Source organism: Acinetobacter sp. MB5 (assembly GCF_003261585.1).
Taxonomy (GTDB): Bacteria; Pseudomonadota; Gammaproteobacteria; order Pseudomonadales; family Moraxellaceae; genus Acinetobacter.
In genome coordinates, this window is the sequence record NZ_POVU01000002.1 from 1 (window position 1) to 115,343 (window position 115,343).

A 115,343-nucleotide genomic window follows, 5' to 3' on the forward strand; every position below is an offset into this window, starting at 1 on the left:
CCTTGACCACCGAAGCCACCTTGACTACCACCACCAAAGCCGCCTTGATTAGCACCACCAAAGCCGCCTTGATTAGCACCACCAAAGCCACCTTGACCGCCAGTTACAGGTGCGCCAGCTGGGCGTGGGTTACGCGCAGGTACAACTGTTGAAATTGCATGCTTATAAACCATTTGGCTTACTGTATTTTTTAATAAAACCACGTATTGGTCGAAAGATTCAATATGACCTTGTAATTTAATACCGTTTACTAAAAAGATAGAAACAGGAATACGCTCTTTACGAAGCGAATTCAAAAAAGGATCTTGTAAAGTTTGACCTTTAGACATGTCGTTACTCCAAAAAAATAAAAATGTAATCAGCGCAAAAAAAACTATCTTTAATTTTTTAAATTTATAAAAAAGACAGTCCGCAAATTTTGCTTTATCTGTACCAGATACGCAAGTCTTCTTGTGCCTGCTCTAACGTTAAAAAAGTGTTGAATTTGTGATTTTCTCTTAATGAACGTAACCAAGTGTATTGACGCTTAGCCAATTGTCTTGTAGCAAATAGAGCTTGCTCTTGCATTATACGCTGATTAATGTGACTTTTGTCACCATTTAGTAAAAAATTGAGCGCTTGTCTATACCCTACACAACGCATTGAGGGAATATCTGGGGTTAAATCGTATTTATCAATCAATGATTCAACCTCATTTAAAAATCCAATTTCCCACATCTGATTGAGTCTTCGCTCAATTCTTTGATGTAATTCTAACCGATCAGGCATCAAGGCATAATTATGAAATGTGTAACAGTATTCGACATTTTTAGGTTGTTGTGCTTGTAGTTGTGTAATTGGCACACCTGTTAGACGAAAAACCTCTAAAGCACGAATAATGCGCTGTTTATCACTTACCTTGAACTTAGCACCAGCATTGGGGTCAACACGACACAACTCCTGATAAACATCTTCCCACCCTAAAGCATCTGCTTGTGCAACAATCTGGTCACGTACTTGCTGATCTGCACTTGGAAGCTGATCAGATAATCCTTCAAGTAATGCTTTGAAGTATAGCATCGTACCACCAACCAGAATTGGGATCTTGCCTCTAGCATGAATTTCATCAATCAAGCGTGTTGCATCTTCAACAAATTCAGCAGCCGAATACACCTGTAAAGGTGTAATAATATCAATAAGATGATGAGGATATTTTGCTTGTTCTTCCTTATTTGGCTTGGCTGTACCAATATCCATGTCTTGAAAGACTAAAGCAGAATCGACAGAAATTAGCTCAAAATTCCCTTGCTCATACAGCTCACATGCCAAAGCAGTTTTCCCACTTGCAGTTGGACCCATTAAATTGATGACGGGCAATGTATTTGGCATGAAACGCTACTCTCCTCGAGCAAATAATTTATCTAGTTGAGCCAATGGAAATGCACGCCATGTTGGACGCCCATGATTACATTGGCTGGCAAATTCGGTTTGTTCCATCTGACGCAATAATGCATTCATTTCAGACAGACTGAGTTGGCGATGAGCACGTACCGCACCGTGACAAGCCATACCAGCAAGCAGTTGATCACGCTTTTGCAGTAGCCCTTGCACTTCGTCATTTGGATCCAAATCATTGAGTAATTCTGGAATCAATTGTGTGAAATCAGCCTTCTGTAAAATGGCAGGGACACCACGTACAATCGTTTGCTCATCGCCATACTGATCTAGTTCTAAACCCAAACGCTGTAGCTGAGGCTTCAGTTCATCAATCCGCATGGCTTGCATACGACTAATCGAAATCACTTTAGGAATCAAAAGCTGCTGTGATGTCCAAAATTCTGGTTTATCCCAAGCTTGTTTCATTTGCTGCAACAGAATTCGTTCATGGGCTGCATGCATATCCACAATAATCAGACCTTGAGTATTTTGCGCCAAGATATAAATCCCATGTAACTGCGCAATTGCAATTCCCAAAGGATATTCATCTTGAAGATTGGATACAGAAGCTGAATTTTGTTCAACATCTTCTTGGCGTAACGGTGTTAAATACGTTTTTAACGCATTATTGACTTGCGGAGTTGCCTGATAACTCGCTGCCGTTGCACGCTGATATTGCACAGGTTCAACTTTAGCCTGATGAAACTCGGTCATTAACTCAGTAGAGGGTATTGGCTCTGCTTGTGCTTGATTGGCTACATACTCAGCATATTGATGCAGGACAAACTGTTCCTGAACTTTCGGCTGCGCCAACGCCACAGACGGACTCATGGCTTGCGCTAAATCGGCACTGGCGGTTTGAAACTGAGCTAAGGTGTCTTTGGCATAATGACGTACAAACTCATGCACTTCACGCTGATTTAAAAAACGAATTTCATGCTTGGTCGGATGCACATTCACATCAACATTTTCAGGCTCAACTTCTAAAAACAATAAATAGCCCGCATGTTGATGCCCATGCAAAATACCATCGTATGCCATACGTAGTGCATGCGAAATGGTTTTATCCTTCACAATACGCCCATTCACATAAACGTATTGCAAATCCGCTTGAGCACGCGCATCTGACGGATGCCCCAACCAGCCGCTCAAACGCATAGAAATACTTTCAGCATCAATCCAGTAGGCATTTTCGGTAAATGAACGACCTAAAAGCTGCTGAACACGCTGAAAACGAAGCTCTCCACTATCGGCAACAGGTAAATTGAGACGAATCTGATCATTATGTTCAAGCACAAAACGAATATCGAAATGTGTCAACGCCAAACGGCGCACGACTTCTTCAATATGACCAAATTCGGTACTTGGTTTTTTTAAGAATTTACGGCGAGCAGGCACGTTAAAAAATAGGTCCTGCACTCGGATCTGTGTACCTTGATTACTGGCAACAGGTTTGATCTCCTGAGAATCAAATGCCGTACCATTCACTTCAACTTGATACCCTATACCTGACTGATCTTGGCTACTGGTCAGGCTTAAACGCGATACCGCAGCAATAGAGGCGAGTGCTTCACCACGAAAGCCGAGACTGACTATCGCCTGCAAATCTTCAGAAGTCTGGATTTTACTCGTCGCATGGCGCATCACCGCCAATGGTAAATCTTCAGGATGAATCCCTGAACCATTATCAATGATTTCAATCAAGGTACTTCCGCCCTGTGCAACACGAATAATCAGCTCAGTAGCTTGAGCATCAATCGCATTCTCAAGCAGCTCTTTCACCACAGATGCAGGACGTTCAATGACCTCACCCGCAGCAATTTGGTTGGCAAGTGCAGGATTAAGCGTATGAATACGCCGAATTGCAGCATCAACCGACATTAAATGCACCCTGAATTTGATTCAGCACCTGCTGATCGGACATGGTCAACAGAACAGTACGTTCAGCTTCATCATCTTCGCTTTTTAAAATTTCAATGGTTAAATCCGCATCTGGAATTTCATTTCCACCTTTGCTCGGCCATTCAAAAATAAACAGTGCATTGGGTGTTTCCAGATAATCTCGGATGCCCATAAGTTCTAATTCATACGGGTCATTTAAGCGATATAAATCAAAATGGAAAACTGCACGCTCGCCAATTTGATAGGGTTCAACCAAGGTATAAGTTGGGCTTTTCACTGCCCCTTGATGTCCAATTTTCTGCAATAAGTACCGCGTCAGTGTGGTCTTTCCTGCACCCAAATCACCAATTAAATAGATGACGCCTTGTGAAAAATGGGCAGCCAAGGCATGTGCAAGGCGCTGCGTATCTTGTTCAGAGGCTAAAGAAAGTTGCAAGGTATGATTCATAACACTGAAAATAGTCAAAAATGCTGGGCTTATGATAGCATTGCCCCCCATGAAAACCTACCACCTGTTGCGTTCGTTGCGTTATGAATAAACCTGATTTCACTCCACCGATGCTTCATGGCGTTACTGCCAGCAAAGTCTTTCTGATTGCGCAAAATGAACATGACACTATCTATGGTTTTCTCTGTGCACATTTTCCACATATTCAAGCAATTGAATGGCAACAACGCTTTGATGATGGCTTGGTTTTTGATTTATCTGGCGAGAAACTAACTCGATATAGCCCATATCAGAATAATCAGCATATTTATTATTATCGTTTTTTGGCTCATGAAATCACTGTGCCATTTGAACATGAAATCATTTTTGAAAATGATGATTTACTGGTGGTCGATAAACCGCATTTTTTAACCATGACGCCTACGGGTCAATATGTTCAACAAACACTTTTAGTTCGTCTAAAACAACAGACTGGAAACGCTGAACTCACTCCAATTCATCGACTCGATCGGGAAACAGCAGGTATTGTTTTATTTTCTAAACGTCCTGAAACGCGTGGTCTTTATCAGCAATTGTTTGCAACACGACAAATTGAGAAAATTTATCATGCGATTGCACCCTACAGTTCTGAATTAAGCTTTCCAACAACCACTAAATACCGCATGAAAAAAGGCGAACCCTTTTACACCATGCAAATTGTAGATGGTCAAAGCAACAGCGAAACCAGAATCGAGCTTTTAGAACACAATCACATTTGGGCAAAATATTGTTTATATCCAAAAACAGGAAAACAGCATCAGTTACGTGTACACCTCAATGCATTGGGTCTACCGATTTGCCATGATCCATTTTATCCAACAGTTGCTCATAAAGCAGATGATGATTTTTCCCAACCCTTACAATTACTGGCAAAATCATTGAGCTTTCATGATCCAATCACTCAAAAAAGACTCGAATTTAGTTCAAAAAAAGAACTGTTTTTGTAATGACAGAACCATAACATATGCATTGTATTTCGTTGTAGTTTAGTTAAAATGAAGAAATATTCATTTTTTATTTTGGTTTAGCCATGAGAAAAACCGAAGTCTATCAAATACGCTTAGACTCACAAGAAAAAAAACAAGCATTCGCAGTCTTCAAACAGTTAGGCATTACTCCTGCGCAGGCGGTACGTCTATTTTTCAAACAAGTTGTTCTGACCAAATCAATTCCTTTTTCTATTGAAAATCCGAATATTGATTTAGAGCACCTCATCAAACTCAAAAAATTTCAGCTTTCTACTTCTACTCCAGTATTGGAGCCTGATACTGAACACCAAGATATTTTTGATGAACTCGATGCAATTTTGAAAGAAAATCCACAAAATTAAAGGCATTACATTTTTATACAATCCACATAATTCTTTGAAGTTTTTTTTGTTATTCTCAAAAATAAGAATAAATCAGATGCAGCAATGGAGTATGCAATGATTGTAAGACGTGCAACCGCTGAAGATCTTCCACAACTTGCGGTGCTATTTGATGAATATCGACAATTTTATGGCGCATCTTCAAACATTAAAGAATCGCTAAATTTTCTCAAGCAACGTTTTGAAAATGAAGAAAGTGTGATTTTTATTCATATTAAGGATGATGTGTTTACAGGATTTATTATCCTATATTTAGGTTTTTCTTCTGTCACCTGCTCGACTTACTATATTTTAGATGATGTTTATGTAACACCAGCATATCGACGTCAAGGTTCTGCTCAACAGCTCATTGATACTGCAATTCATTTTGCACGCTATGAAAATGCGTTACGTATTACACTCGAAACCCAAAAAACCAATGTGATATCACATCAGTTATATGAAAAAATGGGTTTTGTGAAAGATCAAGAATTCCAAACCTTTCACTGTTTCTTAAAATAAGTTATTCAGTACGACGAAATGTTGCCAACTGAACTTGTTCAGGGCTGAGATAAATCCATTCGCCTTGAGCCAAATCGGTTGGCAACTCCAGTTTCCCGACCCGATGTCGATGTAATTCAGTCACTTTATTCCCTACCGCAGCCAACATTCGTTTCACTTGATGGTAAACACCTTGGTGAATGGTCATGCGTAGTTCATGTTCGCCGACGTGCTGAATTTGCGATGCTTGGAAAATCCCTTTTTCGTTACGAAGTTCAACCCCTTGTTGTAATTGTTGGATTTGCAATTCAGTAATCGGATCAGCGGTTTTTAACCAATATTCTTTATCGACATGTTTTTTCGGGTGTGTAGAAGCTTGAATAAAACGCCCATCATCACTCAATAAAACCAAACCTGTTGTATCCTGATCAAGCCGTCCAACAGTTTGAATTCCTCGCTCACGCAAATGCTCAGGAAAAAGCTGAAAAACACTGAAATGAAACTGTGCTTGGTGTGAACACTCATAACCTTGAGGTTTATTCAGGGCAATATAGACGTGTTCACGATAGATACACGTCAACTCCCCCACTTGAAATTCCAAATTTTGTGGCTGAAATTGGGATTTGAGTTGATCACAGATCTCACCATTGACTTTAACCAGTCCACGCTGAATCAAGCTTTGACATTGCTTTCTTGAACCAAAGCCCTGAGATTGCAAAATTTTTTCCAACAGCACAATATTTTCTCAATTTTCAAATTCAGCATATTTTACGCAGTTTTTAGGGAATAATCTCAATTTATGCAAAATCCCGACTATTTCAGTTAGAATATTGCACAATTAAACCGACTGAGAACCGCACATGACTTCATCTTTGGATTTAAATTTAATTGCGTTAATTGTGCTTCTTGCTTGCGGTATTCTTAGTCATAACTCATCTGTGACCATTGCCAGTGCTGTTTTGATTGTCGTTCGCATCTCCCCACTCGATCAGTATTTTCCATTTTTACAAACACATGCTTTAAATATCGGGATTACCATTTTAACCATTGGCGTTTTAACACCCATTGCTAGCGGTAAAATTCCAGGAGAAATGATTCTGAAATCATTTATGAGCTACAAATCTATTTTAGCAATTGTGATTGGTTTAATGGTCGCTTGGCTTGGTGGACGTGGTGTGAAACTCATGAGTAATCAACCTGATGTTGTCGCTGGCTTACTCATCGGGACTGTCGCTGGGGTTGCTGTTTTACGTGGTGTTCCTGTTGGTCCACTCATTGCTGCAGGCTTATTGTCCTTATTAATTGGTCAGTCTTAAAATTAACTCAATCCAAGAATTTAAAATTAAGCCCTTTTGCTTTGTATTTCTCCTTTATTAAACACTAAAGGAGAAATACTTTATATGACTGAAAACTAAGAAGAATAGTAGCTACTTCTCTTTTGTGAAAATTTATCAAGCTGCTTAAGGAAGCCTTCAAAATAATTCTTCTCTTTATCTTCGGTTCGGAAGCCAGCGTACAAAGTACGGCGTAAGCCTTGTGGCGAGACGCAGTCTAAACGACGACTTGTCACCCAACCTTTTTGTTCGTATTCATTAACGACCCAATCAGGCAATGCAGCAATACCACGCCCACTTGCTACCAACTGAATTAACATTTGCGTCAAATCCGTGGTACGAATGTTTTTCGGCTGAATATTTGCAGGAATAAAGAGATGCGACATAATGTCCAAACGGTGCTTATCAACAGGATAAGTAATCAGTGTTTCTTCTGCCAATTCCTGTACTGTAATCCGATCTGCACGAACTAACGGATGCGTGTTTGATAGCACCAAACGCGATTCGTATTCAAAAATTGGAAAATATTCAATGCCTTTTAACGCAATTGGATCTGCGGTAATCAACAAATCAAACTCACCACTTTGTAGCAATTCATGAGGATTCGACTCAAATGCTGAAGCGAAGTCCAAATCTACATCTGGATATTGCTGACGATACTGGTTGAGCAATGGCATCAGCCAGTCAAAACAGCTATGACATTCTGAGGAAAAAATAATCCGTCCAGTTTGACCATGCACGATACGGGTAATATCACTTTGAGCAATCTGAATTTGCGGCAAAATATCATCAGCAAGTTTCAGTAAACGCTGTCCAACATTAGAAAACTGTACAGGACGGCTACGACGATTAACGACTTCCACACCATACCACAAATCTAATTCTTTTAACTGATGCGAAATCGCAGAAGGTGTCAGGCACAAATCATTGGCTGCAGCAACTAATGAACCATGTTCTCTTAATGCAATTAAAGTTTTTAAATGTCGAATTTCTAACATACAGCTGTCTTTTATTGAATTTAATTCAATATAACATGAAATTAATTAGCTTACCTCAACATGAATTATATTTTATTATTACTTCATTAGATGAATTTTTATAATCTCATGAGTCCATCCTGTGATGGCGGCCTTAAAACCGATTATAAGGAAAAAACTCATATTAGACTTCTTTCATAATTGCTTACACCCTCTTTATTTTTCCCCCATAGGGAGAAATAAAAAGGACTTATGAAAGAAGTCTATTGCTTTAAAACAGATTCTAGATATGACGAAACAAGTACTTAAACAACTTACGATCTTAATTCTAAAAAATAAAAATAATGTTCTTCATTAAAATAAGAAATCAATGCCTAAGCTTGCTTAGGCTTTTTTTATTACTTGAGAAATTTTTCTAAAATCAATGCTTAGATACGTCCTGAATATAAAAGACTTTATGAGAAAAATAAGGAATATGGTAGAACCCAATCCAATATAGTCGAAAAAGACCCAGCGATTAGTCCCAATTTCTAACTGTTTCCCTGCATCAACTGGAGTAATTTTATATTCATTGCTCAGCATTAAACACTCTGAAATATGCTGCCCATGGATTTCGATTTATGGGTTCAAAGCATCCTAAAGTTTTAATGGTTCCGACTTGCAAAATGCCATCCATATCAGGCAATACGATCTTTTGAGATTCACCTGTCTTTATAGAGCCAACATTTTTACCGTTAAAAAAAATACATAGCGTAGATGCTACGCCGAATAAGGTTTCTAAAAAATTTGAGGTTTTATATAAGACAATTTCCAAGATTTCTTCTTCTTTTACTTTTTTATAAAATATTAAATGAAATCAAAGTTGCCATATAGGATAGACAACTTTGTTGATCAATGCTTCGTTTTGATTTTAAAAGATAGCAGCAGATGAAGAATGAAGGTTCATCATTCAATTCAGTATCTTTATTTATACTCAGAATAATCAGGTTTTTGAATACGATACAAACCACAATTCCCTGAAAATAAATAAGCCAATAAACAGGTAATGACTGCATAGACTGAAATAGAGTTCCCAAACAATTCGATCGCTAAAACAATAGAGGTCAAAGGCGCTTTACTCGCACCAGAAAACAAACTCACCAAGCCTAACCCAGCCAGCAAAGATAGAGGTAATGGTAAAAATTGACTCAAACCATTCCCCAATGTTGTTCCAACAAAAAATAATGGTGTAATTTCTCCACCTTTAAAGCCAGAGCCAAGCGTAATTGCGGTAAAAATGGTTTTATTAATAAAATCGGTTATTGGTAAAGGAACTTGGAATGACGCAATAATGGTTGGAATACCCAAGCCATTAAAATGATGATGTCCTACAAAAATCGTGAGTAGCATCACTAAAATACCACCAAGCATCGGCCGAAATGGCACAAAGGTCACGTACTTTGAAAATAAATTACCGACAAAGTGAATTGAAACGATAAAAAACCGCGTCACCAAGCCAAAGATCAGCCCTGCAACAATCAAACTTAAAATTACAGAAAGATTAAAATCTGGAAAACTGGTAATTTTATAAAAACGGTGCGGATGCAAAATATCAAAAAACTCAGGAACACTTGCCGCTACAACCGAAGAAAGAAAACAAGGAAATACTGCTGAATAGCGCAAACTTCCTAATGCGGTAATCTCCAAGCCATAAATTGCGCCCGCCAATGGCAAACCAAAAATAGCAGAAAAACCAGAACCAATACTCGATATCAGAAAAATTTTTCGATTATCTTTGGATACTTTTAAGAGCTGAGCAATATGATCCGTTAATGCACCAGAGAGCTGTACTGCTGGAGCTTCTCGGCCCGCAGAACCACCAAAAAACTGGGTCAAAATTGCGGTGAAAAAAATCAACGGACTCATTCGTTTGGGAATGAATGAACGAGGCTCATGAATTTCATCAATCAATAAATGGGTTCCCCGTTCAATTGGCGTACCATAACGGTGAAACAACATCCCGATTCCCAACCCGACAAAAGGCAAGAAAAAGATTAACCAAGGGTACTCATTTCGCACTTTGGTTGCCAAATCAAAACAGTTAAAAATGAGCGTTGAAGCCAATCCCGAAATTAGCCCAATGATCGTAGATGCGACCAGCCAATAGAGTGAATATTTAATAATTTGTTTGTATTCAGAAGACGGGAAAATTTTCATTGGTGTCACATACTGCGGACTGCAGTTACTCTCTAGGGCGAGCGGGAAAATTGGATTCCCATTTTAACATGGGTTCACCTAATTTTAATTAGCGTTTTTGATCAAATCAAAAAAAAGCCCTGATTAAATCAGAGCTTTTTTTGAATACAGAATTTTATCAAGCAGTTAGTTCTTTTACTGCTGCAACAACTGCATCACTTGTAATTCCGAAGAATTTGAACAAGTCTTTTGCTGGCGCTGATTCACCGTAAGTTGTCATGCCGATCACTTTGCCGTCCAAGCCAACAAACTTCCACCAGTAGTCAACATGTGCAGCTTCAACAGCAACACGCGCACGGATTGCCGCAGGAAGTACCGCTTCACGGTAAGCAGCATCTTGCTTCATGAATTCTTCAGCACATGGCATAGAAACAACACGCACGCCTTCAAGTTGTGCATATGCATCCATTGCCAAAGCAACTTCTGAACCTGTTGCAATAATGATTGCTTTCAACTCGCCTTTTTCTTCAGCAAGCACATAACCACCTTTCGCAGCATTTTCAATTTGTGCAGCAGTACGTGTTTGGAATGCCAAGTTTTGACGTGAAAGAATCAATGCAGTTGGGCCATCTTTACGAGCCAAAGCAGATTTCCAAGCAATCGCTGTTTCAACAGTGTCAGCAGGACGCCATGTGTTCAGGTTTGGCGTACCACGTAGAGACGCAATTTGCTCGATTGGCTGGTGTGTTGGGCCATCTTCACCCAAACCGATAGAATCATGCGTATAAACATGAATCACACGTTGTTTCATCAGTGCAGACATACGAACTGCATTACGCGCATATTCCATAAACATTAAGAATGTTGCAACGTAAGGAATGAAACCACCATGCAACGCAACACCGTTTGCAATTGCAGTCATACCAAACTCACGTACACCATAATGCACGTAGTTACCCGCTGGATTGTCTTGTACGCCTTGGCAACCTTTCCAAAGTGTTAAGTTAGAACCCGCCAAGTCAGCAGAACCACCTAAAAGTTCAGGTAACAATGGACCAAAGGCTTGTAATGTGTTTTGGCTTGCTTTACGTGTTGCAATCGTTTCTGCTTTTTCATTGGTTTGAGCAATGAATGCATCCGCTTGTGCCAAAAATTCAGCAGGTAAATCACCTTCAATACGGCGAAGCAATTCTGCTGCTTCTGTTGGATATTTTGCTTGATACGCTGCAAATACAGTATTCCAAGCTGCTTCAGCTTCAGACCCTTTTGCTTTTGCATCCCAAGCTGCATATACATCGGCAGGAATTTCAAACGCAGCTTCTGTCCAACCTAATGCTTCACGTGTTAATGCAATTTCATCATTACCAAGTGGCGCACCGTGGCAATCTTCTTTACCTTGCTTGTTTGGTGAGCCTAAACCAATAATGGTTTTACAAATAATAATGGTTGGTTTTTGAGTTTCAGCTTTCGCTTCAACAGTCGCTTGACGGATTGCAACAGCATCATGCCCATCTACACGTAGAACTTGCCAGCCGTAAGCTTTGAAACGTTGTTCTGTATCATCAGAGAACCAGCCTTCAACTTCACCATCAATTGAAATGCCGTTGTCATCGTAATATGCAATCAATTTACCCAGTTGCAAGGTACCTGCCAAAGAACATACTTCATGAGAAATACCTTCCATTAAGCAGCCATCGCCCAAGAAACAGTAAGTGAAGTGATCAACAACGGTTAAATCATCTTTGTTGAATTGAGCAGCTAAAGTTTTTTCTGCTAGCGCGAAACCAACCGCATTGGCAATCCCTTGACCCAAAGGACCAGTCGTGGTTTCAATACCTGGTGCATAACCATATTCAGGGTGACCAGGCGTGCGTGAGTGTAACTGACGGAATTGTTTTAAATCTTCAATTGAAAGATCATAACCTGTTAAATGTAGCAAAGCATAATGCAACATAGAACCATGACCATTTGACAATACAAAACGGTCGCGGTTCGCCCATTGTGGGTTTGTTGGATTGTGACTTAAAAATTCACGCCAAACTACATCGGCGATATCTGCCATCCCCATTGGCGCACCAGGATGCCCTGAATTAGCTTGTTGCACTGCATCCATTGCAAGTACACGGATTGCATTTGCAATTCGACGTTCATTTAAAGGGGTTGTCATAGGTCAGAATCCAGAAATCGAATGTTTAAAGAGAATAAGTGAATACTATATTCAAGACCCGACTATTGTCTTAAAAAAATGAAGATGGGTAAAGCCTATTGCCGATGATTTAAACAAATCCTGTAAAATTCTTTAGCAATTCACTCAGATTACATACAATCGTTTAAAAACCCCGCTTATTCATTCAACAGCTATAGATTGCTGTTTTTATTCTAAAATCATAATTTCTTAAATATTTCAAATAACTTATCAGTTTTCCAAATGCTGAATATCAGTAAAAAGAAAGCTATTTTGCAAGAAATTTATTCAATTTAATCAGGTTTCTCTAGTCGTATCGTGCTAGGCGAGGTAACATATCGCGTCGTTAAATTTACTGTGATAGGACTTTCATGCGCGAGTACGCTGTTTTTACTTCGGAATCTGTAAGCGAAGGTCATCCAGATAAAATGGCTGACCAAATCAGTGATGCTATTTTGGATGCAATTTTAAGAGAAGACCCATACGCACGGGTTGCTTGTGAAACATTAGTAAAAACGGGTGCAGTTGTTCTTGCGGGTGAAATCACAACCACTGCCAATGTCGATGTTGAAGCAATTGTACGTAAAACTGTAAACGGTATCGGTTACCATCATTCAGACCTTGGTTTTGATGGTTCAACTTGTGCTGTGATCAACATGATTGGTAAGCAGTCTCCTGAAATTGCACAAGGTGTTGACCGCCAAAAACCTGAAGATCAAGGTGCAGGTGACCAAGGCTTAATGTTTGGTTATGCTAGCCGCGAAACTGACGTATTAATGCCAGCGCCTATTTCTTATGCTCACCGTCTAATGGAACGCCAAGCAGAATTACGTCGCTCAGGTGTCTTACCTTGGTTACGTCCAGATGCGAAAAGCCAAGTAACATTTGCTTATGAAAATGGCAAACCTGTTCGTTTAGATGCAGTTGTACTTTCAACTCAACACGATCCTGAGATTTCACAAGCAAACTTAAAAGAAGCTGTGATCGAAGAAATCGTGAAAAAAATCATTCCTACTGAAATGTTCCATGCGGGCACCAAATTCCACATCAACCCAACAGGCATGTTTGTGATCGGTGGTCCTGTCGGTGACTGTGGTTTGACGGGTCGTAAAATTATTGTAGATACTTACGGTGGTATGGCGCGTCACGGTGGTGGTGCTTTCTCAGGTAAAGATCCATCAAAAGTTGACCGTTCTGCTGCTTACGCAGGCCGTTATGTTGCAAAAAATATTGTTGCAGCAGGCTTAGCAGACAAATGTGAAATTCAAGTGAGTTATGCAATTGGTGTTGCAGAACCAACTTCTATTTCAATCAACACATTCAATACTGCAAAAGTAGATGACGAATTGATCATTGCTTTGGTTCGTGAGCACTTTGACTTACGTCCATATGGTATTACCAACATGTTGAATTTGATTCAACCGATGTACAAGCAAACAGCTGCTTATGGTCACTTTGGTCGCCAAGGTTCTGACACTGCATTTACATGGGAAAAAACGGACAAGGCTGAAGCACTTCGTCAGGCTGCTGGCTTATAAGTTTAAGCTGCCTTTTATATAAAAATAGCTCGCTTCATGCGGGCTATTTTTATATCGATTTTAATTGGTGTTTTTTCCCGAACTTAAAAAATCGACAACGCTTTTTGGTTCTGCCTGTACTGGGTGATTTTTTAAATACATCTTGCCTAGCGTAATTCCCAATGCAACGACCAAACCAGCCACACAACAAAAAAACCAGAAGCCAAAAGGACTACGGATATTATGTGATCCGCAATTTGGACAAGTTTTATCTGTAGCAAGCACAACCTGATTACAACAGGCACAGCGATATTGGTACATCATCACCACCTCCTTCGATTCAGATGACCCGTCTCTCAGACCATTAATTTTAGAATAATCATAGAATAAACAGGCTTCAAGGCATTTTTATGACTTTTTTCAAGTAAAATCATCAAAAATCCAGAATCACTGGAATTACCAAGAAGCCACGTTTAAAATATTGATCCATCATTATTTCAGAGATCATCATGGAGAAATTAATAGCAAAAGGTGGTTTCCGTGAACGTGCTAATCGTCAACGCAAATACCAAAACTCAGAAAATCAACAAACAACGTTGCAACCGCATCGTTACAACACGCAAGATACAACTGTCGAAACAACACCATTAGCAACAGCAACTACCGATCACAGCAAATCTGAGCAATAAAAAAACCGAATCTTGTGTGATTCGGTTTTTTATAGATCATACTAACCATGCGAATTGCTTAGTTCTTTTTCACATCTTTCATTTCAATTTTTTGATAATCAGGATTCACTTCACGCGCTTCACCATCAATAATGCTTGAATCTCGTGATGAATGACCAGCTTGACCATTTTGCATATCCTGCATTTGACGCATCAAATCAGCAAACGGATTTTGAGCACCCTGCTCCCCGCCCATCATACCACCCATCATTTTATTCATCATATTTTGCTGACGTTTTGCCATAGCTGACATGAGTGCATTCACCAACAGTTTTTGTATTGGTGGTAATAAAACCAAAACTGCCAATACATCTGTAATTAATCCAGGAATCATCAACAGAATACCTGCGATCGCAACAGCAATCTTACGCGTCACAACAGGATCTGCACCCAATTGTCCTGTCATTTGCAATTGCTGTAACTGCGGCATAATGCTGCCCGCACTTGAGCGTAGTAACTTAAAACCAATGACAAATGCAGCAATGAACCAAAAAAACACATACCATCCACTAATGAAATGTGCCACGCCAATCCACACCGCAATTTCAAGTATTGCACCAATTAGCACTGTCAGTATTAAGTTCATGAAATTTAAATTAATCCTTTCAAAACAAATCAAGCATATTGCTTTTTAAAGCGATTATTTAAAGATATGGGCATTCTTTTATTTTTAAAGCCCCATATATTCATAATCCTGAATTTTTATAAAAAAAGCTCGCATATCAATACGAGCTTTGTTGCTGACATTGAATTCGAAAAGCTTGCATAAACCCAAATATCAACCTTCCATATCAGATATTTTCGAGACTAGAAATGAAATAAATCAAATAATTGACTGATCTCAAAATTATTTAACAACGGCCTTTTTTGGCTTGACCTGGTGGACAAAAACCACCGTCTCCACCGCCATATGAATGATCTGGATCAACCACGATGCTCCCTGCTGGTGTATAAACCGCACAGGCCGACAAAGACAAACTAAATATAACGCCCAATCCTAGAAGAATTTGCTTCATGCAATTACCTTTTCATATTCTATATTCACATCATGCAATATTTTCTCACATTTATCTTTAAGATTGATCTTTTTAGGAAAAAATAGTATCTATGTTCAACCATCAATTATCAATTGCTGAGGTTTTCAGCACTTTGACTGCACAAATCAGTCATCAACTCCTATAATAAAAAAATTCAAACACTCAGCGAAAAAAATGGCATTAATTATTGGGATCGATCCCGGCTCTCGCCTGACAGGTTATGGCATTATTGAGCATCAAGGCAGTCAGCTTAAATTTATCGATGCAGGCACGATTCGCACAGAATCCCAAGATATGCCTGAACGGCTTAAGCGCATTTTTGCGGGTATTGAACGCATTGTAAAATTTCACGGCCCTACTGAAGCAGCGGTTGAACAAGTCTTTATGGCGCAAAACCCTGACTCAGCGCTTAAACTTGGACAAGCACGTGGTGCTGCGATTGCTGCATTAGTCAATTTAGATTTACAAGTTGCTGAATACACTGCTCGACAAATCAAACAGTCTGTCGTTGGTTATGGTGCTGCCGACAAAGAACAAGTGCAAATGATGGTCATGAAACTGTTAAAACTTGAGATTCAACCACAAGCCGATGCTGCCGATGCACTTGCTGCGGCAATCTGCCATGCACACGCTTCAGGCAGCATGAGTAAACTTGCGGTATTAAATGCCTTAGGTGGCATGGCACGCGGACGTAGCCGTTATAGCTCACGCCGCCGCTAAAGATTTAAAATCAATTTGCATTCACAACTTGATAAACAGCCTGTGGCATGTGTGAGGCTTGAATCCCTCGCATGCCCTGCTCAGCCAAGAGATCTCCCGCTCGGGCATGTAAGGTCACGACTTGATGCAAGGCAATATCGTGATGCAGTTGTGCTTTTAACCCTGCAATCATCCCTGCTAAAGTATCGCCCATTCCACCTGTTCCCATACCTGCATTACCTGCTTTACAGACCCAAAGTTGCTGATTTTCCAAGATCAGACTTCCCGAACCTTTGAGCACCCATTGCCCTGAAAATTTAGCAACAAGCGCATAAATTGCCGCCACACGATCTTGCTCAATCTCATGACTGGTGCATCCCAATAATCGAGCAGCTTCTCCTGAATGTGGAGTCAAATAGACCTTTTCAGAGAGTTGAATGGATTGCTCTGCGAGAAACCATAAAGCATCTGCATCGAGTACAACTTCTAAATGTGAATGGTGCAAGATGGGTGATAACCATGTATTAAATGCTTGTTTTGACCAGTCATCACGCCCAAGCCCCATCCCAAAACACACAGCATCAACTGCCTGTAGCGTTTCTTCAATCAACTCTGGCGTAAAAGTTTCGATATTTCGCACCATGACATTGGGTGAGCGTGCCAGTATTGCAGCATGATGTCGCTCATGACAAACCACACTCACCTTTCCCGCTCCGACTGCAAAAGCTGCCTCGGCTGCCATAATCACAGCCCCACCCATATCAGCATGACCACCAATCACCAACACATGACCATAACTGCCTTTATGTCCAAAGGCTTGACGAGGTGGTAAAGAAATTGTGGCTGGAGATAGTCGCGCTAATGTTTTTAGCTCTGAGTCTATAGGAATCAGTGAAATAAGCTGAATTTGTCCTGAAAATTCTTTGCCTTGCCCTGTAAATAGCCCTATTTTATAACCTAATGCTGTTAAGGTCAGATCTGCTTTAATGGCACAAGGTAATGGTTGACCTGTATTGGCGTGTAATCCACTTGGAATATCAATACTGATTTTAAGCCCAGTACATTGATTAAACTGCTGAATGATCTGCTGCCAATCTTGATCCAGTTCACGGTTTAAGCCAATCCCAAATAAGGCATCAATATGAGCATCATACTGATCTACAACATTAAAATGTGGATATAAATGATCAATCTTATCTTTTGAATATTCAAAGGCTTGTTGTAATGCAGCGGAACTGCCACGTTCAGCCGCATAGATATCCACCCGATAACCTTGCTCAGCCAAATATGCCGCAATAAAATAACCATCTCCTGCGTTATTGCCTGTCCCACACCAGACTGCAATACGTTTTACCGATTTTGGAGATTCTGAAAAATATTCAATGAGTTTTAAATGACTCTGCCATGCAACCTGTTTCATTAAACCCAATGCGCTATTATTCTGAGCAAACCAACGTTGCTCCAATGCTTGAATTTCACGGCTATGGTACACTTGTTGCTGCATGTCTATTCCCCTTGTTGTTATGCCGTTCACCATACCACTTCAACAATTTGATCCACAAGAATTAAAAGCATGGATAAAGGCCGAAGCTTTAGCGCTTGGTTTTGCGGATTGTGTGATTGCTAAACCTACTCGGCAAGACAAGGAAATGCCACGTTTCTTGAAATATCTGGACAGTGGCTATCATGGGGATATGCATTATTTAAAAGACAATTTAGACAAACGTGCCGATCCGACCTTACTTGTACCAGGGACGCAAAGCATTATCTGTGTACGAATGAACTATTTGGTGGAGACACCAAAACCTCGCAATGTGCCTTTTGCACCCAATAGTGCAATTATTGCCCGTTATGCCCGTGGGCGTGACTATCACAAAGTCATGCGCGGTCGGCTTAAAACTTTAGTTCAAAAAATCCGTGAGCGTGTCGGTGACTTTGAAGCCCGTCCCTTTGCAGATTCTGCCCCGATTTTTGAAAAAGCCATTCATGAAAGTGCGGGTATGGGTTGGACAGGTAAACATACGCTCCTCATTCAGAAAAAATCAGGTTCTTTCTTTGTATTGGGTGAATTATTCACCTCACTTGATTTGCCTGCTGACCCACCGACAACAGCGCATTGTGGTTCATGTTCAGCCTGCATCGACATTTGTCCAACACAAGCGATTGTTGAGCCTTATATGCTCGATGCACGTCGTTGTATTGCCTATTTAACGATTGAGTACAAAGGCATTATTCCTGAAGAATTCCGTGAAGGAATTGGTAACCGTATTTTTGGTTGCGATGACTGCCAACTGATTTGCCCTTGGAACAGTTTTGCTAAAATCACCCCGATTGAAGACTTTCACCCTCGGCATGGACTCGATCAGGCTTCATTACTCGATCTATGGGCATGGGATGAAACGACTTTTTTACAATGTACCGAAGGCAGTCCAATTCGACGCACAGGATTTCAAAGCTTCAAGCGTAATGTTGCAATTGGTTTAGGTAATGCGCCTTATCATGCTGAAATTATTGAGGCTTTAGAACAAGGTAAAATGTTGCACGACGAGATTGTGAATACACATATCGACTGGGCAATTCAGCAACAATTGAAAAAAGCAAATTCAGAGCAACTTTATTAATCGCTATACATAGTGCTAATTCAATCAGAACAATCAGACTGACTAAATTTTGATTCAAACCGCAAAATTACGCGAATAACTCTTAGGTTTTTGCAGCGATCTTGCAATTCAGTAGTTTAATTTAACAAAAGATAGGCAAACAAATATTTTGACATATTTTGGAAAGTTTTGCCCTGTTGTTTTTAGTTGAACAAGTTAATATCATGCTATTAACTTGATGCACAATAGGGCGATTATGCACGTGAGAAACGATTGGACTCGTGAAGAAATCCAAAAGCTATATGACCAACCTTTTCTAGATTTGGTATTTGAAGCACAGCGTGTTCACCGCGAGCATTTCCCAGCAAATACCATTCAAGTCAGTACTTTACTTTCAATTAAAACAGGTAAATGCCCTGAAGACTGTAAATACTGCTCTCAGTCTGCACACTACGATTCTAAATTAGAAGCTGAAAAACGTATTGCAGTTGAAAAAGTGATTTCTGAAGCAAAAGAAGCAAAAGAAGCAGGTTCTTCACGTTTTTGTATGGGCGCTGCGTGGCGTAACCCACATGAGCGCGACATGCCTTATGTGTTAGAAATGGTCAAAGAAGTTAAAGCGCTTGGCATGGAAACATGTATGACATTGGGTATGCTCAATCAGTCACAAGCTGAACGTTTAAGAGATGCAGGTTTAGACTACTATAACCACAACCTTGACACCTCTCGCGAATACTACAGCAACATCATCAGCACCCGTACTTTTGATGACCGTTTAGATACTTTAGATCATGTGCGTAACGCAGGTTTAAAAGTGTGTAGTGGTGGTATTGTTGGCTTAGGCGAAGGGAAACAAGACCGTATCGGTTTATTACTTGAATTGGCAACCCTTCCACTTCATCCAGAATCTGTACCAATCAACATGCTTGTGCCAATTGAAGGTACCCCACTTGAAGAAGTTGAAAAACTTGAAGTGACTGAGTGGCTTCGCACGATTGCTGTTGCGCGTATTATTATGCCGAAAAGCTATATTCGCCTTTCAGCTGGTCGTGAATCACTTTCTGACACAGATCAAGCAATGGCATTTATGGCAGGTGCAAATTCGCTATTCTCTGGTGAAAAACTATTAACCACACCAAATGCTGGCGAAGGTCGCGACAAAGTCCTGTTTAATAAACTTGGACTAACTGCTGAAAAACCAAAACTGACCGCTGCACAACTCTCCGTAGATGCAATGGCTGAAACAGCTTAAGTTTAACTTCTGACTGATTCACATCAGAAAGGCGATTTATTTCAATAAATCGCCTTTTTATATCTGATTTAAGAAGTCACCAAAATTCCATATTTAGCTGTTAAATACATACCCGCACGGATCTGATCCATACCTGCTGCATGTGTCACGGTGAGTTCCTGATTTTGCACATCAAAATGCAACTCATCAAAACAATCCTGATGCTGTAATAGCCATGAAACGGTGTCTGCAACCTGCTCATCCACAATATAAGTTTCTGCCTGAAAATTTTTAGTCATTGATCCAAAATCTTAAATAAATACATCGTATTATTTTAACGGATGATTCCTGTCAGAAATCAATTTTATTTTCTAAAAATCAAAGACAAAAAAACACCATCCGTAAAGATGGCGTTGGAAAACTGGTCATATCTTTTAATGTATTTAAAATACATTTACATATAATAAATATTTATTTTAAATACATTTTTAATAGATTAATTTCTTAAATAAAAATAACACGGGTTTCTTACAAAGACAATATATACCTATATAAAAATATGACAAAGAATATGTAACTTCATACTTTTTCAACATTTTATACAAACACCAACCAACCAATGAATAAATTTAAGCTATTATTTTTTATAAAAAATAAGAAAGTTATCAATTACTCAAAACCTAAAAAATAATATTTTATAGCGATTTTGTAACAATACCACTTATTAATAATAAATTTATTAACTTCAATATAAACATGATAAAAAATCAGCATATTAATGAAAAACATTAAGTTATTATTCACATAATTTATTTTATAATTAAAAATTTCATCCAAATAGTCTTAAATCATCTTGCCTATAAAAAAAGCCCACCAAAGTGAGCTTTTTCTGCGAATAAATCAAATTATTAATAAATCGCCATATGATTGCGGTGAATCATTTCCAAAGAACGCGCTTCACCTAACACTTGAAACACTTTATCGGATGCTAGACCTTTCACAATCTCAGCCGAACGTGAACTAAAATTCACACGCCCGACAGCAATACGACGACCATCGGTGTCCACACATTCAACCACGTCTCCACGATCGAAATAACCTTCAACCGCTCTCACACCGACAGGCAATAAACTGCGATGCTTAAGTGTAATTGCTTCAACTGCTCCAGCATCAATCACTAGACGACCTGCTGTTTGCAAATGCGCTGCAAGCCATTGCTGATGCGCTGTAATACGGTCATTATCGGTCACGAATAAAGTGCCAAGCATTTCACCAGACATCAACCGTGAAAGAACCAGATCACTATCACCACTTGCAATCAAGGTTGGGCAACCTGATTTCGCAGCTAAACGTGCCGCACGAACTTTGGTAACCATACCACCACGTCCAAGCAGCCCACCGCCACCAGCCATTTCAAACAAGCTTTCATCAAGTGCACGCACACTCGATAAAAGTTTTGCATCTGGATTTGAACGTGGATCTGCATCGAACATGCCCTGCTGATCGGTCAAAATAATCAGCAAATCAGCATGCACCTGACCTGCAACCATGGCAGCCAAAGTGTCATTGTCACCAAAACGAATTTCATCTGTTGACACGGTATCATTTTCATTGATGACAGGAATCACACGCCAATCAATCAAGTGCTGCAATGCATCACATGAGTTTAAATAGCGACGGCGATCAGCCAAGTCATCATGGGTTAACAACACTTGAGCCGTTTGTATCTGGTGTTTTTCGAGAACACTTGACCAAGTCTGAATCAAGCCCATCTGCCCAATGGCAGCACAGGCTTGTAGACTTGGTAAATCTGTGGGTCGTGCGGCAAGTTTCATACGTACCATGCCCTCTGCCACAGCGCCAGATGAAACCAAAATGATTTCATGCCCAGAACGATGCAAATCGGCAATTTGACTTGCCCAATGAGAAATTGCATCAAGATCCAAGCCCTGACCATTTGCTGTGAGTAAAGAAGAGCCGATTTTCACAACGATACGTTTACAGCCAGTTAGCTGACGTTGCCCATTCACCACTTCAATCATTATGTCCTCAGTCGTACTTAACGTACGTATATTACTTCTACTTCGTCGTCTTCATCATCATCAAAGTCATCATCGTCACCACCTAGACGCTGTGCTCTACGCATTGCACGATAAGCTTCTTTGGCAGCCAATGTCTGCTCACGTGTTTCAGCTTCAAGCTGGTCACGGAAGGCTTTCATTTCCGCTGCATATTCAGGATCTTCAACTTCACGCTCGCGCTGTTCTTCGATCTGATCCATCAAATAATACACAACATCTTTTGTACCTTCTTCAAGCAATCCAGATGTTCTGAATACTGGGCCTGTCCACTCTAACTCTGTCAAAATGTGCTGACACCATTCTTCACGGTTTTCTTCATCAATCTGATCAAGTTTATTGAGCACCAAAACCACAGGCAATTTAGACAAAGTTGGAGAGAATTTTTTCAATTCACCCAAAATTGCTTTGGCATTATGTGCAGGGTCAGAACCATCAATCGGTTGTACGTCAACAATGTGCAACAAGATACGCGTACGCGCCAAATGTTTCAGGAAGCGAATCCCTAAACCTGCACCTTCTGCCGCACCTTCGATCAAACCTGGAATGTCCGCCATAACAAATGAACGATGACGGTCAGCATCCACAACACCAAGGTTAGGCACCATTGTGGTAAATGGATAATCTGCCACTTTTGGTTTTGCCGCAGATACTGCACGAATAAAGGTTGATTTACCTGCGTTAGGCATACCGAGTAAGCCAACATCTGCAAGGACTTTCAACTCTAGACGAACTTCACGGAATTCGCCTTTAATGCCTGTGGTGAACTTACGTGGTGCACGGTTGGTTGATGATTTGAAATGAGTATTACCTAAACCACCGTCACCGCCTTGTGCCACAAGAACGCGCTGACCATTTTCAACCAAGTCACCAATAATGTCGCCTGATTCAGTATCTACAATTGTTGTTCCTACAGGAACTTTCAAAATGACGTCGGGTGCGCCACGACCAGCACAGTTTGCGCCTGCACCATTTTTTCCACGTTCAGCGCGGAATTTACGGGTATAACGATAATCGACCAAGGTACTGGTATCGTTGTCAGCTTGAATATACACGCTGCCACCACGACCACCATCACCACCATCTGGACCACCAAATGGGACAAATTTTTCACGGCGAAAACTGGCTACGCCATTGCCACCGTCGCCAGCCTCTACGGTAATGACTGCTTCATCAACAAAGCGCATTTGCCAATCCTCTAAAACTCTAAAACCGCCTATTCTGCCATATTTTAATAAATTTCTCGAATAGAAAAATGACACAATTGATTTTTATCGTTTCTACAGCTCAATTTTTCTTATGTTGAAGAATCAGTTCAAGATTTTGTTCAATCCACACAACCAATTGCGTGATTTGCTGTGCCGCACATTCTCCAAGTTCGGTGAGCTGATATTCAACTCGCGGAGGGACTTCTGGATAGACTGTCCGAGTGACAAAACCATCTTTTTCCAAAGTTTTTAAGGTTTGCGTCAGCATTTTCTCACTGACACCATCAATCCTTTTTCTCAGTTGACTAAAACGCTGCACACCTTCACTCAAACAGCGTAATACCAAAACGGCCCATTTACTGGTGAGATGTTCTAAAATCCCCCGTGACGGACATTGGCTGGACAAAACACAACCAATTAAATTTTGATCTGTCTGTGACATAGCGAAATTCTCACCTTTAGCTCATTAACTTACTTTTAGGTATGTACTTACTTTTAGTAAGTTTTGAATTTATGATCATAGCATAAAACAGATTGCAGAACATTATTCACTATCAGGAGATCATGATGAAAATTGCAATTACAGGCGCTACAGGTCAGCTTGGACAATATGTTATTGAGTTTTTATTAAAGACAGAGAACGCTCAAAATATTGTGGCATTAGTCCGTAATCTTGATAAAGCACAGTCTTTAAAACAACAAGGTATTGAAGTTCGTTATTTTAATTATGATGAACCTGAATCTTTAACACCTACCCTACAAGGCATTGATAAATTACTGTTAATTTCAGCCAATGAAGTCGGTCGCCGCACACCTCAGCACCAAGCCGTGATTGAAGCCGCAAAACAAGCTCAGGTTAAGCACATTGTTTATACCAGTTTATTGAATGCAACACATTCACCTTTATCTTTAGCCAAAGAACATCAGGAAACTGAAGCCTTAATCCAACAAAGTGGCCTGAATTACACCTTGCTACGCAACAATTGGTACACTGAAAACTACCTAGCCACATTGCCACAGATTATTGAACAAGGGATTTTATATGGTGCGGCAGGTGCAGGGAAAATTAGCTTAGCTTCACGCCAAGATTATGCAGAAGCAGCAGCAAAAGTACTGACAACCTTAGGACATGAACAAAAAATCTATGAATTAGCTGGATCAGAGAGCTATACACTTGCTGAACTTGCAAAAATCATCAGTCAAGTGTCAGGAAAAATCATCCATTATCAAAACTTGACCGCCCAAGAATATACAGATGCTTTACTTGCAGCAGGATTACCCGAAGGATTAGTTCATGTGATTGTCGATGCTGATCTACAAGCTGCTCAAGGTGCAATGTATAGCAACTCAAAAGTTCTAGAAAATTTGATTAATCATGTCACAACACCTATTCAGACATTGATTAAGCAACAACTTGCATAAATCATGGCAATAAAAAACCCAGTCAAATGACTGGGTTTTTCTTACTTAACTAACAACACAAATTATGCTTTTGAGCTTGGTACTTTCGGATAGCTCACACCGCTCATTTGCTCAGCGATACGCAATACTTGGCAGCTATAACCCACTTCGTTGTCATACCAAACATAAGCGGTTAAACGGTTGCCAGATACGATGGTTGCTTGCGCATCAAAGATACCCGCACTGCGTGAACCAATAAAGTCACTTGAAACCACTTCAGTTGAGTTGGTATAACCAATTTGACCTTGCAATGATGAATTGATTGAAATTTGGCGAACATATTCGTTCACTTCATCACGATCAATTTCTTGATCTAGAGTTAAGTTCAAAATTGCCAAAGATACGTTTGGTGTAGGAACACGTACTGAGTTACCAGTCAATTTACCTTTCAATGCTGGCAAAGCTTTAGCAACTGCTTTCGCTGCACCAGTTTCAGTAATCACCATGTTTAATGTTGCAGCACGACCACGACGATCTGCCTTGTGATAATTATCAATCAAGTTTTGATCATTCGTAAATGAGTGAACAGTTTCAACATGACCATTCAATACTTTGTATTTGTCGTCCAACACTTTTAACAATGGAGTAATTGCGTTGGTTGTACAGCTTGCAGCAGAGATCAGTTTATCTTCATCTAAAATGTCTGCCTGGTTCACACCAAACACCACATTTTTCATTTCGCCTTTTGCTGGAGCAGTCAATACAACACGTGCAACGCCAGGGCATTTCAAGTGTTGAGCAAGACCGTCTGCATCACGCCATTTACCAGTGTTATCAATTAACAATGCATTTTCAATACCATACTGAGTGTAATCCACTTCTGATGGGTTTGAAGCATAAATAACTTTGATGAAGTTACCATTTGCAATAATTGCTTCATTTTCTTCATCTACCGAAATTGTACCTGCAAAAGAACCATGAATTGAGTCACGGCGTAACAAAGAAGCACGCTTAGCCAAATCACCGTCTGAAGTTTTACGAACAACAATTGCTTTAATGTTTAAACCACGACCAATACCAGTCTGCTCGATGATTAAACGCGCCAAGATACGGCCGATACGACCAAAACCATAAAGGACAACATCTTTAGGTTCTACTTCAGCAGCACGACCATTGATTGCCTGTACAGCATTTGCAACAAAAGCGTCAACATCACCGCCTTTTTCTTTGTATTCAACAGCAAGCTTACCAAGATCCACTTCTGCAGAACCGATATTTTCGATTTTTGCTAACGCTTCTAAAATTGGGAAAGTATGAACAACTGACAACTCAACATCTACAATACGAGTACGACGGTGAGCTTTTAAAATCTGAATCACTGAACGGTTAACGAGTGCGCGGCCGTAGACAGAAGTTACAATATTTTTTTCACGGTATAATTTACCGATCAAAACGATCATTTGTTCTGCGATTTCTTCGCGGTTTTTCCAACGACCCTGATGTTCTGCATGTAGAGCGATAATCGTTTCTTTGCTCACAAGTACGTCCTCAATTTATAGAAGTGTTTATCGGGAGCAATTTTAAAGGAAAACTGAGAAATTTTAAATTAAAATAACGATAGTATTATCACAAATGGATTATACCATCGTCATATTCATAAAAAAATATAATATATTTCAAAAAAAAATGAGCATAAAACTCATTTGATTAGCTTGTTTTTATTTGATTTCACGATTAATATCAACACGTTCAGAGAATTTTTCAATATTGGTAATTAAAGCCTGACGCTTCCGCTGCTGATGATAAATATGCCACATTCCTTCAAGAACTAAAATACCCACAGCACACCAAATTGGAATATAAGTAAACCATTCTTCCGAGTGAATTTTTTCACCCAATATCACTGCAGAAATTGCAAGCAATACAGGTTCAAGATAACTTAACAAACCGAATAATACCATCGGTAAATAGCGACTCGCCAAGATATAACTTCCCAAACCAATCGCACTTAACACCCCAAGCCCAATGATTGCAGCAATTAAATGCGGCTGTTCAAGAAAGGTGTTCCAAGGTAATGTCCATGTTTGAATAAAATAAATTGCCACAGGCAACATCAAGACATTGTCCCACCAAAACCCACCTAGGTGATCCGTTTTGATAATTTTACGCAAAAAGAAATAAGCAGAATACCCTAATGCAACGAGTAATGTTTCCCAAGCAATACTCCCCATCCGCCAAATTTCATGAGCAACGCCCAGCACCGCACAAAATACGGCAATCTTTTGAAACCACGACAGTTTCTCTTTGTAAAAAACACTACCCACTAAAACTAAAACCAAAGGCAGTAAAAAATATCCCAAAGAGACTTGCATGCCTCGACCATGCATCGGTGCCCATAAGAACAGCCACAGTTGTACAGCCGCCATAACCGAAGTTAAGATCAGCAATAAGAAAAATGAAGGTTTTTGCTTTACTCGATCATAGATTTGACGAATCAGTTTTAAATCACCACTAAACCACATAAACAGGGTTAAAAATGGTAAGAGAGAAATCATTCTCCAGCCGAAAGTCTGTGAACCATCAAAGATTTTCAAAAACTGACTGTAAAAATACAAAATACCAAAAACTGTAGAGGCTAAAACGGAAAGAAAGATACCTTTAACCATCTACGTCCCCAAATAAAAAAACCAACGAAAACATAGAATAACCAAATACTTCAAAAGCATAGATTAGGGAGAAAAATGACGGTTATCATTTAATGAAAAATTTATACCGTTTACTCAAAAAAACGCCAAATAATTATATCGGGATTTGGTTATTTTCTGTTGAGTTTTTAATTATTTTTTTCTGTTTGGAGTGTATGAATCAGATCACTCGTATTGTAGCCAAGGCTCTGTGCATATTTAATATATTCTTGTATAACTTCCTCTGGTAAGTGTGGTTCTCGCGACAAAATCCACATATATTTGCGCTTAGGCTCACCGACAAGCACAGTGTGATAATTGGCATCTAGTTTGAGTATCCAATAATCTCCTCGTCCGACTGGCAACCACCGTAAAGATTCAGGTAAAAAACTCACACGCAGCTTACTATTATGCGGTGCATTCACCACATAAGCTTCACCCTGAGCTTGCTCTACATGCCCATCCTGATTGACACAACTATTTTCAACACTGACGTTACCATTGACATTTAAGGTATAAACTGCCTGTACATTTTTGGCACATTGGTTTTGAAAATACATCGGTTTACGGGCAATCTCATACCAAACACCTAAATATTTAGCTAAATCGATCTGTGCTACCGTTGGCATTGGCTTTTGTGCATGGGCTGAAGCCCATACACCTACACCAAGTAGCACACTGATCAGGGTCAGCTTTTTAAGACATGATTTTATTTTTTGTTTTTTTATCACTGTAAACTATCCTCTTGATCCTTATAAAGGATTCATAAAAAACATAGCGATTATTTAACTCCTGCACTGTAAGAATTCTGTAAATCACTTACATGATTAAATGTGCTTTTAAACGGATAATTTCATCACGTAACCTTGCAGCCTGTTCAAACTGCAATTCTTTCGAGGCTTTTAACATTTCTTTTTCAAGTTTCGTTAAATGCTTGGTCAACAATTTTGGATCTGCAATTAAATGCTGCTCATCTGCACTCAAGTTTTGTAGCTGTTGATACTGTTGCTCAGCAGGTTCATCTGCAATGATTTCTCCTGTATCAATTTCCTTGATAATTTGACGCACCGCACTGCGTGGTGTAATTCCATGTTGCTGGTTAAACTCAATTTGCTTATTACGACGGCGATCTGTTTCATCAATTGCTTTTTGCATAGAATCCGTCACTCGATCGGCATATAAAATCGCTTTGCCTTTTAGATGACGTGCTGCCCGACCAATGGTTTGAATCAGTGAGCGCTCAGAACGTAAAAAGCCTTCTTTATCGGCATCTAAAATTGCGACCAGTGACACTTCTGGCATATCTAAGCCTTCACGCAACAGGTTAATTCCGACCAAAACATCATGCACACCTGTCCGTAGTTCATGGATAATCTTGACCCGTTCAACGGTGTCAATATCCGAATGCAAATACGCAACCTTAATGCCATATTCCTTTAAATATGAGGTCAGATCTTCCGCCATACGTTTGGTCAATGTCGTGACTAAAACACGCTCATTGAGTTGCTTACGGATATTAATTTCTGAGAGAACATCATCGACCTGCGTCAATACGGGTCTGATTTCAATTTCAGGGTCAATCAAACCCGTAGGTCGTACCACCTGCTCAACCACTTGTTCTGAATGCTCAAGTTCATATTGTGCTGGCGTTGCAGTCACAAAAATCGTGGCGGGAACAATGCGTTCCCATTCCTCAAATTTCATTGGACGGTTATCTAAAGCACTTGGTAAGCGAAAACCATAATTGACTAGGTTTTCTTTACGTGAACGGTCACCTTTATACATCGCACCGATTTGCGGTACGGTCACATGCGATTCATCAATCAACAGCAATGCGTCTTCAGGAATATAATCAAATAAAGTGGGTGGTGCTTCCCCAGACGGGCGACCAGACAGATGCCGCGAGTAGTTTTCAATACCGTTGGTATAGCCCAGTTGCTGCATCATTTCCAGATCATAGCGCGTGCGCTGTTCAATCCGCTGTGCTTCGAGCAATTTGTCATTACTTTTAAAAAACTCAATTTGCTGCTTGAGTTCAGTTTTGATGGTACCGATTGCTCGCTGTAGATTGTCTTGTGGTGTCACATAATGACTTTTTGGATAAATCGTCACGCGTGGCACTTTACGCAGCATTTTTCCTGTTAAAGGATCAAACCAGCGAATTGAATCCACTTCATCATCAAACAATTCAATACGAATAGCTTGCTGATCAGATTCCGCAGGAAAAATATCAATAATCTCGCCACGAATGCGATACGTTCCTCGCACAAACTCCAGTTCGTTGCGACTGTATTGCATTTCCACCAGACGACGGATAATTTCATCGCGATGGATCACATCGCCTTCCACCACATGCAGCAACATTTGCATATAGGCATTGGGATCACCCAAACCGTAAATTGCCGACACCGAAGCCACAATAATCGCATCACGGCGTTCTAATAACGCTCGGGTTGCCGACAGACGCATCTGATCAATATGGTCGTTAATTGCCGCATCTTTTTCGATAAAAGTATCTGAAGATGGCACATAGGCTTCTGGCTGATAGTAATCGTAGTAACTGACAAAATACTCAACTGCATTGTTTGGGAAAAATGCTTTAAATTCACCATAAAGCTGAGCTGCAAGGGTTTTATTGTGCGCCATGACAATGGTTGGTCGCTGTAATTGAGCAATTACATTGGCCATGGTGTAGGTTTTCCCTGAGCCTGTCACACCAAGCAATAACTGATGCTTAAGCCCTTTTTCAACGCCCGTGACCAGTTTTTCAATCGCTTGTGGCTGATCGCCTGCTGGGGAATATTGGGTGACCAAATCAAAAGGCTGATGACTCACTGGCTTCTCTCATTTTTCATTTATTTAGATAAATTGGACTGAACACAGATTATTCAAGTATTTTTTACTTGACCGCTTTGCCAATCAATTGCAACATTGCAAACAAGATCATGGCAAAAAACACAACGACGATGACCTATCAGTATCATGATGAAAGCATAATTAAAAGTTTACCTGAAGACACGATGTTTGTGTTTGGGAGTGACCTCGCTGGACTGCACAACGAAGGCGCTGCACGCATTGCACAATTGTTTTTTGGTGCAATGACAGGTGTCGGACGCGGTTGGTCAGGTCAGAGCTTTGCCATTCCAACGCTTAATGAACATTTACAACAAATGCCGATTTCTCAAATTGCGCATTATATTGAAGATTTTAAAATCTATACGCAAAATCATCCAAATACAAAGTATTTTATTACGGCGCTGGGCTGTGGTATCGCTGGCTATCAAGTATCTGAAGTTGCACCATTATTTCAGGGAATTTCTTGTAACGTCATTTTCCCTGAATCGTTCCGTCCTTATGTCGAAAAGAATGCAACGCGTTTATTTCCAAATCTGACCAGTAAATTACTACATAGCATTTTTAGTCCTGAAGTGATTTTGGCTGAAGACTACGCTGAAGCACTTAAAGAAACCACACTAAACAAAGAACAACGCCAAATCGCACTTAAAGTACTGGAACAAAAACTGTACCCTGAAGACCAGTATGGGCGCAGTCGTGAATATGAAATTGAAGACATTCTAAAACAAATTAATGGCAAGGTTTTTCACTTACCTGTTCATTCCGATGAAAGCTATATTTATGGTGGGGTTATTCTTGCCTTGATGGAACTTTACGATTTCAACGAACAAGATTTTATTCGTGTCTGGAATGCCGAAATTGAAATTAAACATCCCATTAAACGCCATCATTAATTCAACCCATTACCACTTTTAATCCATTTTTGGGGTAGGTCTCTCACATGCCACATTTTGATTCTTCAATTTTTGATTTAGCACCTATTCCCATGTGGCTTGAAGATTTTAGTGAAGTCAAACAGCAATTTGATCAATGGCGTGCCGATGGCGTTGAAGATCTTGTCAGTTTTTTACAAGAAGACATGCAGCGTGTTATTGCCTCAACTCACAAAATCAAAATTATCAAGGTTAATCAAAAGACTTTAGACGTCTTTGAAGCCGAAGATCAAAACCATCTTTGCGACAACCTTTCCAAAATTTTTAAGGCAGATATGCTTGGTACGCATATTTTTGAACTGGCAGCCTTATGGGAAGGCAAAACCGAATTTTCGAGCACAGGTGTGAATTACACTTTGTCAGGGAAACGCCTCGATGTGCAACTACGTGCCTCTGTGCTTCCTGGTTTTGAACAGGACTTAGCTCGGGTTCTGATTACCACAGAAAATATTACGGCTTATCAGGATGCTCAACGCCTTGAAGCCAAAAACCGTATTTTAGCTGAATCGATGTTTACCTATTCACCTGCTTCATTGTGGGTTGAAGATTTCAGTCGAATTAAACGCCGCCTAGATCAACTTCGTCAATTGGGTATTGAAGACTTCCGAACTTTTTTGGATGTTCATCCTGATTTCATCCAACAATGCACCGAAGACATTATCTTACTCGATGTCAACCAAGCGACGTTAACCTTGTTTAAAGCACCAGATAAACCGACTTTATTTAAAAATCTAAATAAAGTCTTTATGCAGGAAATGCACAATACCTTTCGTGAACAGCTCATCGAACTCTGGAAAGGCAATATTCATCATCAGCGTGAAGCTGTGAATTACGCGCTTGATGGTTCAATTCGAAATGTTTTACTGCAATTTACGGTTTTCCCTGGTTATGAACATGACTGGGGACTGGTACAGGTTGCATTGACTGACATTACCGCACGTAAAAAGGCTGAAAATTATCTAGAATATCTCGGCAAACATGATGTCTTAACCAAACTGTATAACCGATCTTTTTACACAGAAGAAATCAACCGTTTGGAACGTAGTTTTATTCGTCCTGTATCTTGTATTTTCCTAGATATGAACGGCTTAAAACAAATCAATGATGAATTGGGTCATGATATTGGTGATGGCTTGTTGCGTCGTGTTGGGGCTGTACTGAACCAAGTGATTTTAAACACGCCTTATACAGCTTCTCGTGTCGGTGGAGATGAGTTTGTGATTCTGATGCCTTCCGCTGATGAAGTCGCCACACTTTCAACCCTACAAACCATTCAGGAACTGTTTAATATCGACAACCAATATTACTCAAGTCAGCCGATTAGCATTTCGATTGGTCATGCTACAAGCCAACCAAATGAAAGTATCGAATCCCTGCTGAAACGTGCTGACAATGAAATGTATATCAAGAAGAAAAATTATTATGCAGAGATTGTTTAATTTAAATAGTCTCATAATAAATACAGCCAGCAGAATTGCTGGCTTTTTATCGGCTAAATTTCCCCTTAAGAACTCGATAGGATTACACTAACGGCATTGTCTTCATCATCATAAAAAAGGAAAGCAAATGAGCACCCAACAGCAAGTGGTTGAGCGTTGTCGAGTATTTTTGACTGAGCAGCAAATTGCCATGGGCGAAGCAATTAATATTCGCCACTATACCGACTGGAGCAACTACAAGCGCATTCAACCTTATGCCGTGCTCTTTCCTAAAAATACTGAACAAGTCAGTCAGATTCTTTCGATTTGCAACGAACTCAAACAAGCTGTTGTTCCTCAAGGCGGCATGACAGGCGTTGCGGGTGCAGGTATTGCCAATACCGATGAAATCGTGATTGCGCTTGATAAAATGAATAAAATTGAAGAAGTTGATCAATATTCATCAACCATGACTGTGCAAGCTGGCATTACGCTTGAAGAAGTGCAAAATGCAGCAAAACAAGCAGGCTTGTTTTTTCCTGTCGATGTTGGTGGACGGGGTTCTTGCCAAATTGGTGGAAATATTGCGACGAATGCAGGCGGACTTTCGGTGATTCGTTATGGCATGATGCGTGAACATGTACTGGGGATGGAAGTCGTACTGGCTGATGGTCGCGTGCTTAACCTCATGAATAAAATGATTAAGAATAATGCTGCATACGACTTAAAACAGAGTTTTATTGGATCTGAAGGAACTTTAGGCATTGTCACACGTGCAGTTCTCAAATTATCGCCAGCACCAAGTGCATTAACAACTTGTCTATGTGCATTTCCTGATTTTTTATCGGCAGTTCATTTACTCCGTCGCATACAGAAAAATTTAATTACCCCCAATGCTTTTGAGGTGATGTGGGATAAATACTATCAACTCAGTCTGTCATGGATGCAAAACAGCCAGAACCCACTGAGTCAGGCCTATCCTGTCTATGCAGTATTTGATGTCGAAGCCCCTGCTGAAGATCTAGAAAACTTGTTAGCTGAGTTATTTGAAACAGGTGAAGTTTTAGATGCTGTGATTGCACAAAATCAGGCGCAAGCACAACAACTCTGGCTCATTCGGGAAACGGTTCCTGCTGAAATCTCCAGTACAGGTCGACCACTGTGTTTTGATGTGAGCTTACCCATTGGCGAATTGGGTGAATTTAAAGAAGTCTGTCAGGCACGTTTAGACCAGCATTTTCCAAATCTGGTGAGTCTGTTCTTTGGGCACATTGGTGACAGCAATATGCACATCATTTTAGATTTAAAAAGCCTACCAGAAGATCAACTCGAATCTGTCATTCACGCAATTGATGAAATTGTCTATGGTGTGGTGCGCGACTTTAAAGGCTGTATTTCTGCCGAACATGGCATTGGCTTACTCAAACGGGATTATCTGCACTATTCGGTAGATGCCAATACACTCGATATGATGCAACAACTTAAACAACTGTTTGATCCCAATATGATTTTAAATCCACATAAAATTTTTAAATAAACCCAAGGGATAAAAAAGCACGTCACCAGACGTGCTTTTTTATATTGAATACGGGGGGAAGTTAACGTTTACCCATAGAACGGCGCGTACCACGTGGTGGTGGCCAAGTTTTATCAGCATAAGGCTGAGGCTTTGGTCGAACACTATTGTGTGCCATATCACCCTCTTTCTCCTGCTGCGTTGGCAATGGGAAAGGCAATTGGACTTGCGGTTTATTTTGACTCATACAACAAACAAAACTCGAAATTTTCCATATTTTAAGCTTTTTTGTGCACCTTGACGAGTCCATATTGCACAATCACCAGCAATGACTTGCATAATTTACATTTCCTATGATTTTTTCTCATTTTGGGCAATTTGTACCTAGCATGTTCGATTTTTTACGTTAAGATAGGATGCTTTTATTTTTTAATCCCACTAAAGAAGGAATATCGCAGTGGACGTACGTCTGTCAGATCGTGTAAACGCTATCAAACCGTCTCCTACGCTTGCCGTAACAAATAAAGCTGCAGAATTAAAAGCTGCTGGTAAGAACGTAATTGGTTTGGGTGCAGGTGAACCTGATTTCGATACCCCGCAACACATCAAAGATGCAGCTATTCAAGCTATTAACAATGGCTTTACAAAATACACTGCTGTTGATGGTACGCCAGGCTTAAAAAAAGCAATTATTGCTAAGCTTAAACGCGACAACAACCTTGACTACCAAGCAAACCAAATCTTGGTTTCTTGTGGTGGTAAACAATCATTCTTTAACTTGGCACTTGCTTTGTTAAACAAAGGTGATGAAGTGATTATTCCTGCGCCATTCTGGGTAAGCTATCCAGACATGGTGATTATCGCTGAAGGTACACCTGTGATTGTGAAATGTGGTGAAGAACAACGTTTCAAAATTACCCCTGAACAATTAGAAGCTGCGATCACTGAAAATACACGTTTAGTGGTATTGAACAGCCCTTCTAACCCGACAGGCATGATCTACACGAAAGCTGAGCTTGAAGCTTTGGCTGAAGTATTACGTCGTCACCCACAAGTATTTGTTGCATCTGACGACATGTACGAACCAATCCGTTGGGAAGATGAATTCTACAACATCGCAACTGTTGCTCCAGACCTTTACGACCGCGTAATCGTATTGAACGGTGTGTCTAAAGCTTATGCAATGACTGGCTGGCGTATCGGCTATGCAGCGGGTCCTGCAAAAATCATCGGTGCGATGAAAAAAATCCAATCTCAATCAACTTCAAACCCAACTTCAATTTCGCAAGTTGCTGCTGAAGCTGCATTGAACGGTCCTCAAGACGTTCTTGAACCAATGATTGAAGCATTCAAACGTCGTCATGACTTAGTGGTTAACGGCTTAAATGCAATCAACGGTATTTCTTGCCTACCAGCTGATGGTGCATTCTATGCTTATGCAAACATCCGTCCATTGATTCGTGCGAAAGGTTTAAAATCTTGCACAGAATTCTCTGAATGGTTATTGGAAGAAACGGGTGTTGCTGTTGTTCCAGGTGATGCTTTCGGTCTTGGCGGTTTCATGCGTATTTCTTATGCGACTGCTGACGAAGTGCTTGTTGATGCACTTGCACGTATCAAAAAAGCAGCTGATTCAATTGAAGGCGTAGACGCTGCAATTGCTTCAATCGAAGCTGACAAAAAAGCGTAATCCTTTACGCTGATACAAAAAACCCATCAGTTTAATGATGGGTTTTTTTATGATTTCGATATTTAAAAAATATTGATCAACTCATAACTTTTAAAAAAGTGAAAGAATAAAACAAATTTTTTAAGCAGCACTGTGTTTTGGGCGCTCTAAAGCAATGAAATTAAAGTAATAAGGCAATACACGATCTAAATAGATTTCACGCACTTGCGCATCATGCTGTGACCAAGCCAACGCTTTCGCATGTTTACCAACACCCTGCCCCTGAATCGCAAAGATAAAAATATCATTACTTTGATGACCTTGCTGAACAGGTTGCCAAAAATTGGCTTCACCTTGTTGTAACTGTTGTTCTTGATGCTCTGTCCATTTGTCACCAAACCATAATTGTAGCAAATCACCTAAATAGACTTTTTGTTCGCTCAAAATGGCAAAGTGAATACAGGCATCTGTGACAGGCTGATAATAACTTTGAGGGTTTTTTAAAATCGAAAGATAATTTTCTTTGTAAAATTGGAAGTTTGCAAAGATATCTTGAATGCGAAGAATTGGCATATTACGCCTCCGATTTAGCCATTTGTGTGCTGGCAAGTTGGGGTTAAATCCACACTGTTTAAAATTTTGAAAAACTTTAAACGACCTATTTGTTTTTTAATTTAGCAAAAAAATTCAGAAAAAAATAATTTTTTTAGATAACACTCGACCATTTGTTCAAATATAAAACATCTGTAAATTCTTCTATGATTTTCACTTGACCCTGATCAAAATCACATTATAATCGCCTGCAGATTCTCCAATAGCTCAGTCGGTAGAGCGACGGACTGTTAATCCGCAGGTCCCTGGTTCGAGCCCAGGTTGGAGAGCCAAAATTCAAAAAAGCCCGCAGCACAAAAGCGGGCTTTTTTATGTCTGTTATTCTGTTTCAAACTCAGCAATCGCTTCTTTGGCAATGCGAAAACTGTCCACAGCAGCAGGCACGCCACAGTAAATTGCCACTTGCAACAACACTTCACGAATCTTTTCTTTAGGCACACCATTACGCAGCGCACCTTTGACATGCAACTTCAGTTCATGTGGGCGATTCAATGCCGAAATCATTGCCAAGTTAATGAGACTACGTTCAGGTTTGCTGAGTTCTTCACGCCCCCAGACAGCTCCCCAGCAATATTCTGTCACTAACTCTTGCAAGGGCAAGCTAAACTCATCTGCATTTTTCAAAGAACGGTTGACGTAGTCTTCACCCAACACTTGTTTACGAATCGCCAAGCCTTTTTCAAACTTTTCATTGCTCATTTATATGCCTCCAAACAGGGTATATTTAATTTCCAGATAATCTTCAATACCATATTTCGAGCCTTCACGCCCTAGCCCTGAATGTTTAATTCCACCAAAGGGTGCAACTTCATTGGAAATCAAGCCTTTATTGATGCCGACCATGCCGTATTCCAGTTGCTCGCTCATACGCCAAGCACGTCCCAAATCTTGGGTGTAGCAATACGCTGCCAAACCATATTCAGTATCATTTGCCATTTTTACGGCTTCTGCTTCGGTTTCAAAAGCAAAGACTGCCGCCAATGGGCCAAAGGTTTCCTGCGTTGCCACCAACATGTCAGTATGGGCATTGGCAATCAGCGTCGGCTGGAAAAATAACTCACCTGCTTCATGTGGCTGACCACCTGTAATCAGTTCACCCTGTTTTGCTAAGGCATCGGTAATATGACTTTGCACTTTCTTCACGGCTTGTGCATTAATCAATGGCCCAAAGTCGCGCCCTGCTTCTAGCCCATTGCCAATATTGAGGCTTTCGATTTTGGCTTTAAAGGCTTTGATAAAGTCATCATAAATGCCTGACTGCACCAAAAAGCGATTCACGCAAACACAGGTTTGTCCCGCATTACGGAACTTGGCAATCATTGCCCCATCAATGGCAGCATCCAGATCCGCATCATTAAATACAATAAACGGCGCATTACCACCGAGTTCGAGAGAAACTTTTTTCAAGGTTGCCGCAGACTGTTGTAACAACAACTTACCGACAGGCGTTGAACCTGTAAAACTGAATTTGCGTACTACATCACTACTAAAAATCGCTTCGCCAATCTGAACAGCATCGCCTGTAATGACACTGAATATACCTTCAGGCACACCTGCCTGCATTGCCAAATCGACCAATGCCAGTGCAGTAAATGGCGTTTCTGGTGCAGGTTTCACAATGCATGGACAACCTGCGGCAAGTGCTGGCGCGACTTTTCGGGTAATCATTGCCGCAGGGAAATTCCACGGAGTAATCGCAGCCACCACACCAATTGGCTGTTTGGTCACAACAATCCGAGCATCGTTATACGGACTTGGAATCGTATCTCCATAAATTCGTTTGGCTTCTTCAGCAAACCATTCAATAAAACTGGCTGCATACAGAATTTCACCTTTGGCTTCTGCCAACGGTTTCCCTTGTTCAGAAGTCAAAATGTAGGCCAGTTCATCGGCATGTTGCACCATCAGTGCAAACCACTGCTTGAGGATGCTTGATCGGTCTTTGGCGGTTTTACCTTTCCATGCACTCCATGCAGCTTCGGCAGCATCAATCGCACGTTGCGCTTCTGCCTTGCCCATATTAGGGACAGTCCCTACAATTTGCTGTGTCGCAGGGTTGTAAATTGTGGTGACTTCGGCATCATCTGCATCGCACCATTGCCCTGCAACATAGGCTTTTTCATGAAAGAGCGGCATTGTTTTTAAATTCATCACATCCTCGTTGTTTCATTTGCAATGGGCAGTCAAGTAGATCTTGACCACCCAATTTAGAACACCATATTCACATACTATGGTATACCATTATTTTTGACAAAAATTTTTGAGCACTGCTGCTCATCATGACATTTCGGTTTAGAAATAATAGAACAAGGTTAGATTCAGCAATTTGTTCCATTTGTTGTCATCCCCTTGTGCCAATGACGTGGTTGTTCCGCCAATGAACGGATCATTTTTACTCATAATATACTCAGCCACCAAAGAGACTTTTTTATAGTCCATACTCACCCCCACAAAGTTACGGGTTGAATCTTTGTCTGTCGAGTTATCTTTTTTGAAGGTTGAGTAAGTCACATATGGGGTAATATTGATGCCTTTATCTGCTATATTTTTAAATACATAGCTCAAATCGGCAGTATAGAACGTACCCTTGTTCGCGACATAGTATTCACCATCATATGAACCCATGACCGAATAATCAGGATGCAATGCATCTTTATTGGATACCGATGTTTTTCCACCTGTCAGCGTCAATGCCCAGTTGTTATAGCCAAATTTTCCAAACAATGCCCATGCGTGACGTTTTCCATCACCACCTGTGGTTTTGTTGTTAATATCAGAGTACCAATATGAACCACCCAAGGTCGTTTTTAGTGCAGGAACACTGGCAAAATCCAGATCTTGTGAGACACGCCCCACCCACATGTTTTTTTCACTCAATGTAGATTGTGTGCTGTCACTGGTTTTGACAAAGTTTGCGGTATAGCGTGCTGAATCACGACTGGTACCAACATAGTTACCGCCATCCGTTGCAAAGTAAGCCAAGTCAACTTTGGTTTTGTCAATTTCATGGTGATAGTTCACACCTAGATCATGCGCATCTTCTAACCCCATGGTGTTGTTAATACCGCCATATAAGGTACTTTCCCAAAAACGGCCTGGGCCAAATGGAATCGGCTGTACACCCACTGTAATATTTTGCTGCGGATCAAAACGATAACCGACATAAGCATCGACCAGCGTTGAAAAATCACACAAAGTATCATACTGGTAGCAACGGTATTCAGCATGTCCAAAGACATTTTTAGCCTGATAATCCAGTTTCAACTGTGCTGCATCAAACTGAATTTTTTGGTCACTGGCCGCTTCACCATAATTCTTGTCCTGATATTTGGCACGAACATAACCTGAAATGGTCAATGCACCCCAGTCATCCTGAGCATCGCCAAAAGTGACGCCTGCAAAAGTCGGTAGTGCCATACTGCTCGTGAGCAAGCTTAGGCCAAAACGATAATATGCATTTTTCATGTTGCTTTCCCCCAATGTTCCCGATCAATTAAAGCTTTTAGACTGAGCCAGACGAACCTTTTGTGCTGACTTTGCTGGATTTAGTACGAAATACACCACGAATGTCACCAAGATACCGACAATCCATGAAATATCGACATCTGGAATCACATTTGCCCAAGGACCTGTAAAGAATGAATTGGTCAAAAATGGGACTTGAACTAAAATCCCGATGAAATAGGTTCCTAATGCTTTACCATTGAACTTGCCATAGATACCGCCATCATGAGCAAAGATTGAATCAATGTCATAGGACTGTTTATTGATGAGATAAAAGTCCATGAGATTGATGACTGCCCAAGGCACCATAATGAACAGCAACGCGAAAATGAAATTCAGGAAGTAAGAGACGAAACCGCTCGATGCCCACAATGCAATGCCTGTTGCACAAATCAACACCAGCACTGAAATCACCACACGGGTCATGGCACTTGGCATCCAGCGCCCTGCAAAAGTTTGAAATGCAGTAATGAAGGATAATGATGCACCGTACAGATTTAGCGCGTTATGCCCAATGATGTTGCATAGAAATAGAATCATCAGCACTGAACCAAAACCACCTGTCACGCTTTTTACGGCAAGCATCGCATCATCGACCTGCATAATGCTGACGGCGAGCATACCAAAACAGAATGCAAAGACTGTCCCAAGTGCTGCGCCCAAATAGGTGGTTAAAAACGGTTTGAAAATCCCGATTTCTTTCGGTAAATAACGCGAATAGTCTGAGGTATACGGTGAGAAACTGATTTGCCAAATGGCACAGACACAGAACATTGCAAACCAGCCTTTTAGGTTAAATGAACCACGCGCCAACAATTCAGCGTTGATATGTGGAATCATCAACCCAAAGCCAAGCATGAGCGCCCCACCCATAATCCACGTACCGATTTTGTTGAACTTGTGAATAAAGTGATAACCCACAATCCCAATTAGAGTCGCAGTAACTGCACCAATCATAGTCGCTGTCGGAACAGGAATACTCGGTACAACTGTATGCAGGGTTTTCCCTGACAAAATGATGTTTGAAACAAAGAAACCGAGATAAATCAGCGTGGTAAAAATCACCACCAGCAATGCACCATAACGTCCAAACTGGGCACGGCTTTGAATCATTTGAGGAATACCCACCTGTGGACCTTGTGCAGAGGTTAAGGCAAGCACAGAAGCACCAAAAAAATGTCCGAGAACAATCGCGGTGAACGCACCAAGGATATTTAAATGGAAGGTTTGCACAGCCATCGCACCTGTAATGACAGCTAATGGTGCAATATTGGTACAGAACCATAGGGTGAACAGATCGCGAACTTTACCGTTTCGCTGTGACGCATCGACGTAGTCAATGCTATTGCTTTCTATGGCAAAAGATTTAGTTGGTGTTGCATTTTGACTCATATCCATGATCTCTCTTCAAGATAATTGACCGACTTGACACATCCTTGCATTCATGCAGGGAATTTTTTATTCCCAAAGATTAAGCAATTTTTAGACCAATTATTAATCAAAAATAAAAATTACTTGAGTGTCGAGCAGAGACAATTTCATTCCTTTTCTGGGTCGAAAATGTATGGATTTCAGTCGATGAGGATTTATTATTATTTTGTTTTTAAAAGCAAAATAATTTTAAGCCATCTTTCTTTGATTAAGATAGCGAAAAGAAAATCCTTTTTCTTTACTGACATCCATGCTGTTTAAATTACTTGAATTTTCAAATAATTTATTAATTTAACTAAACATTGCTAACGCATCACAAATGGGTCAGCAATTGGCTCATCTGACGTTCTGAGCCAAACGGTTTTGGTGGTGGTGTAGTCATAGACCGCACTTAAACCACCTTCACGCCCATGCCCTGACAAGCCGTATCCACCAAATGGAGCAAGTGGGGAGACTGCCCGATAGGTGTTGAGCCAGACAATGCCTGAACGAATCGCTTTGGTCATTCGATGTGCGCGAGTCAGGTTGGTGGTAAACACCCCTGCCGCCAAACCATAAGGGGTGCTGTTGGCTTTTTGAATGGCTTCTTGCTCCGAGCTAAAGCTATCTACAGACAGGACTGGACCAAACAGCTCCGTGGTCAAACTTGCAGCATCGGCAACAAAACTACAATCCAGAATCGTAGGTGGATAGTAATAGCCTGCGCCCTCACAGACCTGACCACCTGTCACCAATGTTGCGCCTTGTGCAACTGACTGATCGACCACTTGCTGGATTTTGTCACGTTGCTTGAGCGTGCACAGTGGTCCATATTCGGTCTGCATTTCATTGGGCAAACCAATCTTGATGCTTTGCACCCGTGTTGCAAGACGTTGGACAAACTCATCTTTAATGCTGGCATCAATCAACAAACGTGAACCCGCGACACAACTTTGCCCTGTGGCAGCAAAAATTGCTGCGACCTGTGCATTGACCGCACTGTCCAAATCCGCATCGGCAAAGACAATAAACGGTGATTTCCCACCCAGTTCCAAAGACACTTTGGCAAGGTTTTGTGCTGTGTTACTGACAATATGCTTGGCTGTTTCTGGACCGCCTGTAAATGCCACATGCGCAACCAGTGGATGCCCACTGAGGACAGCACCACACTCTGCACCAAAACCTGTAATGACATTGACCACACCTTGCGGGAACCCTGCCTGATCAATCAGTTTGGCAAATTCGAGTAACGGTGCAGGTGCCTCTTCCGAAGCTTTTAAAACCACGGTACAACCTGCGGCAAGTGCAGGCCCAAGTTTGACTGCGGACAAAAACAGTTGGCTGTTCCACGGTACAATTGCCGCAATCACACCCACAGGTTCGCGAATCAACCATGTTTGCATGTCAGGCTTATCGACTGGAATATAACTACCTTCAAGCTTATCCGCCAAACCTGCATAATAGCGATAGTATTCAGCCACATAAGCGATCTGACTGGAGGTTTCACGGATAATTTTCCCAGTATCGGTGGTTTCCAGCTCTGCCAGTTTCGGAGCCGCTTGCTCCAGTAAATCTGCCAGCTTATACAGTAACTTGCCACGCTGTGATGCGGTTAGCCCTGCCCAACGGGCATCACTAAAGGCACGGTGTGCGGCTTTGACTGCCCGATTGACCTGTTCACGGCGTGCTTCAGGCATTTTTGCCCAAGCTTGTCCTGTTGCAGGGTTGATACTGTAAAATTCGGCAGCACCATCCTCAAATTGACCATCAATATACAGCTGAAATTTTTGCATTACGAACATCCATTTGTGCTTCTTCAAACGCTGGCATCACTTCATTGATCATGCGTTCAAGCGAAGCTTTCTTACGTTCAAAACTCATGCCTGTATCAATCCAGAAGGAATATTCGTCATAACCCATGGCTTCATAGGCTTTCAGACGTTCAATGACTTCATCTGCCTGCCCAATCACATTGTTTTGACGCATGGCTTCTGGGGTATAAAATGGATGTGCTGCAATTTCCTCAGCACTGAGTGGTGCAATCAGACCTTGCTGAATTTCACGTTCATTTTTGAACCATGCGCCAAAGTAGTTGTAGAAGGTATTGACTTCATCGGCTGCCAATTCGGCATCGGCTTCACTGTCTGCCACATAGGTATGGCGCAGTAACATGATTTGTGGGCGGCGTGTTTGTGGGTATTTTTGACATGCAGCTTTAAAGTGCCCCATGAGTTTTTCCACTTCTTCATCACCCAAATGCAGTGGTGTGACTTGCACATTGCAGCCATTTTGTACTGCAAATTCATGGCTGTTTGGATCACGCGCAGCCACCCAGATTGGCGGATGTGGCTGTTGTAAGGGTTGTGGTGCAGACGTGGTTTTCGGGAACTGCCAAAACTCACCACTATGTTCGTAATCGCCTTTCCACAATGCTTTCACTGCTGGAATCATTTCACGTAAACGCTGCCCTGCACCCCATGCATCCATACCTGGCACCATACGTTCATATTCAAAAGAATACGCACCACGGGCAATCCCGATATCCAGACGACCATTGGTCATAATATCGGTCATGGCTGCTTCACCTGCCAGTTTGATCGGATGCCAGAACGGCGCAACCACTGTCCCTGTACCTAAACGTACATGTTTGGTTTTATTGGCCAAGTCCACCAAGTTTAAAAATGGATTTGGTGCGATGGTAAAATTCATGGCATGGTGTTCACCCGTCCAGATCGCCGACATTCCACCACGATCGGCAATTTGACATAGCTCAACCATTTCTTCGTAAAGCTGTTTTTGTGTCTGCTGGTCGGACACTCGTTCCATATGAATAAATAATGAAAACCGCATGACTTAAACTCCATCTTTCTGCATTTGTCGAACTGTTCCTGTGCATTCGTTGCCGTAATACACCCCATATGACCCCAATTGGTTTTCTTTACGGTAGCGCTCAAGCATGCTTTTTAAAGCAGGATTGGCAAACTGCAATTGGTCGATGTCTTGTAATGCAACAAAAGTGCCTTGCAGTGCCTCGCTACTTGGCGCATTGCACAAGAACGAAATATATTGATGTTGATTCACCACATCTTCATACACCGAGTAGATAAAATTTGCCGATGCTTCTGGCTGGTACTGGGCAAAGACTTGCACCAATGCTTTATCTGCTCCTTCTTTCCCTACCACTACGGTTGGAATCGTCCATGTTTTTTCTGCTGTTTGTGTCAGCAAAATTTTATTTTCATGTGCAATCAAGGCACTAATTAAAACTGAAGGCCCTGAAATTACCTCGGTTGGCAATTTGGCAGGTGTGAAATATGCACCGCGGTAATACCCTAATCCTGCATAACCTGTAGAACCGAAATCTTCGATTTTGCCAATAAGAATGGCATGATCGCCTGCATCCACCACCTGATGTACCGTACAGTCAAACCATGCACTGACTTCATCTAAAATCGGTGACTGGTTGGCACTCATGCGCCAAACAATGCTGGCAAAACGGTCTTGAGATGGACGGGCAAAGGTATTGGATACATCTTTTTGCGACTCAGCCAGAATATTGACTGCAAAATGCTTCGTTTCAGCAAAGGCCGCATAGTTACTTGAAGTTTTCGCGATACTCACCAGCAGCAACGCTGGATCTAATGAAACCGATGAAAAGGAATTTGCCGTAAAGCCCAGTGGTGATCCATCTTCCGTGCTGGTGGTCACAATGGTTACGCCCGTCATGAACGAACCAAAGGTATCTCGTAATTCCCTGATTTTTGTATTTCCCATTTCACTCATGTCTATTCTCCTTTTTCATCAGTTCAGGCTAGGCTGGCGTATGTAACCAGTTCTGCATGGCCTGATTGACTAAATTCGGTGCGGTCAAATTGACCATGTGTCGTTCATCTGGAATCACTACAGCTTGACCTTTTTCCGCTTGCTCTGCCATACGGTAGGTCATTTCAGCCGTAGAATTTAAATCTTGTTCACCTGTCAGTACCAATGCTGGACAATGAATCGATGACCAACGATCAGCATAAATATCATCGCCATGTGCAAACGCGGTATACGCTGTGGCATAACCTTGCAGGTTCACCTCGGAGAGCCACATTTTAACTTTTGCACAAGCAAACTGATCTGTTTCAGTATTGCTAAACCAACGCTGCAATGGGGTTTGAATATCAATCACGCCTTGACGCAATTCAGCAGCCCGCGCTTGTACCGCTTGCTTGGCTTCAGGAGTCCGTTTATACACTCCATTTAAAACTGCAATACGTTTCACAAGCTGCGGTGCACTCGCAGCAACCCCTGCGGTAATCAGCGAGCCCATAGAGTGGCCTGCCAGATTCACCGCACCAAGCCCTAAAGCCTGAATCACATCAATTGTCCAATCCACAAAATCTTGTAGACTCGCCTGCTCAGGCAAACATGAACTTTGCCCATGCCCTGGCATATCTAAAGCAATCACATGATAATGCTTGGAAAAATATTCAATTTGTGGATACCAAGCACTGGCTTGCATACCCACACCATGAATCAGAATCAGGGGTTCACCCTGACCTGCTTCTAAATAATGCACGCGTTGATTAGACAGCTGCAGGGTTTTTGAGATCATGTCCTAACTCTTCTAAATCTTTATAACGATCACCAATACGGTGATGCGGGCGTCCTGCGGTTGCAGCACCAATCACAATCACCAGCTCATCTGAAGCAGGTGCATCGGGAATGGCAAACTGTAAGGTCAAATAATGTGAACGACGTCCTTCGTCATTTTTATCCATCATTGGAACTAAAATTGGTGCATTGGCTGGCCCACGAGTGTTGTTAAATGCCAAATATGATTTTGCGCCGACTGCACCACGGTAATGGTTACCAAAATGTAAGGTGTGAATTAAAGCTGATGCGTGTTCAAGCTCACCATCCAAACCAACAACTGCACCTTTACCAAAAGCCTCAACCGCTTCACCTGAACCGACATAGTCAATAATCATTTGAGTGAGATGCTTACCAAGTTCAGGTGCAATACGGCGAATTTCAGGGGTTAAATTTTCCACATAACCTTGCCCTGCCCACGGGTTTTTAATCACGGCTGCGGCAGCAACCATAGTGAGTGGTTTTGCAGCTTCCTTTGCACCATCGACATAAATGGTTTCCACATGTAATACGGTTTTTCGAATCAGACTCACGGCATTTACTCCTGTTGTTTACTCGAATATAAAACACAATATTATGGTATACAATAGTACAGACTACTCATGTGCCAATTTTTTTGCTAAAATGGTCTACCATAAATGTAACTAAAAATTACTCCATCAATGGATGAAGAGGGTCTTTGCCTTGAACTTAAAAATTGAACAACCCCCAATTACCCTGCGTGAAATGGCATTGGCAAATCTGCGTAATGCCATCATTACAGGGTATTTTCCTGCGGGAAAACGCTTGGTTGAGCGTGTGCTGTGTGAAGAATTAGGTGTCAGTCGTACGGTCGTCCGTGAAGCGATTCGCTACCTAGAAGCTGAAGGTCTGGTGGAAATCATTCCGAACAAAGGGCCGATTGTTTCGAGCCTAGACTGGGAGGTGGCTAAACAGATTTATGAAATCCGTTTATTGCTTGAACAAAGTGCGGTTGCAGACTGTACTAAAAAACTCACCCCTGAGAGCAGCGCGGTTTTACAAAAACTGTTACAACAACTGCACAGCGCTTCAGATGAAAACAAAATTCAGGAGGTTTTATCGATTTCAAGCCAGTTGTATCAGCAAATCTTTTTTATTGCCGAACACTATATTGCTTGGGAAGTGGTCGAGCGCTTGAATGGACGTATTAGCCGCTTACGCGCGATGACCATTAAATCTCCACATCGTGAAGTATCGGGCTATGAACGCATCCGCCGAATTTGTGACGCGATTTTGGTTGACCACGATCCGAACAAAGCCAAACAAGCCGTAGCAGAACACATTGCCGATGCGGCTGCAATCGCACAAGAAATTTTGAGTGCTACCGAATCCAACTAGGAGAACATCATGGCCGCTTACTGGATTGCACATGTTACGATTCACGATTTAGAACAATATCAGCAGTATATGCAACTTGCCCCTGCTGCATTTCAAAAGTATGGCGCAAAATTTCTGGCACGTGGCGGCGAAGCTGTTTGCCCTGAAGGTCAAGCCTATGAGCGCCATGTGGTGATTGAGTTTACAGATTTGGCGACTGCTCAAGCCTGTTATGATTCGGAAGAATATCGAAAAGCACGTGCAGCACGCGCAGATTGTGCCGATGTCATGATTAGTATTGTCGCTGGATAAGTTTAAAGCACGATCAGATCATCTTGAGATCAAATACAGTATTCTTCAAAGAAACAAAAACGACAGCAAAGACCAGTTCTTGCTGTCGTTTTTTATATGAGGCATTAGCACAGTACTTCGACTTTATGGAACTGCTTTAACTGAAGTAAAGCAATAAATGGATTTTCAGATTGGCACAACTGATTCAAATGCTCGTGAAACTGGTTTGATAATGCAGCATTACACTGAATCACCCAACCTTTTACCGAAGCCGTATCATTATTTTGCATATATAGCTCACAGGTACGTGGATCGGTCAGGCGAATATTTGTTATTTTAAACATGCTCTGTTCAGTCATGGCGTGTTCTCCTTTGCCGGTTGTATGATTTAAAATGCAAGGGATATGCCAAAACTCTAACTAATTATTTTATCTCACTTTATATTTAATAAATTCAAAATATTCCTTATAAGAATATTTTTTGCATTATTATTGCGCATTTTATGCACAACATAAACCCAATCGGCTCCATCAGATGAGCATCCTTGCTATATGAATAGAGTCCTTTATTTTTGAGTTAACTTATAAGCAAACATACCGAGCAACATCGGAACAATAAAATACAATGCTTCCCAATGCCCAACACCCAGTAAGGTTAAGCCTGGCGCAGGACAAATACCTGACAAGCCCCAACCAATACCAAATAAAATTGAACCCATAATTAAACGTGAGTCAATCAGTTTACTTTTTGGTAAATCAATCGGTTCATGAAAAAAGGTTTGTGGATGTTCTTGCTTCATGGCACGTTGAAACGGATAGAACGACACCAAAACCGCCCCCCCCATCACAAACATCAGGCGTGGACTCCAGTCGCCAAACACATCAAAAAATGACTGAACAACCGCAGGGTTTGACATACCCGACAATATAAGGCCCAGTGCAAATACACCACCACAAATAAATGCAATTAGATTTTTCATGTTAGCCACCCAAAACATAACGTGTCACTAAGACAGTTAAAAATGCACAAGCCATAAAACAACCTACTGCAACAAATGAACGCGATGACAAACGGCTCAAACCACAGATCCCATGTCCACTGGTACAACCAGAACCTAAACGTGTTCCTACACCGACCAGTAAACCACTCACGATGAGTACCCAAGGCGATGCTTTAATCTGCACAGGTAAATCCATAAACTGATGGTAAACAAATGGCATACCCACCAAGCCCAATAAAAACCAGAATGCGGGTGTACTGAACCAGTTTTTAGGGGTAAGCATCTGTGCAATCAGTCCACTGACACCTGCAATGCGCCCAGTACTATACAAATAGGTAATCGTTGCGATCCCGAGTAATATTCCACCCACAAAGGCCAAAGCATATTCATGCATGATGTGAGACTCCTCTTATAAGGCAAAAATAGCTTTAAGTGATTTAATGAACATCAATGATGCAACCAGTATGACGGTAATTGCAAAAATGCGCTGCACATAATGCGTTGAAATCCGAGTGACAACCTGCCGACCAAGCAATAAACCAAGTATGCAAGCACCAGCAAATTCGAAAGTCACAGCAGCCGGATAAACAAAACCCTCCATCATATGCAAACCAATGCTCAAACCACCCACCAAGAAAATAATCATCAGAGAGGTAGCCACAATGCTATGCAAATCGAGGTTCGTGGTTTTCTTCAATGCAGGGACAATCACAAAACCACCACCAACACCAAGCAATCCTGTCAAAAAACCCGCCAGAATTCCGATACCCCCTAAAATCAGTGCAGTTGGAATATCCCACTGAAATTTTCCAGTCTGAGGATTAATCCGACAAGGTGGATTATGCAGAAAATCTTCATGCGGATGGCTAAATAACCGGTACGCAACCACAAACATCACCAAGGCGAATAACAGCGTGAGCCACATCGGTGAAGTGTGCACACTGGCCCAAATTCCAAAATGTGAAGCCGGAATCCCGATCAAGGCAATCCAAAGCGCCGCACGGTAACGGACAATCTTTTTAAATAAACCTTGCAAAGTTCCAATAAATGCCGAAAAGGTCACAGCCAGCAACCCAACGGGTGCAGCTTGTGCAACTGTCCACCCCTGAGATGCCATAAGTGCAGGTACAGCCAAAATGCCACCACCTGCCCCAGTCAGCCCCAATAGACCACCAATGGCAAGGCCTTCAACAACCAGTATCCACATGACGATTTTCTCTCATGATGCCTATTTAGTTAGGCTGCATTACGTTTTGGCTTCACCAGCCATTCACGTCCTTTGAGCATTCCTTTCCAGTAAATTTCTGGCAGCATGCGTGCTTTTAAGAACCACGCCAGCTTGGTCGGTTTTTCACCATCACACAGCCAACGTGGAAATGAAGGCAGCAATTTCCCGCCATAACCAAACTCGGCAAGCACAATTTTTCCACGTTCAACCGTTAGTGGGCATGAACCATAGCCATCATAGTGACAGAAATCATTGCGTCCGTTCAGATGGATCAAGACATTTACCGCTACAATCGGTGCTTGTTTACGTGCGGCAGCAGCCGTTTTGGCATTACTGGCATTGATCACATCACCCAAACCAAATACATTGGCATAACGTGGATGTTGCAATGTTTCAGGATTCACCTCAAACCATCCTGCTGCATCAGCAAAAGTACTTTGGCGAATGAAATCAGGCGCATGTTGTGGTGGAACCACATGCAACATATCGAACTGGGTTGAAACCTGCTTGGTCTCCCCATCTTTTTTAACTTCAAACCATGCAGTTTTGCTTGCACCATCCACTTTAACCAACTTGTGCTCAAAGTTAAGATGCGCTTTATAACGTTGCATATACTCCATCAATGCTGGCACATACTCTTTCACGCCAAATAAAACCGCACCTGCATTGTAGAAACTGACCTCAATATTATTCAGCACATTGTTTTTCAGCCAATAATCTGATGACAAGTACAAGGCTTTTTGTGGTGCTCCTGCACACTTAATCGGCATTGGTGGCTGAGTAAATACAGCTTTACCGTGCTTCAACTGTTGTACCAGTTGCCATGTATACGGAGCCAAATCCAGACGGTAATTGGAGGTTACGCCATTTTTTCCAAGGGTTTCGCTGAGCCCCTCAATGGCATCCCAATTCAATACCAATCCTGGACAAACAATCAGTGATTTATATTCAACCTGCTGACCATCTTTTAGCGTTAACTGATTATGGTCGGGGTCAAAACTACTCACAGCTTGCTGAATCCAGTTCGCACCGACAGGAATCACATCTGCCATAGAGCGACCTGTTGATTCGACCTTAAAAATGCCACCACCGACCATTGTCCAACCTGGCTGGTAATAATGCATATCCGCAGGGTCAATAATCGCCAAATCCAGATAAGGTGAACGTGCCAGTAAACTTGATGCTGCGGCAATCCCTGCCGACCCCCCACCGACGATCACAACTTCATGCTTAAGAATGTGCGCGGCATTAGATTGTTGTAGTGGTTTCATGGGCATTTTCCTTCTTACTTTTTCGCGTTGACATTTACTGTTGTTCCACAAGCCTTATTGGCTGGGAGCGCAATATCAATTTTTGCTGGATACGGCAAATCCAAATTTTTCATGAGTTCAATGAAACCTTCGCGGGTTTGATTGTTGCCCAAACGTGCATTGGATTCACGTTCATGACCAATCGTCGATTGAGTACGACCTTTATAGTCATGCCCAGGGTAAACAATAGTTTCAGCAGGCAAAGTAAACAATTGATTATGAATGCTGTCATATAAAGTCCCAGAATTACCTTCTTGGAAGTCTGTCCGACCACAACCATCAATCAACAGTGCATCACCCGTAAACACCATGTTATCAATCACATAACTGGTACATGCATTGGTATGTCCAGGTGTATAACGGGCTTCAACTTCAATTTCTCCGATACGCAATAGACAACCATCGGTCACTAAAATATCACCGCATGACACACCTGAATTACGATGCAAAACTGCTTTAGAACCAGCACGTTCTTTTAAAAGTTTTGCACCTGTGACATGGTCTGCATGAACGTGAGTATCTAAGCTGTACACAAGGCTCAAATCATGCTGCTCAAGCAAGTCCATGTAGACATCAATTTCTGATGCAACAGGGTCAATTAAAATGGCTTGCTTGGTGTGTTCACATGCCAACAAGTAGGTATAGGTAGAACTTTCTGGTTCGAATAATTGCTTAAAAAACATAGTTATGTCCTATTTCGTTGTGCTTATACTGAATAACGCAAATTTGATGCCAACTTTTATAAAAAATAATTATATTATTATTCAGTATCTTACATAAAATTATACTTTAGCCAAAAATTATTGATGTTGCATTTGAAATTTATTACCATCTATTTGAAACATTATTTGAAACATTAGAACTTATGAATCGTTTGCTTTTTGATACTTTGGCATCTGCTCAAACCTATTTTCAACAACTCCAAGGTGTATTTCAGCATGCCAGCATTTTTGTGTTGGATGAACATCAACAGGCGATTTGGCAAAGCACCCATACACCTAATGTACACCAACAAGCCCAGTTAGAATATGTGCTTGCACATCCAAATGAAGAAGCACATTCGGAAATTTATCTAGATCAACTCAATAGTTTTTATCTGAAACACCGAGTTGAAATTGCGACACAAAACTGTGAACTCCATTTATTTCAACCTTGCCCAACAGTTCACACACTTGAAACCACAACACAATTAAAACCGACTCAGGCAGAGCTTGAACTCGCTGAGCGATTTAACAGTCAAACACCACAAATGTTTGCGATGTTCTCGATTATTCAACGCGTGGCATCTACCCAGTTTCCTGTGCTGGTTCGTGGTGAATCTGGGAGTGGGAAAGAGTTAGTTGCGCAAGCGATTCATGACTATAGCGAACGCCGAAACCGCCCATTTATTGCCGTAAACTGTGCCAGCTTAAATGCCAATATTTTAGAAAGTGAACTTTTTGGACATGTCAAAGGCGCATTTACTGGAGCAATCCGCGACCATAAAGGGGTTTTTGAACGCGCTGCGGGCGGAACATTGTTTTTAGATGAAGTGGCAGAAATTCCACTGGAGTTACAAGCCAAGTTACTCCGTGTACTGGAAACAGGTGAATACACACAGTTGGGTGGTGAAAAAACCTTAAAAAGTGATGTCCGAATTATTGCAGCAACGCATCGTGCCTTACGTGAAGAAGCGCGTTTGGGACGTTTCCGTCAAGATTTGCTGTACCGCTTACGCGTGATTCCAATTTTTGTACCTCCACTTCGTGAACGTAAAACCGATATTCCACTGATTATTAAAAAAATCTTGCAAGATAACAGTCTACTTCAAGGACAATCTGCTCCTGTGCTAACACATCGAGCAATGCAAGTGATGTTGCAATACGACTGGCCAGGGAATATTCGTGAACTGAAAAACACCTTGCTCTATGCCCTGACCATGTCTCAAGGTCGAAATTATATTGATGTTAATGATTTGCCCTATGAAATCTCAAATATTGAACATGGTGATGCACTGATCAGCGATGCTCTTTCAAGCAAAAATATCACCAAAGAATTATTGGCTCATTTGCTTGAGCAATATAGCAAGGACTTACAAAAAGTTGCAGATGAATTAAATATCAGCCGTACTACGTTGTGGCGTTATCGAAAGAAATGGAATATTTAAAAAATAGAGCAGTAATAGGCTTCTTTCATAAGTCCTTTTTGTTTCTCAAAGAGAATGAAAGGAAAAATGCTTTAATCAGTATGAATGCTGCATGATTTATGCTTTAATACGCGCAGTATGAGATGAGCCTTATATGAGTATAGAAATATCTATACGACTAGCCCTGCGAAAGCAGGGCTTTTTATTGCCTGTCTTTCAAATTCTATACTCTGAAGAAAAATATCGGCATTTAATTTGGCTCAATGTCATAAACCCAATTTCGAGCCTGCTGATCGGTCATCGTTTCACAGACGTAGTAATCATGATCCCATGAGTCTTGATGGAATATTTCCATTTTTCGATAAGTAACTGGTTTGTCATTTTCGAGACAAACAAAGCTGTCACCTTGGTCTTTTACAGCAGAACCGTTAAGGAAACCACCGATGCAGAGGAATCGGGATTGTTTGGGCATTTGTATAGTTCAACTTTTTAAATCATTCTTCAATGTGGGGATTAAACAATTGATTGAAAACACTGTAAAGATTATTTAAAAACCCAATTAACTCTAAGTCTTATAATGCAGATCACACACTCAAAATAATCAGCAACTTTTTAGCTATATTAGTTTTTAAAAGTTTGGTATCCATATAGGCATAGGATTTACTTGTTTCTGCATTATAAATTACGCGCACACGTGGAATTTCCTCATATTCGATCTTTCTAAGCTCAGGAATGACATCCCTTAGAGTTCCCCAATATTCAACATGTGTATAAGAACTATCAATCAGACCAAGTGGGTCTTGGTCTGATTGATTAGAGTCATGGGCTATACCGATGACTTGATTTTGGTAACACTAGAAGATACCTATTTTCATGATTTTAAAACTTCAGTAATGATGTCTAAACAATGCGGCTCAAGCATCGAGTAAAAACCTTTTAAATAATTTGGATGATAAGTTCTCAAACCAACAATTTCACCTTCAACATTCTTAACCAAGACTAATTCTTTAGAGCTAAATTTTAGATGTTTTTCAATTGTAAGGTTTGGAAACTTATTTAAAATTTCCTTATCTCTGTAAGGACCTGTGAAAAAAATCAAAAAATTAGGTCTAAGTAACTCGACTTCCTGAGGAATTACATTAAATTTTTCAAATTCAATTTCTCTGACTCTTGAATTAACACCAACCTTTTCACCATGACGACCAATTTTATTAATATTATTCCATATTAAATCTACAGATAGATTTCTCTTTTTTAAGCCTCTTCTTAAATTAATAATTCCAGAACGAAATGAGCTACGAGAGATCATTTTCTGAGTTTTCTGATCACGATATTTCATGTTGTTCTCAATGAAATACCGTTGATATCCATTCATAATTTTTTCAATTGATGGTAATTCATTATCAATCTTATTTTGCCACCCTCTTGTCTCTTGCCCAAAAAACATGATTCTTTTGTTTTCAGATTTAAAGTAGTCATCTGGAAATTTTAATAATAATGGTGCTGTATATTCATTCGCATGCTCAAAAGCATACAAATCTTTTAATAGATTATCCCAAACTGCTTCATAGATAGATTTTAATTCATTATTGATATTCATATAAAAAATAAGGGCTGATTACTCAGCCCTTATCTTCACTCAATTAAATCTATTTTTCAATAAATTAGGTTAACTGAGCAGCAGCAATTTTCTTAGTATCTACAGAACCTGCAGCATTTGTATAGTCTTCGATTTTGTCGAAGCTTAAATACTTGTAGATGTCAGCAGACATGCTGTCGATTTGATCAGCATATTCTTGGTATTCAGCAGGCGTTGGTAATTTACCAAGTACCGCAGCAACAGAAGCAAGCTCAGCAGAAGCAAGGTAAACGTTCGCACCTTGACCCAAACGGTTCGGGAAGTTACGAGTAGACGTAGACACAACAGTTGTGTTTGGCGCTACACGTGCTTGGTTACCCATGCAAAGTGAACAACCTGGCATTTCTGTACGTGCACCAGCTTTACCATAAGTGTTATAGAAGCCTTCTTCCATCAATTGATGCTCGTCCATACGAGTTGGTGGAGCCAACCATAAACGAGTAGACAATGAACCGCTTGGTACTTTATCAAGTAATTTACCCGCTGCACGGAAGTGACCAATGTTCGTCATACAAGAACCGATGAATACTTCATCAATTTTTGCACCTTGAACGTCAGAAAGAAGTTTTGCATCATCTGGATCGTTCGGGCAGCAAAGTACTGGTTCAGTAATTGTAGCAAGGTCGATTTCGTACACTTTCGTGTATTCAGCATCAGCATCAGCTTTAAGAAGTGATGGATTAGCCAACCATTTCTCCATGTTCTCAACACGGCGCGCCATCGTACGAGCATCGCCATAGCCTTGTGAAATCATCCACTTAAGCATCGTGATGTTAGAACGTAGGTATTCAGCAACTTTCTCTTCAGAAAGCGTAATCGCACAACCCGCAGCAGAACGTTCAGCAGAAGCATCAGAAAGTTCGAATGCTTGCTCAACAGTCAAGTCAGTTTCCATTTCTGTTAAGTCGATTTCTAAGATACGACCAGAGAAGATGTTTTTCTTACCTTTCTTCTCTACAGTTAAGTCGCCTTCTTGGATCGCAACATAAGGAATTGCATGCACAAGGTCACGTAAAGTGATACCAGGTTGCATTTTACCTTTAAACTTCACAAGAACTGACTCTGGCATGTCAAGTGGCATAACGCCAGTTGCAGCAGCAAACGCCACTAGACCAGAACCCGCTGGGAATGAAATACCAATTGGGAAACGAGTATGTGAGTCACCACCAGTACCAACAGTATCTGGAAGAAGCATACGGTTTAACCAAGAGTGGATAATACCGTCACCTGGACGTAAAGAAACACCACCACGGTTCATGATGAAGTCAGGAAGCGTGTGTTGCATTTGTACGTCAACTGGCTTTGGATATGCCGCAGTGTGACAGAAAGACTGCATGACTAAGTCAGCAGAGAAGCCCAAGCAAGCCAAGTCTTTTAACTCGTCACGAGTCATAGGACCAGTGGTGTCTTGAGAACCTACAGTTGTCATTTTAGGTTCACAGTAAGTACCCGGAATTACACCTTGACCTTCTGGAAGACCACAAGCACGACCAACCATCTTCTGAGCTAAAGTGAAACCTTTGCCAGTTGCAGCAGGTTGTACTGGAGTACGGAACAATGTAGATGGAGCAAGACCTAAAGCTTCACGCGCTTTAGCAGTCAAACCACGACCAACGATCAAGTTAATACGACCGCCAGCACGTACTTCGTCTAGAAGAACTGGAGTTTTAAGTTCAGATTCAGCAATTTGTTCGCCGTTTTTGAACGCAGTTACTTTAGCTGCAGCGTGGTCGATCTTAAGAACGATTTCGTCGCCCATGTTCATGTTCGCAACGTCAATCTCTACAGGTAACGCACCAGCGTCTTCCATAGTGTTGAAGAAAATCGGAGCGATTTTAGAACCTAAGCAGTAACCACCGTCTTTTTTATTCGGAATGTGCGCGATTTCGTCACCGAAGAACCAAAGCACAGAGTTAGTTGCAGATTTACGAGAAGAACCTGTACCAACAACGTCACCCACGTAAGCAACTTGGTTGCCTTTCGCGATCAATTCTTTGATTTGGCTTAATGGACCAACTTCACCTTGTTTTTCAGGGTTAATGCCATCACGTTCGTTTTTAAGCATTGCATTTGCGTGCAATGGAATGTCTGGACGGCTCCAAGCGTCTTGTGCAGGTGACAAGTCGTCTGTGTTAGTTTCGCCAGTTACTTTGAATACTGTAAGTTTGATTTCTTCAGGAACGTCTTTACGGCTAGTGAACCATTCAGCATCAGCCCAAGATTGAAGAACTGCTTGTGCATTTGCATTGCCCGCTTTCGCTTTGTCAGCAACGTCATGGAATGCATCAAATACAAGTAATGTTTTTTTCAATGCGTCAGCAGCTAAGCTTGCCAATTCAGCATCGTCTAAAAGTTCAACTAAAGGTGCAACGTTATAACCACCAAGCATAGTACCTAGTAAGTAAACCGCACGTTCTTTAGAAACTAGTGGAGAAGTCGCTTCGCCCTTTGCAAGAGCTGCCAAGAAAGCCGCTTTTACATAAGCTGCTTGGTCAACACCTGCTGGAACGCGATTTTCAAGCAAGTCAACAAGAAACGCTTCTTCACCTGCTGGCGGATTTTTTAATAATTCGACTAATGCAGCAGTTTGAGCGTCATCAAGTGGCTTCGGTGGGACTCCGAGTGCGGCACGTTCTTCAACGTGTTGGCGGTAAGCTTCTAGCACGGTGTTATTCCTCTTTTTTAAAAAATTACTTATGAATTCCAGCTTTTCCTAAAGCTTCATAAGTAATGTGGACAGCAAAATTCTACTAAACTTCCTGTAAAAAGTTAATGCAGACAGCCTATTAGTTTTTAATGGTCATTATTTTCTGACGAAATAGTACAGTCAAAAAAACCTAAACGGCAAATTTCCTGCTTAACGCTTTATCTTTCGCATGACTTCTATCATTCAATCCTTGAGAAATCATGTAAAAACATCAGGATATTGGCAGATTCCCGATATATCACCTATTCCACCTTAGTGGAAACAAATGACAGATTTAAGAAATTTTATGAATAAAATAAATTGGTTAATGAGAAAAAATATCATCAACCAATTCACTCTAGATATTTATTAGAAAAATGATGGTCAAAACCTTCACTTTTTCATTAGTTTCTTAGGCTATTTATTCTCAGCAGTTTGCTTTAAACACTCTTGATCACGGCCTTTGCTAAAGTCATCCATTGCTTTTTGACGAGCTGCCATATTCTGATAAATTGGCAGTTTATAGGCTTCTTTAATCAAAGATTCAAGGTACTCTTGCGCATGCTTATCTGGCACTTGTTGCGCATGTTTTAAAGCATCTTCTTCTTTAATGCCTTGCTGACGATCCGTCATAATATTGTTGGCAGCACTTGGAATGACTGAACAAAATTTTTGCCATGCCTCTTGGGGAGATAATTCTTTCGGCTTACTACAACCAGCCAAAGCCAATGCTGACATCGCTAACAGTAAAATTTTCTTCATTCAATCAATACTCCAAAGTTTAAAATTAAAAGCGCCAATTATAGAAAACATCCATCGCACGCTCTACCGATTGACTCGCCTCTAAATACATGCGTTTGTTCATTTGATAACGTAAAGTCAACTTGTTTACGTTTGTAAAGACACCTACACCATAACGTAAATATAGATCAGGGGTTAAATATCCAGTCACACTGACCTGAGTATCATCACCTGTACCTTCTGCGTCTAAAGCCAATCCACTTAATCCAAATGTTCGTCCAATCTGATTGGTAAAGGCACGTGTCCCTCCCAAGCCTAAACTGATACCAGCCGCTGCTAGGGTGTTGTTTACATCCGATTTAAAAGTCGTGGTCTGGTTTAAACTGGAGCTACCTTCATTGATACGCCCAGAAAGTAAGGCATTAAGTGCTTCCTGTTCGGACAGCCCCCCATCATTATACACTTGAATGTTTGGTGAAGATGCCGTACCCGAAATACGCACCCCCACTGTTGTTCCTGAAATGTTTTTGGTCGTGTCAATATCTAAAGTTGGATTGCCCACTGGCCCATTGAAACGAATAATCGCCCGATTCAAATCCAGTGTTTGTCCATAAGGTTCAATTTTTACTTTTTGGCTCACCCCAATTGCACCATTGGCATTCATGGCCGTTTCAAGACCACGCTGAGTCAGATATAAACGACCAACCAACGGAATTCGACTATTAAAGCCTTGGAAGATGACTTTATCTCCCAGTGATAAATCGACATCCGCCTGAATTTTCCAAGGCTTAGACTGTCGTAATACCTGTAATGCATCTTGCCCAGCTTTAAGTACACGCACGTCAGGAGAAACGTTAACAACATTCGCACTCGACTCTGGCATATTGATCAATGCACGCGGAATATCGACTTTACCTTTTACAGTGACACTTTTCTGGAGCGGAAGCATATCGACAGCAATATTGGTGTCAATTACAGCAGTTAATAAAGGTGCTTGGCGAATGAGGAGCTTATCCCCTGTGAAGTTAAACTGAACATGCGGTTCGCCTGTCCAATCAACTTGACCATCAATTTTACCGACACCCTTACCACTGTTAAATCCGCCTTGAATCGATGCATGATTTTGACGAATTGCAGAATAGACTTGTAAATTATGAATATTTACAGGAACAGAAACCAAACTGAGTGAACCATTTTTTAGGCGAAGATCACCCGTTAATAATGGCTTGGTCAACGTTCCATTGACTTTCCCTGCAAATGCCAAAGTACCCCCGATTGAGCGGATATCCTGTACAAATGGTTTTAGAAATTTAAGATCTACCTGATCAAAGGCGATTTCGCCCTGCATCGGGAAGTCAGACTTATATGGATCAACCACCACATTGGCATAGCCAGTACCGATATTTTCAGTCTTAACGTCTAAACGCAACAGCAAGCCTTGGGTTACACTTTTGGCAATCAGACTCAATTGCTGATAACTGGTTGTGGTTGCAGGATCATCAGGATCATCTGCTGTGACACCAATCTGCCCATTTTGAGTAATGAGCTTGGCATCAATATTGGGTCGTTTACCTTGTGCCCAAGAAGCCTTAGCATAACCATTCAACTGACCTGTCATGGCAAAACCATCAGGCATAAATGCAGAAAAATCATTTAAATTTAAGTTGCTTGCAACAAAGGAAATATTACCAGCATTCGGACTAATCTGAACTGGCTGATCAAAACACAACTGGCTCTGCTTGCTTGACCAACAATGTTGCCCAATATAAAGCTGATGTGTCGCACTATGGTAGATCACATTAGCATTTTGCTGTTGAGTCAATACCGCACGAACCGAGTCAAAAGTTCCCCGCTGAATCTGCCCTGACCAATCATTATTTGGATTAAAACCACCTGCAAGTTGTACATAAAATTTAGAATAACTATTCCAACCCTGTACTTGCAGCACATGTGCTTTACGTGTCCCTGCAATGGTCATTGCGCCATATTGAATTTGGCGGTTACCACGGCGTAAATTAGTCATTTCCGCCTTGAGCATACTCGGTACATTTTCCGAGGTTGGCAATTCACCACGTACCCTTAATTTCTGAATGCTGAGTAAGTCCTTAAAGGCAAAATTATCAACAGCGATATTGGCGGTTGCTTTAACATGCGGACGGGTTTGCATATCTAAGTAACCATATGCTTTACCACGTAATCCTGAGTAAATTGCATATAAAGCAGGTGCATTAATTTGCAGGTGTAAGTTTTGAGCATTACCTGTCGCCTGAACCTGATTACCTGCATAGGCTAAAAACAGGTTATTCGCCTCAAACTGTTGTGGTACCAAACCTTTCTGATTGCTGTTCACAACAACCGCAAGGTTGCCTTTACCACGCACAACCTGATGATTAATCATTCCTGCTAAATTCAATTGCTGAATACTGATACGTTTAAGAGCATCAGACCATAAGCCTTCAGATTTAACTACACCAGAAATTTCACCATTTAAGCCACTAATAAAGTACTGAGGTTTAAAATGGACGAGAGCAGCATTAATTTTCCACACAATACCATTTTTAAAACTGACTAGACCATCAGCCAAGATTTTACCTGCGGCTCCATCATGGCTGAGTTTTGCAATTTTGATAAAATCTGAAGTTCCAGATAAATCAAGATCTAGATTACCTGAGCTATTCGGTACGCGACTCGATTGCAATGCACCATGATAACGAACTGCATAGCCTTTTAGACCTCCACCTGATTTTTCATCATTCAGAATAACTGCAACTGTCGATGATCCTGTCAAATGAACTTTGTCCTGACCCTGATCTGCCAACTGGCCGGTTAAATCAACATTTTTGAATTCCATAATCTGTTGATTTTTATTGGCATAGCCATTGGCATTCAGCTGCCCATTGAGCAAATTCACTGGCGCAGCATCGACCACAGTTTGTGGATTAAAGTTTTTAGCTGCGACAACTGCATTCCATTTAAACTGGCGCTTATCGGTTGGTAACTGTAAAACAGCATGCCCTGTCAAACCACCTTCTGGGGTTACATATTTAAATTCAGGAATATTCAAATCCTGTTTTTTGAAATTGAGCTTTGCCTGATATTGCCCCGTTGGCAATAAGCCTTGCTCGTGTTTAGTCACCTGTGTGGAAACTAAAATATCATCCTGTCCCTGTTGCAACTTGATATCAACATGGCCAGATGGACTATTTAACCAGCCAATATAAGGCATTGAACGGTTGATATTCTGCCAGCCAAGATTAATCAACATGGGCTGAACTTTTTTGTTCTTTTCTTCAGCCTGATCAAGTTTCAAATTCCAGGTTTCATATTTATCAAACTTGACAGCTCCAGTGACATGCAAGCCTTGATCAAGCTTCCCTGTAGATGCTAACTCCCCATCCATATTGGGTGGTAAAAAGTCACGAATACTGGCTGGAACAAGTTTATCTTTCGGTTGCATGCCTTGCATACGACCTTGTGCTTGCCAGAAGACTTTATGCTGCCAGTTAACTAAACCTGTCGCATTGACATTACCTTGCATCACCTGACCATCGAACTTACTGATGTCTAATTGGTGAACATAGTCGGTAAACATCTCGACTTGATAATTACCTTCAGGAACATCTTTTCCGCGTAAATCTGTGTTGACGTGAATATTCATTCCCGATGCAGTCCCATCAACTTTCGCTACACCTGATTTTGACCAGAGTTTCTGAGCGGTCATCAGTGGCCAGTAATAATTTTTTAGATTCACCTGCCCACGCATCGGTACGTGTGGGTGTAATGGCTGAATCATCATTCGGGCAGACAATAAATCTGGTGTACGCGTTGCAGCTCCAGCTGTAATCGTATCGAGCGTCCCACCTACGTGTACGGTAATGTCATGAATATTTAAAACATGCAATGCAGGAATATTTAACTTACCTACCGCTTGTAATGGATATTTCTGCTCAAACTTCATTTGTCCAGAAGCTTGTTTGACATTCAAATATCCCATATCAAAACTTGAATCTTTAAATTTTAATTCAGTCCCTGACCATAGCGCCTTATGCAATTTAAGATCATAAAAATTCACGACTGTGGTTCTAACTCGGATCTGCAAATGATCCAAAGTTGCTGCATCGAGTCGCAAAGTAAAGGGCAACTTAATTTGATTAAATTTAAATGGCTGATTACTTGGTGGTCTTTGATCAATAATTTCAAGTGACTGAACTTCTGCATGGCTAAAATGCAATTCTTTTTCAACAATGGCTCGCCAGCCAATCACCACTTTGGCACGTTTGACTTTAATTTCAATGCCACCAATATTAATATCCATCTTACGCAGGGTTAATCCGTTTAGGAAATTACCACCTTCGTATTCATAACGAATCATTTTCTGGCTTTGTAAAACCCGATCAAGTAAAAACTGACTACCGCGATCGGTTGAGAACATTACAGCTAGCGCAACAAACATCAACAACAATATGCCTAAAAAGCTCAACACTACGGTACGCCAGATACGGCGTTTCGGTTGCAAAGCTAAAGATGGATCAGGTTGCTGTTGTTGTTCAGTCATGTGGATTGAAAAGCCTTATTGTAATTGTGAGCCAATAAAGAAATGTAAACGAATTGGATGATTTGGATCAGAAAGTCCTGAAGCCACATCTAAGCGAATTGGGCCAATTGGGGATTGCCAGCGAATTCCCACACCCACGCTATATGCAGTTGAATTTGAAAAACTCTTATCGTAGGCATTTCCTACATCAGAAAAAATCGCAGCGCGCCAGCCTTCCTTAAATTGATAGTTATACTCTAAAGAGCCAACAGCAAGTGCCTGTCCACCGATTTTGTAGCCATTTTCTGTAGGTGACAGACTTTTATAATCAAACCCGCGAATACTCTGATCTCCACCTGCAAAAAAACGCAGGTTGTATGGAACATTAGCGAAGTCATCTGTAAAAATATAACCCAAATGTAAACCACCAACGAATTGATGATTATAATTTTCACCCAGAGAATAAACAAAAGTCCAATCTGCATTAGCAATCGCCATATTGGCATCTGAAATCACAGATTTTGAACCTAGTTGAATTTTATAAGTCTGCTTAAAACCTTTAGTTGGATTAACAGTATTATTACTATCCGTCCGTCCAATTTGGTAACCAAGTAATAAGGCTTGTTGCTGAGGATTAGAGCCTGGTTTCAAAAATGCATCAGGCACATCAGCAGTATCGACTTCCCCAATTTGATGAATCTGATCCAGTCGATAACGCACACCATAGGTCTGTTGCCAATTTCCATATGGGTTTTTTATCAGGTGTTCTGCACCCATGACCGCCGATTCCGTTGTAAGACTCATTCCAGGCCCTACACCATTAAACTTTTCCCGCTCAAATCCACCGATCAGACTGAAATAGTCATTGAGTGGATCTTTATTGGGAATACTATAGCGTGTATCAATCGACTGAGTGATTTGTGACACTTCCATGTTTGCATCAAACGAGTGCCCAGAGCTGTTTACAATCGCACGGCGATATTGAGCACGGACACGTGGCCCTGTGTCTGTCCCCCAGCCCACACCCAATTCAGCACTATTTAGCTTATCGGTATTTAGCGTCACAATAACAGGAATCGTTTTTTCTGCACGTGCCTTATCTTTCAATAGCTCTGTTTCAGATTTTTTCTCGGCTTGGCTCTGTGCAGCTGTATTGTCATGTACATGATCTCCACCAGCAAACTGGTCTTCATTCACGACATTTTGTGTCACTTCTTTACTCGAATAATTCGCACGTTTTGTGGCTTTATCCTGTGACTGTTGGACTGCTTCGATTTCTTGAAGTTTTTGCTCATCAACCAGTTTCTGAATATCGGGTGCCAATTCGAGTGGCTTAACAATTGGATCAGGTTTAATACTGTCCACAAGACTCCAGTTAAAGTACCGTGAATTGGTCAGATTGTTTGCTAAAGTATTCACACGCCAAAAGGTATAATCATCACCACTTTTCCACGGCACCATACTTTGTAAAACTTTTAATTTAAGTGGCAATGGTTTCGTTGGATCGCTCATCCGAAACTCAACATTCGAAAGCTTATATCGCTCACCCGTTTCATAACGCAGGTTGATATCGGCTTTATTGTCTGGCAATTGAACTTTGACATCATGCAAGCGCCAGTAGGCATCAAAAAAACCATTTTCAGTTGCCGCATCTGTAATTCGGGTTTTCGTTTGTTCATATAACCCATGATTAAAAATACTGCCGACATCCAAATCAGGAATTAAGCGAATCACCTGAAATTGCGGGTTATTTTTACCTGCTCCCGAAAACTCGATATTTTGTGTTTCTACTTTGACAGGATCATTTGGTGTCACTTGAACAGTGACATGTTCACTTCCAGTCTTGCTAAATTTAAATTTAGCATTGTAATAGCCCATGGCTTGTGCAGCTTGTGTTGCCATAGCTCGTAATTGTGGCAAAGCCGAGTTGTAATCTGAATAAGCCTCTACAGTAAATGTCGCCAGCTTATTTTTAATATTTTCCTGTAATGCTTTAGGAGCACCATTGACTGTGACTGAAATTTTTGGAATCGATACATTTTTTGAGTCTTTTTTAGGTTTGATTTTCGCAACCGTTTTTTGCCAAAAACTCTTTGGTTTTGTTTTTCCCGTACTCACTTTTGTCAATTCAAAAGCTTGATCGTTAACATCTGTTTTATTCGAATTATCCGCTGTTGTCGTTGTATTTTGGTCAGATTGAATCTTCTGCATCAATTGATCTACATCAACAGGGGACCGTTGTAGTTCATTGACCTGATGTGCAGTTTCTGCGACTTGCTGGCTAGACTTAACAGGCTCATTTGATGCAGATCTAGAAGCTTGTGCTGCTTGTTTCGCTTGTTCTGCTTCTTTTTCAATTTCACTGACCATGGACATATCAATGCTGGTGGTTGGCATTTTTTCCAGATCATCAAAACTAATTGGTTTAAAATCCGTAAGATTGGAGTTTTTTTGCTGTTCTTGCAGCATCTGTAGACTATCTTCATTCGTTGAAGATGGATCTTTTTTAATATCGTTTGTAGTCACTGTAGTTGTATTTTGACTATTCGTTGCTGTCGTATCTTCTGCCCAAGCAGCGTGCTGGCAAAAACCATAGAGCAGACTGGCACAAACAAATTTATGCATTTGGTTTATTTTTAGAATCGCTTGTAAATTTTCGACTAAAACTGTTTTTCGAAAGTGTGTGCGAACATGCATAAAAACAACAACCATTGTTATTTTAAAGAACAAATTTCACTTAAACAGTATCACTGTTCAATGTCAGTTGTATCATACATGATTTTATTTATGAGATACTCCCCACTAACAATTCTCCATTAAATTAGAGTGCAGAACGAATGGAAAAAACACAAAATCTACTCGCTTCACGTCGTTTTCTGCCGATATTTCTCACCCAGTTCTTTGGGGCATTGAATGACAATGTTTACAAGCAGGCTTTGTTACTGGTCATCACATATGGCCTGATTCAGCATGGCTCAGGCAATGTCAGCACCCTCAACAATTTAGCAGCGTTACTCTTTATCGCACCTTATTTTGTATTTTCTGCCACAGCAGGGCAAATTGCTGATCGATTTGAACGTTCCCAACTGGTTCGCGGCATTAAAATTTTAGAAATTATTATCATGTCGATTGGTAGTGCTGGTTTTCTGCTCGGGCAAATCTGGTTGTTACTCGTCGCACTTTTTCTGATGGGGGTTCATTCAACCTTTTTCGGCCCAATTAAATATGCCATCTTACCTGAAATACTTCATTCTAATGAATTAATGTCAGGCAATGCCTTATTTCAAACAGGCACTTCTCTTGCTATTCTGTTCGGCATGATTTTAGGCGGTGCGATCATTTCCATTTCGCATGAAACCATGATTTGGATTTGTTTAACGATTCTCATCATTGCATTTTCAGGTTATCTGTCGAGCCGTTTTATTCTTAAGCAGCGTATTAGTGCCCCCGATCTCAAAATTGACTGGAATTTTTTTCGTACCAGTTGGCAAACCATACAATACGCAAAAGATAACTCAATTATTTTTCTGATTTTAATGGGAAATTCTTGGTACTGGTTTTATGGTGCATCCTATCTGACGCAAATTCCTGAACTCACACATAAATATTTATACGCTTCTGAAAATGTCGCCAGTCTGTTACTGACCTTTTTTTCGGTGGGTATTGGTGTCGGATCTTTACTCTGCCGCAAGATTGGCGGTACTGAAGTCAATATCAAGATGGTACCTGTCGGTGCAATTGGCTTAACTGTATTTGCTTTTTATTTAGTTTGGGCAATGTACCAACTCCCGACGCATAACACTTTGCTTTCTGTCAGTAACATGTTTACAGATGGGGCTGTCTACTACCACGTCATGCTTGCAATTATTTTGCTTGGTATTAGTGGCGGATTTTATATCGTGCCGCTATATGCCATGATGCAAGCTTATTCGCCTGCTTCACATCGCGCACGAGTCGTTGCTGCAAATAATATCTTTAATGCGATTTTTATGGTGGCTTCGGCTATTTTTTCAATTTTAGTTTTAAGTGTGTTGCAGCTCGACATGCAAATTTTATTCTGCATTACCGCCGTATTTAGTGCTATCTTCTGCATTGGTTTATTATTGAAATTAAAACCATTACTAGATCGCACACACAATGCTTTAGAGGATTAAGTTATGCGTCATTATTCAGGCATTGATCGTCTTATTCAGTCTTTTGACCAAGGTTTACGCAGTTTAGTACCCGGAGCAACTTCAGCTCATCGAGAGAATCCAGCACAAACTACATCTGCACCCTTGTCTGTCAGCGAAGCCCGCCATGTTGCAGGCTTAATGCGCGTCAATCACAGTGGCGAGGTTTGCGCTCAAGCGCTGTATCATGGACAAGCGTTAACCGCAAAACTTCCCAATGTCCGCCGTGAAATGGAACAGGCTGCTATTGAAGAACAAGACCACTTGGCTTGGTGTGAAGACCGCTTAAAAGAATTGGATAGTGTTCCAAGTATTTTAAACCCTGTTTGGTATGCACTTTCTTTTGCAATGGGTGCAGCAGCAGGTATTGCAGGAGATCAATACAGTCTTGGTTTCGTTGCAGAAACGGAACGTCAAGTTAGCTTGCATCTCAATGACCACTTAAGCCAACTTCCTCAGCAAGATGATCGTTCACGTAAAATCTTAGAACAAATGAATGAAGATGAGTTACATCATCGGGATACAGCATTGCACGCTGGCGGTGTTGATTTGCCATTTCCTGTGCGGATCACCATGACAGCGATTTCTAAGCTCATGACCAAAACCAGTTATTATATTTAATCTAAAAATAGAAATTTAAAGATCAAAAAAAGCCAAGTTTAAACTTGGCTTTTGATTTTATGATGTAGCAACTGCACGATCAGACTTTTTTAACGCTAAACGAATCTTTGGGTAATCAACCTGTTCCGAATAAGCAAAATCATCACTGGCGATCAGTTCATACATTGGAATTTTGACATCGAGTGCAAAAGGCATTTTCTTCTGATTCAGCTGTAAATCAGATAAATTTTGCCCAAAAGCAATCAGGTCGATATCCAATGAAATTTTATGAGATGGACGTACTCGTCCCGCCTGATGCTCCAAATCTTTTAAGAGGTCTAACATTTCAGAACTAGATAAATGACTACGCAGCACGCAGGCACAGTTTAAGTAATCTGCGCCCACCCCGTCCCGACATGGAATCAGATAAACATGTGACAACTCTAGCGATCCTAAAGTCGCTAATTGCTGAATTGCCCAAGCCAAATGCGGCTCAGGCTCAAAATTACTCGCCAGTGCGAGCGCAAAAATCGTTTCGTTGGCGTTCAAGACGAATTCCTACAGAATTGGCTTGCGCGATAATCGCAGGCTTACGAATAGTGAGTGTAATGGTCTCAATTCCATCAAACTCTTGAAATAGGCGCTGCATCACAAGCTGCGCGGCATGCTCAATTAATTTGGGTTGAGCCGTCTGAATGACTTCAGCACTCAACTCACAAATTTGAGCATAGTTAATGGTGTCTTGCAAATCATCGGACTGTGCAGCTTTAGACAAATCATGCTGAATCGTTAAATCCAACATGAGTGGTTGATGAATTTGACGTTCCCACGCAAAACACCCCACCACGGTATCCACTTTTAAGCCTTCAATAATAATGGCATCCATACATTTTCCAACCATTAATGTTTCAGCACAGGTGTATCAAGGCTTTGAACCATATGCAAACGCTGATCGGCATAAATGTCGGTATAAGGTGCAAGAACGCGCATAAAACGATCAAAATATAACATTTGCTTAAAGAGCAGCGCAAAATCTCGTGGGAAATGAATGCCATGACGCTCACCAATCGACACCATATCGAGCATAATGTCATTGAGGTCAGCAGGACTACTTGAAAGTATTTTTTGCGGGTCAGATAAAATGACACCACTAAATAAGCGCTCAATGTCTTTGGCAAGTACAGCCGTATCTACAGTTGTATGAGTCATTCCCATTTTCAACATATTTTCAGCCATTGCCTGATAATCAGTGTGCTGTAATGCTTCCATAAAAGCCATACAAGCTGTCCAAACCTGAGGGTTTAACTGACCGACGATGCCAAAATCAATAAAGCCAACTCGACCATCTTCAAGCAACATTAAATTGCCTGCATGTAAGTCTGCATGAAAACTTTTACACATCATCAAACTACCAAACCATGTATTCATAGCGGTAATCAACACTTGCGATGGATCTTTAGCATAATGTTTTACAACATCAAAATCAGTTAATGGCACACCATACAAACGCTGCATGGTGAGCACACGACGTGTCGAATACTGATGATAAACTTTCGGTGCTGTTGCTGCCTGATTATGCGTTGCATTGAGATAATCTACAAAATCATCGAGATTTTGCGCTTCTTCAATAAAGTCAACTTCACGAACCATGCGAGTTTTAATTTCTTCAACAATATCCGCCAGTGATGCAAATTTCACTTTAGGCACTGCCTTTTCCAAAATTTTGGTGGCCCAGTGCAAAACACTTAAGTCGGTATACAAAATGGTTTCAACACCAGGTTTTTGGACTTTAATGACGACATCTTCACCACTGACCAATTTTGCAGCATGCACCTGTGCAATTGATGCAGATGCCAGTGGAATTTCTTCAATGGAAGCAAAAATGTCATGAAGATTTTTACCTGCAAATTCTTGTTGCAGTACTTCTTCAATATAGCTAAATGGAAGCTTCGGTGTTTGGTCTAAACAGCCCTGAAACTCTTCCACAAATTCACGTGGAAATAAGGATGGTGTACTTGCAATAAACTGCCCGAGCTTAATATAAGTCGAGCCTAACTCTTCAAAAGTTTCGCGCATCAGCTTGGCATTACTTGGTTTTGCGGTCGCATATTTATAGCCTGCTTTGGCAGCGACAACAGCGGTTTCCCCCATTCGCGCAACAGAGCGAAAGCTATCTACCAAAATATTTTTTTTCATAAGCAATCATGCCAATTCAAATCTAAATCTAGTGTAGCAAAAAAAACTTTCTGTCATGCACTTCTTGCCTGACAGTTTGGGCAATTTATATCTTTATCAAATTTAACAATACGTTGCTGCATGGTCAAACCATTCCAAAGTAATAATTTTTGTTTCAACGGCGTCAAATTTAAACCTAAGTACAACAAGGCATGATGTGCCTGTAAACTCGCCATCACATTCGGTGTCGTTGCAAGCACACCAGAATTGGCACAGCGCAAACTTTCATCCTGACTTTCAGTTTTTGGAAAAATACACTCATAACAAGCAGAATCTGGCATCACCATAAACAGTTGCCCTTCGTACGCAATCGCTGAGGCACTAATTAAAGGAACAGCCTGTTGCGTACACACCTGATTGACCAAATAGCGCGTGGTAAATTGATCACAACCATCAAGCACCAAATCCTGTGCTGCAATAAAATCTGCTGCATTGTCTTCCGTCAGACGAATATTGTGTGCTTCAACACAAATATGCGGATTAATCTGCTTTAATCGTTTTGCCAGCGTTTCCGCTTTATAGAATCCGATATCTTGTGGCTGAAATGCCACTTGGCGTTGCAAATTACTGGTTTCAATCTGATCCGCATCTAAAATAGTGATCTTGCCCACACCAGCACGAGTCAATAACTCAGCAGTTAAACAACCTAGTCCACCAGCCCCAATGAGCAGAACATTGGCAAGTTTGAGTTTTTCCTGCGCATCAATATCCCAACCCTCTAATAAGATTTGTCGGCTATAGAAATGCATTTCATCGTCACTGAGTTGTTGCCAAATATCAGTTTGTTGATCCATCACGGACAATCCAATTTATGTTGCTGAAAAACAGAGGGCTAAGTGTAGCGTGTTTAGAAAAAAAATAGCATCTCTCTTTTTAGATACCATGCCAAAGGCAGCATTAATATTCCAATCATTGATCATCATTTTGGCACTTTCATTCACACTAAAAACAGTGTAAAACACTTCTTTCATCTTGGGTCACTATGATCATGTCCTTTCATCTCTGGTTATCTTTCTTTGCTGCCTGCTGGGTAATTAGCTTATTTCCTGGTGCAGGTGCAATTGCATCTATGAGCAATGGCTTAAGTCACGGTTTTTTACGTGGCCTTTGGAATATTCTAGGTTTACAGCTCGCGTTAATGCTCCAGATTTTGATTGTGGCTACAGGTTTAGGCATGCTGCTGACCACTTTTCCAATGATTTTCTTGGCTGTGAAATGGCTCGGTGTTTTATATCTGATTTACTTAGCTTATATGCAGTGGAAAGCACCAGTGAATCAAATCGCCATCAAAACTGATCAACAGCAGTTTTCAAGTCCATTAGCAGTTTTTAAAGGTTTTCTGATCAACATTAGCAACCCAAAAGCAATTGTGTTCTTTTTGGCAATTTTCCCACAGTTTATTGATCCTCAAGCACCGCAATTGAAACAGTATGTCATTATGATGCTAACCATGATTCCAATTGATGTGATTGTCATGCTGGGTTATACAGGTTTGGCATCTAAAGCATCCAACCTCTTTCAATCGTATAAAAAACTCAAGTTTGTGAATCGTTTTTTTGCATCAATGTATGGTGTAGCTGCCATGCTGTTAAGTCTAGTGCGCCAAAAAATTTAAATTTGACGGGAAGATCTCAGCATGAAGGTATTTTATTGTGAAAATTGCAAGCATCAGGTCTTTTTCCAAAATACTGTTTGCCAATATTGTTCAACCGTTTTAGGCTTCCAGCTCAATATGAATTGCATGGGATCTTTCGCCAAAATTGATGAACAGACTTGGCGAAGTCTAAATGCTAACGACCAGAATTTATATTATCGACCATGCTATAACTATTCTACTTACCAAGCATGTAACTGGGTGATTCCTGCAGATCAGGATCAAATCTATTGTGAATCATGTCAATTGACACATATCATTCCAGATTTATCAGTTGAAAATAACTTGCAGTACTGGAGAAATATTGAAGCTGCTAAACGCTACTTTCTCTATCTCACCAAGCAACTGGATATTTTTCCAAAACCTAAAAAAGATGAACATGATCACTTAGGTTTACAGTTTAATTTTCTCATGCCTTATGAGGATCAACCCGTAATTACGGGTCATGCCAATGGCGTAATTACATTGAATGCCCGCGAAGCAGATATTGTCATGCGGGTTAAAACTCGACTCGACATGGCAGAAAATTACCGAACTTTGCTCGGACACTTTCGACATGAAAGTGGACATTATTATTTTGATCTCATGCAGCATTTTTTCCCAGAGTGGCTCGAAGAGTTTCGCCAGCACTTTGGTGACGAACGTCAAGACTATGCTCAGGCACTTGAATACTACTATGAATATGGCCCCCCAAAAGACTGGTCAAATTCTTACGTCAGCCGCTACGCATGTGCACACCCTTGGGAAGACTGGGCAGAAACATGGGCACATTATTTACACATGATGGATGCGCTCGATACAGCCTATCATGCGGGTCTCAAAATGCAGGGACAACATGCTATTGACCCAGATATTCACTTTAAAGAACCACCATTGCTGTCTCAAGACTTTGAACTGACTTTAAGCAATTGGTTTGCATTAACCTATATTTTAAATGGGCTGAATCGTAGTGTAGGACAAGAAGATGCCTATCCATTTACACTTTCAGGAATTGTGCTCAATAAATTACATTTTATTCATCGGAGTTTGCTCGATATTCATCAGCGAATATTGGCAAATCAGAATCTACCCATATAAAAAGCTCGGTGGTTAACCGAGCTCATGTACCATTAGTAAATCATCATTGCACAGATGCTGCATAATTAAATAGCCAAGCTGATTGAGCATCCAGACTATTATCTCCCTGAATTTTCTTTTTTAGTTCACTTGCAGTTTGATAGTCATTTGGTCCAACCATGACGCGCACACCTTTCGATGTCATACTTTTCTTGGTTGGATAACCTTTGGCTTTAAATTTAGATACTATGCTATCTGCATTTGCTTCATTGGAAGCAAGCGCAATTTGCACCATCCAAGTTTTATCACCACGCTCTAACAAACTACGTGCTTCTTTCACAGAAAGCTGCTTGTTGCTTACAAGCTCAGGTGTCTTATTGCCATTTGAAATATTATTCAGATCTTCAACTTTAGCTTTTTCAATCTGTACTTTAGCATTTGCCGGGGTGGTTGCCCACTCTGACCATGTCTTGCACACATAAACACTTTGCTTTTGTGGCATTGAAAAACAGTACACATTTTCTTTTTCTGAGGTTACACCCGCTAAACTGTTTGCTGAATGCATAATAAAAAGCATAAAAATAACTATTTTTTTCATAAAGTGTTACTTTGTTCACATTTGTAACAATTATATACAAAAAACCAATTTTTAGAAATGTTTGCTATTTTTTAATAAAAAAAACTTCATGCAATTGTTTTTTATAGTTAATTTAGTAACCAAATGGTATAAAAATACATCATTTTTCAACAATCAAGGTGTATAGCTATTTGAAATCTTTAATAAAAGCCATCCAAATGTTCGCTTTATATACAATCTTATATAAGATATATCTTCAATACAGTAATTATCAAAATTAAAATATTAAAATTAAAAACATGAAATATATATAAATTTTATGAATTTTATTTTAAAAATACGATAAAAATAAAAATTTTGATAGAAAAATTCTTAAAATATAGACACTTTTTGTTACATCATGATGAAATTCTTTGTTTTCACCATCCAATTATGATTTTACTGTCAATCATCTTGCATACTGATGTAGTTCCAATCAAAATCCATAAAAAATTTAAGAATTTATATCATTTTTTTCCAATCTCTAAGATCTCTGATATAAAAGGGCTAATTCACCAGCTTTCAACATACATCCAATACCCTTTTATTATTTTTATCACTCGCCTTTCCGTACTGTGAAAGAGAAATAAAAGAGATTCATGAAAAAGTCTATTTTTAGTTTTCATCAATTTGATATACATGATTATTCACCCTTAGATTACTGTGTTTCTTCTTTATTGCTATTAATCGGTTAATGTTGAATATTGTTGAGAATGCTTGTTAAAGCTGAGCTTAGATCATCATATAGAATTTGTGTTTATTTACTGCTCGTACTCAAGTAAATAAGCTCTCAGCAAACATTTTTTGAATTTCTATCAAGAGCTATATTTCTGTGATAGGTTAGAAAAACACTGACCTCTTTAATCGCGATTAAAAAAACACACATCAATTCACAGATTTTTTTTGCAAATTTCAGCATCTTGTATAAGATAAAAAGAGGAAAAGGGTTTATTTAGATGTTTTATCGCGAAGATAAATAAACCGCTTGGAAGCTTTAATACTGGATTTTAGGTATTGAAATTGACAAATAAATAAAGAAATATATTTCTGATAATCAATATTTTTTAACAAATTACTATGCTTTGGAAAAAAGTATAATGAAAGATAAAGTTTATCTCACGTCAGCAAAACGAATAGCAACACCATCGTTACAGCTTACGGCTCTCGAAAAAACGATTGCGATTGCCGAGTTTTCACCAGATGGAATTTTGCTATGGGCAAATCAAAACTATTTATCTTTATTTCGTATGAGCGAAAGTGAAGCGATAGGACGTATTCATTATAGTTTTTGCCCAAAATCTTTTACTGAAACTAAAGCATACGAAGAATTTTGGACATCACTTTGCAAAGGTATTCCATTTTCAGGTTTTGTGGAGCGCATTCGTGGGGACAATAGCAGTTGCTGGCTTGAAGCAACTTACACTCCAGTAGTTAATAACAATGGACAAGTAATCCAAGTTCTTAAAATGGCCACAGATATTAGTGCCCGTTTACAATATGAACGTGAACAGCAACGCTATTTAGACCACTTATCTCTAGCTGCCGATATTAATGATACTGCTGTACTCATTACCGATACTTCTTCCGCAGTTGTATATTGTAATAAACGTTTTAGCCTTATGTTTGGCTGGGAACATCATGAGATTATTGGCAAAAGTCCACTATCTTTATTTATGCATCAATGGAATAAAAGCGAGCTGAATGAGAGTTCAACGATTGAATATGAAGAATTAGTCATTGGAAAACACAGACGCTACTGGGCAAAAATTATAAAAAAACCAGTTTTTGATCCAGAGAAAAACTGGAAATACACGATTATTACCTTCACTGACATTTCCATTTCGAAACTACGTGAGACTCTACAACATCAGGTTTTAGATGCAATGTCTAAAGAGTTTGAGCTCTCAGACATTCTGAATATTATTTGCAATGAAGTAGAACAGCTTGCACCCGAGATTACAGCATCTATTGTAGAAGTTGACACCCAAGGACTAATACATCCTCTTTCTGCTCCCAACTTGCCCGAACATTTCAATAAGATTATTAAAGATATGCATATTGGCCCATATGCAGGCTCTTGTGGTACGGCAGCTTGGCGAAGTCGACCAGTGATTGTGGATGATATTTCAACTGACCCACTTTGGGAAAATTATTACCATATTATACAACCATTTAATTACAAAGCTTGCTGGTCAACACCCATTTTTAATAATCAACATCAGGTGGTTGGTACGTTTGCATTTTATTTTAAAGAGTCTCGTCAACTCGAACAGCAAGACTTTCATCAACAAATTATCAATGCATGCAGCAATTTATGTTCATTAGCATTTGAGCGTGAACATACCAAACAACGCATTCGTCAATTGGCATTTTATGATGAGCTTACAGGTTTACCAAATCGAAGTTTATTTTTGACCAAAGCTGATCAAATAATTACTTCAAGCATTCGCAACAATGAACGATTAGCTGTGTTATATATCGACATTGATCGCTTCAAAATGATCAATGATTCTTACGGACATTTTTTTGGTGACGAACTATTATGTCAAGTCGCCAAACGTCTAGAAAAAAATTTACGCAATAACGATGTGATTGGCCGACTTTCAGGTGATGAATTTGCCATCATTCTCCCAAATAGTAACCAGCAACAGGTGCAAATGGTTGTTGAAGAATTACAGCTTCACCTGACAAATCCACTCAATATTAATAATTCAATCTTGGCAATGAGTGCCTGTATCGGAATTGCCATGTTCCCCGAAGATGGTCGAGATATTGAAGCTTTACTGCATCGAGCAGATATTGCAATGGATCAAGCTAAAAATAGCGGAAGAAATCAGTTCTGTTTTTTCAACCATAAAATGAATGAACTGCTGCAAGACCACCTAAAATTGGAAAGAGATCTACGTCATGCACTTTTTAATCATGAATTGCATCTACACTATCAACCACAAATTGATTTAGTTACAGGCGAACTCTATGGTGTTGAAGCCCTAGCTCGCTGGACTCATCCTGAGTTTGGTGAAATCTCGCCAGAACGCTTTATCGCAATTGCTGAAGAATGTGGTTTAATTACAGAGTTTGGTTATTGGGTAATGCAAGAAGCATGTCGCCAATTAGCAGAATGGCGCATGAATAGTGTACATATTCCCTCTGTTTCAATAAATCTTTCAGCCACCAGTTTTCATGGCACAAAATTACCAGAAACTCTCAGTGAGATTTTACACTTTAATGGTTTAGAACCGCAGGATCTCACCATCGAACTGACCGAAAATGTACTCTTGGACAATCATCCACATACAACAAAAATTATTCATGAAATTCATAACTTAGGTGTGCATTTATCAATGGATGATTTTGGGACAGGTTATTCTAGTATCAGTTACCTGCGCCGCTTACCAATTTCAGAATTTAAGCTTGATCGCAGTTTTGTTGCTGACCTTGAATATGATGAAGTCGCACAAGCTTTAAGCCATGCCATTTTAAGCATTGGAAAGTCACTACAACTGGTAATTATTGCTGAAGGTGTTGAAACACTCGAACAATTTAAAATTTTATATCAACAAGGTTATTGCGTTGCTCAAGGATATTTATTTTCAAAGCCTATGCCTGCACATAAGCTCAAAAATTGGCTCAATGAATGGAATCAATCTCAAAAAAGTATTTTGTTCATTTAACCAAATAAGTAACATTGTAGATTGGGTAAAATATCGTGAATACTGATACTAAATATACTTTATGTAATGCAATGAGTTGTGAAAATATCTGAACTTACTGATGCAAGCTCAAACCCAAGCCCCTGTTATAACCTAATTAAAAATAAACTCAGAAATTCTTGACTATACCCTTAGAATTTTACAAGTGATCTATATATGCACCCTCATCAACAAAGCTTTTGGCGCCAAAATCTGACTCCAGCCTCATTTATCATTTTGGCGAGTACCAGCTTTGTTGTTTTAGCCGTCATTATTTACTGGATGATTTTCCTGAACACCCAGCGAACACTTTACAATCAAACAGAACAACAAGCTTGGGTGCGTGTACATCAAATATCAAATGCTGTTTCTGTGCAGGTTCAAACCTTATTTACTGGTTTAAACTACAGCATGATGAATATGAAAAATAGTTATGAACTGCATGATGAACCTGCATTTCAACGTGCTGTAAATAATGTTGTGACCAATTATCCTGAAGACTCAATCATTCAAATTGCGATTGCGGATGAACACGGAAAATTAGTTTATTCAAACCTCAAAAATATCAATTCCGAAGCAAAACCTGTTTATATTACCGACCGTGAACATTTTAAAGTTCATCTTCAACAAAATATTGGGCTTTATATCAGCAAACCTGTTATGGGGAGAGTCTCTAAAAAATGGACGATTCAACTCACTAAGGCACTCTATCGTGATCATAAATTTATCGGAGTGATGATTCTCTCTCTTTCGCCTGATTACATCTCGAAGTATTTTCAAAATATCTTTGATAATCCAGTAGATGTGATTTTATTGGCTAGAGAAGATGGTACATATTTGGCGCGGTCTCAATATGAAGATCAAGTTCTAGGTAAATCACTACCTGCTGAACGGCTTTTTTTATTTCAGCATAACCCCAATGGCGGAACATATGAGGCAAAAACAGGCCCTGATCAATTACAACGCATGTATGCATGGAAACGCGTTCAGGGTTTTCCGCTGATTATCAGCTCGGGGATTGAACGACAACATACTTTTGCTGCACTTGAACAGGCATATCAGCGTAACTTCATCTACAACCTGATTGGCTCAATTTTCTTACTGGTAATTGTATTCATTAGTGCATGGCTTGCTTTACAACGTCAACGCAACCTTGCAATGCTTGTTCAGCAAAAACGCCGCTTTATGTATTTGGCAGATGAAGTCCCTGGTGGCTTATTTCAGGTGTGTATTCATCTGGATAAATCTATTTCAATGCCATTTACCAATCCAAGTTTTTTTGAACTTCATGGGATTCAGCCTTTTTCTGAAGAACATTTCCAACTGCACTATTTAACAGAATGTATTCATCCAGACGATTTGGAGGGATTACGTAAAACGATAACCCACAGCCTTTTTCATAAAAAAGAATGGGATGTTAAATATCGCGTGGTCGATGCTGATGGTTCAATTCGCTGGCTACGCAATCATGCTAAGGCTCAGATTGAAGAAGACGGCAGCATTTTATGGCATGGCTATATTCTCGATATCACCCATGATGAGATCTTGCAAGAAACGCTCAGACAAAAAGAAGAGCACCTGCGTTTGACCTTTATGGCGGTACAGGATGGCTTGTGGCAATGGAATTATCTGACCGATGAGCTGACGTGGGATCAACGCTGCTATGAAATGCTGGGCTACGAAAATAATGCGTTCGAACTCTCATTTGAAGACTTTTTAAATCGTTTTGTGCACCCGCAAGACCATAATGTTCTGATGCAACATCTTTCGGAACATTTGAAGCATGACCATGAGTTTAGAATTGAGGCTCGATTAAAAACCTTCAAAAACACCTGGCTTTGGGTCGAAGTCCGAGGAAAGGTGACACAAAGAAGCCTTGCAGATTTACCCACCAAAATGTTGGGGACTTATACCGACATTCAAAAACGTGTTGAGCATGCACATTTAGTTAAAGCTGTACTAGACCGCAGTAATTCATTAATTATGGTCACAAGTTCCGAACATGAAATTATTTATGCAAATGAACGTGCTGCAACACTTTTTAATCTGCCTTATGGCGAACAGAAAACCAAAATTACATTAGATCATTTACACAAAAATGACAATATCCATCTGAAATTAGACGAAATATTTTTAACGGTACAACAGTCAGGACATGTGCGAACCGAATGGCCGCTTTATATACAAAATGATCGATTAAATTGGTTTGACATTCAGGGTGCTTTGCTTGACCCTGAAGATCACTCAGGGAACACCATTTGGACACTAAATGATATTGATGCACGTCATCGCGCAGAATCTGGCCTAGTTAAAGCACAGCAACGTCTTGAAACCCTTGTTGAACGTTTTCCATCTGGTATCCTGATTGTAGACACCATTAACAATGGGCATCAACATACCGTTGCAGCTAACAAAATGTTGATCTCGACCTTAGGACTTGATATTTCCTTAGCCCAACTGATCGAACTCCCTATTAATGAGCTTGAAAAGCGACTCTATTCTACTATGGGAGTGAGTTTAAACTTAATGGTCGATGAACCGACAAAAAGCTTCAAAAAAACCATTATGTTACGAGATGGCCGATATCTGGAAATTGAAAATCTATCGTTGGTGTATCTCGATCAGTTGATTGGACAATGCTGGATTTTCCATGATATTACTCCTCAAAAAGAACGCGAATCTCAACTTGAGGCACTTGCCTTAACTGATGCACTGACTGGAATCAGTAATCGACGTGCATTCTTAAATCGTCTCAAGGTTGAACTGGATGATATTCAAAAGGAACATATCTCCTGCTCTGCACTGATCATGCTAGATATTGACCATTTTAAAAAGGTGAACGACACCTATGGGCATGCGGTAGGTGACCTTGTGCTCAAACATCTTGTTAAAATTCTTTCAGAACAAATGGATAAAAATGACCTTTTAGGAAGACTCGGCGGTGAAGAGTTTGTGATCTTACTGTCTAATATTAATACCGTAAAAGCTTTTGAACGGGCAGAATTGTTTAGGGAGAGTATTATTTCCAATCCTGCAATTGTTTCCAATATAGGCATGATTTCATTTGCAGTGAGTTTAGGGATTTATATGTTAAAAAAACCTGAAAACTCTATTGAAAACAGTTTAGACCGTGCAGACAGCGCATTATATTTCTCTAAACGTAATGGTCGAAATTGTTCAACATTATGGCAAGAAACTATGCCTAAAAATAATAAAACATAGTTTAATTATTTTTTATATTTGAAATAAAGATAAATCTTGCATCACTATTACAAATAAAAATGCATAAAATAAATATGCCATTCAAATTAAATTTTAAAAAGATGTGAGATGCTTATAAATAAATTAAAATAGGTATTATTAGAACCTATATACATTAGCGTCTTCAATATTTATTTAGCAATGAGAAAATCCTCGACCTGTTTTTAAATGCAACACCAAGAGAATATGACATTCATACCCGTATTGAACTCATTTCGAATAATCCCGAATTACGACAAATCATTATTGAACATCCAAAAGATTATGAAGTTGTCAACTACGCAGAAAATCAATACACCTATGAAGGCCGAATTTAAGATATAAACCAAGCAGGGATTGAGCATGCCTTTTTCCGTCTATCTTGCTGGCAGGAATGGTTATCTTTAGATGCCTGCAAGATATTAATGATGGCTTGGCAGAACATATTGGCAAAGCTCCTGAGCGTTTCTCTGCCCTTGCTGTTGTTCCTTCCACCTTGGGGCAAAGTGGAATACCGTTTGAAACAATCTGGTTTTATTGGGGTTCAGCTTGCTGCACATTATGGTCAACTCTATCTTGATGCACCAGAATTTAAAACTTTCTTTAAATTTTTAAATGACTTGCAAGTCCCTGTTGTTGTCCATCATACGCCTTTACCTGCTGACTATTCTTCGATTGTGCCCTATACCAATCAACGTCGCCAATATGGTCGCTGTGTTGCACAAGCCACAGCCGTTGGGCGAGAACTGTTTAGTGGTTTATTTGATGAATTCCCAAATTTAACTCTGATTCACTCGATGTTGGGCGGTACATTTTTTGCGTTTACCGAAATGCTTTTCCCACCAAAACTGGCTGAATATCACGATGAAGTTGATCGTTTCACGGCTGAAACTAATCAGCGTTTACGTGAGCAACTTAAGAAAAATATTTTCTTTGATTTGTCTGGTGCATTGCAATGGGGACAAGCTCAACTTGAATGTGCTGTTAAAGTCATTGGTGCTGAAAATATTTTATATGGTGGTTCTTATACAATTCGTCGTGACTAGTTTTTTAAAGGCACTGATCATATAAAACAGTTAAATATTTCATCTGAAGATAAGAATTTAATATTAGGAGAAATATGCTAAACGTATTTCAAATTATAAAAACAGATTTCATTTAAGATTATATAATTCTCTATATAAACTTTTTATATTCCAATTCAATATAAAATATAAAACTCATAAATTAGACTTCTTTCATAATTACCTACACCCTCTTTATTTTTATCCCTGAGCAAAATTGAAATACATTTCAATGCAGCGCAAGAGAAAAAGGACTTATGAAAGAAGTCTATTATAATTTTAAAATCTTGATCTAAAAATCTCACATTTTAATTCATAAAATCATGTTAGTCTTTTTAAGCATTCTTTATCTCTTGTAAATCAAATTTAATGATTTACCCCCTCTCTTATTTTAAGAAGGAGCTTCACAATATGAGAAAGTCTTTTCGATACTTACTCTTTATTTTTTCAACGCTGTTTTGGTGTATGCATGGTGCTCATGCTGCCGATAGCAATACTTTAAAAAATATCATTATTCCAGCTCAATCAAGCTGTGAATCACTCAACGGACTGAATTTAAACCAAATTGGTGGACAAGGCAGTCGCATCACTTCGACGAAAGAAGTCACCACCAACAATGCCGAATATTGTGTTGCTGAAGGTCATTTAGCCCCTGAAATCAGTTTTAAAGTCATGCTGCCTAAAACAACATGGACAGGGCGCTACATGCAAATTGGCTGTGGCGGTTTATGTGGCAATATCAACATGATGGTCGGTGCAGCCGCAGGTTGTAACACCTATAATGGCAACGGTTTTGTCGTTGCTGCCACTGATATGGGTCACCCTGCATCTGAGCAGGATTTTGGTAATGACGAGCAGAAGCGTAAAGACTTCGCCTTTCGTGCCCAACATTTACTGGCTATTTCAGCAAAATACATTACTGAGCAATATTATAAGCAAAAGCCACAATGGTCTTATTTTAATGGCTGTTCAGATGGTGGACGTGAAGCTTTAATGGAAGCTCAGCGCTATCCAAATGACTTCAACGGCATTATTGCAGGCGCAGCAGCCATGAATTTTCAGGCACAAAACAGCCTGTATCATGCTTGGCAAGCTGTCAGTAATACAGATGAAAATGGCAAAGCCATCATTACAGCGAAAGACTTACCTCTTGTTCATACTGCTGTCGTTGCAAAATGTGATGCACTAGATGGTCAAAAAGATGGCATTATTTCTGATCCACAAGCCTGTCATTTTGACCCGAGCGTGCTGCTATGTAAAGCAGGACAAAAAGATGGTCAATGCTTAACCGCAAAACAGGTCACTACACTTAAAAAATTGTACGAAGGTCCAAAAGACCCAACGACTGGTGAAAAACTGATTGTTGCAGGCCCACAATATGGTTCAGAGTTGGCATGGGCTGGGGTATTTGTTCCTCAAACTGCTGACCAACCTGCAATGAGCCACATGATCTCTTTACAGGCATTGAAATACTTAAGTTTTGTCAAAAATCCTGATGCAAATTTCGATCTGAAAGATATGAAATTTGATGCGGCGACTTTTAAAAAGTTAGCTGAATTACATCCTTTGTATGATGCGACCAATCCTGATTTGTCAGCATTTAAAGCTGCTGGTGGTAAGTTAATTATCTGGCATGGTTGGGCAGATCCACACATTTCTCCACTGAACTCAATTGCCTATCACAACGCTGTTGGTCAAGCTCTAGGTGTAGACCGTCGCGATCAGTTTGAACGCTTATATCTGTTACCTGGTGTTTATCACTGTAGTGGTGGTGAAGGAAATAGTCTGGTGGATTTCCTCACTCCAATGATGCAATGGGTTGAACAAGGCATCGCACCTCAAGCCATTACCACATACAAGGCAAACCCAGATGAGCACAACAGTTTTGGTCAGCCAACAGGTGTAGGTTCAGATAAAAAACGTGGTGATTTACCTGCATTAAAAGCGGGTGAAAAACCCATGATGCGTATGATGGGTGGTGGAGATAAACTCAGTGCAAGTACTGTACCTGCAGGTGCAGCATCTCGTCCTGTTTATCCGTATCCGTACTATGCGGCTTACAAAGGGACTGGTGATGTCAATCAGGCAAGTAGCTATGAACCTAAACGCTTATTGGTGGTAAAAGATCAGTACGAGTGGATGGGGAAAGACTTCTATAAGCCATATATTTTCTTCAATAATTGAAATGATTCGCCTGTGACAAGATACGTTCTTGTCACAGGTTTTTTTATTGTTGCAAAAAATAGAAAAATCTCTTTTCCCTCTCATCTATTTGCGAAGCTTTAGTCCGCGCGTCCCGACAAAAATTCCTTGTTTATATATGCTCAACATTCAAGTGAGCGACCAAAAAGTCGACCCATACTTTCACTTTCAAACTGGCTTGTGCATGATAAACTGCAAATAAATCATAACTTGCCAAAGCATACTCATCTAACACCGTTTCAATTTTTCCAGTGTGTAGATCTTCAGCAATATCCCATTCCATTTGCAGTGTTGCACCTTGACCCGCCGCCGCCCACTCATACAAAACATGCCCGTCATTGGCACTACGATTGCCCTGCACTTTAACGGTAAAAACTTCCTGTTGCTGCTGAAACTTCCAGTTATTCCGTTTCACATTAAAGTCATTTAAAAATAAACAATTATGCTGCAATAAATCTTGGGGATGCTCAGGCTTTCCATATTGTTTCCAATAACTTGGCGCAGCACAGACCATTCTCTGACCTTGCAACAACAAGCGTGCTTTCATCTGCGAATCAGTCAAAGGTCCCGTTCGCAGTGCCACATCAATATGTTGTTTTAACATGTCTTCGACATGGTCACTCAGCAATAACTGAATTTCGATATGTGGATGCACTTCGATAAACTGGTCAATCAATTGCGGTAAGCGCTTACGCCCCAAATGATTCGGCGCAGTCATACGGATTTCGCCCATCAGCAGATTGCCCGAATTGAGGTGTGCCAGACTGTTGTGCCAATCTTTTACGATACGCAGCGCATCACTCAGGAAATGCTGACCCAATTCGGTCAGTACAATTTGCCGTGTCGTGCGATGAAATAGCGCCCCACCCACCTGCTTTTCAAGTTGCTGAATCGCCAGTGTGACGGTAGAGACCGACACTGCCGCAGAGCGAGCCACAGCGGAAAAACTGCCCTTATCGACCGTCTGAATAAACATCTCAAGCGCGTTGAATGTATCCATTTTTCGAATTTTTAAAAAAATGATTTTTATTTTACGCACTTTATTCAATTTTTTAAAAAGATATCATGCTGCATATGCGTTATCACTTTTGGAAGTTGAATGTCAAAACAGAAAAAACCATTACATGCCATCTCCCGACTCAATGTTTCTCAATCACAGGCGCATGCCTTGCTCGATCATGCTTTAGAGATTGCTGAAAAATTAAAATTTCAGGTGTCTGTTGCAATTGTGGACTGGTCGGGTGATTTAGTTACATTTTCTCGTGCCGATGCTGCAAGTAAAGTCAGCATTGATGTGGCAATCGGGAAAGCCAAAACTGCTGCGATGATTCAAAACTCATCCAAGTTATTTGAAGATTTTATCAACCAAGAACAGCAAAGCAGCATGCTCTCAATTGATTCGATTATGCCGTTACAAGGTGGCTTACCAATTTATCAAGATGGGCAAGTGATTGGTGCCATTGGTGTAAGTGGCTGTCCAGGTGGTCAATATGACGAGCAAGTGGCTGAACAAGCACTTGAAGCGTTGGCACTCGATTTAGCAGATTAAAGGAAAATAAGATGAGTTCATTAAAGCAACAAAAAGTTTTAATTTTAGGTGGTACATCAGGTTTTGGCTTAGCTGTTGCAAAACTGGCTATTGCTCAGCAGGCTCAAGTGAGTATTACAGGTCGCAATGCTGAAAAACTGCAACATGTTGTCACCGAGCTTCAAGCCCAAAGCGCGCTTCCAGTTGCAGGTTATGTGTTTGATGCCTACCAAACAGGTGCTGCGACAACACTTGCCAATGACCTTGGACAATACGATCACATTATTTCAACGGTTGGTCACTTTATGGGGGGTGGCTTTTTAGAAGCCAGTTATGACAGCATCATACAAGCCGTAGCAGAAAAATTTAATGCCAATTTAGCCATTGCCCAAGCTTTCGCAGCGCATTTGAATGTTGGTGGTAGTTTCATTTTCACCGCAGGTTCAGGCGGGAAACTGTATAACGCATCGGGTGCAATTATTGGCAATCAAAATCTCAAAGCATTGGTTCAAGGTTTAGCTGTCGAACTTGCACCGCAAAAACGGGTCAATGCAGTATCGCCGACATGGACAGAAACCCTGTTATGGCGTGAGTTTAGTGCAGAGCAAGTGGAACAGATGAAACAAGGACAGGCAGCCAATATTCCATTGCAACGTACAGCAACCATTGATGAAGTGGCATCTGCCTATCTATTTCTCATGCAAAATAGCTTTATTACAGGTCAAACGATTGCGGTAGATGGTGGTGTCGATTTACGTTAATTGAGAGATTTTTTTGAAATTGAACAATGATTGAAGCTAGGCAAATCGTTGTGTAATCTGCCTCACCAAGCCACAAAAAAAGCCAGTCAATCTACGCTTTGACTGACTTTTTGATTCAAGATCTTTAAGGCTTTTCTATACCAAATGCCAGTAAAAAGGTGGTCACTGCTGCATGCACCCATGCATCGATTTGCACATCGGAAGGTTGTGCTTGGGCATGGGTTAAGCATTCCATTTGCCCTTCACCACGCAACATATTCACAAATAACGAAGCTGAAGTTTCATAACCAAATTGCTGCACGTTAATTTGCTGATCTTCAACGGCTTGCTCTAAGCGTTTGGCAATAATTTGTACAATGGTTTTTGGGCCTGACAAATAAAACTGGCGCGCCAACTGAGGAAAACGCGGTGCATCTGCAACAGTCACACGAAACAGAGATAAGCCTTCAGGTAACAGAATAAAGCGTAAATAAGCCGTTCCCAAATCAATCAGTGCTTGGCGAATATCACTTGAACGGGTATCAATCGCACCGACAATCCGTTTCATTTCCTGACAACGACTCTCGATTACAGCAGCAAACATGCTTTCTTTGTTGGGAAAGCACAAATACAGGGTTGCCTTGGAAACCTTGGCTTCTTTTTGAATCATGTCTGTAGTTGCTGCACTAAAACCATGAGTTAAAAAAATACGACTTGCGGCTTCTAAGATCTGTAGAGATTTCTCGTTGTAATTTGACATCGTTCAGCAATTTCACTCCATTTAGAAAACTTGGCTGTATTCCAGAGTTTTCAAATAAATTTGCAGTGAATATAACAGAAAACAAAATTGACTTGTATATTTTTTGTTGCTAGAGTACCGTTCGGTACAGTTTAATTGGCAATCATTGTGATGCAGCAGAATAAACAACTCAGCAGCAGGTTAATTCATAAAGCCCCTCTCATCAGTACGGCGTTAATGGCGGTTTTAACCCTTTCAGGATGTGTGCATGAGTCTATTTTTGAAAAACCTCAAATACAGGTCAAATCCGACTCAGCATTTGCAGCGCAACGTCAGCGCATGCTCAAGCAACATCCCGAACTCACAGAAACAGCACTACCAGAGCAATGGTGGCAACTGTTTAATGATCCGACACTCAGTGCCTTAGAACAGCAACTTGCCAAGAATAACCTCGATGTACAAATTGCCTTGTTGAGGATTCAAGAAAGTCAGGCTGCTCTTGGTGAGGCCAAAGCGGCTCAGCAACCACAACTCAGTTTCGATGCCAATTACAACCGAAGTGCACTAAGTGAAAACATACCTTTAGCAAAACTTGGGGCAAGCCACCACGGCTATAACTTGTGGAGCATGGGACTTCAAGCCTCTTGGGAACTGGATTTGTGGGGCTACTTGAAACATTTGAACCACGCAGCAGAAGCCAATGTTCAAGCTAAAATTTATAATGAACAGCAAATTAAAGTATCTTTAGCTGCTGAATTGGCTAAAAACTATTTATTGCTGCGTAGTGCTCAAACCCAACTGATCACTTTGCAGAATATGCAGCAGCTCGATCAGCAACTGGTACATATCTTTCAGAACAAACAAAAAAATGGTGTAGCGACCCGTGCCGATGTTGCACAAGCAGAAACGCTTGCCACACAAACTCAGCAACAAATTGAACTCCAAAAACAGCAAGTTGCGCTACTCAAAAACAGCGTTGCACTATTGCTTGGACAAGCACCGCAACAACTCGATGAATTTTTAGGTCAGCAAGTTTTACCGATCAATCCTCGCCAGATTCCAATTGGTTTATCTTCCGATTTTGTCAAAAATCGACCTGATATTTTACAAGCCGATGCTGAATTACGCGCAGCTTTAGAACATGTGCATGCAGCCAAAGCTGACTTTTACCCTCGTATCGGTTTGAGTGCACAATTGGGTGAACAGGCATTTTCTTTATCTGAATTTGATAGCTGGGGTTCACGCACTTATGGGATTGGGCCAACGCTGCATTTGCCAATTTTTAATGGTGGTCAATTAAAAAGTACCTTGGCTTTAAACGAAGCCCGCGAAAAAATTGCAGCCGTGCAATATCAACAAACTGTGCTAAAAGCATGGCATGAAGTCGACAATGCCTTGATTGACTATCAACATGTCGCCACTGAATCCAAGCTGTTACAGCAACAACTCAAAGAAAATCAAACCACTGAACATGTTGCACTGCGTAATTTCCAGCAAGGCAGTTACGACCGTAGCCAAGTGATTGCTCCACAAAAGCAAAGTTTAAATACACAACTGCAAATCATACAAAATCGCACTGCGTCTGCTTTAGCGATTGTAGAGTTGTATCGGGCTTTGGGTGGCGAAGGTGCAGAACAATGGTCAGCGCAAGTCTTACAGGAGAAGTCTTAAATGTCTGATCCAACCCCAACACCCGCTGCTCCACCGCAAGGAAAACATGCCCCGCCACCACCCACACCTTTTACAGCACGTTTAGCCGTTGGCTTATTGGGCATTTTACTTGCGGCAATGGTTGCAGGTTTAAATAACCGTGTTGCAGGTTTAGTTTTGCCCGATGTGCAAGGTGCATTAGGTTTTAGTAGTGATGATGCCTCATGGCTCAGCACGGTATATTCCGCAGGTGAACTGGCAGCCATGCCCTTTGCAACATGGTTTGCGATTACTTTTTCCATGCGCCGTTTTCACGGAATTATGCTGACCCTCGCTTTATGCTTTGCCGCAATCATTCCGTTTATTCACAGCTTAGATTTGCTGTTGATTGTGCGTGGCTTGCAAGGTTTTTGTTCAGGCTCACTGATTCCCGTGTTGATGATGGCAGCCCTACGCTTCTTGCCCCCAAACATCCGTCTGCATGGTTTGGCACTGTATGCTCTGACTGCGACCTTTTCCCCAAACATTGCCTTGGCGATTGCTACATGGTCAGTGGATCACATGCAAGACTGGCGCTGGGCATACTGGCATGTGATTCCAATCGGGATTACCGCACTTATTCTTGCCAACTGGGGCATCCCCAAAATGCCTGTGGTCTTACCACGCTTAAAAACAGGCAATTGGCTCGGTATGGCGCTTGGCATTCCTGGTTTAGCCTTATTGGTGGTTGCGCTTGATCAAGGCGTGCGTCTGGACTGGTTTAACTCCAACATCATTCAAGCCAGCTTGCTCGCAGGTGGTGTTTTTACCCTCCTGTTTTTAATCAGTGAATGGCGGCATCCTACGCCTTTTATTAAGTTGCAGTTGCTTGAACGCCGCAATTTAGGCTTAGGCTTTTCCGCATTCTTTTTATTGCTGATTTTGATGTCGAGTGCCGTGGTTTTACCAACCAATACCCTAATGCATTTACATAATTTCCGCCTTGAGCAACTCGCTGTATTTGGGATGATGGTCGGTTTACCGCAACTGGTGCTCGGTTCAGTCGTTGCCATCTTGCTCTATCAAAAATGGGTAGATGCACGCTTTCTGTTTGCGCTCGGCTTGTTGTGTATGGCAATTGCCTGCTGGATGAGCAGCTACATCACCTCAGACTGGATGATTCACGAATTTATTCCGATTGAAATTTTACATGCAGTAGGTCAACCGCTTGCTGTGGTCTCCATGTTGTTCCTTGCTACCAGTGTGGTTCAGCCGATGGAAGGGCCATTTGTTTCAGGGATTGTGAATACCTTAAGAGCACTCGGAACGGTATTTGGCAGTGGTGTGATTGGTCAGTTCCTTTCCTATCGTACCAAACTGCATAGTGAAGATCTGATTGATCAGGCTGCACTGCAAAACATTCCAGACCATGCCGTGACTCAATTGGCCAGTCAAATTTCAGAGCAAGCCACTGTACTGGCAACCGCAGATATCTATCGGGTCTTTGCCTGCCTTGCACTGATCATGATTCCTGTTGTGCTGTGTATGCAATACATTCCAGCACCGAAAGTTCCAGCACCACCCGCTCCAAAAGCAGATTAATGGTTTTATAGATTTTAGGATTTTCCCATGAATAAAGATTTACGCTTTAAAGTACTTATCGGTACAGTTGTCGTGGCGGTGCTGGTCATTTGCTACTTCTTACTGAACCGCTCCGAAGCCAACAAAACTGAGCAAAGCACCGATGATGCCTATATTAAGGTGGATGCGACTGAAGTTGCTCCGCAAGTTTCAGGTGTGATTCAAAAAGTCAGTGTTGATGATAATCAGTTTGTCCATGTGGGCGATGCGCTGTTCCATATTGATGATCGAGACATTCAAGCTGAGTTAAAAAATGCCCAAGCCAATTTACAAGGCAAAGCGGCAGACATTCAAAAACTCAATGCTTTGATTAATCAACAGAAAAGTCTGATTCAACAAGCCAAAGCCAGCCTTAAGATTGATCAGTCAAATCTAAAACTGGCACATCAAGACTTGCAACGTTATTCAAATCTTGCAGCCGATGGTTCAGGCACAGTACAGGCTCAGCAACAGGCTCAAGCCCAAGTCCAAAGCCAGCAAGGTCAGTATGAAAAGAACAACGCGGCTTTAAATACCACACAGCAAGAAATTCCAGTTTTACAGGCAGATTTGGCTAAAGCCAAAGCCGACTATGCTGCTGCCCAAGCCAACATTGATACATTGAACTTGAAATTGTCATATACCCAAGTCAATGCGCCAATTGAAGGGTTTATTGATCAGAAAGTGGTTCGTGTCGGCGGTTATGCTCAAACAGGTACACCTTTACTCACCATCGTTCCACTCAATTCAATTTATATTGAGGCGAATTTCCGTGAGACCCAGTTGACGCATATTTGCCAAGGCCAAGCAGTTGATATTCGTGTCGATGCCTTGCCAAATGTACATTTGAAAGGAACTGTAGCAAGCCTCGGTGCAGCCAGTGGTGCGAGTATGTCAGCGATTGCACCGCATAATGCAACGGGTAACTTTACCAAAATCGTGCAGCGTTTACCGATTCGTATTCACCTCGATGCCAACCAGCCAGATTTGAAGAAATTACGTGTGGGTATGTCGGTGAAACCAACTGTACATATTAAAGGTTGTGCATAATATTTTGGTTTTGCAGTGATTCTTCCATCCTCAAGAGAATCACTGCTTTTTTATTATTTTAGTTTAAGTCAAAGGGGCTTGTACTTTACGCAACGCCCCGACAATCAGTGCAAAAATGGGAATAACCGCCAAAATAAAGCTCATCAATGCACTTCCCCCTGTCAAAGTCATGAAATTCATCAAAATCATGATCAGACATCCTGCCAAAGCCAAACTTGCCACTACAGGTAAGATTTGAGTTTTCATCAGTTTGTTTTGGGTTAAAGATTTATTTTTTGAGAAAAATACATAAACCGCTACACTGGTCATCAGCATCAACATCACAATACCGACGGTTGAAATGCCTGCCATATAACCAAAAACTTGGGTCAAAGGATCAAGTTCACACAGACAGCAAATCAAAAGGACGACAAATGCAGTGATCGTTTGTAGCAAAGACGAACTGGAGGGTGAACCATGTTTATCATGTACTTTGCTCAGGCTTTTTGGCATATAACCTTTACATGCCAACACATATTGGTAACGTGCCAAGACATTATGAAAACTCAGTACACAAGCAAATAAACTACTAATCAGCAGCACTTGCATCAGGTCACGGGTAAACACGCCTGTATATTGCTGTGCAATATCCAAAATCATGTTGCCTGTACCATGTAAAGTTTGATTGGCAACCGCAACCGTATGTGAAGGCCCTGCTCCCACCACCATGGCCCATGCAGATAAGGTATAAAACACCCCAATAATGATCACTGCCAAATAAGTCGCTTTAGGAATGGTTTTCTCAGGTTGTACCGATTCATCACGGAAAATGGCTGTAGATTCAAAGCCAATAAAGCCTGTTAATGCAAATAAAATCGCTAAGCCCAAACCTGGTGAAAATGCAGTACTTGGCTCGAATGACTGTAAGCTAATCCCTTCTGCACCACCATGCGAAATAATCGAGACATTCATCAACAAGACAATGCCAATTTCCAAAATGAGGGCAACACCCAAAATTTTAGAACTTAGCTCAATATGACGGTAACCCAAAAAAGCCACCACGATTACACTTAAAAATGAATACATCCACCACGGATGTGCAGCACCACCGTAGTGCATAACCAGATCATTGATGGCCCAGCCCATGTAACCATAGACCCCAGCCTGAATGGTGGTATAAGTAATCAGTGCCGTATAGGCTGCCCCCATGCCTAAACGATCACCAAGCCCCAGATTTACATAAGAATAAAATGCCCCTGCTTCTTTGACATAGGGCGTCATATTGACAAAACCAACAGCAAAAATGAGTAGAACAATTGAAGCAATTAAAAAGCCAAATGGTGCCCCCACACCATTTCCAACACCAATTGCCAGTGGTACATTGCCCCCAACAACCGTTAATGGTGCGGCAGCCGCAATCACCATAAAGACAATACTGCCGACACCTAAAGAACCTTGTAATTTATTTCTGGATTCAGTCTGCGCCATTGCGGGTGCAATTACTTGTGTTTCCATGTTCTATCCTCTTGCGATTGGCAATCATAAAAAGGATGTTGCAAAAATCATGCTAACTTGACTAAGTGGCAAACAGGTCTTGACGTAAATCATGCAAATACGGATTATTTTGCTGTGCTTTTAGTACCTGTTCTGCTGAAATCTGGGCAAATAACAACGTTGGCTGAGTCTCTGACGCCTGAGCAATCACCTCACCATTCGGTGCTGCCAAAGTCGTTAAACCCACATATTCAAAGGGTTCTTCATGCCCAATCTGATTGACATACGCCACATAGACTTGGTTTTCCCAAGCACGTGTTGCAATTAAATGTTTATTTACAAAACTAAAAGGCTGCATCTGTGCAGTCGCGACTACAACTAGATGTGCGCCCGCTTGTGCGGCAGCACGCACCGTTTCAGGAAATTCCACGTCATAACAAATGAGCATGGCGATTTTGATATTGTGATAAGTCGTTATGACCACAGGCGTTTGCCCTGCAATAAATTGTTGCCGATCAACATCTCCAAATAAATGCGTCTTGTCATACACATTCAACAATTCACCTTGCTCATCAATGAAATAAGTACTGTTAAAAATACCCTTTTCAGTTTCTCGTGGTGCCCCGACAATCAGTGCCAATTGATGTGTTTTCGCAAGTTGTTGTACTTTCGCCAAAGGCAATGTTTCTGCCATATACTGCGTTTGTTCTTTTAACACATAGCCCGACAAAAACATTTCTGGGGTAATGAATAAGTCTGCACCTTGAGTTTTTGCTTGCTGCATCGCCTGATCAAGTTGGTGCAAATTTTCAGCATAATTGAGCGGAATGCTGGCAGCTTGTAGCATGGCTATTTTCATCATCAGCAACCCAAAGTTATCTACCTGATTTCATTCAAGCAAATTTTATTCCACCAAGTCCTATTTATAAATAATTTGATACGCTTTAAATAGAATATTTAAACAATCCCTATTTATTTAACCAACACCAAATTCAAATATTTTCAAGATAAATATAGATAAAATTAAGAATAATTCACATTAATAAAAACTTCCAAAAACCAATTAAAAATAACTTTGACAGCATTATATTTATCACTATAATTTAGTTTAAATATTCAACAACCATATTTTAAAATGGAGACACCATGAAAACTTCAAATCAGTTAATTGATGAAGCAAAATCTAAAATCAAAGAAATATCCATTGAGGATTTAAAATCTAAAGCAAATGACCCTCATATTATTTTAATTGACATTCGTGAACCTGATGAATATCAATCAGGTTATATTGACCATGCGGTCAATATGCCACGCGGTGTTTTGGAAATGCGAATTCATCAACATCCTGCTGTGTTACAGCATTGCGATACCTCAGCAGCTTTAAACGCTTTGGCTGAACATGAGATTTACCTGATTTGCCGCACTGGTGGACGTTCAGCACTTGCTGCACTAAGTCTACAAAATATGGGTTTTCCACATATTTTTTCGATCGCAGGCGGTATGCAGGCATGGCAAGATGCCAACTTCCCTATGGTTCAATAATACTTGGAAAAGCCCATGAAATTTACAGAACTCACGCATAATATCTCAAACAATATTAAAACGATTCGTCAAACTGCACCAGAAACCATGAAAAGTTTCAATGCATTAGCACAAAGTAGCATGAAAGAAGGCGTGATTGATGCAAAGACTAAAGAATTAATCGCACTCGCCATTGGAGTTGCCAACCGTTGTGATGGATGCATTGGTTTTCATACACGCAGCCTTGTCAAAATGGGCATGACTTTAGAAGAACTCAATGAAGTTCTGTCTGTTGCGGTGTATATGGGCGGTGGCCCTTCTCTCATGTTTGCAGCAAATGCCATCGAAGCCTTTGAAGAATTTACGGAAAACCAATAAATTAACCAAAACAAATCACCTTATAGGTGATTTGTTTTTTGCTTCATGTTAAGTAATTGACCAATACATTTGGCGCTCGAATAAACAGCCTGAGTAAAGACTGCGCTGCTTTCGATGGTTTCCGATGCCCACGTTCCCAACTCTCTAATGTTCTCACCGATATACCCAAAATATTTGCCAATTCATTCTGCGATATTTTCGATCGCTTACGCGCAAAAATAATATCTTCAGGCTGAATATCTAAAAGCTTTGGACAATTAAATCTATTTCGCTGCATAATTAAATTCATACCCCACCCCATTCATTTATTTTATTTATCTATTTTAAAAAATTAAATGTGAATATAAGCAAACGTATTTACTTATATTCAAATCACTTTACAAGGCATAATAATTTATTAATAGGCTAGCCATAATAAACCTCTAAATATGGCAGCAATTACACCCAGACCTAAAAACCCTAATAACCATAGTCCAATAAACCATTGCAACTCAGATTTTTTCATTTTCAATTCACCTAGTGATAACCCTCATCACCCACACGGACTTTGTCACGAAATACCCAATACGCCATGATGGTATAAATCAGAATAATCGGAATCAGGATTAATGCCCCAATCAAGGCAAAAAGCTGACTGTTGGCAGGTGCCGCGGCTTGCCAAATCGTGACTGATGGCGGAATGATGTTCGGCCATAAACTGATTAAAAAACCTGTATAAGCGAGAAACATCAGTACCAAGGTATAAACAAATGGACGGAACTCATGTTTTTGACGACACGCTTTCCAGATCAAAAAACTAAAGAGCACAACAAGAATAGGTACTGGACTGAAATACAGAAGTTGAGATGGATTCATCCAGCGGGCAGCAATCGCAGGTTGTGAATAAGGTGTATACAGGCTCACACCTGCAAAAATTACAAGTAGTGCAACTACAAACTTTGGCATTAACTGATACATACTCTGCTGTAAGTCATGATCAGTTTTAAGAATCAACCAAGCACAACCCAACGCTGCATACATCACCACCACACCAATACCTGTAAAAAATGAAAATGGCGTTAACCAATCCCAACTTCCACCGACAAACAGACCGTTTTGTGTGTGAATCCCTTGGATATAGGCACCCAACAAAATGCCTTGAAAAAAGCTGGCAAAGGTTGAACCCCAAATAAAGGCCATGTCCCATAAATGTTTAGAGCGCTGTGCCTTAAAGCGAAATTCAAATGCTACACCTCGGAAAATCAAGGCAATCAACATCATAATAATGGGTAAATAAAACGCTGAAAGTACGGTGGCATAGACCATCGGAAAAGCAGCAAACAGCCCTGCTCCCCCCAGTACCATCCATGTTTCATTCCCATCCCATACTGGTGCGACCGTGTTCATCATCACATCGCGCTTTTGCGGATCTTGAATAAAAGGAAATAGAATCCCAATTCCTAAATCAAAGCCGTCCAGCACCACATAAATCAATACACCCAGTGCAATAATCACGGCCCAAATGATAGATAAATCAATCATGTTTATGCTCCTGTGTCTGTTGATCAATGCTTTCATCAACGGCACTCAGTGGACGCATTGGCGTTTTAAAGTGTCCAACGCCTGCAACTTCGTCAGGTTGAGCATGAATAAACTGAGGCCCTTTGTGCATCAGTTTTAAGATGTAATACACGCCAGTACCAAACACGACGGTATACACCACAACAAATACAATCAGGGTAAAACCGACCTGACTGGCAGGTACAGGAGACAACGCATCTTTAGTCCGTAATACACCATAGACAACCCATGGCTGACGGCCCATTTCAGTGGTAAACCAGCCTGCAAGCAAAGCGATATATCCTGTAGGCCCCATAACAATGGCAAATTTATGCAGCCAAGGTGCTTCGTACAATTTACCGCCTTTACGCAGTAATAGACCTGACAATGCGAGTAACAGCATTAACATGCCCAAGCCCACCATCAAGCGGAAACTCCAAAACAATACCGTCGAATTTGGACGATCTTCAGGGGCAAACTCTTTCAGACCTTTAACTTCACCCTTTAATTCATGTGTCAGAATTAAACTGCCCAAATATGGAATACCGATCGCATATTTGGTCTGTTCCGCTTGCATATCTGGAATGCCAAAAACATAAAGCGGCATAGATTCGTTGTGATTGGTTTCCCAATGCCCTTCAATTGCGGCAAGTTTGGCAGGTTGATGATGCAAGGTATTTAAGCCGTGCTGATCCCCCACCAAAACTTGAGCGGGCGCAGCAAATAAAATCATCCAGAGCGCCATAGAAAATGAGCGTTTTACCAGCACATCCCGACGGCCTTTGAGCAAATGCCATGCAGATGTACCTGCAACAACCAAGGCAGACACTAAAAATGCTGCGATCGCCATATGTGTAAAGCGATATGGGAATGATGGGTTAAAAACTATGGCAAGCCAGTCTTTCGGAACAATCACGCCATTTTCGATGGCATAGCCTTGTGGGGTCTGCATCCAACTGTTAGATGACAAAATCCAGAACATGGAAATACAGGTTCCGATTGCGACCATGAGTGTGGCAAAGAAATGGGCTCTCTCACCCACACGTCCCCAGCCAAACATCATGATGCCAAGAAAACCTGCTTCTAGGAAAAATGCTGAAAGCACTTCATAACTCAATAAAGGGCCTGTCACTCCGCCTGCAATGCGAGAAAAACCAGCCCAGTTGGTGCCAAACTGGTAGCTCATGACGACACCAGAAACCACACCCATACCAAAAGCAACAGCAAAGATTTTGATCCAGTACTTAAACAAATCCCGATATACAGGATCTCGCGTTGATAACCAACGCCATTCCAATACAGCTAAAAAACAAGCTAAACCAATCGAAGTGGCTGGAAAAATAATATGAAAGGATACTGTAAACGCAAACTGAATGCGTGCCAGTTCTAATGCGGTTAATCCAAGGCTCATCGCTTCACCTCTTTTTGACAAATAGTCTTAAATAAGTTTAAGCCTTTCATCACAAACCCAACAGAGGACATATTCATTTATTCACCTAATGCAATCTTAAAATTTTGCTCAAAATAAATGTTTACCATCTAAAACAAGGCGTTAGCTTAGGTCAGAAAATCAGAAAGCGAAATTTTAGATTTACATAAAATTTTCTGACACAAACAAACGTTCAACTGCTTTTACGCAAATTTAGTGCCAAAACAAATTAAATATTTTTATTCATATATATCAATATTATATGCTTTAAAATTAAAAAATATTTATTTCAAATATGTTTCATAAAACAATATGCAACCTATTTTTTGAAACAAAAGAAACATAACTCTTATGTTCTTTGAGTAAAAAATTCTGCATTTACCATTTTCTGAAACAACTTATAAGTATGATCTGTCATTCACATGCTGCATCACTATAGTTTGACGTATCGGGAGATAAATCCCACACAGGTTTTGGCTGAATGACAGGAAATTTAAAATTCTAAATATCTAAAAATGACATTTTATAATGGTTTATCGTAAGCCCTATTCGATATATAAATATATAATTTATTCTTTATTTATATAAATTAAACAATCTGCGTCTTATTTTCTGTATTTTCATATTAAATTTGCTTTCATACATTATTCTATTCGTAATTTTAATCGTTCACATTCAAATATCTGGCAACAAGAATTTAGAAAAATTAAACAATTATTTTAATACATGATTACACCATATAAATACTTAAATTAAATATGCCTTTTTTTATTACACACCACAGAAATAATTCAAGAAAATTCATGTGTTTATTTTAGTTTATTTTTTATACAAATGTTTTTAGTCAGAATTCACTTTTCCACTCTAAATTATAGAATTTTACAATTAATTGCATAAAAGCACACAAATACATATAAAAAAATGAATATAAAATCATACATTTATATTAAAACATCTTAAATGTTTCAAACAAATTACAAGAAAACCCCAAAAAATCTTAATTAAATTTATGTAAATATTTTTTTCCATCAAAAAAAAATGCTTTCTTTTTCTTTAAATTCCGATTATAAAAATTAAGTGGCTGATTAATTTATATAATAGGCTACCTAACTTTCTTACTAATAGAGAAAATAATTATGGCTAAAGTATCATTAGAAACACTCGGTGAAATTGATGGTTTTATGGCAGCAGCTCTTGTTGATGGTGAAAGTGGCTTAGCATTATCTACGCTTGGTGGTGGGGATCTTGACTTAGAATTGGCTGCAGCAGGAAACACTGAAGTATTACGATCAAAACGTCGTGTTGCAAAAGCACTCAATCTCAATGATTTTATTGAAGATCTTCTAATTACACTCGGTAAACAGTACCATTTGATTCGTCCTTTAGATAAGAATCAGAGCTTGTTTATTTATTTAGTTTTAGATCGTGGTAAATCAAATCTTGCGATGGCTCGCCATGAACTGAAAAGTTTTGAGAAAGATTTAGATTTTGCATAAAATTTGCATGATTAATATTAAGCTCTATATTTATAATTTATTTTTATTAAAAAATTAATTCGAAATTAAATTATTTTATATAGAGCATAATATAAAGATATGAGATTCCTATGATAAAAGAACAAAATAGTATTCATATCGTAATTTCTGGAATTGGGCTAAAAGTCTCGAATGAATTAAAATCAATTCTGCGTGATATTATTCCAGAATCATTTCAAATTAAATGGACGAATCTTGCAGATCCATATATTAACCTTTTAATTGTAAATTCTGAATTTTTAGATTTTGATGGCATTCAAAAACTATTATGCAGACCTGATATCGCTTTTTTAAAAGTTTCAAAAGATAACCAATTTGAAGGACAATTCATAGAAAATACGATCTATACCCCTTGTCGCATGTCAGATGAACTAAAAAATTGGGTGCAAAAATATGTTTTAAATACTGCATCCACAGAAAATGAGCCTAATATTCCTGAATCTATTTTAAACACTCTACTTGATACCCAAAAAACAATCGCTGAGACTGATAAAATTACATCTCATGCGTTTAATCTCGCGCATTTACAGCATTTACATCAACATGCTGTAGGTAAAATGTTTATTTATGATAATTACGGAACATTAGCTGTTGCAGACATCGCCAATAAAATTGCTTGGCTCAATCCTGATCGTGAAGAACAGTCCACCAATAAAACATTCAACTACCATTCTGCAAAAACAGATGAACTCACTAAGGTTTCACGTAAAAAAATTCATAATCTAAATGATTGGCTCTGGAACCTTTTCTGGTGTTCTTCGGATGAAACCAATCTGTCACCTCAAACTGGCTGTTATAAAATTAGTTTCTGGCCACAACCATGGAATAAGACCGATCGAAATGATGTTTTAAAACTTTCTGCATGTTTCATTCATGGTGCAGATTTTAAAGTCGTGCAGGAACAGTTACATATTCCTGAGGAAACAATACGCCGCTTTATTTTTGCATGTATGGCTGCCAACAATGGTCATTTCATTCCTGCATCTGAATGTGGCTACAAAAAACGCGAACCTCTAACGACAACAGAAACTATAGAAGATAATGGCATTAAAAAAATATTCGGCAAATTAAGAAAATATTTTGGACTATAAATTATGATTCTTCAAAAATATAAAATTGTATTTGCAGGCAATATGGGTGCGGGAAAAACAGAAGCGATTCAATCAATTTCTGAGATTCCCGTTTTATCCACCGAAGCATTCAACACAGATCTATCTTCACATCAAAAAATGCTGACCACTGTAGGAATTGATTATGGTGAAATAACCATTGAGCAAGATGTAAAGGTTGGCTTATATGGCACACCTGGTCAGTCACGTTTTGATTTCATGTGGTCAGTGATTTGTGACAATTCTTTAGGCATTATTCTATTGATCGATCATAGTCTAGAAAATTCTTTGGAAGAACTAGATCATTATTTTTCTACCTTCCAAAAACTTGGTGAAAATATTGCGATTGGCATTACTCATGTCGATGACAATAAAGATAAACCAACTTATATCTATCGGGATTGGCTCAAGCAGCATCAATTACTGACACCTTTGTTTTTTATTGATGCTCGTGAAAAAGAAGATGTCTTATTGCTGGTTGAATCAGTAATTGCCAATGCCGAGGTTAATTTAATTTTTTAATTCGTCAGGAGTATAAATATGTTATCAGTTGCACCTAAAAATCAAAGAATGGCTCCAGAGGAATTAATTAATGTTGCTAAAGCAGAAGCTCACGATATTCTGATGAATATTCGTAGTGTAACGTCAATTATGATTTGTTCTACAGACGGATTTGCACTTGCAACATTTACAAAAAAAGAAAAATTAAATGACAGTAAAATTGCGGCTGTAAGTAGCTCCATTTTAGCGATGATGAGTGCTTTTCTTAATGAAATTAATTTAACTGGCTGTCACAGTATTAACCTTGATGCAGACAATGGTAAGGCTATTTTAACTTCGATTGCTGGCCCTCATCACCCAATGTTATTTGTAACCCTATGCAATAAAGATGTTTTATTAGGCCAGTTACTTTACAGTCTAAAATCAGCGTCCAATACCATTATTGAAGCTGATAAAAAATATACACCTAACTAATCCTTGTTAGATTCAAGATTATTCTCCCAAATCTTTTTCTAGCTGCACAATTTGGATAGCCCCCTCATCTTCTGGATAGCTCCATATCTCAAATCCTTGTTCAATCAGTGAAAAGCACTTATTGAATGGAGGATGCTTGCATGACCTCAACACGCATAACAAACTGGCAAGAATTTGTTCAAGGATGTATTGATTTTCGCCCTGAAGATCAGACCTTTCGTATTGCTCGTCAAATGTTTACTGAGCCTGAATTATTCGATCTTGAAATGGAACTGATCTTTGAAAAGGTCTGGATTTATGCTTGCCATGAAAGTGAAATTCCAAATCCACATGATTTTGTGACAGTTCAAGCAGGTCGCCAACCGCTAATTATTAGCCGCGATGCACAAGGTCAACTACATGCCATGGTCAATGCCTGTGAGCATCGCGGTGCGACCCTGACACGTGTCAGCAAAGGCAATCAATCAACTTTTACCTGCCCGTTCCATGCATGGTGCTATAAATCTGATGGCCGTTTGGTCAAGGTCAAAGCGCCAAGTGAATACTGCTCAGACTTCGACAAATCGAGCCGTGGTTTGAAACAAGGACGAATCTCGAGCTATCGTGGTTTTGTTTTTGTCAGCCTAGACACACGTGCAACCGACAGTCTGGAAGACTTTTTAGGCGATACCAAAATCTTTCTCGACATGATGGTTGAACAATCACCAACAGGTGAACTCGAAGTCTTACAAGGTAAATCGACCTACACCTTCGATGGCAACTGGAAGCTTCAAAACGAAAATGGCTTAGATGGCTATCATGTCAGTACCGTGCACTATAACTATGTTTCAACCGTGCAACATCGCCAACAAGTCAATGCCAGCAAAGGTGGTGAGCTCGATACGCTCGACTACAGCAAATTGGGTGCAGGTGATTCAAATACTGATGATGGCTGGTTTAGTTTCCACAATGGACATAGTGTGCTGTTTAGCGATATGCCAAATCCAGCAGTACGTCCAGGCTATCATCAAGTGATGCCCCATCTTGTCGAAAAATTTGGCGAGAAATATGCAGAATGGGCGATGCACCGTTTGCGCAATTTAAATATTTATCCGAGCCTGTTTTTTATGGATCAGATTAGCTCACAGCTTCGGATCATTCGCCCTGTGGCTTGGAATAAAACCGAAATCATTAGTCAATGCATTGGGGTGAAAGGTGAATCTGCCGAAGCACGTCGCAATCGTATTCGCCAGTTTGAAGATTTCTTCAATGTTTCTGGTCTAGGTACGCCTGATGACTTGGTCGAGTTTCGTGAACAACAACGCGGTTTTCAAGCACGTCTTGAAACATGGAGCGATATTTCTCGTGGCTGTCAGTCTTGGAATTATGCCGCAACCAAAAACAGCCACGATCTTGGAATTCAACCCGTCATGACTGGCACTGAATTTACCCATGAAGGTCTATATGTCAATCAACACGGACACTGGCAAAAACTCATGCTGAAAGGTTTGGTGCAAAAATCGCTGCACTTGGTCGACATCAGCCATGAACCTGCAACCATATCTGAATCTGAGGAGGCATAATCATGACTCAAGCACTTCATTTTGCTGTCAGCCAGTTTCTCTACCAAAAAGCTGCGCTGTGCGATGCCTATGATTGGGATGCCTACCTAGAACTGTATGACGAAGACAGTGAATATCATATTCCACAGTGGATTGATGATCATCATTATGTCACTGACCCAAACCAAGGTTTGTCTTACATTTATTATGCAGATCGTTCAGGTTTGGAAGATCGCGTGTTTCGTATTCGCACAGGCAAAGCGGCTTCTGCAACCCCCTTACCACGTACATTGCACAGTATGAATAACATTCAGGTGACTGAATTAGACAGTGGTTTGATTGAAGCCCAAGTCGCGTGGCAAACCCTGTATAACCGTCAAGGTTTGCAAGGCTGTTTTTATGGACGCAGTACTTATCTGTTACGACCTCATCAAGACAGTTTCCGCATTCGTCGCCAACACATTGTATTGCTGAATGACAAAATTGATTCAGTTTTAGACTTCTATCACGTTTAGGAGGATGACAATATGGCTCACTCTGTCGCATTGAATTTTGCCGATGGCAAAACCTTCTTTATTTCAGTCAATCAAGATGAGTTGCTGCTAGATGCTGCCATTCGTCAAGGCATTCAACTGCCCCTCGACTGCCGTGAAGGTGTATGCGGGACATGTCAGGGACAATGTGAACGTGGGCGCTATGAGCAAGATTATGTCGATGAAGATGCTCTAAGCACTCGTGATCTGGCAGAACGTAAAATGCTGGCATGTCAAACACGCATTCAGTCTGACGCGGCATTTTACTTTGACCATTCTTCTCAGTTTTGTCATGCAGCCGATCAGGTCAATATCTCTACCACTGTCCGTAAAGTCGAACTTGTATCGGAAACGACTGCGATTTTACATTTAGATGCCAGTCAGCACACCGAACAACTGCACTTTTTGGCAGGTCAGTATGCCCGTCTGCAAATTCCCGACACCAATGAATGGCGCTCGTATTCATTTGCCCATCAACCTAATGCTGACAATCAATTGCAATTTTTAATTCGTTTATTGCCCAATGGTGTGATGAGTAATTACTTACGTGAGCGTTGTCAGGTGGGCGATCAAATTATGATACAAGCGCCACTGGGTAGTTTTTATTTGCGTGAAGTGGAACGCCCACTGATTTTTATTGCAGGTGGTACAGGATTATCGGCATTTTTGGGTATGCTTGATCAGTTACAGCAACAAACCAATCCACCAAGTGTGCATTTATACTATGGGGTCAAAAGTGAAACGGATTTGGTTGAACAACAACGCTTACAAGCCTATCAACAGGTTTTACCGACATTTCACTATGAGCCGATCATTAGTCATGCTTCAGCCGATTGGCAAGGTAAATCAGGCTATGTGCATGAACATTTAGATCGGGAATTTCTGAATCGACAAGCCTGCGATCTATATTTGTGTGGCCCACCCGCCATGATTGAGGCTATTCGAGACTGGCTAGAGGTTGACCCTGAACACCAATGCCGTATTTATAGTGAGAAATTTTTACAGAGCAATATCAGTGCTGTCTAATATAAAAAGACCTGCTGTTTAGCAGGTCTTTTATTATGAAATTTAAATAATTAAAAATCAGTACCAGCTATTCATTACAGTCAATCTGAGTCAATAACAAAAAGCTAATACAATTCAAATCAATTGATTGATTTAAATATACTTTTTACAACTATTCAAAATTTATTTTATTATCCAAACATGCTAAAAATTGACCAACATAGTCAGATTTGCTATAAATAATCTCAGGTTTTAAGGAATAAAACCCCTAAGAAAATGCAAACCATTTGCTGAAACTAGAATGTCTAGACCAAACAAATCCACATGTAAAACTCTAGATCAATTTCGTCTCTTTTTCAGTATTCCAACTGATTTAGTTGGTCTAGTTTTTGCTTATATCTTAGGATCGTTAAGTGAGCTTTTAGCACTGTTTTGGTCATACATTGTCTGCAATATTTTGTTTTGTAGACAACTGTTCCAACAGGGAAGTTAGCCAGTAGGTCTATTATGCAGCAAGCCAATTCCCCCGCGTTAAGTGGTCGTCATTTTCATAACGAATCACTGTTTTCAGCCGAAAATTTATTGTTTAGCGCTCAGGATCTTGAAACGACTTGTCGCCATGTCGGTAAAATTTTTAAGCCCCATGTGCTGAAAATCTCTGAACAACGTACAGATTTCAGTGCAAGCATGCACCATGTTAAGTCAGGTGGTTTGTCGATTAACCGACTGGAATATAGTACCGATGTCTGTATTGAACCCGATTTTCTCGATCAGTTTTACCTGATTCAGATTCCGACTTCGGGCTATGCCGAAATTGAGTTTGCTCAACAAAAATTTATTTCTTATGCACAAGTGGCTTCACTGATTTCACCGAATCAACCCTTAAAAATGCGTTGGCATGCCAATTCTCCACAACTGATTTTAAAGATTGATCAGCAGGATTTTGCCCAGCACTGCCGCCAGCACTTACCCGATGGTGAACATACCCTACCGATTTTCCAAGCCAATCTGGACTTTTCAACCCAAAGCGGCGGGTATTTTCTGCAACTATTACGCACCCTAATGGATGCCTTAGCTTGTGATCAACATCCACTACACCATCCAATGGCATTTAAACAGTTTGAGTCAAATTTGCTCAATGCGCTGATTTATGGGCAGCCCAATAACACCCTTGCCAAAATTGATGCCTATAAAGACAAAGCCATTTCGCCTTACTTTATCAAGCGTGCCGAAGCTTATATGCGGGAGCATTTGCATGAAGCCTTGAATGTCGAAATACTGGCTGAACAGGCAGGTGTCAGCGTGCGTACCCTATTTGCGGGTTTTAAGAACTTCCTCAGTACTACCCCAATGGCGCATTTAAAAGAATTACGTTTTGAACAAGCACATTTGGAACTGATTCGTAACGAGCAATTGTCTGTGACAGAAGTTGCCTTTAAATGGGGCTTCACACACTTGGGACGTTTTTCTCAGGAATACAAACGTCGTTATGGTGAATTACCCTCTTCTACACGGCGTTTTACAGTATATGAACAGGATGTTTCTACACAAAAATGTTCGTAAAATTCAGCCATCATTTTGCGCGGGTTTCTGTTTAGAAGCCCATTTTTTTGAACAAAAATATTCGAGATAATGAGAATACATAGCTAAATTGATCATCAATATTTATGATGAAGCATTATTTAATTCCTATTCATCGTGACAGTTCAGCAGGTCAGGTCTTGGAAGATAAAGATGGGAAAAAAGTTTGGATCCCTATTTCCCCAACTCAATTTGTCGATGTTGATTCATAACAAATTAATCTACATAAAATATTTCCCCTATATAAATATCATGCTGGATTGATAAATTTATGCCATAGAAAAAGTATTGAGTCTGAATCTTCAGTTAAATACTCAAAAACCAGTTTCGGGGAGTGAAACTGGTTTTGTTTTGTGTGTTGTTTTGAGTTTAGAAATGATGGATATAACGCACTTGTAAACGTGTGCCTTGTGGTCGGTTTTGGGCATCTTGCTCAAAGTAAGCATTGGCCACCACATGATTGTCGTTCGAAAAACTGTACATTGCCCCAGGTCCAATTGCCCAGATCTGTTCGCGGCGGTCTTTCACTTTCTCACCATCCACTTTAGTATCGGTAATTTGTTTGAGCCAGTAACCATTGACCCCCAAACGCAATTTATTCGTTACCGCATAACTGGAAGCAAAGTTGGCATGAATCGCCTGCCCTGCCTGAATATCTTCGACATCTCCAAATGAATAACTTGGATCGTTATTTTTAAAGTTATAGAGATAATGAATACGGGTCGATACCGTCCATTTTGGAGTCAGCCAATAGGTTGCTGCCCAATAAGGATCGAGAGATACCGCATTGTTACTTGGGTTAATGTCTTTGTTTTGGTTATAATTTCCTGTGGGTAAATTCACCTGAAACTCGATACGCTGGACAAATTTAGGGCCTTGACTGCCCATAATCGGATCGAACTGAATAAAAGGCCCAATCATCAGATCGCCAAAACCACCTTGAGCTTTGAGTGCTGCATTATTTAAGCCATCATTCATGTCCATTTTGCTGACAAAAGGCAGTAAAAAGTTAATCCCCAGTGAGGCATGTTTGCCAACACGGACATTGGATAAATAGCTCAGTTGCTCAACTTCAACCTGATAGTTCAGATTGGTTTTTGGTAATCCAAGTCGCTGCCCTGACTGGTCTTTTAAGGTATTGGCATCGTAATTTTGCAGATAGGTCTGAGCATACCAGCCTGTGCCTGCGGGCAAACCACCATCGAGAAAACTGGTCATACCCAAGTTGACTGTAGGCAAGTCATAGGCATGAGTACCGAGTGCCACACCACACAACGTCCCTGCTAAAAACAGATTTTTAATCATCATTTGATTTTCCCCTGAATAAAAAAATCACGACCTGAAAGATCGTGATGTGATGAATTAGGCACTTAACTCTGGATGTGCCGCAGCAATACGATATTGCCCTGCATGAAATACCAGTGGCTCACCACAACGTTTCTGATAATGCTCAATTTGTCCAATAAAAATCAGATGATCGCCTCCTTCATACTGCTGTACATTGCGACAGAGTAAGGTCGCCAAAGCATCATCTAAAACTGGTATACCCGATTCACAGTCGTGATGGGCAATCCCTGCAAACTTATCCTCCGCAGGTCGGGCAAAGTGCCCAGAAAGTTGATGATGCTCTTGAGCCAACATATGAATGGCAAAGTATTTAGCCGCAATAAAGTCAGGCAAACTCGGCGCAGTCTTGGACAGACTCCATAAAATCAATGGTGGGTCGAGCGATAACGATGAAAATGAATTGGCAGTCATGCCGACTTTACGTCCATCTTGTCCACGCGTGGTGATAATGGTCACGCCTGTCGCAAACTGCCCCAGCAAGTTACGGATTTCACGCGGGTTGGAACAATCAATCTCGCATAGCTGCGATGCTGTTACGGTTTCCATAGCAAACTCCTTTGCACTCAACCTATGCCACTTTCTTGGCTGTTTTGGACTGAATAAATTGCTGTGCAGCCTGTGCATCGAACCACCACGGCGCAAACTGGCGCGGGTCATCGAAGTTATTGGCAAAGGTCGAAGCAATCGCTTGGTTTTGACTAGCTGCAGCCAAGATCTCAACCATGTGCGGTTGTGGTGGTACTAGCAGACTATTAGTCCACGCTACAACCTGCTCGGCATATGCCCAGTAACGCTCAAAGGTTTGTGTCATCCACTGTGCATCAAAGCTTTGATTGGCATGATTCAAAATCGCATCGAAATAGACCTTGCTGCATTTGGCAGCATTGTTCGAGCCTTGACCTGTAATTGGGTCATTGACCACCAAAGCATCTGCCATACCCAAGATTTGTTTACCCGATGGCAAAGTTAAAATTGGTTTACGCACGGTTGGCGGAAACCGTCCTGCCAGATAACCACCAGCATCGGTCAGTTCAACTTGCTGACAGCGTTCATATTCCCAAGGTACATATTTCTTTAAGAGTTCAAGGCTTAATGCCAGATGTTCTTCAGCCGTTTTTGCTTCCTGCCAGCAATCCATCGGGCCATTGGGAATGCCTTCAAAAACCATAATGTCGCAAGCCCCATTCACCGTTAGTGCAGGAAATGAGAAATATTCACCGACTTGAGGAATCACGTTAAAAGTCACTCGCGAATATGGTGAAATCGGCTGCATACCTTTGACATAGGTCAGCGCCAACGCACGTTGTGGCTTGTCAAAGGTACTCCGTTCGGCATCATGCTCGAACTGTTTCACCACTTCACCTTTACCTGCGGCAAGGAGTACCAGTTCATATTCACTCGCAAGCTGTTCCAGTTCTTCCAAACCGACATCTTGAATCACCAACTTGCCGCCACGGCGTTCAAATTCTTCCATCCAGTCAGGCATTTTCACGCGCTGATCGACCGACTGCGCATAACGCTCTAAACGTGCACTCCATTCAAAAGCTTTTTCGCCATTTTCAGGATTGACCAGTGTAAAACCTATGCCTTCCACCGCTGGGCACTGTTCCTCCCAAAAGTTCAGCCCCAAATCACGCTCGGTTTGTAATGCAGTATGAAACATACATTGGCTCGACATGACTTTACCCTGACGGATCTGATCCGCAGTACGGTTGGTCAGTAAAGTCACGTCATAACCTGTGTCCAATAAACCCAATCCAAGCTGTAAACCTGACTGTCCTGCACCGACAATTGCAATACGACGCATAATGAATCTCCATATCTCTAAAATGAGTGTAAAAATGCCGACTTATTCGGCTAAACGAGGAATGGCAGGTTGATTGCCTTCAGGCCCCATGACCGAATAACCACCGTCCACAGCGTAGTCCGCGCCAGTCACAAAACTTGCAGCGGGAGATAATAAAAACAGCACCACATTGGCGACTTCTTCGGGATTGCCCAATCGACCCAGTAAGTGATAATCGGCAGCCACGGCATCGGCTTTGGCACGCTGATGCCCACTGACTTCGGCAATCACCCTTGACCATGTCCAGCCTGGGGAAACTGAATTGACCCGAATGCCATCGACCGCAAAATCCATTGCCATGCTTTGTGTAAGCTGACGCATTGCGGCTTTCGACACGGGATATAACCAGCGTCCTGTTTGCGCTGCTTTGGCAGAAATCGAACTAAAGTTAACGATGGCACCCCGCTGCTGTTTCAGGTCTGCATAAAGTGCCCGTGTCAGCTCAACTGCCGAGAGCAGATTGACATCCAAGGCTTGTAGCCAGTCGCCACGACTCGACTTAAAGCCATCATCTAAGTAAGTACAGGCCAAATTCACCAAGGCACTGACCTCGCCAAACTGGCGGTGAATCTCACTGACCGCACGTTGAATGGCACTGTCACTGGTCAGGTCAGTTTGAATAAAAATCGCCTGCGCCATAAACTGCTCGGCAATCTGCTGCCCTTCTGGATTGACATCCAAAATTGCAACGCGCGCACCAGCTTCTACCAGTGCTTTGACCACTGCCTGCCCAATCAGGGTTGCACCACCGCTCACCACCGCCACTTGATTTTGAAGATTCAGATTCATGTCAGACTCCTTAGTCAATCGGTTTACCAGCACTTGATGTCCAAGATGGCATCAAGGTGTTAGATGGCAGATCTTCATCCAGCAGTTTTTTCGCGGTTTCCACGCCAGCTACAGGCAAGCCTGTTGGATCAAGCAACCCGATCTGCACCAGTACCGAAGCCTGATCCCAATAAATATGCTCATGACACAACTTTGAACCACGAAACTGAATCACACCGAGCATCGGAATTTCGACATATTTGCCTGTGGGTTGAACACCCGGTAATAACCAGTCAATTTCTGAATCGTGGGTAAAACTCATGATGAATTCGTCCACCACTTGGGTTGAGCCCACCGTGCGTGAAATCGAGGTGATTTTCATGTCTTGCGGATTTTGATGAACGAAGTGATAGCGGTAAAAACGTGCCAGTTGGCTATAACCGACCCCACCCGTTAAGGTTGGAATGTGATTGACATAAGGCTGAGCGACCATGGTTGCCATCGTGGCGGGCACATCACGCGTATCGAACTCATGTCGAATATGCTCTTCCCAAAGTGCTACCAAGTCATAATGCGGGCCAATAGCGTTGTGTAATGCCGTGACGGTTCGCTCGTGGGCAAACTTGGCAGAAGGTTTGTGAAAATGTGTGCCTTGCGGGCGAGCAAAGGCGTGATCAACACCTTCATAAACATAGACTTTGAGATTTGGATATTGCTGTGCTGCTTGCACAATCTGCTCACGAGCCGCAGGTGGAGTGAACTGATCCAACTCGGCAATATGCAGTACTAACTGAGCGCGGCAATTTGCCAGTTCATCCAGTTGTTTTTCAATACCCACACCGTAGTAGCCAACCGCACAAGCAACTTCAGGTAAACGGCAAGCCGCCAGATAGGCCAGTTTGCCACCAAGGCAATAACCGACCACGCCCAAGCCAGCTTCAGCGGTACATTCCTCTAAACTTGCCAAATGCTGCAAACTGTCTTGAATATCTTGAACACCCAAATCCTGATCGTATTGCTGATACAAAATAAAAGCTTTTTCAAAGTCTTCTGCGCTATAACCCAGTTCAATCTGTGGCTCATTGCGCCAGAACAAATCGGGAACTAAAACCGTGTAGCCTTCTTCTGCCAGAAAATCAGCTTTGGCACGCATCGCGGCATTCACCCCGAAAATCTCTTGGCACAGGACTATTCCTGGTCCTTTCCCGTCGGCAGAAACCGCCAAATACGCAGCAAATGTCTGACCTGTTCGACTTGTAATATGGATATATTGACCAGCCATGTTGTCAACTCCTGACCTAATTCATGCTGTAATCATCTATCTGAAAGATCATTTAGGCTGTCCAAAAGCTGCGAGCACTATCCAGCAAATGCGCAATTTGCAGAACATTTGCAGTTTTTGCACAAAAAAATCGGGCAACCTGATTCAGATTGCCCGATTTTGAGTATCTTTATTTATAAATTACTTTTAATTCAATTAGTTAAAATTAAAATCTTGCTGATAAAAATAACACAAAATACTGTCGGTAATATCATCACAAATTTGTTTGTGATGAGTATCGCCAATCGTTTGTTAGGATTGCTGCGCCAAAAGCTGTAAACAGGTCTGAATCAATCGGGTCAATACCGCAGCTTTCATGAGTACCCCACAACCAAAGCGATTTCTCACCATTGGAGCAAGGTCTTGTTCAATTCAGCGTGACTCTAGTCATTGCTGTTCCAGCGAAATCACAATGTAGTCAGTATCGGGTGGTGTACACAAGAAAAAGTCCTGCTCAGAAGGCAGCAAAGTTGCGCCATTTTTATCTCAAGTATGTGTAGGCAAATGCTGATCTTCGGCAAGTAGCAAAATTTATTCTTGTTTTGAATTATTTTAATGCAATCATCAACACACCAATGGTGATCAGTGCAATACCACCGTATTCCTGCTCTGACGGACGTTCGCCCAAAAAGATTACCGCAAATATTGCCACTAAAACCACACTCAGCTTATCAACTGGAGCCACTTGCGATGCATGTCCCATTTGCAGGGCACGAAAATAACAGACCCAAGACCCACCTGTTGCCAGCGCAGATAACAGCAAAAATAACCATGTTTTTCCACCCAGCCAAAATGGATTTTGCCATTTTCCCAAAAAAGTAACCCAAGCCAATAAAATCACAACGATTAGACCTGTACGAATCAGGGTAGCAAAGTCTGAATCTACACCTTGTAACCCAATTTTGGCGAAAATCGCGGTTAATGCCGCAAAGCTCGCGGATAAAACTGCCCAGAACAACCAGTGTGACAACATGTTTCGCTCCTCAAGTGACGCTTCTTTGCACTACAGCATGTCACCATAAACTTAAGCAAAACTTGCACCTGTATCAGAATAGCTTAAATCTTAGGCAGCACTAGTCATACGTGCTTGTGCGTGGGTCAAGACATATTCAATCGCCTGTTCCAGTAGCAGATTTCCTTCCGCGTAGGTGTGTTCAGGGACTGCCAATGTTTCAGCAGGTGCTTGAACATACTGCCCCTGATACTGCGCGACTTCATCACTCAAATTTTCAAACAGCATATTTAAGGTTTTTGCCGTCATTTCTGGATGACACTGAAAACCAATCGCTTGTTGCCCATATTGATAAATCTGACGTGGGCAAGCGGCATTGCCTGCCAATAGTACTGCGCCTTGTGGTAACTCAAAAGTTTCCGAATGCCACTCTAGAACCTGCACTTGCTCAGGAATCTGCCAAACTGTTTGAGCATCCAGATCTGCAACTTTATAAATGTTGTGCCAACCACGTTCTTTCTCAGGATTTTTACTGATCTTTGAACCTAGTGCCTTGGCAATCAGCTGCCCACCTAAACATAGCCCAATCGCAGGCTTTCCTGTTGCCAAATATTGCTGAATCCATTCAATTTCTGTAGTAAGCCACGGATAAACCTCATGGTCATTCACACTCATCACACCGCCCATAATCATGAGTAAATCCACATCTTCAATTGCAGGCAGTGCCTGTAGTTCTAATGCAGTTTGAGGTGGTAAGGCAAAAAATGCGGTTGCTGTAATCTCGGCGTGTCGTTGTTGAAAATAGCTTAAACAACTACCAAAGCCCTCACCTTCAATATGTTGAAAATAGTGCACACGTAATGCTTTGCTCATGAAAACACCTTTAATTTTCATATTAAGAATTATATTTTCCTTATAATAAATTTAAATTTAGATGGCAGCTATCACAATTTGGAAAAATTACAGAAAAAAGTATGTGTAAATGAGTTTCCACTTTTATACATCAATAAAAAAGTCTTAATCACACTCAGAAAATGACCAAATGTTGTGGATATCACAAAATGGCAAGAAATATTCTTTATAGTTGGATAAAGATTGCTGTTTTCTTCAGCATTTAATCGGGAATTTGACCTGTTAAAATCCGAAATTGACTGATCATGACCTTGCAGCAACAAGAACTTGTGCTACATTAAAAACAACAATTAGACCTAAGAGTGCAAACTCCAAGAGAGGCTAGAATGAAACGTGTGATTGCTTGTATTGATTCTTCACCCTGTATTAATGCCATTGCAGATGCGGCAGCATGGGTTGCGAAGCAGACACATCGAGAGCTGGTGCTATTACAAGTTTTGGACTATTACCCTGCCAGTTATCATTTAGGGGAAATTAGTGGCGTGATTGGCTTTGAAAGTAATGCCATGCTACTGAAAGAACTTGCCGAGCTTGAACAAAAACAAAGTGAACTTGCGATTAACTATAGCAATAACTTGCTGGCGCATATTTCTAAAATGATCAAGGAAAAACATGATATTGAGGTCAGTATCATCCAAGAAAAAGGTGATTTCCTTGAACAAAGCTTTAATATTTTAAGAGATGATGACATTGCCATTCTTGGCCGTGTTGGTGAACGTGCCGCTGAAAAAAATAAAGTGATTGGCAGCAATGTCGAAAACTTCATTCGAGGGGCGCAATGTACTGTCATGACCATTGGTGATCATTTTAAAGCACCAACCCGTTTTATTTTTGCCTATGAATACTCACCAACCTGTATAAAAATGATGCACAGAATTGCCGAGAGCGATTTGTTGCGTCAACTACAATGTCACTTGCTTTATGTGGGCGATCATCCAGACGTTCTTAAACAACCTGAAGAATTCCTCAAGCTACAAGGAATAGATCTTGTGGTCGAAGCCCGTTATGGTGATGTTGCTGAAAGCATTATGGAATATCAACGCCAACACGGCATTCAACTGGTCTTACTTGGTGCATTTAGCCACAGTAAAATCCATCAATTTTTCTTGGGTAGTATTACCACGACAATTTTCCGAAATTTAAATGTGCCTATGATTGTCGCAAAATAATTGGGGAAAGTTGTCCATAGTTATCCGCATAATCTGTGGATAACTCTATGGACAGAACATCTAAGCTACTTATTATTATCAATAAAAAGCTATTGGTGATTTTTTGTTACATCTATCATTATTTGACAATTGCGATGGCAAAACCATCATGACCTTTGCTGCCTACTGTTTGCAACGCTGTACAAGACAATAAGCGCGGATGATCTTGAAGTGCAACAAACGTTTCACGAATCCCTTCAATACTTGGCTTGTGATTATCAGGGTTAATAATATCCCCTGCACGGATCACATTATCGAGAACAATCACGGTGCCTGAATGTGAAAGCTGTAAGCTCAGTTCCAAATATTCAGGATAGCTTTGCTTGTCAGCATCAATAAAAATAAAATCAAAAGGTTCAGTATTGTCAGGTAATGCACGAAGTACATCGGCTGCACGTCCAACTTTCAACTCAACCTTGACAGGATAATTGGCCTGATCAATATTTTGCTGAGCCATAGCCGCGTGAGTATCGCGTCCTTCGATCGTGAGTAAATAGCCATCTTCAGGCAATGCGCGCGCTAACCATGCAGTGCTATAAGCAGCAAAAGTTCCTAGCTCTAAAACACGTTTACACTGATTCATCTGGATCAGCATTTGCAGGAGCATACCTTGATTTGGCGCAACTGCCAGATGATTTGAAAAACCATGTTCAACTGTATTTTCAACGATTTTTTGCAGCTTTGGATCTTCAGAAATTAAATGTGACTCGATATATTCATCTAACGCTGTCCACATTTCTTGCATGATTGACTCACCTTATTTACGATCAAGCCATTGTATACATTTATATCCTGAGTTCAATTTTTCATAAAAAAAAGAGATCAAAATGATCTCTTTTTCAATATTAGCAATCAGGCCAAGCTATTACACATTGAAGAACTACGACTGTGGTTAGGCCCCCAGGTTCGATAGCCTTGAGTATCAATATGAATTTGTCCAGATGCATATAACCCAAGACCCATATTCAGGTTTTGACCATATTGTGTCCAGAACTGGCACAATTTATATTTGGTACTTTGAATATATGCAAAATCTTGCGGTTTCGGGTATTCAGCCCCAATACGAAAATCAATTGCTGAGTTGAATAAATGGCGTGAAGAATTTGCACCACCTGCACAGCGATTGGTTGGTAAATCGCGATAAACTGAGGTGACTTCAAAATCTGTCAGAACTTTGGTCGCAACCAAATATTTAAATACACGTAGCGTTGCAACTTGGTTTTCCCATAGCTCACGATTTGGCACAGCATACTCAGAACTACCACATTTTTGCCAGTCACGCGCACTACGTAACAACTCAAAGGCAGGAATCACATTACCGACATGCTGCTGATCTAAAAATTTTTCATATTCATATGCATGCTGGCGGTTTTGACCTTGTGCCAGCCACATATTGTAAGTGTCTGGAACAATTTTCGGTAATCCGACATGTTCATTGGTGACTTGTTCTTCGGGAATTTGAATCCGTTTACCCATTTGTGAATAATTATAGCCTGTCTGTTGCGTTGTGGTGGTACAGCTCACCAGAAATAACGAAACGACACCTGTGTTAAGCAGATGTTTTGATACAGATTTAAT

At 40.6% G+C, this 115,343-nt stretch carries 107 protein-coding genes, 1 tRNA gene and 1 pseudogene; 43 read left to right on the plus strand and 66 right to left on the minus strand.

Going from position 1 to position 115,343, the window contains the following annotated elements:
• The 4 genes from hfq to tsaE all read right to left on the minus strand — a co-directional run.
• Positions 1 to 329 (minus strand): RNA chaperone Hfq (gene hfq, locus C1A47_RS02705; protein ID WP_111893051.1); only part of this gene is annotated, 329 nt, incomplete at its 3' end.
• 94 nt (positions 330 to 423) lie between these two features.
• Positions 424 to 1,368: a tRNA (adenosine(37)-N6)-dimethylallyltransferase MiaA gene (gene miaA, locus C1A47_RS02710; RefSeq protein WP_111892206.1), complete on the minus strand. Its 945-nt coding sequence runs from the start codon at positions 1,366 to 1,368 to the stop codon at positions 424 to 426.
• 6 nt (positions 1,369 to 1,374) lie between these two features.
• The gene (mutL, locus tag C1A47_RS02715) at positions 1,375 to 3,297 is read right to left on the minus strand and encodes a DNA mismatch repair endonuclease MutL (RefSeq protein WP_111892207.1); all 1,923 of its coding nucleotides are present in this window, start codon (positions 3,295 to 3,297) and stop codon (positions 1,375 to 1,377) included.
• On the minus strand, positions 3,287 to 3,766 hold the full coding sequence (tsaE, locus tag C1A47_RS02720; protein ID WP_111893053.1) for a tRNA (adenosine(37)-N6)-threonylcarbamoyltransferase complex ATPase subunit type 1 TsaE: 480 nt from the start codon (positions 3,764 to 3,766) through the stop codon (positions 3,287 to 3,289). The genes mutL and tsaE overlap by 11 nt, the downstream gene beginning before the upstream one ends.
• Before the next feature lie 83 nt (positions 3,767 to 3,849).
• On the opposite strand from tsaE, the gene C1A47_RS02725 reads away from it, so the two are divergent.
• The 3 genes from C1A47_RS02725 (at position 3,850) to C1A47_RS02735 (ending at position 5,675) form a co-directional block, all read left to right on the plus strand.
• Positions 3,850 to 4,752 carry an RluA family pseudouridine synthase gene (locus C1A47_RS02725; protein WP_111892208.1) on the plus strand — a complete coding sequence of 301 codons (903 nt, stop codon included), beginning with the start codon at positions 3,850 to 3,852 and terminating at the stop codon, positions 4,750 to 4,752.
• A gap of 83 nt (positions 4,753 to 4,835) precedes the next feature.
• Positions 4,836 to 5,135, plus strand: coding sequence for a type II toxin-antitoxin system RelB/DinJ family antitoxin (locus C1A47_RS02730; protein ID WP_111892209.1), 300 nt, complete (start codon positions 4,836 to 4,838; stop codon positions 5,133 to 5,135).
• 96 nt (positions 5,136 to 5,231) lie between these two features.
• Positions 5,232 to 5,675 (plus strand): GNAT family N-acetyltransferase, encoded by a 444-nt coding sequence (locus tag C1A47_RS02735; protein WP_111892210.1) that lies wholly within the window; start codon positions 5,232 to 5,234, stop codon positions 5,673 to 5,675.
• 1 nt (position 5,676) lies between these two features.
• Here the strand turns inward: C1A47_RS02735 and C1A47_RS02740 are convergent, their stop codons facing one another.
• A complete protein-coding gene (locus C1A47_RS02740; protein ID WP_111892211.1) occupies positions 5,677 to 6,390 on the minus strand; it encodes a pseudouridine synthase in 714 nt (237 codons plus the stop codon).
• Positions 6,391 to 6,514: 124 nt separating this feature from the next.
• On the opposite strand from C1A47_RS02740, the gene C1A47_RS02745 reads away from it, so the two are divergent.
• Positions 6,515 to 6,970 carry a DUF441 domain-containing protein gene (locus C1A47_RS02745; protein ID WP_111892212.1) on the plus strand — a complete coding sequence of 152 codons (456 nt, stop codon included), beginning with the start codon at positions 6,515 to 6,517 and terminating at the stop codon, positions 6,968 to 6,970.
• 95 nt (positions 6,971 to 7,065) lie between these two features.
• On the opposite strand, the gene C1A47_RS02750 is transcribed toward C1A47_RS02745, so the two are convergent.
• The 4 genes from C1A47_RS02750 to tkt form a co-directional block, all read right to left on the minus strand.
• On the minus strand, positions 7,066 to 7,986 hold the full coding sequence (locus C1A47_RS02750) for a LysR family transcriptional regulator (protein WP_111892213.1): 921 nt from the start codon (positions 7,984 to 7,986) through the stop codon (positions 7,066 to 7,068).
• A 547-nt stretch (positions 7,987 to 8,533) separates the two neighbouring features.
• The gene (locus tag C1A47_RS17630; RefSeq protein ID WP_162625911.1) at positions 8,534 to 8,779 is read right to left on the minus strand and encodes a hypothetical protein; all 246 of its coding nucleotides are present in this window, start codon (positions 8,777 to 8,779) and stop codon (positions 8,534 to 8,536) included.
• 149 nt (positions 8,780 to 8,928) lie between these two features.
• Positions 8,929 to 10,161: a chloride channel protein gene (locus tag C1A47_RS02760; protein ID WP_111892215.1), complete on the minus strand. Its 1,233-nt coding sequence runs from the start codon at positions 10,159 to 10,161 to the stop codon at positions 8,929 to 8,931.
• 157 nt (positions 10,162 to 10,318) lie between these two features.
• Positions 10,319 to 12,307: a transketolase gene (gene tkt / locus C1A47_RS02765; RefSeq protein WP_111892216.1), complete on the minus strand. Its 1,989-nt coding sequence runs from the start codon at positions 12,305 to 12,307 to the stop codon at positions 10,319 to 10,321.
• Positions 12,308 to 12,696: 389 nt separating this feature from the next.
• Between tkt and metK the strand changes: the two genes are divergently transcribed.
• Positions 12,697 to 13,863, plus strand: a complete 1,167-nt coding sequence (gene metK / locus C1A47_RS02770; RefSeq protein WP_111892218.1) for a methionine adenosyltransferase — start codon at positions 12,697 to 12,699, stop codon at positions 13,861 to 13,863.
• A gap of 60 nt (positions 13,864 to 13,923) precedes the next feature.
• Here metK and C1A47_RS02775 read toward each other — a convergent pair whose 3' ends face one another.
• The gene (locus C1A47_RS02775; protein ID WP_111892220.1) at positions 13,924 to 14,166 is read right to left on the minus strand and encodes a hypothetical protein; all 243 of its coding nucleotides are present in this window, start codon (positions 14,164 to 14,166) and stop codon (positions 13,924 to 13,926) included.
• 185 nt (positions 14,167 to 14,351) lie between these two features.
• Between C1A47_RS02775 and C1A47_RS02780 the strand changes: the two genes are divergently transcribed.
• The gene (locus tag C1A47_RS02780) at positions 14,352 to 14,531 is read left to right on the plus strand and encodes a hypothetical protein (protein ID WP_111892222.1); all 180 of its coding nucleotides are present in this window, start codon (positions 14,352 to 14,354) and stop codon (positions 14,529 to 14,531) included.
• Between the two features lie 58 nt (positions 14,532 to 14,589).
• Here C1A47_RS02780 and C1A47_RS02785 read toward each other — a convergent pair whose 3' ends face one another.
• Both C1A47_RS02785 and C1A47_RS17715 read right to left on the minus strand, forming a co-directional pair.
• A complete protein-coding gene (locus C1A47_RS02785; RefSeq protein ID WP_111892224.1) occupies positions 14,590 to 15,156 on the minus strand; it encodes an FxsA family protein in 567 nt (188 codons plus the stop codon).
• 265 nt (positions 15,157 to 15,421) lie between these two features.
• A complete protein-coding gene (locus C1A47_RS17715) occupies positions 15,422 to 15,586 on the minus strand; it encodes a hypothetical protein (protein WP_171294320.1) in 165 nt (54 codons plus the stop codon).
• A 195-nt stretch (positions 15,587 to 15,781) separates the two neighbouring features.
• Here C1A47_RS17715 and ruvC point away from each other — a divergent pair, with 195 nt between their 5' ends.
• Positions 15,782 to 16,327 (plus strand): crossover junction endodeoxyribonuclease RuvC, encoded by a 546-nt coding sequence (ruvC, locus tag C1A47_RS02790; RefSeq protein ID WP_111892226.1) that lies wholly within the window; start codon positions 15,782 to 15,784, stop codon positions 16,325 to 16,327.
• A gap of 10 nt (positions 16,328 to 16,337) precedes the next feature.
• On the opposite strand, the gene C1A47_RS02795 is transcribed toward ruvC, so the two are convergent.
• Positions 16,338 to 17,810, minus strand: coding sequence for an NAD(P)H-hydrate dehydratase (locus C1A47_RS02795; RefSeq protein ID WP_111892228.1), 1,473 nt, complete (start codon positions 17,808 to 17,810; stop codon positions 16,338 to 16,340).
• Here C1A47_RS02795 and queG point away from each other — a divergent pair.
• Positions 17,809 to 18,927: a tRNA epoxyqueuosine(34) reductase QueG gene (queG, locus tag C1A47_RS02800; RefSeq protein WP_227539723.1), complete on the plus strand. Its 1,119-nt coding sequence runs from the start codon at positions 17,809 to 17,811 to the stop codon at positions 18,925 to 18,927. The two genes, C1A47_RS02795 and queG, sit on opposite strands and share 2 nt — an antisense overlap.
• A gap of 235 nt (positions 18,928 to 19,162) precedes the next feature.
• The gene (bioB, locus tag C1A47_RS02805) at positions 19,163 to 20,158 is read left to right on the plus strand and encodes a biotin synthase BioB (RefSeq protein ID WP_111892230.1); all 996 of its coding nucleotides are present in this window, start codon (positions 19,163 to 19,165) and stop codon (positions 20,156 to 20,158) included.
• A gap of 68 nt (positions 20,159 to 20,226) precedes the next feature.
• Here bioB and C1A47_RS02810 read toward each other — a convergent pair whose 3' ends face one another.
• The 4 genes from C1A47_RS02810 to C1A47_RS02825 form a co-directional block, all read right to left on the minus strand.
• Positions 20,227 to 20,436, minus strand: a complete 210-nt coding sequence (locus C1A47_RS02810) for a hypothetical protein (RefSeq protein WP_111892232.1) — start codon at positions 20,434 to 20,436, stop codon at positions 20,227 to 20,229.
• Positions 20,437 to 21,045: 609 nt separating this feature from the next.
• The gene (proB, locus tag C1A47_RS02815) at positions 21,046 to 22,179 is read right to left on the minus strand and encodes a glutamate 5-kinase (RefSeq protein WP_111892234.1); all 1,134 of its coding nucleotides are present in this window, start codon (positions 22,177 to 22,179) and stop codon (positions 21,046 to 21,048) included.
• 17 nt (positions 22,180 to 22,196) lie between these two features.
• The gene (gene cgtA / locus C1A47_RS02820) at positions 22,197 to 23,402 is read right to left on the minus strand and encodes an Obg family GTPase CgtA (RefSeq protein WP_111892236.1); all 1,206 of its coding nucleotides are present in this window, start codon (positions 23,400 to 23,402) and stop codon (positions 22,197 to 22,199) included.
• A gap of 100 nt (positions 23,403 to 23,502) precedes the next feature.
• Positions 23,503 to 23,865 carry a winged helix-turn-helix transcriptional regulator gene (locus tag C1A47_RS02825; protein ID WP_111892238.1) on the minus strand — a complete coding sequence of 121 codons (363 nt, stop codon included), beginning with the start codon at positions 23,863 to 23,865 and terminating at the stop codon, positions 23,503 to 23,505.
• 125 nt (positions 23,866 to 23,990) lie between these two features.
• Between C1A47_RS02825 and C1A47_RS02830 the strand changes: the two genes are divergently transcribed.
• Positions 23,991 to 24,845, plus strand: a complete 855-nt coding sequence (locus tag C1A47_RS02830; protein ID WP_111892240.1) for an SDR family oxidoreductase — start codon at positions 23,991 to 23,993, stop codon at positions 24,843 to 24,845.
• A gap of 62 nt (positions 24,846 to 24,907) precedes the next feature.
• Here the strand turns inward: C1A47_RS02830 and C1A47_RS02835 are convergent, their stop codons facing one another.
• From C1A47_RS02835 to uvrB, 4 genes are all read right to left on the minus strand, one after another.
• Positions 24,908 to 26,362, minus strand: coding sequence for a glyceraldehyde-3-phosphate dehydrogenase (locus tag C1A47_RS02835; protein WP_111892242.1), 1,455 nt, complete (start codon positions 26,360 to 26,362; stop codon positions 24,908 to 24,910).
• Between the two features lie 180 nt (positions 26,363 to 26,542).
• Entirely contained in the window at positions 26,543 to 27,490 is a 948-nt protein-coding gene (gene rarD / locus C1A47_RS02840; RefSeq protein ID WP_111892244.1) for an EamA family transporter RarD, read from the minus strand.
• Between the two features lie 167 nt (positions 27,491 to 27,657).
• Positions 27,658 to 28,239 (minus strand): lipocalin family protein, encoded by a 582-nt coding sequence (locus tag C1A47_RS02845; protein ID WP_111892246.1) that lies wholly within the window; start codon positions 28,237 to 28,239, stop codon positions 27,658 to 27,660.
• An 88-nt stretch (positions 28,240 to 28,327) separates the two neighbouring features.
• Positions 28,328 to 30,343 carry an excinuclease ABC subunit UvrB gene (gene uvrB, locus C1A47_RS02850; RefSeq protein ID WP_111892248.1) on the minus strand — a complete coding sequence of 672 codons (2,016 nt, stop codon included), beginning with the start codon at positions 30,341 to 30,343 and terminating at the stop codon, positions 28,328 to 28,330.
• A 131-nt stretch (positions 30,344 to 30,474) separates the two neighbouring features.
• On the opposite strand from uvrB, the gene C1A47_RS02855 reads away from it, so the two are divergent.
• From C1A47_RS02855 to C1A47_RS02865, 3 genes are all read left to right on the plus strand, one after another.
• Positions 30,475 to 31,257, plus strand: a complete 783-nt coding sequence (locus tag C1A47_RS02855) for a hypothetical protein (RefSeq protein ID WP_111893057.1) — start codon at positions 30,475 to 30,477, stop codon at positions 31,255 to 31,257.
• A 47-nt stretch (positions 31,258 to 31,304) separates the two neighbouring features.
• Positions 31,305 to 32,735: a sensor domain-containing diguanylate cyclase gene (locus C1A47_RS02860; RefSeq protein WP_111892250.1), complete on the plus strand. Its 1,431-nt coding sequence runs from the start codon at positions 31,305 to 31,307 to the stop codon at positions 32,733 to 32,735.
• A 127-nt stretch (positions 32,736 to 32,862) separates the two neighbouring features.
• Positions 32,863 to 34,251 (plus strand): FAD-binding oxidoreductase, encoded by a 1,389-nt coding sequence (locus C1A47_RS02865; protein ID WP_111892252.1) that lies wholly within the window; start codon positions 32,863 to 32,865, stop codon positions 34,249 to 34,251.
• A 61-nt stretch (positions 34,252 to 34,312) separates the two neighbouring features.
• Here the strand turns inward: C1A47_RS02865 and C1A47_RS17720 are convergent, their stop codons facing one another.
• A complete protein-coding gene (locus C1A47_RS17720) occupies positions 34,313 to 34,477 on the minus strand; it encodes a hypothetical protein (protein WP_171294321.1) in 165 nt (54 codons plus the stop codon).
• Between the two features lie 210 nt (positions 34,478 to 34,687).
• On the opposite strand from C1A47_RS17720, the gene C1A47_RS02870 reads away from it, so the two are divergent.
• Positions 34,688 to 35,920 carry a pyridoxal phosphate-dependent aminotransferase gene (locus C1A47_RS02870; protein ID WP_111892254.1) on the plus strand — a complete coding sequence of 411 codons (1,233 nt, stop codon included), beginning with the start codon at positions 34,688 to 34,690 and terminating at the stop codon, positions 35,918 to 35,920.
• 120 nt (positions 35,921 to 36,040) lie between these two features.
• Here C1A47_RS02870 and C1A47_RS02875 read toward each other — a convergent pair whose 3' ends face one another.
• Positions 36,041 to 36,472: a hypothetical protein gene (locus C1A47_RS02875; protein WP_111892256.1), complete on the minus strand. Its 432-nt coding sequence runs from the start codon at positions 36,470 to 36,472 to the stop codon at positions 36,041 to 36,043.
• A 235-nt stretch (positions 36,473 to 36,707) separates the two neighbouring features.
• On the opposite strand from C1A47_RS02875, the gene C1A47_RS02880 reads away from it, so the two are divergent.
• Positions 36,708 to 36,783: transfer RNA gene (locus tag C1A47_RS02880), tRNA-Asn, on the plus strand.
• 46 nt (positions 36,784 to 36,829) lie between these two features.
• Here the strand turns inward: C1A47_RS02880 and C1A47_RS02885 are convergent.
• The 9 genes from C1A47_RS02885 to C1A47_RS02925 form a co-directional block, all read right to left on the minus strand.
• On the minus strand, positions 36,830 to 37,210 hold the full coding sequence (locus tag C1A47_RS02885) for a carboxymuconolactone decarboxylase family protein (RefSeq protein WP_111892258.1): 381 nt from the start codon (positions 37,208 to 37,210) through the stop codon (positions 36,830 to 36,832).
• A complete protein-coding gene (locus C1A47_RS02890) occupies positions 37,211 to 38,662 on the minus strand; it encodes an NAD-dependent succinate-semialdehyde dehydrogenase (protein ID WP_111892260.1) in 1,452 nt (483 codons plus the stop codon).
• Between the two features lie 141 nt (positions 38,663 to 38,803).
• Complete coding sequence (locus C1A47_RS02895; RefSeq protein WP_111892262.1) at positions 38,804 to 39,976, minus strand: hypothetical protein; 1,173 nt, start codon at positions 39,974 to 39,976, stop codon at positions 38,804 to 38,806.
• A gap of 24 nt (positions 39,977 to 40,000) precedes the next feature.
• On the minus strand, positions 40,001 to 41,407 hold the full coding sequence (locus C1A47_RS02900; RefSeq protein WP_111893059.1) for a purine-cytosine permease family protein: 1,407 nt from the start codon (positions 41,405 to 41,407) through the stop codon (positions 40,001 to 40,003).
• Positions 41,408 to 41,751: 344 nt separating this feature from the next.
• Complete coding sequence (gene tgnC, locus C1A47_RS02905; RefSeq protein WP_111892264.1) at positions 41,752 to 43,218, minus strand: (Z)-2-((N-methylformamido)methylene)-5-hydroxybutyrolactone dehydrogenase; 1,467 nt, start codon at positions 43,216 to 43,218, stop codon at positions 41,752 to 41,754.
• Positions 43,193 to 44,275 carry an LLM class flavin-dependent oxidoreductase gene (locus tag C1A47_RS02910; RefSeq protein WP_111892266.1) on the minus strand — a complete coding sequence of 361 codons (1,083 nt, stop codon included), beginning with the start codon at positions 44,273 to 44,275 and terminating at the stop codon, positions 43,193 to 43,195. The genes tgnC and C1A47_RS02910 overlap by 26 nt, the downstream gene beginning before the upstream one ends.
• A gap of 3 nt (positions 44,276 to 44,278) precedes the next feature.
• Entirely contained in the window at positions 44,279 to 45,208 is a 930-nt protein-coding gene (locus tag C1A47_RS02915) for a flavin reductase (RefSeq protein ID WP_111892268.1), read from the minus strand.
• A gap of 28 nt (positions 45,209 to 45,236) precedes the next feature.
• Positions 45,237 to 46,025 carry an alpha/beta fold hydrolase gene (locus tag C1A47_RS02920; RefSeq protein WP_111892270.1) on the minus strand — a complete coding sequence of 263 codons (789 nt, stop codon included), beginning with the start codon at positions 46,023 to 46,025 and terminating at the stop codon, positions 45,237 to 45,239.
• Positions 45,997 to 46,596 (minus strand): amino acid synthesis family protein, encoded by a 600-nt coding sequence (locus C1A47_RS02925; protein WP_111892272.1) that lies wholly within the window; start codon positions 46,594 to 46,596, stop codon positions 45,997 to 45,999. The genes C1A47_RS02920 and C1A47_RS02925 overlap by 29 nt, the downstream gene beginning before the upstream one ends.
• A gap of 151 nt (positions 46,597 to 46,747) precedes the next feature.
• Here C1A47_RS02925 and C1A47_RS02930 point away from each other — a divergent pair, with 151 nt between their 5' ends.
• Both C1A47_RS02930 and C1A47_RS02935 read left to right on the plus strand, forming a co-directional pair.
• Positions 46,748 to 47,422: a GntR family transcriptional regulator gene (locus C1A47_RS02930; protein WP_205669574.1), complete on the plus strand. Its 675-nt coding sequence runs from the start codon at positions 46,748 to 46,750 to the stop codon at positions 47,420 to 47,422.
• 9 nt (positions 47,423 to 47,431) lie between these two features.
• Positions 47,432 to 47,713: a DUF1330 domain-containing protein gene (locus tag C1A47_RS02935; RefSeq protein ID WP_111892276.1), complete on the plus strand. Its 282-nt coding sequence runs from the start codon at positions 47,432 to 47,434 to the stop codon at positions 47,711 to 47,713.
• A gap of 104 nt (positions 47,714 to 47,817) precedes the next feature.
• Here the strand turns inward: C1A47_RS02935 and C1A47_RS02940 are convergent, their stop codons facing one another.
• The 6 genes and pseudogenes from C1A47_RS02940 to C1A47_RS02965 all read right to left on the minus strand — a co-directional run bounded on the left by C1A47_RS02940 (position 47,818) and on the right by C1A47_RS02965 (position 51,913).
• Positions 47,818 to 48,051: a hypothetical protein gene (locus tag C1A47_RS02940; protein WP_111892278.1), complete on the minus strand. Its 234-nt coding sequence runs from the start codon at positions 48,049 to 48,051 to the stop codon at positions 47,818 to 47,820.
• Between the two features lie 206 nt (positions 48,052 to 48,257).
• Positions 48,258 to 48,671 carry a DUF6691 family protein gene (locus tag C1A47_RS02945; protein ID WP_111892280.1) on the minus strand — a complete coding sequence of 138 codons (414 nt, stop codon included), beginning with the start codon at positions 48,669 to 48,671 and terminating at the stop codon, positions 48,258 to 48,260.
• Between the two features lies 1 nt (position 48,672).
• The gene (locus C1A47_RS02950) at positions 48,673 to 49,086 is read right to left on the minus strand and encodes a YeeE/YedE family protein (protein WP_111892282.1); all 414 of its coding nucleotides are present in this window, start codon (positions 49,084 to 49,086) and stop codon (positions 48,673 to 48,675) included.
• 15 nt (positions 49,087 to 49,101) lie between these two features.
• Complete coding sequence (locus C1A47_RS02955) at positions 49,102 to 49,899, minus strand: sulfite exporter TauE/SafE family protein (RefSeq protein ID WP_111892284.1); 798 nt, start codon at positions 49,897 to 49,899, stop codon at positions 49,102 to 49,104.
• Between the two features lie 29 nt (positions 49,900 to 49,928).
• Positions 49,929 to 51,149 (minus strand): annotated as a pseudogene (locus tag C1A47_RS02960) (FAD/NAD(P)-binding oxidoreductase); the annotation flags it as partial.
• A 56-nt stretch (positions 51,150 to 51,205) separates the two neighbouring features.
• Positions 51,206 to 51,913: an MBL fold metallo-hydrolase gene (locus C1A47_RS02965; protein ID WP_111892288.1), complete on the minus strand. Its 708-nt coding sequence runs from the start codon at positions 51,911 to 51,913 to the stop codon at positions 51,206 to 51,208.
• A 182-nt stretch (positions 51,914 to 52,095) separates the two neighbouring features.
• On the opposite strand from C1A47_RS02965, the gene C1A47_RS02970 reads away from it, so the two are divergent.
• Positions 52,096 to 53,376, plus strand: coding sequence for a sigma-54 interaction domain-containing protein (locus C1A47_RS02970; protein ID WP_111892290.1), 1,281 nt, complete (start codon positions 52,096 to 52,098; stop codon positions 53,374 to 53,376).
• Between the two features lie 229 nt (positions 53,377 to 53,605).
• On the opposite strand, the gene C1A47_RS02975 is transcribed toward C1A47_RS02970, so the two are convergent.
• The 6 genes from C1A47_RS02975 to C1A47_RS03000 form a co-directional block, all read right to left on the minus strand.
• Entirely contained in the window at positions 53,606 to 53,827 is a 222-nt protein-coding gene (locus tag C1A47_RS02975; protein ID WP_111892292.1) for a hypothetical protein, read from the minus strand.
• A gap of 399 nt (positions 53,828 to 54,226) precedes the next feature.
• Positions 54,227 to 54,955 (minus strand): hypothetical protein, encoded by a 729-nt coding sequence (locus C1A47_RS02980; RefSeq protein WP_111892294.1) that lies wholly within the window; start codon positions 54,953 to 54,955, stop codon positions 54,227 to 54,229.
• A 64-nt stretch (positions 54,956 to 55,019) separates the two neighbouring features.
• On the minus strand, positions 55,020 to 57,659 hold the full coding sequence (locus tag C1A47_RS02985) for a bifunctional aconitate hydratase 2/2-methylisocitrate dehydratase (RefSeq protein WP_111892296.1): 2,640 nt from the start codon (positions 57,657 to 57,659) through the stop codon (positions 55,020 to 55,022).
• Positions 57,660 to 58,097: 438 nt separating this feature from the next.
• Positions 58,098 to 58,442 carry a lipoprotein gene (locus tag C1A47_RS02990; RefSeq protein WP_111892298.1) on the minus strand — a complete coding sequence of 115 codons (345 nt, stop codon included), beginning with the start codon at positions 58,440 to 58,442 and terminating at the stop codon, positions 58,098 to 58,100.
• Between the two features lie 25 nt (positions 58,443 to 58,467).
• Entirely contained in the window at positions 58,468 to 62,976 is a 4,509-nt protein-coding gene (locus tag C1A47_RS02995) for a translocation/assembly module TamB domain-containing protein (protein WP_111892300.1), read from the minus strand.
• Positions 62,977 to 62,991: 15 nt separating this feature from the next.
• Positions 62,992 to 65,652 (minus strand): autotransporter assembly complex protein TamA, encoded by a 2,661-nt coding sequence (locus tag C1A47_RS03000; RefSeq protein ID WP_111892302.1) that lies wholly within the window; start codon positions 65,650 to 65,652, stop codon positions 62,992 to 62,994.
• 140 nt (positions 65,653 to 65,792) lie between these two features.
• Here C1A47_RS03000 and C1A47_RS03005 point away from each other — a divergent pair, with 140 nt between their 5' ends.
• The gene (locus C1A47_RS03005) at positions 65,793 to 67,109 is read left to right on the plus strand and encodes an MFS transporter (protein WP_111892304.1); all 1,317 of its coding nucleotides are present in this window, start codon (positions 65,793 to 65,795) and stop codon (positions 67,107 to 67,109) included.
• A gap of 3 nt (positions 67,110 to 67,112) precedes the next feature.
• Entirely contained in the window at positions 67,113 to 67,748 is a 636-nt protein-coding gene (gene coq7 / locus C1A47_RS03010) for a 2-polyprenyl-3-methyl-6-methoxy-1,4-benzoquinone monooxygenase (RefSeq protein WP_111892306.1), read from the plus strand.
• A 57-nt stretch (positions 67,749 to 67,805) separates the two neighbouring features.
• Here the strand turns inward: coq7 and C1A47_RS03015 are convergent, their stop codons facing one another.
• From C1A47_RS03015 to C1A47_RS17635, 5 genes are read right to left on the minus strand one after another with little or no spacing between them, the layout of a single operon-like run.
• Positions 67,806 to 68,276 carry a 2-amino-4-hydroxy-6-hydroxymethyldihydropteridine diphosphokinase gene (locus C1A47_RS03015; RefSeq protein WP_111892308.1) on the minus strand — a complete coding sequence of 157 codons (471 nt, stop codon included), beginning with the start codon at positions 68,274 to 68,276 and terminating at the stop codon, positions 67,806 to 67,808.
• The gene (folB, locus tag C1A47_RS03020; RefSeq protein WP_111892310.1) at positions 68,233 to 68,613 is read right to left on the minus strand and encodes a dihydroneopterin aldolase; all 381 of its coding nucleotides are present in this window, start codon (positions 68,611 to 68,613) and stop codon (positions 68,233 to 68,235) included. Before folB ends, C1A47_RS03015 begins: the two co-directional genes overlap by 44 nt.
• 14 nt (positions 68,614 to 68,627) lie before the next feature.
• Positions 68,628 to 69,923 carry an ABC1 kinase family protein gene (locus C1A47_RS03025; RefSeq protein WP_111892311.1) on the minus strand — a complete coding sequence of 432 codons (1,296 nt, stop codon included), beginning with the start codon at positions 69,921 to 69,923 and terminating at the stop codon, positions 68,628 to 68,630.
• Positions 69,924 to 69,976: 53 nt separating this feature from the next.
• Positions 69,977 to 70,756: a HesA/MoeB/ThiF family protein gene (locus tag C1A47_RS03030; RefSeq protein ID WP_111892312.1), complete on the minus strand. Its 780-nt coding sequence runs from the start codon at positions 70,754 to 70,756 to the stop codon at positions 69,977 to 69,979.
• Positions 70,757 to 70,771: 15 nt separating this feature from the next.
• Positions 70,772 to 70,933, minus strand: a complete 162-nt coding sequence (locus tag C1A47_RS17635) for a hypothetical protein (protein WP_162625912.1) — start codon at positions 70,931 to 70,933, stop codon at positions 70,772 to 70,774.
• Between the two features lie 17 nt (positions 70,934 to 70,950).
• On the opposite strand from C1A47_RS17635, the gene C1A47_RS03035 reads away from it, so the two are divergent.
• Together C1A47_RS03035 and C1A47_RS03040 are read left to right on the plus strand one after the other, a co-directional pair.
• Positions 70,951 to 71,577: a LysE family transporter gene (locus C1A47_RS03035; RefSeq protein WP_111893061.1), complete on the plus strand. Its 627-nt coding sequence runs from the start codon at positions 70,951 to 70,953 to the stop codon at positions 71,575 to 71,577.
• A 21-nt stretch (positions 71,578 to 71,598) separates the two neighbouring features.
• Positions 71,599 to 72,693 (plus strand): putative zinc-binding metallopeptidase, encoded by a 1,095-nt coding sequence (locus tag C1A47_RS03040; protein ID WP_111892313.1) that lies wholly within the window; start codon positions 71,599 to 71,601, stop codon positions 72,691 to 72,693.
• A 43-nt stretch (positions 72,694 to 72,736) separates the two neighbouring features.
• On the opposite strand, the gene C1A47_RS03045 is transcribed toward C1A47_RS03040, so the two are convergent.
• Positions 72,737 to 73,237, minus strand: a complete 501-nt coding sequence (locus C1A47_RS03045) for an SPOR domain-containing protein (RefSeq protein ID WP_227539724.1) — start codon at positions 73,235 to 73,237, stop codon at positions 72,737 to 72,739.
• A 1,148-nt stretch (positions 73,238 to 74,385) separates the two neighbouring features.
• Here C1A47_RS03045 and C1A47_RS03050 point away from each other — a divergent pair.
• From C1A47_RS03050 to C1A47_RS03065, 4 genes are all read left to right on the plus strand, one after another.
• A complete protein-coding gene (locus tag C1A47_RS03050; RefSeq protein ID WP_111892315.1) occupies positions 74,386 to 76,962 on the plus strand; it encodes a GGDEF and EAL domain-containing protein in 2,577 nt (858 codons plus the stop codon).
• 195 nt (positions 76,963 to 77,157) lie between these two features.
• Positions 77,158 to 80,202 carry a diguanylate cyclase gene (locus C1A47_RS03055; RefSeq protein ID WP_111892316.1) on the plus strand — a complete coding sequence of 1,015 codons (3,045 nt, stop codon included), beginning with the start codon at positions 77,158 to 77,160 and terminating at the stop codon, positions 80,200 to 80,202.
• Positions 80,203 to 80,645: 443 nt separating this feature from the next.
• Positions 80,646 to 81,266 carry an amidohydrolase family protein gene (locus C1A47_RS17760; RefSeq protein ID WP_205669575.1) on the plus strand — a complete coding sequence of 207 codons (621 nt, stop codon included), beginning with the start codon at positions 80,646 to 80,648 and terminating at the stop codon, positions 81,264 to 81,266.
• Positions 81,267 to 81,695: 429 nt separating this feature from the next.
• On the plus strand, positions 81,696 to 83,468 hold the full coding sequence (locus C1A47_RS03065; protein ID WP_162625913.1) for a tannase/feruloyl esterase family alpha/beta hydrolase: 1,773 nt from the start codon (positions 81,696 to 81,698) through the stop codon (positions 83,466 to 83,468).
• Between the two features lie 130 nt (positions 83,469 to 83,598).
• Here the strand turns inward: C1A47_RS03065 and C1A47_RS03070 are convergent, their stop codons facing one another.
• Positions 83,599 to 84,486: a LysR family transcriptional regulator gene (locus tag C1A47_RS03070; protein WP_162625914.1), complete on the minus strand. Its 888-nt coding sequence runs from the start codon at positions 84,484 to 84,486 to the stop codon at positions 83,599 to 83,601.
• 99 nt (positions 84,487 to 84,585) lie between these two features.
• On the opposite strand from C1A47_RS03070, the gene C1A47_RS03075 reads away from it, so the two are divergent.
• Both C1A47_RS03075 and C1A47_RS03080 read left to right on the plus strand, forming a co-directional pair.
• Positions 84,586 to 85,035: a GlcG/HbpS family heme-binding protein gene (locus tag C1A47_RS03075; protein ID WP_111892319.1), complete on the plus strand. Its 450-nt coding sequence runs from the start codon at positions 84,586 to 84,588 to the stop codon at positions 85,033 to 85,035.
• Positions 85,036 to 85,046: 11 nt separating this feature from the next.
• Entirely contained in the window at positions 85,047 to 85,775 is a 729-nt protein-coding gene (locus C1A47_RS03080; protein ID WP_111892321.1) for an SDR family NAD(P)-dependent oxidoreductase, read from the plus strand.
• A gap of 124 nt (positions 85,776 to 85,899) precedes the next feature.
• On the opposite strand, the gene C1A47_RS03085 is transcribed toward C1A47_RS03080, so the two are convergent.
• Positions 85,900 to 86,514, minus strand: a complete 615-nt coding sequence (locus C1A47_RS03085) for a TetR/AcrR family transcriptional regulator (protein WP_111892323.1) — start codon at positions 86,512 to 86,514, stop codon at positions 85,900 to 85,902.
• 150 nt (positions 86,515 to 86,664) lie between these two features.
• Between C1A47_RS03085 and C1A47_RS03090 the strand changes: the two genes are divergently transcribed.
• The 3 genes from C1A47_RS03090 to C1A47_RS03100 are packed head-to-tail and all read left to right on the plus strand — an operon-like array spanning position 86,665 to position 90,792.
• Positions 86,665 to 88,164 carry an efflux transporter outer membrane subunit gene (locus C1A47_RS03090; protein WP_111892325.1) on the plus strand — a complete coding sequence of 500 codons (1,500 nt, stop codon included), beginning with the start codon at positions 86,665 to 86,667 and terminating at the stop codon, positions 88,162 to 88,164.
• A complete protein-coding gene (locus C1A47_RS03095; RefSeq protein ID WP_111892327.1) occupies positions 88,165 to 89,724 on the plus strand; it encodes an MFS transporter in 1,560 nt (519 codons plus the stop codon).
• Positions 89,725 to 89,751: 27 nt separating this feature from the next.
• A complete protein-coding gene (locus tag C1A47_RS03100) occupies positions 89,752 to 90,792 on the plus strand; it encodes an HlyD family secretion protein (protein ID WP_111892329.1) in 1,041 nt (346 codons plus the stop codon).
• Positions 90,793 to 90,855: 63 nt separating this feature from the next.
• On the opposite strand, the gene C1A47_RS03105 is transcribed toward C1A47_RS03100, so the two are convergent.
• Together C1A47_RS03105 and C1A47_RS03110 are read right to left on the minus strand one after the other, a co-directional pair.
• Complete coding sequence (locus C1A47_RS03105) at positions 90,856 to 92,286, minus strand: APC family permease (protein WP_162625915.1); 1,431 nt, start codon at positions 92,284 to 92,286, stop codon at positions 90,856 to 90,858.
• Positions 92,287 to 92,347: 61 nt separating this feature from the next.
• Positions 92,348 to 93,127: a carbon-nitrogen hydrolase family protein gene (locus C1A47_RS03110; protein ID WP_111892331.1), complete on the minus strand. Its 780-nt coding sequence runs from the start codon at positions 93,125 to 93,127 to the stop codon at positions 92,348 to 92,350.
• Between the two features lie 284 nt (positions 93,128 to 93,411).
• Here C1A47_RS03110 and C1A47_RS03115 point away from each other — a divergent pair, with 284 nt between their 5' ends.
• A complete protein-coding gene (locus tag C1A47_RS03115) occupies positions 93,412 to 93,807 on the plus strand; it encodes a rhodanese-like domain-containing protein (protein WP_111892333.1) in 396 nt (131 codons plus the stop codon).
• Between the two features lie 15 nt (positions 93,808 to 93,822).
• Entirely contained in the window at positions 93,823 to 94,164 is a 342-nt protein-coding gene (locus tag C1A47_RS03120) for a carboxymuconolactone decarboxylase family protein (RefSeq protein ID WP_111892335.1), read from the plus strand.
• 43 nt (positions 94,165 to 94,207) lie between these two features.
• Here C1A47_RS03120 and C1A47_RS03125 read toward each other — a convergent pair whose 3' ends face one another.
• The 3 genes from C1A47_RS03125 to C1A47_RS03135 all read right to left on the minus strand — a co-directional run bounded on the left by C1A47_RS03125 (position 94,208) and on the right by C1A47_RS03135 (position 97,114).
• Positions 94,208 to 94,453, minus strand: a complete 246-nt coding sequence (locus C1A47_RS03125) for a helix-turn-helix domain-containing protein (protein ID WP_111892337.1) — start codon at positions 94,451 to 94,453, stop codon at positions 94,208 to 94,210.
• 227 nt (positions 94,454 to 94,680) lie between these two features.
• Positions 94,681 to 95,685 (minus strand): cytochrome d ubiquinol oxidase subunit II, encoded by a 1,005-nt coding sequence (gene cydB / locus C1A47_RS03130; RefSeq protein ID WP_111892339.1) that lies wholly within the window; start codon positions 95,683 to 95,685, stop codon positions 94,681 to 94,683.
• Positions 95,678 to 97,114: a cytochrome ubiquinol oxidase subunit I gene (locus C1A47_RS03135; RefSeq protein WP_111892341.1), complete on the minus strand. Its 1,437-nt coding sequence runs from the start codon at positions 97,112 to 97,114 to the stop codon at positions 95,678 to 95,680. Before C1A47_RS03135 ends, cydB begins: the two co-directional genes overlap by 8 nt.
• Before the next feature lie 1,154 nt (positions 97,115 to 98,268).
• Between C1A47_RS03135 and C1A47_RS03140 the strand changes: the two genes are divergently transcribed.
• The 9 genes from C1A47_RS03140 (at position 98,269) to C1A47_RS17920 (ending at position 105,623) form a co-directional block, all read left to right on the plus strand.
• Positions 98,269 to 98,628: a roadblock/LC7 domain-containing protein gene (locus tag C1A47_RS03140; RefSeq protein WP_111892343.1), complete on the plus strand. Its 360-nt coding sequence runs from the start codon at positions 98,269 to 98,271 to the stop codon at positions 98,626 to 98,628.
• Between the two features lie 110 nt (positions 98,629 to 98,738).
• Positions 98,739 to 99,758 carry a hypothetical protein gene (locus C1A47_RS03145; protein WP_111892345.1) on the plus strand — a complete coding sequence of 340 codons (1,020 nt, stop codon included), beginning with the start codon at positions 98,739 to 98,741 and terminating at the stop codon, positions 99,756 to 99,758.
• Between the two features lie 3 nt (positions 99,759 to 99,761).
• Positions 99,762 to 100,298 carry a GTP-binding protein gene (locus C1A47_RS03150; protein WP_111892347.1) on the plus strand — a complete coding sequence of 179 codons (537 nt, stop codon included), beginning with the start codon at positions 99,762 to 99,764 and terminating at the stop codon, positions 100,296 to 100,298.
• A gap of 18 nt (positions 100,299 to 100,316) precedes the next feature.
• On the plus strand, positions 100,317 to 100,751 hold the full coding sequence (locus C1A47_RS03155) for a roadblock/LC7 domain-containing protein (RefSeq protein ID WP_111892349.1): 435 nt from the start codon (positions 100,317 to 100,319) through the stop codon (positions 100,749 to 100,751).
• A 140-nt stretch (positions 100,752 to 100,891) separates the two neighbouring features.
• Complete coding sequence (antA, locus tag C1A47_RS03160; RefSeq protein ID WP_111892351.1) at positions 100,892 to 102,313, plus strand: anthranilate 1,2-dioxygenase large subunit; 1,422 nt, start codon at positions 100,892 to 100,894, stop codon at positions 102,311 to 102,313.
• A gap of 2 nt (positions 102,314 to 102,315) precedes the next feature.
• Positions 102,316 to 102,807, plus strand: a complete 492-nt coding sequence (gene antB, locus C1A47_RS03165) for an anthranilate 1,2-dioxygenase small subunit (RefSeq protein WP_111892353.1) — start codon at positions 102,316 to 102,318, stop codon at positions 102,805 to 102,807.
• Positions 102,808 to 102,819: 12 nt separating this feature from the next.
• Positions 102,820 to 103,851: an anthranilate 1,2-dioxygenase electron transfer component AntC gene (gene antC, locus C1A47_RS03170; RefSeq protein WP_111892355.1), complete on the plus strand. Its 1,032-nt coding sequence runs from the start codon at positions 102,820 to 102,822 to the stop codon at positions 103,849 to 103,851.
• A gap of 486 nt (positions 103,852 to 104,337) precedes the next feature.
• Entirely contained in the window at positions 104,338 to 105,393 is a 1,056-nt protein-coding gene (locus C1A47_RS03175; RefSeq protein ID WP_111892363.1) for an AraC family transcriptional regulator, read from the plus strand.
• Positions 105,394 to 105,497: 104 nt separating this feature from the next.
• Positions 105,498 to 105,623: a hypothetical protein gene (locus tag C1A47_RS17920; protein ID WP_264756254.1), complete on the plus strand. Its 126-nt coding sequence runs from the start codon at positions 105,498 to 105,500 to the stop codon at positions 105,621 to 105,623.
• Between the two features lie 157 nt (positions 105,624 to 105,780).
• Here C1A47_RS17920 and C1A47_RS03180 read toward each other — a convergent pair whose 3' ends face one another.
• The 7 genes from C1A47_RS03180 to C1A47_RS03210 all read right to left on the minus strand — a co-directional run bounded on the left by C1A47_RS03180 (position 105,781) and on the right by C1A47_RS03210 (position 112,518).
• Positions 105,781 to 106,719 (minus strand): transporter, encoded by a 939-nt coding sequence (locus C1A47_RS03180; RefSeq protein WP_111892365.1) that lies wholly within the window; start codon positions 106,717 to 106,719, stop codon positions 105,781 to 105,783.
• A gap of 54 nt (positions 106,720 to 106,773) precedes the next feature.
• Positions 106,774 to 107,304 carry a flavin reductase family protein gene (locus tag C1A47_RS03185; RefSeq protein ID WP_111892367.1) on the minus strand — a complete coding sequence of 177 codons (531 nt, stop codon included), beginning with the start codon at positions 107,302 to 107,304 and terminating at the stop codon, positions 106,774 to 106,776.
• Between the two features lie 22 nt (positions 107,305 to 107,326).
• Positions 107,327 to 108,565 carry a styrene monooxygenase/indole monooxygenase family protein gene (locus tag C1A47_RS03190; protein WP_111892369.1) on the minus strand — a complete coding sequence of 413 codons (1,239 nt, stop codon included), beginning with the start codon at positions 108,563 to 108,565 and terminating at the stop codon, positions 107,327 to 107,329.
• Between the two features lie 42 nt (positions 108,566 to 108,607).
• Positions 108,608 to 109,393, minus strand: coding sequence for an SDR family oxidoreductase (locus tag C1A47_RS03195; protein ID WP_111892371.1), 786 nt, complete (start codon positions 109,391 to 109,393; stop codon positions 108,608 to 108,610).
• A gap of 10 nt (positions 109,394 to 109,403) precedes the next feature.
• On the minus strand, positions 109,404 to 110,654 hold the full coding sequence (locus C1A47_RS03200; RefSeq protein ID WP_111892373.1) for a dienelactone hydrolase family protein: 1,251 nt from the start codon (positions 110,652 to 110,654) through the stop codon (positions 109,404 to 109,406).
• 586 nt (positions 110,655 to 111,240) lie between these two features.
• On the minus strand, positions 111,241 to 111,666 hold the full coding sequence (locus tag C1A47_RS03205; RefSeq protein WP_111892375.1) for an EamA family transporter: 426 nt from the start codon (positions 111,664 to 111,666) through the stop codon (positions 111,241 to 111,243).
• 90 nt (positions 111,667 to 111,756) lie between these two features.
• Entirely contained in the window at positions 111,757 to 112,518 is a 762-nt protein-coding gene (locus C1A47_RS03210; protein ID WP_111893065.1) for a type 1 glutamine amidotransferase, read from the minus strand.
• A gap of 365 nt (positions 112,519 to 112,883) precedes the next feature.
• On the opposite strand from C1A47_RS03210, the gene C1A47_RS03215 reads away from it, so the two are divergent.
• Positions 112,884 to 113,726, plus strand: a complete 843-nt coding sequence (locus tag C1A47_RS03215) for a universal stress protein (RefSeq protein WP_111892377.1) — start codon at positions 112,884 to 112,886, stop codon at positions 113,724 to 113,726.
• Positions 113,727 to 113,844: 118 nt separating this feature from the next.
• On the opposite strand, the gene C1A47_RS03220 is transcribed toward C1A47_RS03215, so the two are convergent.
• On the minus strand, positions 113,845 to 114,510 hold the full coding sequence (locus C1A47_RS03220; protein WP_111892379.1) for an O-methyltransferase: 666 nt from the start codon (positions 114,508 to 114,510) through the stop codon (positions 113,845 to 113,847).
• 107 nt (positions 114,511 to 114,617) lie between these two features.
• On the minus strand, positions 114,618 to 115,343 hold the full coding sequence (locus tag C1A47_RS03225) for a D-Ala-D-Ala carboxypeptidase family metallohydrolase (protein WP_413772948.1): 726 nt from the start codon (positions 115,341 to 115,343) through the stop codon (positions 114,618 to 114,620).

Excerpts from the sequence above, each read along its gene's own strand:
- miaA (WP_111892206.1), bottom strand. The coding sequence starts at position 1,368 with ATGCCAAATACATTGCCCGTCATCAATTTAATGGGTCCAACTGCAAGT.
- mutL (WP_111892207.1), bottom strand. The coding sequence starts at position 3,297 with ATGTCGGTTGATGCTGCAATTCGGCGTATTCATACGCTTAATCCTGCA.
- tsaE (WP_111893053.1), bottom strand. The coding sequence starts at position 3,766 with ATGAATCATACCTTGCAACTTTCTTTAGCCTCTGAACAAGATACGCAG.
- C1A47_RS02725 (WP_111892208.1), top strand. The coding sequence starts at position 3,850 with ATGAATAAACCTGATTTCACTCCACCGATGCTTCATGGCGTTACTGCC.
- C1A47_RS02730 (WP_111892209.1), top strand. The coding sequence starts at position 4,836 with ATGAGAAAAACCGAAGTCTATCAAATACGCTTAGACTCACAAGAAAAA.
- C1A47_RS02735 (WP_111892210.1), top strand. The coding sequence starts at position 5,232 with ATGATTGTAAGACGTGCAACCGCTGAAGATCTTCCACAACTTGCGGTG.
- C1A47_RS02745 (WP_111892212.1), top strand. The coding sequence starts at position 6,515 with ATGACTTCATCTTTGGATTTAAATTTAATTGCGTTAATTGTGCTTCTT.
- C1A47_RS02750 (WP_111892213.1), bottom strand. The coding sequence starts at position 7,986 with ATGTTAGAAATTCGACATTTAAAAACTTTAATTGCATTAAGAGAACAT.
- C1A47_RS02760 (WP_111892215.1), bottom strand. The coding sequence starts at position 10,161 with ATGAAAATTTTCCCGTCTTCTGAATACAAACAAATTATTAAATATTCA.
- tkt (WP_111892216.1), bottom strand. The coding sequence starts at position 12,307 with ATGACAACCCCTTTAAATGAACGTCGAATTGCAAATGCAATCCGTGTA.
- metK (WP_111892218.1), top strand. The coding sequence starts at position 12,697 with ATGCGCGAGTACGCTGTTTTTACTTCGGAATCTGTAAGCGAAGGTCAT.
- C1A47_RS02775 (WP_111892220.1), bottom strand. The coding sequence starts at position 14,166 with ATGATGTACCAATATCGCTGTGCCTGTTGTAATCAGGTTGTGCTTGCT.
- C1A47_RS02780 (WP_111892222.1), top strand. The coding sequence starts at position 14,352 with ATGGAGAAATTAATAGCAAAAGGTGGTTTCCGTGAACGTGCTAATCGT.
- C1A47_RS02785 (WP_111892224.1), bottom strand. The coding sequence starts at position 15,156 with ATGAACTTAATACTGACAGTGCTAATTGGTGCAATACTTGAAATTGCG.
- C1A47_RS17715 (WP_171294320.1), bottom strand. The coding sequence starts at position 15,586 with ATGAAGCAAATTCTTCTAGGATTGGGCGTTATATTTAGTTTGTCTTTG.
- ruvC (WP_111892226.1), top strand. The coding sequence starts at position 15,782 with ATGGCATTAATTATTGGGATCGATCCCGGCTCTCGCCTGACAGGTTAT.
- queG (WP_227539723.1), top strand. The coding sequence starts at position 17,809 with ATGTCTATTCCCCTTGTTGTTATGCCGTTCACCATACCACTTCAACAA.
- C1A47_RS02795 (WP_111892228.1), bottom strand. The coding sequence starts at position 17,810 with ATGCAGCAACAAGTGTACCATAGCCGTGAAATTCAAGCATTGGAGCAA.
- bioB (WP_111892230.1), top strand. The coding sequence starts at position 19,163 with ATGCACGTGAGAAACGATTGGACTCGTGAAGAAATCCAAAAGCTATAT.
- C1A47_RS02810 (WP_111892232.1), bottom strand. The coding sequence starts at position 20,436 with ATGACTAAAAATTTTCAGGCAGAAACTTATATTGTGGATGAGCAGGTT.
- proB (WP_111892234.1), bottom strand. The coding sequence starts at position 22,179 with ATGATTGAAGTGGTGAATGGGCAACGTCAGCTAACTGGCTGTAAACGT.
- cgtA (WP_111892236.1), bottom strand. The coding sequence starts at position 23,402 with ATGCGCTTTGTTGATGAAGCAGTCATTACCGTAGAGGCTGGCGACGGT.
- C1A47_RS02825 (WP_111892238.1), bottom strand. The coding sequence starts at position 23,865 with ATGTCACAGACAGATCAAAATTTAATTGGTTGTGTTTTGTCCAGCCAA.
- C1A47_RS02830 (WP_111892240.1), top strand. The coding sequence starts at position 23,991 with ATGAAAATTGCAATTACAGGCGCTACAGGTCAGCTTGGACAATATGTT.
- rarD (WP_111892244.1), bottom strand. The coding sequence starts at position 27,490 with ATGGTTAAAGGTATCTTTCTTTCCGTTTTAGCCTCTACAGTTTTTGGT.
- C1A47_RS02855 (WP_111893057.1), top strand. The coding sequence starts at position 30,475 with ATGACCTATCAGTATCATGATGAAAGCATAATTAAAAGTTTACCTGAA.
- C1A47_RS02860 (WP_111892250.1), top strand. The coding sequence starts at position 31,305 with ATGCCACATTTTGATTCTTCAATTTTTGATTTAGCACCTATTCCCATG.
- C1A47_RS02865 (WP_111892252.1), top strand. The coding sequence starts at position 32,863 with ATGAGCACCCAACAGCAAGTGGTTGAGCGTTGTCGAGTATTTTTGACT.
- C1A47_RS17720 (WP_171294321.1), bottom strand. The coding sequence starts at position 34,477 with ATGAGTCAAAATAAACCGCAAGTCCAATTGCCTTTCCCATTGCCAACG.
- C1A47_RS02875 (WP_111892256.1), bottom strand. The coding sequence starts at position 36,472 with ATGCCAATTCTTCGCATTCAAGATATCTTTGCAAACTTCCAATTTTAC.
- C1A47_RS02885 (WP_111892258.1), bottom strand. The coding sequence starts at position 37,210 with ATGAGCAATGAAAAGTTTGAAAAAGGCTTGGCGATTCGTAAACAAGTG.
- C1A47_RS02890 (WP_111892260.1), bottom strand. The coding sequence starts at position 38,662 with ATGAATTTAAAAACAATGCCGCTCTTTCATGAAAAAGCCTATGTTGCA.
- C1A47_RS02895 (WP_111892262.1), bottom strand. The coding sequence starts at position 39,976 with ATGAAAAATGCATATTATCGTTTTGGCCTAAGCTTGCTCACGAGCAGT.
- C1A47_RS02900 (WP_111893059.1), bottom strand. The coding sequence starts at position 41,407 with ATGAGTCAAAATGCAACACCAACTAAATCTTTTGCCATAGAAAGCAAT.
- tgnC (WP_111892264.1), bottom strand. The coding sequence starts at position 43,218 with ATGCAAAAATTTCAGCTGTATATTGATGGTCAATTTGAGGATGGTGCT.
- C1A47_RS02910 (WP_111892266.1), bottom strand. The coding sequence starts at position 44,275 with ATGCGGTTTTCATTATTTATTCATATGGAACGAGTGTCCGACCAGCAG.
- C1A47_RS02915 (WP_111892268.1), bottom strand. The coding sequence starts at position 45,208 with ATGAGTGAAATGGGAAATACAAAAATCAGGGAATTACGAGATACCTTT.
- C1A47_RS02920 (WP_111892270.1), bottom strand. The coding sequence starts at position 46,025 with ATGATCTCAAAAACCCTGCAGCTGTCTAATCAACGCGTGCATTATTTA.
- C1A47_RS02935 (WP_111892276.1), top strand. The coding sequence starts at position 47,432 with ATGGCCGCTTACTGGATTGCACATGTTACGATTCACGATTTAGAACAA.
- C1A47_RS02940 (WP_111892278.1), bottom strand. The coding sequence starts at position 48,051 with ATGACTGAACAGAGCATGTTTAAAATAACAAATATTCGCCTGACCGAT.
- C1A47_RS02945 (WP_111892280.1), bottom strand. The coding sequence starts at position 48,671 with ATGAAAAATCTAATTGCATTTATTTGTGGTGGTGTATTTGCACTGGGC.
- C1A47_RS02950 (WP_111892282.1), bottom strand. The coding sequence starts at position 49,086 with ATGCATGAATATGCTTTGGCCTTTGTGGGTGGAATATTACTCGGGATC.
- C1A47_RS02955 (WP_111892284.1), bottom strand. The coding sequence starts at position 49,899 with ATGTGGATACTGGTTGTTGAAGGCCTTGCCATTGGTGGTCTATTGGGG.
- C1A47_RS02965 (WP_111892288.1), bottom strand. The coding sequence starts at position 51,913 with ATGTTTTTTAAGCAATTATTCGAACCAGAAAGTTCTACCTATACCTAC.
- C1A47_RS02970 (WP_111892290.1), top strand. The coding sequence starts at position 52,096 with ATGAATCGTTTGCTTTTTGATACTTTGGCATCTGCTCAAACCTATTTT.
- C1A47_RS02975 (WP_111892292.1), bottom strand. The coding sequence starts at position 53,827 with ATGCCCAAACAATCCCGATTCCTCTGCATCGGTGGTTTCCTTAACGGT.
- C1A47_RS02980 (WP_111892294.1), bottom strand. The coding sequence starts at position 54,955 with ATGAATATCAATAATGAATTAAAATCTATCTATGAAGCAGTTTGGGAT.
- C1A47_RS02990 (WP_111892298.1), bottom strand. The coding sequence starts at position 58,442 with ATGAAGAAAATTTTACTGTTAGCGATGTCAGCATTGGCTTTGGCTGGT.
- C1A47_RS02995 (WP_111892300.1), bottom strand. The coding sequence starts at position 62,976 with ATGACTGAACAACAACAGCAACCTGATCCATCTTTAGCTTTGCAACCG.
- C1A47_RS03000 (WP_111892302.1), bottom strand. The coding sequence starts at position 65,652 with ATGCATGTTCGCACACACTTTCGAAAAACAGTTTTAGTCGAAAATTTA.
- C1A47_RS03005 (WP_111892304.1), top strand. The coding sequence starts at position 65,793 with ATGGAAAAAACACAAAATCTACTCGCTTCACGTCGTTTTCTGCCGATA.
- coq7 (WP_111892306.1), top strand. The coding sequence starts at position 67,113 with ATGCGTCATTATTCAGGCATTGATCGTCTTATTCAGTCTTTTGACCAA.
- folB (WP_111892310.1), bottom strand. The coding sequence starts at position 68,613 with ATGGATGCCATTATTATTGAAGGCTTAAAAGTGGATACCGTGGTGGGG.
- C1A47_RS03025 (WP_111892311.1), bottom strand. The coding sequence starts at position 69,923 with ATGAAAAAAAATATTTTGGTAGATAGCTTTCGCTCTGTTGCGCGAATG.
- C1A47_RS03030 (WP_111892312.1), bottom strand. The coding sequence starts at position 70,756 with ATGGATCAACAAACTGATATTTGGCAACAACTCAGTGACGATGAAATG.
- C1A47_RS17635 (WP_162625912.1), bottom strand. The coding sequence starts at position 70,933 with ATGAAAGAAGTGTTTTACACTGTTTTTAGTGTGAATGAAAGTGCCAAA.
- C1A47_RS03035 (WP_111893061.1), top strand. The coding sequence starts at position 70,951 with ATGTCCTTTCATCTCTGGTTATCTTTCTTTGCTGCCTGCTGGGTAATT.
- C1A47_RS03040 (WP_111892313.1), top strand. The coding sequence starts at position 71,599 with ATGAAGGTATTTTATTGTGAAAATTGCAAGCATCAGGTCTTTTTCCAA.
- C1A47_RS03045 (WP_227539724.1), bottom strand. The coding sequence starts at position 73,237 with ATGCATTCAGCAAACAGTTTAGCGGGTGTAACCTCAGAAAAAGAAAAT.
- C1A47_RS03050 (WP_111892315.1), top strand. The coding sequence starts at position 74,386 with ATGAAAGATAAAGTTTATCTCACGTCAGCAAAACGAATAGCAACACCA.
- C1A47_RS03055 (WP_111892316.1), top strand. The coding sequence starts at position 77,158 with ATGCACCCTCATCAACAAAGCTTTTGGCGCCAAAATCTGACTCCAGCC.
- C1A47_RS17760 (WP_205669575.1), top strand. The coding sequence starts at position 80,646 with ATGATGGCTTGGCAGAACATATTGGCAAAGCTCCTGAGCGTTTCTCTG.
- C1A47_RS03065 (WP_162625913.1), top strand. The coding sequence starts at position 81,696 with ATGAGAAAGTCTTTTCGATACTTACTCTTTATTTTTTCAACGCTGTTT.
- C1A47_RS03070 (WP_162625914.1), bottom strand. The coding sequence starts at position 84,486 with ATGGATACATTCAACGCGCTTGAGATGTTTATTCAGACGGTCGATAAG.
- C1A47_RS03075 (WP_111892319.1), top strand. The coding sequence starts at position 84,586 with ATGTCAAAACAGAAAAAACCATTACATGCCATCTCCCGACTCAATGTT.
- C1A47_RS03080 (WP_111892321.1), top strand. The coding sequence starts at position 85,047 with ATGAGTTCATTAAAGCAACAAAAAGTTTTAATTTTAGGTGGTACATCA.
- C1A47_RS03085 (WP_111892323.1), bottom strand. The coding sequence starts at position 86,514 with ATGTCAAATTACAACGAGAAATCTCTACAGATCTTAGAAGCCGCAAGT.
- C1A47_RS03090 (WP_111892325.1), top strand. The coding sequence starts at position 86,665 with ATGCAGCAGAATAAACAACTCAGCAGCAGGTTAATTCATAAAGCCCCT.
- C1A47_RS03095 (WP_111892327.1), top strand. The coding sequence starts at position 88,165 with ATGTCTGATCCAACCCCAACACCCGCTGCTCCACCGCAAGGAAAACAT.
- C1A47_RS03100 (WP_111892329.1), top strand. The coding sequence starts at position 89,752 with ATGAATAAAGATTTACGCTTTAAAGTACTTATCGGTACAGTTGTCGTG.
- C1A47_RS03105 (WP_162625915.1), bottom strand. The coding sequence starts at position 92,286 with ATGGAAACACAAGTAATTGCACCCGCAATGGCGCAGACTGAATCCAGA.
- C1A47_RS03110 (WP_111892331.1), bottom strand. The coding sequence starts at position 93,127 with ATGATGAAAATAGCCATGCTACAAGCTGCCAGCATTCCGCTCAATTAT.
- C1A47_RS03115 (WP_111892333.1), top strand. The coding sequence starts at position 93,412 with ATGAAAACTTCAAATCAGTTAATTGATGAAGCAAAATCTAAAATCAAA.
- C1A47_RS03120 (WP_111892335.1), top strand. The coding sequence starts at position 93,823 with ATGAAATTTACAGAACTCACGCATAATATCTCAAACAATATTAAAACG.
- C1A47_RS03125 (WP_111892337.1), bottom strand. The coding sequence starts at position 94,453 with ATGAATTTAATTATGCAGCGAAATAGATTTAATTGTCCAAAGCTTTTA.
- cydB (WP_111892339.1), bottom strand. The coding sequence starts at position 95,685 with ATGATTGATTTATCTATCATTTGGGCCGTGATTATTGCACTGGGTGTA.
- C1A47_RS03135 (WP_111892341.1), bottom strand. The coding sequence starts at position 97,114 with ATGAGCCTTGGATTAACCGCATTAGAACTGGCACGCATTCAGTTTGCG.
- C1A47_RS03140 (WP_111892343.1), top strand. The coding sequence starts at position 98,269 with ATGGCTAAAGTATCATTAGAAACACTCGGTGAAATTGATGGTTTTATG.
- C1A47_RS03145 (WP_111892345.1), top strand. The coding sequence starts at position 98,739 with ATGATAAAAGAACAAAATAGTATTCATATCGTAATTTCTGGAATTGGG.
- C1A47_RS03150 (WP_111892347.1), top strand. The coding sequence starts at position 99,762 with ATGATTCTTCAAAAATATAAAATTGTATTTGCAGGCAATATGGGTGCG.
- C1A47_RS03155 (WP_111892349.1), top strand. The coding sequence starts at position 100,317 with ATGTTATCAGTTGCACCTAAAAATCAAAGAATGGCTCCAGAGGAATTA.
- antA (WP_111892351.1), top strand. The coding sequence starts at position 100,892 with ATGACCTCAACACGCATAACAAACTGGCAAGAATTTGTTCAAGGATGT.
- antB (WP_111892353.1), top strand. The coding sequence starts at position 102,316 with ATGACTCAAGCACTTCATTTTGCTGTCAGCCAGTTTCTCTACCAAAAA.
- antC (WP_111892355.1), top strand. The coding sequence starts at position 102,820 with ATGGCTCACTCTGTCGCATTGAATTTTGCCGATGGCAAAACCTTCTTT.
- C1A47_RS03175 (WP_111892363.1), top strand. The coding sequence starts at position 104,338 with ATGCAGCAAGCCAATTCCCCCGCGTTAAGTGGTCGTCATTTTCATAAC.
- C1A47_RS17920 (WP_264756254.1), top strand. The coding sequence starts at position 105,498 with ATGATGAAGCATTATTTAATTCCTATTCATCGTGACAGTTCAGCAGGT.
- C1A47_RS03180 (WP_111892365.1), bottom strand. The coding sequence starts at position 106,719 with ATGATGATTAAAAATCTGTTTTTAGCAGGGACGTTGTGTGGTGTGGCA.
- C1A47_RS03185 (WP_111892367.1), bottom strand. The coding sequence starts at position 107,304 with ATGGAAACCGTAACAGCATCGCAGCTATGCGAGATTGATTGTTCCAAC.
- C1A47_RS03190 (WP_111892369.1), bottom strand. The coding sequence starts at position 108,565 with ATGCGTCGTATTGCAATTGTCGGTGCAGGACAGTCAGGTTTACAGCTT.
- C1A47_RS03195 (WP_111892371.1), bottom strand. The coding sequence starts at position 109,393 with ATGAATCTGAATCTTCAAAATCAAGTGGCGGTGGTGAGCGGTGGTGCA.
- C1A47_RS03200 (WP_111892373.1), bottom strand. The coding sequence starts at position 110,654 with ATGGCTGGTCAATATATCCATATTACAAGTCGAACAGGTCAGACATTT.
- C1A47_RS03205 (WP_111892375.1), bottom strand. The coding sequence starts at position 111,666 with ATGTTGTCACACTGGTTGTTCTGGGCAGTTTTATCCGCGAGCTTTGCG.
- C1A47_RS03210 (WP_111893065.1), bottom strand. The coding sequence starts at position 112,518 with ATGAGCAAAGCATTACGTGTGCACTATTTTCAACATATTGAAGGTGAG.
- C1A47_RS03215 (WP_111892377.1), top strand. The coding sequence starts at position 112,884 with ATGAAACGTGTGATTGCTTGTATTGATTCTTCACCCTGTATTAATGCC.
- C1A47_RS03220 (WP_111892379.1), bottom strand. The coding sequence starts at position 114,510 with ATGCAAGAAATGTGGACAGCGTTAGATGAATATATCGAGTCACATTTA.